The sequence below is a fragment of the Sporosarcina sp. P2 genome, assembly GCF_002743255.1.
Lineage (GTDB): Bacteria > Bacillota > Bacilli > Bacillales_A > Planococcaceae > Sporosarcina.
The window spans coordinates 1-115,343 of sequence record NZ_PDYY01000007.1 but is presented as its reverse complement, the minus strand read 5'-3'; the positions used below and the strand labels follow the sequence as shown (position 1 = coordinate 115,343).

112 protein-coding genes and 1 riboswitch (1 of these 113 running past the window's edge) are annotated in these 115,343 nt (G+C 44.7%); of the genes, 15 read left to right on the top strand and 97 right to left on the bottom strand.

What is annotated here, in order from left to right:
- On the top strand, window positions 1–442 hold the final stretch of the coding sequence (locus tag CSV67_RS09160; protein WP_158232910.1) for a replication-relaxation family protein. It extends 830 nt beyond the left edge of the window; 442 of the gene's 1,272 nt are visible here — the last part of the coding sequence; its start codon lies off the left edge, out of view; its stop codon occupies window positions 440–442.
- Between the two features lie 602 nt (window positions 443–1,044).
- On the opposite strand, the gene CSV67_RS09155 is transcribed toward CSV67_RS09160, so the two are convergent.
- The 17 genes from CSV67_RS09155 to CSV67_RS09070 form a co-directional block, all read right to left on the bottom strand.
- Window positions 1,045–1,614 carry a tyrosine-type recombinase/integrase gene (locus CSV67_RS09155; RefSeq protein WP_233192587.1) on the bottom strand — a complete coding sequence of 190 codons (570 nt, stop codon included), beginning with the start codon at window positions 1,612–1,614 and terminating at the stop codon, window positions 1,045–1,047.
- A 338-nt stretch (window positions 1,615–1,952) separates the two neighbouring features.
- Complete coding sequence (locus tag CSV67_RS09150) at window positions 1,953–2,279, bottom strand: hypothetical protein (RefSeq protein WP_143560700.1); 327 nt, start codon at window positions 2,277–2,279, stop codon at window positions 1,953–1,955.
- Entirely contained in the window at window positions 2,276–2,794 is a 519-nt protein-coding gene (locus CSV67_RS09145) for a JAB domain-containing protein (RefSeq protein ID WP_099631292.1), read from the bottom strand. The genes CSV67_RS09150 and CSV67_RS09145 overlap by 4 nt, the downstream gene beginning before the upstream one ends.
- A gap of 155 nt (window positions 2,795–2,949) precedes the next feature.
- Window positions 2,950–3,849 (bottom strand): hypothetical protein, encoded by a 900-nt coding sequence (locus CSV67_RS09140; protein ID WP_099631291.1) that lies wholly within the window; start codon window positions 3,847–3,849, stop codon window positions 2,950–2,952.
- Between the two features lie 151 nt (window positions 3,850–4,000).
- Window positions 4,001–6,076, bottom strand: a complete 2,076-nt coding sequence (locus tag CSV67_RS09135) for a hypothetical protein (RefSeq protein WP_099631290.1) — start codon at window positions 6,074–6,076, stop codon at window positions 4,001–4,003.
- The gene (locus CSV67_RS09130; RefSeq protein ID WP_099631289.1) at window positions 6,039–6,254 is read right to left on the bottom strand and encodes a hypothetical protein; all 216 of its coding nucleotides are present in this window, start codon (window positions 6,252–6,254) and stop codon (window positions 6,039–6,041) included. Before CSV67_RS09130 ends, CSV67_RS09135 begins: the two co-directional genes overlap by 38 nt.
- A gap of 37 nt (window positions 6,255–6,291) precedes the next feature.
- A complete protein-coding gene (locus tag CSV67_RS09125; protein WP_158232909.1) occupies window positions 6,292–6,723 on the bottom strand; it encodes a hypothetical protein in 432 nt (143 codons plus the stop codon).
- 71 nt (window positions 6,724–6,794) lie between these two features.
- Window positions 6,795–10,028: an S-layer homology domain-containing protein gene (locus CSV67_RS09120; protein WP_099631287.1), complete on the bottom strand. Its 3,234-nt coding sequence runs from the start codon at window positions 10,026–10,028 to the stop codon at window positions 6,795–6,797.
- Between the two features lie 899 nt (window positions 10,029–10,927).
- Entirely contained in the window at window positions 10,928–11,638 is a 711-nt protein-coding gene (locus CSV67_RS09115; RefSeq protein ID WP_099631286.1) for a WecB/TagA/CpsF family glycosyltransferase, read from the bottom strand.
- Window positions 11,635–12,927, bottom strand: a complete 1,293-nt coding sequence (locus CSV67_RS09110; protein WP_099631285.1) for a nucleotide sugar dehydrogenase — start codon at window positions 12,925–12,927, stop codon at window positions 11,635–11,637. Before CSV67_RS09110 ends, CSV67_RS09115 begins: the two co-directional genes overlap by 4 nt.
- A 639-nt stretch (window positions 12,928–13,566) precedes the next feature.
- The gene (locus CSV67_RS09105; RefSeq protein WP_099631284.1) at window positions 13,567–14,754 is read right to left on the bottom strand and encodes a S41 family peptidase; all 1,188 of its coding nucleotides are present in this window, start codon (window positions 14,752–14,754) and stop codon (window positions 13,567–13,569) included.
- 89 nt (window positions 14,755–14,843) lie between these two features.
- On the bottom strand, window positions 14,844–16,109 hold the full coding sequence (locus tag CSV67_RS09100; RefSeq protein ID WP_099631283.1) for a CAP and S-layer homology domain-containing protein: 1,266 nt from the start codon (window positions 16,107–16,109) through the stop codon (window positions 14,844–14,846).
- Window positions 16,110–16,601: 492 nt separating this feature from the next.
- Window positions 16,602–17,489 carry a nuclease-related domain-containing protein gene (locus CSV67_RS09090; RefSeq protein WP_255397354.1) on the bottom strand — a complete coding sequence of 296 codons (888 nt, stop codon included), beginning with the start codon at window positions 17,487–17,489 and terminating at the stop codon, window positions 16,602–16,604.
- A 718-nt stretch (window positions 17,490–18,207) separates the two neighbouring features.
- A complete protein-coding gene (locus CSV67_RS09085; RefSeq protein ID WP_099631280.1) occupies window positions 18,208–20,034 on the bottom strand; it encodes an efflux RND transporter periplasmic adaptor subunit in 1,827 nt (608 codons plus the stop codon).
- 1 nt (window position 20,035) lies between these two features.
- Window positions 20,036–20,758 carry a hypothetical protein gene (locus tag CSV67_RS09080; RefSeq protein ID WP_099631279.1) on the bottom strand — a complete coding sequence of 241 codons (723 nt, stop codon included), beginning with the start codon at window positions 20,756–20,758 and terminating at the stop codon, window positions 20,036–20,038.
- A gap of 916 nt (window positions 20,759–21,674) precedes the next feature.
- Entirely contained in the window at window positions 21,675–22,124 is a 450-nt protein-coding gene (locus CSV67_RS09075; RefSeq protein ID WP_099631278.1) for a transcriptional regulator, read from the bottom strand.
- Between the two features lie 157 nt (window positions 22,125–22,281).
- Window positions 22,282–22,614, bottom strand: coding sequence for a hypothetical protein (locus CSV67_RS09070; protein WP_099631277.1), 333 nt, complete (start codon window positions 22,612–22,614; stop codon window positions 22,282–22,284).
- Window positions 22,615–22,780: 166 nt separating this feature from the next.
- Between CSV67_RS09070 and CSV67_RS09065 the strand changes: the two genes are divergently transcribed.
- From CSV67_RS09065 to CSV67_RS09055, 3 genes are all read left to right on the top strand, one after another.
- Window positions 22,781–23,206 (top strand): helix-turn-helix domain-containing protein, encoded by a 426-nt coding sequence (locus tag CSV67_RS09065; RefSeq protein ID WP_099631276.1) that lies wholly within the window; start codon window positions 22,781–22,783, stop codon window positions 23,204–23,206.
- Window positions 23,207–23,296: 90 nt separating this feature from the next.
- Window positions 23,297–24,871 carry a hypothetical protein gene (locus tag CSV67_RS09060; protein ID WP_099631275.1) on the top strand — a complete coding sequence of 525 codons (1,575 nt, stop codon included), beginning with the start codon at window positions 23,297–23,299 and terminating at the stop codon, window positions 24,869–24,871.
- Window positions 24,868–27,609, top strand: coding sequence for a DEAD/DEAH box helicase (locus CSV67_RS09055; protein WP_099631274.1), 2,742 nt, complete (start codon window positions 24,868–24,870; stop codon window positions 27,607–27,609). The genes CSV67_RS09060 and CSV67_RS09055 overlap by 4 nt, the downstream gene beginning before the upstream one ends.
- Before the next feature lie 51 nt (window positions 27,610–27,660).
- Here CSV67_RS09055 and CSV67_RS16660 read toward each other — a convergent pair whose 3' ends face one another.
- Together CSV67_RS16660 and CSV67_RS09050 are read right to left on the bottom strand one after the other, a co-directional pair.
- Window positions 27,661–27,819: a hypothetical protein gene (locus CSV67_RS16660; RefSeq protein ID WP_158232908.1), complete on the bottom strand. Its 159-nt coding sequence runs from the start codon at window positions 27,817–27,819 to the stop codon at window positions 27,661–27,663.
- A 334-nt stretch (window positions 27,820–28,153) separates the two neighbouring features.
- Complete coding sequence (locus tag CSV67_RS09050; RefSeq protein ID WP_099631273.1) at window positions 28,154–28,567, bottom strand: single-stranded DNA-binding protein; 414 nt, start codon at window positions 28,565–28,567, stop codon at window positions 28,154–28,156.
- A gap of 259 nt (window positions 28,568–28,826) precedes the next feature.
- Between CSV67_RS09050 and CSV67_RS09045 the strand changes: the two genes are divergently transcribed.
- Window positions 28,827–29,264 carry a YwpF family protein gene (locus CSV67_RS09045; protein WP_369803167.1) on the top strand — a complete coding sequence of 146 codons (438 nt, stop codon included), beginning with the start codon at window positions 28,827–28,829 and terminating at the stop codon, window positions 29,262–29,264.
- A 452-nt stretch (window positions 29,265–29,716) separates the two neighbouring features.
- Here the strand turns inward: CSV67_RS09045 and CSV67_RS09040 are convergent, their stop codons facing one another.
- The 42 genes from CSV67_RS09040 to CSV67_RS08835 all read right to left on the bottom strand — a co-directional run bounded on the left by CSV67_RS09040 (window position 29,717) and on the right by CSV67_RS08835 (window position 67,085).
- A complete protein-coding gene (locus CSV67_RS09040; protein WP_099631271.1) occupies window positions 29,717–30,097 on the bottom strand; it encodes a hypothetical protein in 381 nt (126 codons plus the stop codon).
- Window positions 30,098–30,187: 90 nt separating this feature from the next.
- Window positions 30,188–30,583 (bottom strand): hypothetical protein, encoded by a 396-nt coding sequence (locus CSV67_RS09035; protein WP_233189620.1) that lies wholly within the window; start codon window positions 30,581–30,583, stop codon window positions 30,188–30,190.
- A gap of 81 nt (window positions 30,584–30,664) precedes the next feature.
- Complete coding sequence (fabZ, locus tag CSV67_RS09030; RefSeq protein WP_099631269.1) at window positions 30,665–31,102, bottom strand: 3-hydroxyacyl-ACP dehydratase FabZ; 438 nt, start codon at window positions 31,100–31,102, stop codon at window positions 30,665–30,667.
- 53 nt (window positions 31,103–31,155) lie between these two features.
- Entirely contained in the window at window positions 31,156–31,746 is a 591-nt protein-coding gene (locus CSV67_RS16895; RefSeq protein ID WP_233192582.1) for a DNA-directed RNA polymerase subunit beta, read from the bottom strand.
- A 23-nt stretch (window positions 31,747–31,769) separates the two neighbouring features.
- The gene (locus tag CSV67_RS09020; protein WP_099631268.1) at window positions 31,770–32,603 is read right to left on the bottom strand and encodes a flagellar hook-basal body protein; all 834 of its coding nucleotides are present in this window, start codon (window positions 32,601–32,603) and stop codon (window positions 31,770–31,772) included.
- 40 nt (window positions 32,604–32,643) lie between these two features.
- Window positions 32,644–33,468 carry a flagellar hook-basal body protein gene (locus CSV67_RS09015; RefSeq protein ID WP_099631267.1) on the bottom strand — a complete coding sequence of 275 codons (825 nt, stop codon included), beginning with the start codon at window positions 33,466–33,468 and terminating at the stop codon, window positions 32,644–32,646.
- A 76-nt stretch (window positions 33,469–33,544) separates the two neighbouring features.
- The gene (gene mreB, locus CSV67_RS09010) at window positions 33,545–34,546 is read right to left on the bottom strand and encodes a rod shape-determining protein (protein ID WP_099631266.1); all 1,002 of its coding nucleotides are present in this window, start codon (window positions 34,544–34,546) and stop codon (window positions 33,545–33,547) included.
- A gap of 143 nt (window positions 34,547–34,689) precedes the next feature.
- Entirely contained in the window at window positions 34,690–36,183 is a 1,494-nt protein-coding gene (gene glpK / locus CSV67_RS09005) for a glycerol kinase GlpK (RefSeq protein ID WP_099631265.1), read from the bottom strand.
- 666 nt (window positions 36,184–36,849) lie between these two features.
- The gene (locus CSV67_RS09000) at window positions 36,850–37,122 is read right to left on the bottom strand and encodes a sporulation transcriptional regulator SpoIIID (protein ID WP_029053436.1); all 273 of its coding nucleotides are present in this window, start codon (window positions 37,120–37,122) and stop codon (window positions 36,850–36,852) included.
- A 109-nt stretch (window positions 37,123–37,231) separates the two neighbouring features.
- Window positions 37,232–37,888, bottom strand: coding sequence for a M23 family metallopeptidase (locus CSV67_RS08995; protein WP_199171340.1), 657 nt, complete (start codon window positions 37,886–37,888; stop codon window positions 37,232–37,234).
- A 30-nt stretch (window positions 37,889–37,918) separates the two neighbouring features.
- Entirely contained in the window at window positions 37,919–38,866 is a 948-nt protein-coding gene (gene spoIID / locus CSV67_RS08990; protein WP_099631263.1) for a stage II sporulation protein D, read from the bottom strand.
- A gap of 86 nt (window positions 38,867–38,952) precedes the next feature.
- A complete protein-coding gene (gene murA / locus CSV67_RS08985; protein ID WP_099631262.1) occupies window positions 38,953–40,248 on the bottom strand; it encodes a UDP-N-acetylglucosamine 1-carboxyvinyltransferase in 1,296 nt (431 codons plus the stop codon).
- 505 nt (window positions 40,249–40,753) lie between these two features.
- Entirely contained in the window at window positions 40,754–40,987 is a 234-nt protein-coding gene (locus tag CSV67_RS08980; protein WP_198166009.1) for a DUF1146 family protein, read from the bottom strand.
- Between the two features lie 77 nt (window positions 40,988–41,064).
- The gene (locus CSV67_RS08975) at window positions 41,065–41,469 is read right to left on the bottom strand and encodes a F0F1 ATP synthase subunit epsilon (RefSeq protein ID WP_099631261.1); all 405 of its coding nucleotides are present in this window, start codon (window positions 41,467–41,469) and stop codon (window positions 41,065–41,067) included.
- Between the two features lie 24 nt (window positions 41,470–41,493).
- On the bottom strand, window positions 41,494–42,909 hold the full coding sequence (gene atpD, locus CSV67_RS08970) for a F0F1 ATP synthase subunit beta (protein ID WP_099631260.1): 1,416 nt from the start codon (window positions 42,907–42,909) through the stop codon (window positions 41,494–41,496).
- A gap of 33 nt (window positions 42,910–42,942) precedes the next feature.
- Window positions 42,943–43,800, bottom strand: coding sequence for an ATP synthase F1 subunit gamma (gene atpG / locus CSV67_RS08965; protein ID WP_099631259.1), 858 nt, complete (start codon window positions 43,798–43,800; stop codon window positions 42,943–42,945).
- 42 nt (window positions 43,801–43,842) lie between these two features.
- The gene (gene atpA, locus CSV67_RS08960) at window positions 43,843–45,354 is read right to left on the bottom strand and encodes a F0F1 ATP synthase subunit alpha (protein ID WP_099631258.1); all 1,512 of its coding nucleotides are present in this window, start codon (window positions 45,352–45,354) and stop codon (window positions 43,843–43,845) included.
- 24 nt (window positions 45,355–45,378) lie between these two features.
- Window positions 45,379–45,915: a F0F1 ATP synthase subunit delta gene (locus tag CSV67_RS08955; RefSeq protein ID WP_099631257.1), complete on the bottom strand. Its 537-nt coding sequence runs from the start codon at window positions 45,913–45,915 to the stop codon at window positions 45,379–45,381.
- Entirely contained in the window at window positions 45,912–46,463 is a 552-nt protein-coding gene (atpF, locus tag CSV67_RS08950) for a F0F1 ATP synthase subunit B (RefSeq protein WP_369802736.1), read from the bottom strand. The genes CSV67_RS08955 and atpF overlap by 4 nt, the downstream gene beginning before the upstream one ends.
- 146 nt (window positions 46,464–46,609) lie before the next feature.
- Window positions 46,610–46,822: a F0F1 ATP synthase subunit C gene (gene atpE, locus CSV67_RS08945; protein ID WP_029053447.1), complete on the bottom strand. Its 213-nt coding sequence runs from the start codon at window positions 46,820–46,822 to the stop codon at window positions 46,610–46,612.
- 70 nt (window positions 46,823–46,892) lie between these two features.
- A complete protein-coding gene (atpB, locus tag CSV67_RS08940; RefSeq protein ID WP_099631256.1) occupies window positions 46,893–47,603 on the bottom strand; it encodes a F0F1 ATP synthase subunit A in 711 nt (236 codons plus the stop codon).
- Between the two features lie 32 nt (window positions 47,604–47,635).
- Complete coding sequence (locus CSV67_RS08935; RefSeq protein ID WP_099631255.1) at window positions 47,636–48,004, bottom strand: ATP synthase subunit I; 369 nt, start codon at window positions 48,002–48,004, stop codon at window positions 47,636–47,638.
- A gap of 705 nt (window positions 48,005–48,709) precedes the next feature.
- The gene (gene wecB, locus CSV67_RS08930; RefSeq protein WP_099631254.1) at window positions 48,710–49,828 is read right to left on the bottom strand and encodes a non-hydrolyzing UDP-N-acetylglucosamine 2-epimerase; all 1,119 of its coding nucleotides are present in this window, start codon (window positions 49,826–49,828) and stop codon (window positions 48,710–48,712) included.
- A 15-nt stretch (window positions 49,829–49,843) separates the two neighbouring features.
- Window positions 49,844–50,473 (bottom strand): uracil phosphoribosyltransferase, encoded by a 630-nt coding sequence (gene upp / locus CSV67_RS08925; protein WP_085132710.1) that lies wholly within the window; start codon window positions 50,471–50,473, stop codon window positions 49,844–49,846.
- Window positions 50,474–50,845: 372 nt separating this feature from the next.
- Window positions 50,846–52,099 carry a serine hydroxymethyltransferase gene (gene glyA / locus CSV67_RS08920; protein ID WP_099631253.1) on the bottom strand — a complete coding sequence of 418 codons (1,254 nt, stop codon included), beginning with the start codon at window positions 52,097–52,099 and terminating at the stop codon, window positions 50,846–50,848.
- A gap of 55 nt (window positions 52,100–52,154) precedes the next feature.
- Window positions 52,155–52,700 carry a TIGR01440 family protein gene (locus CSV67_RS08915; protein WP_199173163.1) on the bottom strand — a complete coding sequence of 182 codons (546 nt, stop codon included), beginning with the start codon at window positions 52,698–52,700 and terminating at the stop codon, window positions 52,155–52,157.
- A gap of 18 nt (window positions 52,701–52,718) precedes the next feature.
- Entirely contained in the window at window positions 52,719–53,159 is a 441-nt protein-coding gene (gene rpiB, locus CSV67_RS08910; RefSeq protein ID WP_099631251.1) for a ribose 5-phosphate isomerase B, read from the bottom strand.
- A gap of 323 nt (window positions 53,160–53,482) precedes the next feature.
- The gene (locus tag CSV67_RS08905) at window positions 53,483–54,775 is read right to left on the bottom strand and encodes a methyl-accepting chemotaxis protein (protein WP_099631250.1); all 1,293 of its coding nucleotides are present in this window, start codon (window positions 54,773–54,775) and stop codon (window positions 53,483–53,485) included.
- The gene (locus CSV67_RS08900; RefSeq protein WP_099631249.1) at window positions 54,772–55,218 is read right to left on the bottom strand and encodes a low molecular weight protein arginine phosphatase; all 447 of its coding nucleotides are present in this window, start codon (window positions 55,216–55,218) and stop codon (window positions 54,772–54,774) included. Before CSV67_RS08900 ends, CSV67_RS08905 begins: the two co-directional genes overlap by 4 nt.
- 55 nt (window positions 55,219–55,273) lie before the next feature.
- Window positions 55,274–55,777, bottom strand: a complete 504-nt coding sequence (locus CSV67_RS08895; protein WP_158232907.1) for a manganese efflux pump MntP — start codon at window positions 55,775–55,777, stop codon at window positions 55,274–55,276.
- 79 nt (window positions 55,778–55,856) lie between these two features.
- Complete coding sequence (locus CSV67_RS08890) at window positions 55,857–56,888, bottom strand: L-threonylcarbamoyladenylate synthase (RefSeq protein WP_199173161.1); 1,032 nt, start codon at window positions 56,886–56,888, stop codon at window positions 55,857–55,859.
- Between the two features lie 60 nt (window positions 56,889–56,948).
- Window positions 56,949–57,518, bottom strand: coding sequence for a stage II sporulation protein R (locus tag CSV67_RS08885; RefSeq protein ID WP_099631247.1), 570 nt, complete (start codon window positions 57,516–57,518; stop codon window positions 56,949–56,951).
- Window positions 57,519–57,565: 47 nt separating this feature from the next.
- Window positions 57,566–58,417: a peptide chain release factor N(5)-glutamine methyltransferase gene (gene prmC, locus CSV67_RS08880; RefSeq protein ID WP_099631246.1), complete on the bottom strand. Its 852-nt coding sequence runs from the start codon at window positions 58,415–58,417 to the stop codon at window positions 57,566–57,568.
- A complete protein-coding gene (gene prfA / locus CSV67_RS08875; RefSeq protein WP_099631245.1) occupies window positions 58,410–59,486 on the bottom strand; it encodes a peptide chain release factor 1 in 1,077 nt (358 codons plus the stop codon). Before prfA ends, prmC begins: the two co-directional genes overlap by 8 nt.
- A gap of 92 nt (window positions 59,487–59,578) precedes the next feature.
- Window positions 59,579–60,175 (bottom strand): thymidine kinase, encoded by a 597-nt coding sequence (locus tag CSV67_RS08870; protein WP_099631244.1) that lies wholly within the window; start codon window positions 60,173–60,175, stop codon window positions 59,579–59,581.
- 341 nt (window positions 60,176–60,516) lie between these two features.
- Window positions 60,517–60,732 (bottom strand): 50S ribosomal protein L31, encoded by a 216-nt coding sequence (gene rpmE, locus CSV67_RS08865; RefSeq protein ID WP_099631243.1) that lies wholly within the window; start codon window positions 60,730–60,732, stop codon window positions 60,517–60,519.
- A 442-nt stretch (window positions 60,733–61,174) separates the two neighbouring features.
- Window positions 61,175–62,455, bottom strand: a complete 1,281-nt coding sequence (rho, locus tag CSV67_RS08860; RefSeq protein ID WP_099631242.1) for a transcription termination factor Rho — start codon at window positions 62,453–62,455, stop codon at window positions 61,175–61,177.
- 160 nt (window positions 62,456–62,615) lie between these two features.
- Window positions 62,616–63,581: a class II fructose-bisphosphatase gene (gene glpX / locus CSV67_RS08855; RefSeq protein ID WP_099631241.1), complete on the bottom strand. Its 966-nt coding sequence runs from the start codon at window positions 63,579–63,581 to the stop codon at window positions 62,616–62,618.
- Between the two features lie 137 nt (window positions 63,582–63,718).
- A complete protein-coding gene (locus CSV67_RS08850; protein WP_099631240.1) occupies window positions 63,719–64,996 on the bottom strand; it encodes a UDP-N-acetylglucosamine 1-carboxyvinyltransferase in 1,278 nt (425 codons plus the stop codon).
- A 20-nt stretch (window positions 64,997–65,016) separates the two neighbouring features.
- Window positions 65,017–65,664 carry a fructose-6-phosphate aldolase gene (fsa, locus tag CSV67_RS08845; protein WP_099631239.1) on the bottom strand — a complete coding sequence of 216 codons (648 nt, stop codon included), beginning with the start codon at window positions 65,662–65,664 and terminating at the stop codon, window positions 65,017–65,019.
- Between the two features lie 96 nt (window positions 65,665–65,760).
- Window positions 65,761–66,618 (bottom strand): class II fructose-bisphosphate aldolase, encoded by an 858-nt coding sequence (locus CSV67_RS08840; RefSeq protein ID WP_099631238.1) that lies wholly within the window; start codon window positions 66,616–66,618, stop codon window positions 65,761–65,763.
- Between the two features lie 98 nt (window positions 66,619–66,716).
- Window positions 66,717–67,085 (bottom strand): response regulator, encoded by a 369-nt coding sequence (locus CSV67_RS08835; protein ID WP_099631237.1) that lies wholly within the window; start codon window positions 67,083–67,085, stop codon window positions 66,717–66,719.
- A 240-nt stretch (window positions 67,086–67,325) separates the two neighbouring features.
- Here CSV67_RS08835 and CSV67_RS08830 point away from each other — a divergent pair, with 240 nt between their 5' ends.
- Window positions 67,326–67,853 carry a DUF2529 family protein gene (locus tag CSV67_RS08830; protein WP_099631236.1) on the top strand — a complete coding sequence of 176 codons (528 nt, stop codon included), beginning with the start codon at window positions 67,326–67,328 and terminating at the stop codon, window positions 67,851–67,853.
- Between the two features lie 545 nt (window positions 67,854–68,398).
- Here the strand turns inward: CSV67_RS08830 and CSV67_RS08825 are convergent.
- The 9 genes from CSV67_RS08825 to CSV67_RS08785 form a co-directional block, all read right to left on the bottom strand.
- On the bottom strand, window positions 68,399–70,000 hold the full coding sequence (locus CSV67_RS08825; RefSeq protein ID WP_099631235.1) for a CTP synthase: 1,602 nt from the start codon (window positions 69,998–70,000) through the stop codon (window positions 68,399–68,401).
- 173 nt (window positions 70,001–70,173) lie between these two features.
- On the bottom strand, window positions 70,174–70,722 hold the full coding sequence (gene rpoE / locus CSV67_RS08820) for a DNA-directed RNA polymerase subunit delta (RefSeq protein WP_099631353.1): 549 nt from the start codon (window positions 70,720–70,722) through the stop codon (window positions 70,174–70,176).
- A 998-nt stretch (window positions 70,723–71,720) separates the two neighbouring features.
- A complete protein-coding gene (icmF, locus tag CSV67_RS08815) occupies window positions 71,721–74,978 on the bottom strand; it encodes a fused isobutyryl-CoA mutase/GTPase IcmF (protein ID WP_099631234.1) in 3,258 nt (1,085 codons plus the stop codon).
- 67 nt (window positions 74,979–75,045) lie between these two features.
- Window positions 75,046–75,663, bottom strand: a complete 618-nt coding sequence (locus CSV67_RS08810) for a TetR/AcrR family transcriptional regulator (protein ID WP_099631233.1) — start codon at window positions 75,661–75,663, stop codon at window positions 75,046–75,048.
- A gap of 15 nt (window positions 75,664–75,678) precedes the next feature.
- A complete protein-coding gene (locus tag CSV67_RS08805) occupies window positions 75,679–76,818 on the bottom strand; it encodes an acyl-CoA dehydrogenase (protein ID WP_099631232.1) in 1,140 nt (379 codons plus the stop codon).
- 265 nt (window positions 76,819–77,083) lie between these two features.
- Complete coding sequence (locus CSV67_RS08800; protein WP_099631231.1) at window positions 77,084–78,220, bottom strand: acyl-CoA dehydrogenase; 1,137 nt, start codon at window positions 78,218–78,220, stop codon at window positions 77,084–77,086.
- Window positions 78,221–78,252: 32 nt separating this feature from the next.
- Complete coding sequence (locus CSV67_RS08795; protein WP_099631230.1) at window positions 78,253–79,104, bottom strand: 3-hydroxybutyryl-CoA dehydrogenase; 852 nt, start codon at window positions 79,102–79,104, stop codon at window positions 78,253–78,255.
- A gap of 15 nt (window positions 79,105–79,119) precedes the next feature.
- The gene (locus CSV67_RS08790) at window positions 79,120–80,310 is read right to left on the bottom strand and encodes an acetyl-CoA C-acetyltransferase (RefSeq protein WP_099631229.1); all 1,191 of its coding nucleotides are present in this window, start codon (window positions 80,308–80,310) and stop codon (window positions 79,120–79,122) included.
- Between the two features lie 155 nt (window positions 80,311–80,465).
- On the bottom strand, window positions 80,466–82,727 hold the full coding sequence (locus CSV67_RS08785) for a (Fe-S)-binding protein (RefSeq protein ID WP_099631228.1): 2,262 nt from the start codon (window positions 82,725–82,727) through the stop codon (window positions 80,466–80,468).
- A gap of 418 nt (window positions 82,728–83,145) precedes the next feature.
- Here CSV67_RS08785 and CSV67_RS08780 point away from each other — a divergent pair, with 418 nt between their 5' ends.
- The gene (locus tag CSV67_RS08780) at window positions 83,146–84,345 is read left to right on the top strand and encodes an iron-containing alcohol dehydrogenase (RefSeq protein ID WP_099631227.1); all 1,200 of its coding nucleotides are present in this window, start codon (window positions 83,146–83,148) and stop codon (window positions 84,343–84,345) included.
- 218 nt (window positions 84,346–84,563) lie between these two features.
- Here CSV67_RS08780 and CSV67_RS08775 read toward each other — a convergent pair whose 3' ends face one another.
- From CSV67_RS08775 to CSV67_RS08715, 13 genes are all read right to left on the bottom strand, one after another.
- Window positions 84,564–85,145 carry a cob(I)yrinic acid a,c-diamide adenosyltransferase gene (locus tag CSV67_RS08775; protein ID WP_099631226.1) on the bottom strand — a complete coding sequence of 194 codons (582 nt, stop codon included), beginning with the start codon at window positions 85,143–85,145 and terminating at the stop codon, window positions 84,564–84,566.
- A gap of 1 nt (window position 85,146) precedes the next feature.
- Window positions 85,147–85,530 (bottom strand): bifunctional adenosylcobinamide kinase/adenosylcobinamide-phosphate guanylyltransferase, encoded by a 384-nt coding sequence (locus CSV67_RS08770; protein ID WP_099631225.1) that lies wholly within the window; start codon window positions 85,528–85,530, stop codon window positions 85,147–85,149.
- The gene (locus CSV67_RS08765) at window positions 85,482–86,075 is read right to left on the bottom strand and encodes a histidine phosphatase family protein (protein ID WP_099631224.1); all 594 of its coding nucleotides are present in this window, start codon (window positions 86,073–86,075) and stop codon (window positions 85,482–85,484) included. Before CSV67_RS08765 ends, CSV67_RS08770 begins: the two co-directional genes overlap by 49 nt.
- Window positions 86,036–86,800 (bottom strand): adenosylcobinamide-GDP ribazoletransferase, encoded by a 765-nt coding sequence (gene cobS, locus CSV67_RS08760; protein WP_099631223.1) that lies wholly within the window; start codon window positions 86,798–86,800, stop codon window positions 86,036–86,038. Before cobS ends, CSV67_RS08765 begins: the two co-directional genes overlap by 40 nt.
- Window positions 86,801–86,812: 12 nt before the next feature.
- On the bottom strand, window positions 86,813–87,631 hold the full coding sequence (locus CSV67_RS08755; protein WP_099631222.1) for a cobyric acid synthase: 819 nt from the start codon (window positions 87,629–87,631) through the stop codon (window positions 86,813–86,815).
- A complete protein-coding gene (locus CSV67_RS08750; protein WP_099631221.1) occupies window positions 87,628–88,200 on the bottom strand; it encodes a bifunctional adenosylcobinamide kinase/adenosylcobinamide-phosphate guanylyltransferase in 573 nt (190 codons plus the stop codon). Before CSV67_RS08750 ends, CSV67_RS08755 begins: the two co-directional genes overlap by 4 nt.
- Window positions 88,182–89,255: a threonine-phosphate decarboxylase CobD gene (cobD, locus tag CSV67_RS08745; protein WP_099631220.1), complete on the bottom strand. Its 1,074-nt coding sequence runs from the start codon at window positions 89,253–89,255 to the stop codon at window positions 88,182–88,184. Before cobD ends, CSV67_RS08750 begins: the two co-directional genes overlap by 19 nt.
- On the bottom strand, window positions 89,242–90,195 hold the full coding sequence (gene cbiB, locus CSV67_RS08740; protein ID WP_099631352.1) for an adenosylcobinamide-phosphate synthase CbiB: 954 nt from the start codon (window positions 90,193–90,195) through the stop codon (window positions 89,242–89,244). Before cbiB ends, cobD begins: the two co-directional genes overlap by 14 nt.
- Window positions 90,195–91,667, bottom strand: a complete 1,473-nt coding sequence (locus tag CSV67_RS08735; RefSeq protein WP_099631219.1) for an adenosylcobinamide amidohydrolase — start codon at window positions 91,665–91,667, stop codon at window positions 90,195–90,197. Before CSV67_RS08735 ends, cbiB begins: the two co-directional genes overlap by 1 nt.
- A 2-nt stretch (window positions 91,668–91,669) precedes the next feature.
- Window positions 91,670–92,662 (bottom strand): FecCD family ABC transporter permease, encoded by a 993-nt coding sequence (locus tag CSV67_RS08730; RefSeq protein WP_099631218.1) that lies wholly within the window; start codon window positions 92,660–92,662, stop codon window positions 91,670–91,672.
- On the bottom strand, window positions 92,655–93,641 hold the full coding sequence (locus CSV67_RS08725) for an ABC transporter substrate-binding protein (RefSeq protein WP_099631217.1): 987 nt from the start codon (window positions 93,639–93,641) through the stop codon (window positions 92,655–92,657). Before CSV67_RS08725 ends, CSV67_RS08730 begins: the two co-directional genes overlap by 8 nt.
- 140 nt (window positions 93,642–93,781) lie before the next feature.
- Window positions 93,782–93,908: riboswitch (cobalamin riboswitch) on the bottom strand.
- A gap of 335 nt (window positions 93,909–94,243) precedes the next feature.
- A complete protein-coding gene (gene argS, locus CSV67_RS08720; RefSeq protein WP_099631216.1) occupies window positions 94,244–95,911 on the bottom strand; it encodes an arginine--tRNA ligase in 1,668 nt (555 codons plus the stop codon).
- Window positions 95,908–96,324, bottom strand: coding sequence for a YwiB family protein (locus CSV67_RS08715; protein WP_099631215.1), 417 nt, complete (start codon window positions 96,322–96,324; stop codon window positions 95,908–95,910). The genes argS and CSV67_RS08715 overlap by 4 nt, the downstream gene beginning before the upstream one ends.
- A gap of 158 nt (window positions 96,325–96,482) precedes the next feature.
- On the opposite strand from CSV67_RS08715, the gene CSV67_RS08710 reads away from it, so the two are divergent.
- On the top strand, window positions 96,483–98,537 hold the full coding sequence (locus CSV67_RS08710) for a transglycosylase domain-containing protein (RefSeq protein ID WP_099631214.1): 2,055 nt from the start codon (window positions 96,483–96,485) through the stop codon (window positions 98,535–98,537).
- 522 nt (window positions 98,538–99,059) lie between these two features.
- On the opposite strand, the gene CSV67_RS08705 is transcribed toward CSV67_RS08710, so the two are convergent.
- Window positions 99,060–99,578 (bottom strand): YwhD family protein, encoded by a 519-nt coding sequence (locus CSV67_RS08705; protein ID WP_099631213.1) that lies wholly within the window; start codon window positions 99,576–99,578, stop codon window positions 99,060–99,062.
- Between the two features lie 67 nt (window positions 99,579–99,645).
- On the opposite strand from CSV67_RS08705, the gene CSV67_RS08700 reads away from it, so the two are divergent.
- Window positions 99,646–99,831: a 2-hydroxymuconate tautomerase gene (locus CSV67_RS08700; protein ID WP_099631212.1), complete on the top strand. Its 186-nt coding sequence runs from the start codon at window positions 99,646–99,648 to the stop codon at window positions 99,829–99,831.
- A gap of 48 nt (window positions 99,832–99,879) precedes the next feature.
- Here CSV67_RS08700 and CSV67_RS08695 read toward each other — a convergent pair whose 3' ends face one another.
- Entirely contained in the window at window positions 99,880–100,386 is a 507-nt protein-coding gene (locus CSV67_RS08695) for a YwgA family protein (RefSeq protein ID WP_085132664.1), read from the bottom strand.
- Window positions 100,387–100,403: 17 nt separating this feature from the next.
- Window positions 100,404–101,693 carry an HD domain-containing protein gene (locus CSV67_RS08690; protein WP_099631211.1) on the bottom strand — a complete coding sequence of 430 codons (1,290 nt, stop codon included), beginning with the start codon at window positions 101,691–101,693 and terminating at the stop codon, window positions 100,404–100,406.
- Window positions 101,694–102,149: 456 nt separating this feature from the next.
- Between CSV67_RS08690 and CSV67_RS08685 the strand changes: the two genes are divergently transcribed.
- Window positions 102,150–102,788, top strand: a complete 639-nt coding sequence (locus CSV67_RS08685; protein ID WP_099631210.1) for an RsfA family transcriptional regulator — start codon at window positions 102,150–102,152, stop codon at window positions 102,786–102,788.
- A gap of 19 nt (window positions 102,789–102,807) precedes the next feature.
- Here CSV67_RS08685 and lipL read toward each other — a convergent pair whose 3' ends face one another.
- Window positions 102,808–103,644, bottom strand: coding sequence for an octanoyl-[GcvH]:protein N-octanoyltransferase (gene lipL, locus CSV67_RS08680; protein WP_099631209.1), 837 nt, complete (start codon window positions 103,642–103,644; stop codon window positions 102,808–102,810).
- A 66-nt stretch (window positions 103,645–103,710) separates the two neighbouring features.
- On the bottom strand, window positions 103,711–104,682 hold the full coding sequence (pta, locus tag CSV67_RS08675; RefSeq protein WP_099631208.1) for a phosphate acetyltransferase: 972 nt from the start codon (window positions 104,680–104,682) through the stop codon (window positions 103,711–103,713).
- Window positions 104,683–104,896: 214 nt separating this feature from the next.
- On the opposite strand from pta, the gene hemQ reads away from it, so the two are divergent.
- Together hemQ and gerQ are read left to right on the top strand one after the other, a co-directional pair.
- Window positions 104,897–105,646: a hydrogen peroxide-dependent heme synthase gene (gene hemQ / locus CSV67_RS08670; RefSeq protein ID WP_099631207.1), complete on the top strand. Its 750-nt coding sequence runs from the start codon at window positions 104,897–104,899 to the stop codon at window positions 105,644–105,646.
- Window positions 105,647–106,717: 1,071 nt separating this feature from the next.
- Complete coding sequence (gerQ, locus tag CSV67_RS08660; protein WP_099631205.1) at window positions 106,718–107,062, top strand: spore coat protein GerQ; 345 nt, start codon at window positions 106,718–106,720, stop codon at window positions 107,060–107,062.
- A gap of 35 nt (window positions 107,063–107,097) precedes the next feature.
- On the opposite strand, the gene CSV67_RS08655 is transcribed toward gerQ, so the two are convergent.
- From CSV67_RS08655 to CSV67_RS08635, 5 genes are all read right to left on the bottom strand, one after another.
- On the bottom strand, window positions 107,098–107,478 hold the full coding sequence (locus tag CSV67_RS08655; protein WP_099631204.1) for a DUF423 domain-containing protein: 381 nt from the start codon (window positions 107,476–107,478) through the stop codon (window positions 107,098–107,100).
- A 98-nt stretch (window positions 107,479–107,576) separates the two neighbouring features.
- Window positions 107,577–107,840: a YwdI family protein gene (locus CSV67_RS08650; RefSeq protein WP_099631203.1), complete on the bottom strand. Its 264-nt coding sequence runs from the start codon at window positions 107,838–107,840 to the stop codon at window positions 107,577–107,579.
- Window positions 107,837–108,013, bottom strand: a complete 177-nt coding sequence (locus CSV67_RS16890) for a uracil-DNA glycosylase (protein ID WP_083034898.1) — start codon at window positions 108,011–108,013, stop codon at window positions 107,837–107,839. The genes CSV67_RS08650 and CSV67_RS16890 overlap by 4 nt, the downstream gene beginning before the upstream one ends.
- Before the next feature lie 23 nt (window positions 108,014–108,036).
- Entirely contained in the window at window positions 108,037–108,714 is a 678-nt protein-coding gene (locus CSV67_RS08640; RefSeq protein WP_099631202.1) for a uracil-DNA glycosylase, read from the bottom strand.
- 5 nt (window positions 108,715–108,719) lie between these two features.
- Window positions 108,720–109,475: a DUF4230 domain-containing protein gene (locus tag CSV67_RS08635; RefSeq protein ID WP_099631201.1), complete on the bottom strand. Its 756-nt coding sequence runs from the start codon at window positions 109,473–109,475 to the stop codon at window positions 108,720–108,722.
- A gap of 194 nt (window positions 109,476–109,669) precedes the next feature.
- On the opposite strand from CSV67_RS08635, the gene thiD reads away from it, so the two are divergent.
- From thiD to bshB2, 3 genes are all read left to right on the top strand, one after another.
- Window positions 109,670–110,503: a bifunctional hydroxymethylpyrimidine kinase/phosphomethylpyrimidine kinase gene (gene thiD / locus CSV67_RS08630; RefSeq protein ID WP_099631200.1), complete on the top strand. Its 834-nt coding sequence runs from the start codon at window positions 109,670–109,672 to the stop codon at window positions 110,501–110,503.
- 126 nt (window positions 110,504–110,629) lie between these two features.
- Window positions 110,630–110,980 carry a YojF family protein gene (locus CSV67_RS08625; RefSeq protein ID WP_099631199.1) on the top strand — a complete coding sequence of 117 codons (351 nt, stop codon included), beginning with the start codon at window positions 110,630–110,632 and terminating at the stop codon, window positions 110,978–110,980.
- A 13-nt stretch (window positions 110,981–110,993) separates the two neighbouring features.
- Window positions 110,994–111,668, top strand: coding sequence for a bacillithiol biosynthesis deacetylase BshB2 (gene bshB2, locus CSV67_RS08620; protein WP_099631198.1), 675 nt, complete (start codon window positions 110,994–110,996; stop codon window positions 111,666–111,668).
- A gap of 40 nt (window positions 111,669–111,708) precedes the next feature.
- On the opposite strand, the gene CSV67_RS08615 is transcribed toward bshB2, so the two are convergent.
- From CSV67_RS08615 to CSV67_RS08600, 4 genes are all read right to left on the bottom strand, one after another.
- On the bottom strand, window positions 111,709–112,818 hold the full coding sequence (locus tag CSV67_RS08615) for a hypothetical protein (protein WP_158232906.1): 1,110 nt from the start codon (window positions 112,816–112,818) through the stop codon (window positions 111,709–111,711).
- A 54-nt stretch (window positions 112,819–112,872) separates the two neighbouring features.
- Window positions 112,873–113,511 carry a YczE/YyaS/YitT family protein gene (locus CSV67_RS08610; RefSeq protein ID WP_099631351.1) on the bottom strand — a complete coding sequence of 213 codons (639 nt, stop codon included), beginning with the start codon at window positions 113,509–113,511 and terminating at the stop codon, window positions 112,873–112,875.
- Between the two features lie 77 nt (window positions 113,512–113,588).
- Complete coding sequence (gene ybaK, locus CSV67_RS08605) at window positions 113,589–114,074, bottom strand: Cys-tRNA(Pro) deacylase (protein WP_099631196.1); 486 nt, start codon at window positions 114,072–114,074, stop codon at window positions 113,589–113,591.
- A 113-nt stretch (window positions 114,075–114,187) separates the two neighbouring features.
- The gene (locus CSV67_RS08600; protein WP_099631195.1) at window positions 114,188–114,757 is read right to left on the bottom strand and encodes a hypothetical protein; all 570 of its coding nucleotides are present in this window, start codon (window positions 114,755–114,757) and stop codon (window positions 114,188–114,190) included.
- Between the last annotated feature and the right edge of the window lie 586 nt (window positions 114,758–115,343).

Genomic DNA, 115,343 nt, shown 5'->3' with positions numbered 1-115,343 from the left:
AAGAGAGCGCGAATTCCATAAAGCAAAAATCAAAGATCACCTGAAATTCTACACCGAACCCAATCAGCGATCATTCTTACTAGAAAATGTAGCAAGTGATGGACCCCTCTTCGCCATTGCAATCGACGGTACAGAAACTTACCGGTTATTGCTGTGTGACGTAGCACATGAATACGAAAGCTCCATCTACAAAAAACAGATGCACTTTCATGACCAACATTTAAACGTATACAAAAAGAAACAATTCACTATCCAAGATCAGATCGTCGCTTTTAAAGACTACCAAACTGTTCTTTTCTACCCTAGATATAAACCTGTCGTCTTGAATACGTTCCAGGCTTACAAGCTGGATATCAACCTAACGCATAAACTCTCGTTGCTTTCCGACGCAGTCGATTACTATAGTTTCGATCCAATCCTCAATGAGCCTGTCACCTATTAAAAAAGGAAGCCTCATAGGGCTTCCTTTTTTAATCGAAGTACGTACCTATTCTACTGATTCTAGATGACAACAGGTGACGGCAATGACGGCTGTTTCAGCAGAAAACTATGACCTGATATATACTACTTTTTTATATGTTTCTAGTATTACTCATTTTACTCGGGGAATGCAGAAACTTATGTAACCAGTCACTCCTAAAGAAATGCCGATTACTTATCCAGTTACTTAGTAACCAGCATTTCTTTGTAAATGACACCCAGCAAAAGCCTATTGCAATAACATTTCTACAGCAAAAAGAATCTCCGGCCAACACCCTGACAATATCCCCCATAATCGACTCCCTTTCTGTTAGATTCGCTATGCACAATAAGTCTTGCTAAGGCGCTAATCTAGTGACCATTGGACAGTCTCGCGTTTGCTATTCAAAATAAACTTCTTGTTGTAGTATTATTGTTGAAAAATAGAAAGTCTTTATATGATAATGACTAGATTGAATGAAAGCCCCCATTATATGACGTCAGGTCATCTGAATAATTTACATGGTACATAATGTGATTATTCATTTAGCTTTTATAAAATAGAACTGCCTCCTGATTTTTTGATCAGGAGGCTAACTTGGTTATTTGAATTGTGTGATGCACCGGTTTTATGACCTTGCCACCTTTTCCCCTTACCATTAACGTATGTTGCACAAAATCAATGTCATTTAGTTTAATGGACACTAACTCCGATACCCTTACAGCGGTATAGAGAAGAAGATGAATGATTAGTCGATTACGAATGCTCATGTGATTTTCATCCTCTGCATACGCCAGTATACGATCCACCTCTATATCCGTTAACGCTTCTACCATCTGTTCACTTCCTGATGCAATGGCTACTCGATCCTTACTCACTTGAATGTAATTGTCATCTACTATCCCTTTCATCTGGAGATAGTCATTGTACACTTTGAGGCTGTTGACCTTATTATTAATCGTAGACACTTCAAATCCTTCATCCAGTAAATGTTGCTTGTAGCGGACAAAGGAATAGCGACTTAATGATGTTTCTTCATTTACTGCTTCTTTCTGTAAATACTTCTGAAACTGTTTCACATCATTACAGTATGATTCAACTGTCTTTGGACTTTTACCGTCTTCAATTAGCCATTGTTGGAATCTTTCTAGCACTTCCAATCCATAAACACCTCCTAAAAACAGAAAAGGAGCTATGAACGCAATTTTCGCATTCATAGCTCACTTCTCATAAAGTACTTCATTTAATATCGCAGTTGCTGCGGTAATTACCACTGTCAGTATTACTTTCCACCACATTGGGTTCACCATCTTTCAAAATAGATCTATTTTATCCAACTCGCGACAGTCTTATGATAATGTCGGGAGTCTACATCTTCTAAACTATCAATGAATCCTTCCACCTCAACGTTTCCGTTTACCACTACATCTACTTTATAGAAATGTCGGAAGATGCAACTACCTTCTCCTTAGAAATGTCGGGAGTCTCACTCTCACTCCGTCATAGGCAGCGGTTTTCTGTACAGTAGCTGTCCATTTTTCGTAATGATTTGCAGACACCATTCTGGACTGTCAGGGTAAAAAATTATTGCACCCACCCACTCATTTAAAGTTGCATCATCCACGATCATCAATTCATACAGGAAGGTCTCTACTGGATTCTCTATCACTTCAAGTGGCAGATACCATTCATCCACTTCCTCAATTCCTAGCTCCACAGCTTCTACTGCCACCTCTCTCGTAGAAACGAACACACCAAATTCTCTTGCTAAGGTACTTACAAACCATTCCAATTCTCTAGATAACTTTCCTTCCATCACAAATGTCCCTCCTCTTTCAGCGAAACAAAGCTGTCCTCACCGATTACAAGATGGTCCAATACATCAATCCCCATGATCTTCCCGGCTTCTCTCAGACGTATTGTGACATCAATGTCTTCCTGAGACGGTTTCGGATGCCCTGATGGATGATTGTGTAGTAGTAAAACCGAAGCAGAGTTTGCGAGAATCGCTGTTTTCATCACCTCTCTTGGATGGACTATGCTAGAATTTAGGCTGCCGATGTGACAGACATTGATTGCTGTCGGTTGGTTCTTCACATCCAGCCACATGACGACAAAGTATTCTCGGTCCAATTCCCCTAGGAACTGCTTGAATAGATTGTAGCCATCTTCTGGACTTCTAATGGCACGATCTTTGTACAACAGACTCGACTCCTTTACCAACCGCAAGGACACAATACCCACTCGCTTAGCCGGGACATGTTTCTGATTTTCCCCTTCCTTCACCATTGACCATTCCAACTGTTCTGCTTTCTCACTATACATTTTCTTCATCTACAATCCCTCCAATAAAAATAGCCCTACCTCCGTCTAGGGAAGTAAGGCTTTGTGATTGATATCAGGAATATAATATATAGATGAAAGCCGAGTTATAACACTTTATCGAAAGAACAAAAAAGGACCACCCCGAAGGAAAGTCCTTTAATCGATTATCCCAATCTATTGAACTGAATCTTACCACTATCCAAATGCTTAACATCAAGTACTGACGAGGAATAGTCATTCATGATCTCAAACTGTTCTTCTTCATCTACCACATTTAGTTTGGCATCCAATTGATGAATCAGTCGATCCAGTGAAGCTAATCCCTTCCACTTTCTGTTCTCAATCAACTCCTCTGCGACCACTTGTTTTCTTTCTGAAGATAGACGTAGGTAACTGAACAACGGCAGCGTCACTAATTGAAGCTGCAATGTCTGTGTATCTTCTATTTCAGTGAGATCAACAACTTGGTTTTCCAGTAGCAAAACTGCTTCTTGAATGGCATGCATTGGTACAACATCGCCAAATTTTTTTAATAAGTCGTTAATAACATACTCTCGACCTGCTTTTCCGAGATTGACAAAATCTTCTCCTGACTGCTCTATCGCGACTTCCATTACTTTGTCGCGGGCACTCAGTAAGATTGATTCAGTTTCATCAGGAAGTGATACAACTAAACCATCCAATGCTTTGAGTAATTCAGACTTCATTGGACATGTCTGAACGGGGCTAAGCATTGTGCGTAGACGCTTAGCCTCAGTATAGCTAGAAACAAAAGGCAACGCTTCTTTCACGTCACAAAGACGCTTGAGCCAATCAATTCGAAGCTCCACCTCTCCTTTGGCTTCCACATTGATGATCAATTCAGTACTGGCCTTCTCTATCTCTTGTAACTCTTCTATTTGAACGTCTATGCTCGTCTCCAACTTTGTTAAGCGTTCATTCAATTCTTGATAGATAGCCGCCTCATCCCTGCTAGGTGTTACTGTATAATAAAATCCTTCCGACACTACTGGTTCTACTACAGAAGTAGCGAGACTGCCGGGAAGGGTGGAATACTCAATCATGTTAGTTCCTCCTATGGACATACCTTTCTTCTATTATAGTAGATGGTAGACTAAATAAAAAGAAAGAACCAACCCGAAGGCCAGTCCTTTCTATATTATTCACTTATCAGTTAGTTAGAATAATAGACTAATATTATTCTTTTTTGGAATATTAAAGTCCCATTGCTGCAACAATAGCAGTGATAGTTGCGAAAGGTTTCTTAGTAAGAATATCTTCTGCAATATCAGTTTGTGCTTGTGCACCTAATGCAGCATAGTCTGCACTAATAGCAGCTAAAGCAGCTCTCATTGCAGTAATTGTTTCAGCATCATTTACTGCATCAATTAAACCTGCATAAGTAGTTACTTCAGTGCCCAACAATGTGTTAATATCACCAAAATTAGCTGTAGTATTGTCTTCATCAGCTACTGCTGCAATGAATCTTTCTGCAAATTCTAGCTTTTGAGCAGAGGTTAAATCTACATACTCAGTATTTGCAAATTCAAACAATAATGTTCTCATTTGAGCTGCATCTGTAGCAGCGACTACTGCATTGTATGTTTCCCATTTCTTAGTTTCAGCGTTTAGTGTTGTTAAAAGCCCTTTTAGCGTATCTACATCAGTTTGAATTGAAGGATTTTCTAAATCTCCACCTAATTCTGTTACAACATCAGTATATACAGTTTCTTGATCTGCATTTTCACCAAACGCGTCTGCAAATCCAGCTAGGTTTTCTAGAGCTACACCAACAATTGTAATTTCTTCTGTTGCATCTACTAAAGCTGTCGTTGCTGCAGTAATTGTACCTTCAACTTTAGGAGAAGCTGCTAAAGCCGCTACTAAATCTGTGTAAACAGCATCAGTAAGATCACCTTCAGCCGCTTTATAAGCAGCTAGTGCTTCATTTGCAGCTACTACTGCTACATTCATATCGTCTAGTGCATCTTGTGCAGCATCAATTTCGTTTTGAACAACAACAAGTTGTCCTACAAGAGCAGCTTGATCTGTACCAGCCTTAAGGGCTGCAGTGTCATCTAGTGCTTCTACTAATGTATTAGCTGCGTCATGGAGACCTTGAGCTGCATTAATTTCTTTTTGAGTAGCATTTCCATCAGCAGCTAAATCGCCAGAAGCATCTTCTGCTGCTTCTACTGCTTTATCTGCATTTACTAAATCAATAGCATCTTGGATTTCTTTCAATGAAGTTAAAGTAACTGCTCCAGTAGTATAAATTTCATTAACGTATTCATTAATGTAATCTGATTCTACATTTTCAAAGTTATCATTTAAAACACTGATGATTGTAAGTTGATTTGGATGCGCTTCATTTAAAGCTTCTTCAACTACATCAAACTTGCTGCCCGCTACGATTGCGTCATTGATGGCTTTCACTGCATTATTCACTTCTGCTACTGTAGTGTAATCGTTAGTTAAATCATTAGAGTAAGCTACAATATTTTCTTCTTTATAGTTGTCTACAAAATATGGACTTTTCAAAGCTGTTGCAAGTTTGATTTGTGTGTCAGCTGCATTAACCGCATCTACTGCTGCTTGTTGTGCTGCTGCTTCTGTATCAATAGCTTCTTGTACAGCTGTTAGACGATCTGTTAAAGCTGTCTTAACGTCACTGTCTTCCAAAGCATCTACTAATGCCGTAGCTGCGTCAACATCGTCCTGAAGCTTGCTTTCCTCAGCAACTACTACAGCCGCTGACGCTTCAACTACTGCTGCTTCATCTTCTGTTAGTTCTTCAACAGTAAATGTAACTGCTTCTGAAGATACTTCTCCGACTGTTACAACTACTGAGTGAGTTCCAGCTGGTAGCACGCCAAGATTAGCAGAAATATTTCCTTCAGCATCAATAGCCACATCTTCAACTACAATATCCTCTGCTTCTAAAGCCGCGTCTGGAGTTACTGTAACTGTCGCTGTAGCATTTTCTTCAGAATTTGTAACTGTAGCAGTTACTGTAGTTTCTTTTGTTACTGTATCGGTAATCGCCATTACCGACTCAACAGCTAAATCTACTACTGGCGGCGTAACTTCGCCAATAACAACATCCTCACCAGTTGCTACATTTACGAAAGTTCCTTCGATATCGCCATCTTTGTACTCAACAGCTGTATCATTGAAAGGTTTCCCAGCATCTGCAATAGCACCTAGTGTAGTAATTTTCTCAAGACCCTGTGCTTTTAAAAGTACTTGTACATTAGCTGAACCATATTTGGCAAGTAGTACCTCTTTCAATCTGCGTCAAATCGGACCAAGCTTCAAATGTGTAATATACACCTTTTTCATCAGCTTTAGAGAAATAAAGTCCGCTTTTTGCTTCATCATTCGTAGCGGCAAAACCTGGCGTTGGTGCAAATAATGCTGGAACAGCAACTGTAGCAGCAAGAACTGCAAATGGTAATTTTCTTTTCATAATTAAACCTCCGTTTTTTTAATACACTTTATTAAAATCACTCAATACCGATTACACTAAATTCTTCATCCACGGTTGCACCAGTATCAATGATTTTGCCTGTTTCAAAATCCTTGAATTGTCCTGGGAGATCGTTTGACTGGAAATTCGAACTTGCTTCTAAAAACGGTTTTCCACTCTGAGCAATTTTTTCTAAAGATGTTACTTTATTTAAAGACTGTAGATATGGTTTGATATTTGATTGTCCGTACTTAACGATTAACAGTCCTCTTTGAGTACTTGTTAAATTACTCCAAGCAGGAAAGCTGTAGTACTCTCCAGTTGAAGTTGAACTGACAAAATAAATACCTGACTCGATTTTAGTTTCTGCGGCATGCGTTGTAGCAACAGAAGTTAGAAGTAGCGAACTTGCTAATCCAATACTGAGTAGTAATGAGGTAATTTTTTTCTTCACAATTAATCCACTCATTCCTAAATAAGAAGCTAGCTTAGGGAAAAACCCTATTTCCTCCTAAGCTAGCTCTTGAATTTTAACTGAAATTATTTTACAACTACGTCTACAACTTTAGTCACAATTACTTTACCGGCTTCATCCATTCCTTGAACAGTTACTTTATCAGTAGTGATAAAAGTATCTTTGTAAGTGAACTTCTTTGTAGCAGCGTCATAAGTTGCTGTTTGTGCTGGTACCTCTGGGTTGAATGATAGGCTTACAGACTTCACGTCAGCAGCTTTAGTTCCCGCTACTGTACCAGCGATTGTGAAGATTGAAAGTCCTTCAACTCCCGCAGATTTAGCATCAACTGTTACGCTTGTGAACTCATACTCAACTGGAAGTGCAGCTTCTAGTTCTGCAATTTTAGCTTCAGCAGCTTCTAGAGCGTTTACTGTAGCTGGTGTTACTAGACCTTTTTGAGCTGTAGTCAACGCAGCGTATGCAGCACGTGCAGCTTCTACGTTAGCTTTGTCAGCAATTTTTAGGTCTGCAACAGCTGGAAGTGCAACAACTTTTGCTGTTACAGCATCAGCAGCAGCTTTATCAGCAGCGTTTGTTGTAGCTGTATCAGTAGGGCCTGCTTTAGTAGTATCTTGCTCAATGATATAGAAAGAAGTTGTGCTTCCTTTTACTTCACGAGTGATAGTAACTTTACCTTTTTTCAACTCTTTGATGAAATCATCAGCAGTTGCGATTGGTGTGTTACCAAGACCTTTGTATTCGTAAGTTACATCTTTTTCGCCAGCATATTTAATTGCATCTTTACCGCTGAAAGTAAGTTCTTTCTTGTCTGTGTTGAAAGATACTACTTCTCCAGTGTATAGATCAGAAACTGCACTTGTAGCTGTGAATGAAGCAGTAGCTTCTTTCGCAGTGAATGCATAGTCCTTGCCATCTGTATCAACAGCAACGCCAGTAGCAACTACGCGTACTGAAGTGTTTTTGTCCGTAGTCGGCTTCACATCAAGATCTCTATTTCCTGTTTCTTTAGTAACTGTATAGCTACGGTTAGGAGAAACGATTTGGCCTTCAACAGTTACATCGTTAGCTCCTGTATTGAATACAGTGTAAGATGCTTTTTTGATTGAAGTGTTAGCAACCTTTTTGTTTGATTGGTTAACTAGTTCTGCTTTAAACGTTGCAGTTTCGCTACCTTTAAATTCTTTTGTTTCTTTACCAGCAGCGTTGTAAACTTTCAATGCAGCTCCGTCTAGGTAAGCAGCTTGGAAGTAAGAAATTTGACCAGTTGCATATGGCTCGCCTTGATCAAAGTTACCTTCTACAGCGTTTGGAGTGTTTACATCGATCCAAGCGATAGGTGTCGCATAGTCATTCACTTTATCAGAACCGATAACGAATGTTGCTTGACCTTTGCTGTCTGTTTTCACAGAGATTTGTTTAGCTTTGTTTCCAGTGAAGTACTGTTGAGTGTTGTCGTTATTTACTTCGATGAATTTAGCTTCAGTGTTAGTAGAGATCACACGGTCTAAGTCTTCATTGAATGCAACGTTAACGATTTCATTCACTGCAATGTTGCCGTCTTTGTTTTTAACAGTCAATGTGTATTTACGGCCGTTAGTTCCACCAATTGCTGCAACTTCACCATTTTCACGAACAATTTCAAGAGTATATTCTGCTTGGTTAGCTGAGAATGTTACTTTTGAAGCAGTTGCTTGAAGATCAGATGCATCATATTTGTAGTCTGTAGTAGTTACAGTGTTGTTTGCAACAAATACTACTGGAGTTACTGATGTGTTTTTACCAGAAACAGTGAAAGTAGCTTCACCTTTTGAGTCAGTAGTGATTTGTGCAGCTCTTGTAACTGTACCGTTTGACAATTGAGCAACTTCAACGCCGTTAACTGTAGCGTCTTTCAATTGATCAGGTGTAACTTCAATGTTCTCTTTGAAAGAAACGTTCAACGTTTGGTTAGCTACTGGCTTACCAGTTGTAGCATCTTTAGAAACTACTTTGTAAGTTTTGTTAGCACCATTGCTGATTGTATTTCCAGCAGTTACATCTTCAACTGCAAGGATTGTGTCAACGCCCCAGAATACATAACCGATGCTGCGTACTGTTGGCGCACCTGTTGGGTAAGCTGTTACTTGATCTTGTCCTGCAGAGTATTGAGTGTAAGAGAATGTTGCGATTCCATCTTCGTTAGTCAATGCTTCGAAGACTTGGTCTTTGTTAGTTGTGCCGATAGTGTTAGCTTTCACGTTGAAAGTTACAGGGATACCAGCTTTTTTCACGCCAGTGTCAGCAGAAAGGATAACCTGTTGTCCAGTTTTACCTTGTACTGATTGGTTAGTGATTTTGATTGTAGTTGGAACAACAGCTTCGATACCAGTGAATGATCCGATTGCTTTGTCGTTCAACTTAACTGTGTACTTTTCTCCACCCTTTTGAGTAGCAGTTGTCAATACAACAGTTTTGTCGTCAGTTTGTTTTACAGCAGCGTTAGCTACAGTCAAACCATCGATTGTGAAGTTTAGTGAGTTGATGTTTTCAACTTTATCCTTCATTGTTACTTCTACTGTAGTAGCGTTGATGCCTTTAACAGTAGCAACTCCAGGAGCTACAACTCCGCCACCAATTCCATCAAAGTCTACTAGAGTAGTCTTGTAAAGGAATGAAGCGAATTGTCCACGAGTTGTTGTTGATTTAGGGTTGAATTCTGGTGCAGCTGGGTTTGTGATGTCGAAGAAGTCTAGAACGTCGATAGCCGGACGAGCTTCAGCTTTCGCTTTGCCTAGGTCTGTAACGTCTTTCTTGAAATCTTGGTCTTTCACGTAAGAAGTTAGGTCAACGTCATGTACGCGGTCGAATGCACGAACAAGAACGATTGCCATGTTTTCACGAGTGATGTCGCCTGCTGGATCAAGTGAACCGTCTGGTTTACCAACGAATACTCCGTTGTCATAAACTAGTGCAGACATTTTTAGAAGCTCATCGTTAGATGTAGTCTTCAAGTCTGAGAAACGTGGTTTAGTTTTGTAGTCTGTAGGTACTTTATACCCTTCAGATACTAACCATTTACCCATCAACTTTACTACGTCAGAACGAGTAAGTGTTTTGTTAGGTTTAAATGTTCCGTCTTCATATCCTGAAATTACACCTGCATTAGAAAGAGCGTCGATTGCCTCTTTGTGTGAGTTGTTGTCTTTTACATCCGTGAAAGTTGCAGCCATTGCTACTGGTGCTACTGCTGATGCTACTAGTGCAGCTGAAGCAGCCCCTACTACAAACTTACGGTATTTCGTTGGTTGGTTAGCCATTAAATAATTTCCTCCTCGAATATCTCTTGTTTTTGCCAGTAACTACCTATGTATGAAAGTAGTAGGCATTACACTTTAAAGTATAGATAAGAAAGTGCTAAAAGTCAATTGAATATTGGTAATATACTAGTCTAATAGCACAGTGCGACAAAATATTTATGTCCCATCTACTATTGTATCGAAAGATTAATAAAATACAAGTATTTTCCAAAGCGTTTTAAAAAGAGAGTATCTTGGGCATGCAAAGTATTTTTGCCGAACAAAAAGGCTTGAACAGATGGGAACTGTTCAAGCCTTTTTGTTTGCGGTCAACCAACCGTAACGCTTCGCACGTACTGTGCTATATACTAAAGAGAAAATTACCCTTACAACTTCGTATTCTACCACCTAATCTACTAGATTACAAGATAGTAACTAACTAGTAGAAAATTTCCTTATTAACTTTTGTTAGTAGGTTGATGTTATTAGTAGATTTACTTTGGAATAGTAGAGAGATAGGTTTGTGGGTTAGGATTGAAGCTCCAGCGAGGGAAGCGCTCTTGAACTCCCTAACTGGTGCTTCTAACCTATGTTGAAAGTGGAGGTACTTAAATCACTTAGTGGAGATAGTTTGTTATTTAATATTATCTTTAAGCTTGGTTACTTCGTACAAGTTCAGATTCTAGTACAATAACAATTCTAAATTCAATGAACGTCAATAGGTATGATTCGCTCACATCGTAAGGAATTGGAGCGTAGGAGAGGCGACTCTGGAAGGATCAGCCCGATCAGGTGAGACAACTAAAGGAACGCAGTGACTAGTTGGCTCACCGCGGGCCCTTCAGAACGCGTCCCCTCCGAAGCGCAAATCCCCAACCCCTAGCCTCGTTTACCCTACTCTGCTCATCCAGTGTCCAAAATTACTTCTTCCGATACACCTCTACCAAAAACTTCGGCAAATTCATTTGTCGTTTAATCCGGCTCGGTTCAAGCATTAATCGATACAACCATTCCGCCCCTGCCTTTTGGAACACTGCCGGTGCGCGTTTGATATTTCCAGCCAGTACGTCGAACGATCCGCCTACTCCTTGGAACAACATCGGATGTAGCTGGTCGCGGTGTTGTTCAATCCACTGCTCTTGCTTCGGTGAACCCATCGCCACAAATAATATATCCGGTTTCGCTTGGTTAATCGTATCGAGTACGACTTTTACATCCTTTTCATAGCCGTGCTGGATGCCAGCGATTTGAATGTTTGGGTGCATGACTTGCAATCTTGCCGCTGCTTCTTGCGCCACGCCTGGTTTCGCACCATAGAGGAAAATGCGCTTCCCACGTACGGCGGCTTCCTGTACGACGCGGTCCATCATGTCGATTCCTGTAACACGTGAACGGATCTCACCTTTTTTCAACTTGGATGCAAGTATGACACCTATGCCATCCGGGATTTGGAATTCGGCTCGGTTAAGCAGTGCTTTCAGTTCTGGATCTTCTTTGGCTTTCATGAGCTTTTCCGGATTGATCGCGACGATGAGTGATTTCTTTCCTTCTTCAATATTCTCAAAGACTTTTGGAATGAGTTCATCATAGTTTTCGGTGTTGACGGAGACGCCTAGTATTTCTTCTTTCATTTATACAGCTGCCCCTCTTTTTTGCCATCTCCTAATTTGAAGAAGCGATATTCCGCTTGTTCCCACGCATCTGCTGGGAGAGCGTTTTTCGTATCCAAGATGATTGGTCTTGGCTGTTTCGTCCGTAAATCTGCCGGATTCAGTTGTTTGAATTGGTCATGGTCTGTAGTTAATAGAAGAAGATCAGCTGTGCCGATTGCTTCTTCAAGTGTTGCAACTTGCGTCGAATGCTGTAATTCTTTGATGTGCGGATCGAATGATACGACGTCTAGACCTAATTGTTGCAGAGAATCAATCACTTTCGTTGACGGGCTTTCACGCATGTCGTCAACGTTCCCTTTAAATGCAAGACCGAGAACCGCCACTTTACCGTTTTCGATATTATATTCTTGAAGCAGACGCTGTGCGCGTTTCGCTGTATACATCGGCATGCCATCGTTCGTTAGACGTGCTTTTTTGATAATATCTGCTTTTTCAGGTGCCAATTCCACTAAGAACCATGGATCAACTGCGATACAGTGACCACCGACGCCTGGACCTGGTGTATGGATATTGACACGTGGATGAAAGTTTGCAAACTTGATTGCTTCCCAAATGTCCACGTCGATTCCTTCTGCAATTTTTGCGAGTTCATTGGCGAATGCAATGTTGACATCGCGGTACGTGTTTTCCATAACTTTAACCAGTTCCGCTGTGGTAGCGTCCGTTAAGTGGATCGTTCCTCTGACAAACACTTCGTAAAGCTCTTTTGTCATCTCTGCTGATTTCGCATTGACACCGCCAACGATGCGGTCGTTGTTTACTAGTTCTTCGAAGATTTTACCTGGAATTACGCGTTCAGGTGAGTGAGAGACAAACAGTTCTTCCCCGATAATGAGATCCGTTTTACGTAATTCAGGCAACATGACGTTTTCAACCGTCTTTGGTGGGACTGTTGATTCCAAGATCACGAGTGCGCCTTTTTTGACGAACGGCACGATCGATGCGGTTGCCGCACGGATGAATTCTAAGTTCGCTGTATTGTCCGGATTGATGGGTGACGGTACTGCGATGATGTAAACATCCGCTTCTACTGGTGTAGTAGAGGCTTGGAAGTGTCCTTCGTCTACCGCTTTCTCCAAACGCTCTTGCAAACCGTTTTCTTCTATATGTAGTTGTTTATTGTTGATCAGTTGAACGACGTGTTCGTTACGGTCGACACCGTGTACTTGCAAGCCGCTGTTTGCGAACATAACAGCAGTTGGAAGACCAATATAACCTAGGCCTACTACGCATAATTTCTTTTCCATAGTGTATGATACCTTCGCTTTCTTGTTTTAGGTTGTGGTTAGTAAAAGTCTGGGTAGACTTTGGATTGGGGTTGGGATCTGCACTCTAGGCGGACGCTTTTCCGAGGGCGTGGCCCGAGCCAAGCGAACAACGGAGAGTTCGCTTTGCCGTATTTCTGTGTACTTTGCAGAAATTAAGGCACCTGTCCAGGGTCTCGAACTCACGCTGATCCTCCGGGAGTCGCCGCCTGCCGTTCCGATCCTAATTAATGGTGTGGTGGCACAAAGCAACCACTTTTATCTTTATGTTGGGATCTTCAATTCAAGACCTTAGAACTGAAGATCCCAACACGTTTAAATTCAAAGAGAAAGGATGAATTTCTTCATCCCTGGATTTTAATAGATACATCTTAAAAATGATAGGGTACTCTAGGGTTTAGGCACTTCCATATTAAATCCAGAAGAATACACAGTGGATCGTAAGCGGAAGGCGGCGACTCCCAGAGGATCAGCGTGCGCCTTGAGATCCCGCAGAAGCGAAGCGCACGAGGAAGCTCAAGCCACGCCCTCGGGAAAGCGTCCGCCTGCAGCGTCGATCCACGTTGCCTCCACCCTCACTCCATCTATACAGTATACCAACTTCTCTTCCTCATCACCAATTTATTTAGCTCGTGCCAGCGCTCGTGCTTGCACAGTAAAAGGCGTATACGTCCCTTTCACAACACTCAACCCGTTAGCCCCCGCTATCCCCGGATGCACAATAAGCATATACTCCGCTCCAAGCGCCATAGGTTTCGCTGGCTGGATCGTCATCGTTTTATCATTGCTAGCCTTTTTAGCCGTTTGTATAGAGACGCTTCCAAACTTCACAAGTTCCATCTTATTGAAATCCTTCGCTGGACCAAAGTTCATTTTCTGCGTGAACTCGACGTTGAATACTTTTGACTGCGCTACGCCGGTTGGTCCTTTGATGGACTGGTAGCCCCGCGCGACCAAGTCAGAAGTGACGAGGCGCTTGTGCATACCCGCATGCTCCGTGCCTGGTTTCATTTTGATATTCGGCTCGACGCCTATGTGTTGTACGAGTGTTCCTTTAGGTCCTGTATAGTGACCTGTCGTGAGTTTCAGCGCACCGCCGTTTTCCAATTCGAATAACGACTGAACGCTACCTTTTCCTTTTGTCGTCTCCCCTACTATGTTCGCCGCGCTTTGATCTTTTAGGCTGACTGCCACAATTTCAGAAGCGGAAGCTGAATAGCGGTTGACGAGTACGTACGTGTCTACCGGGAATTGATTTTTCGCTGGGACGACTTTCCCTGCCTGTGTCCCCATGCGCGTTTGCAGTTTATACGCTTCTTTTACTCTCGGGAAGAAGCCTAGTAATTGTTCGGCGCTGTCTACGTAGCCACCACCGTTAAAACGTAAATCAAGAATCAATCTCTTCGCTCCCGCCGCTTTCAAACGTGACCAATGAGCATTGACGTCTTCTTGTAAATGCGCAGAGAATGCCTTGATTTTCAAATATCCGACATTTCCGTACATCATATTCGAACTCACATTGTCCGGATTGTGCGGCGCCGCAAGAGTAGCGACTTGTGTCGGTGCTTTAGCGCTTGCGTATTGATTGAGATAATCATTATATTCAGCGGGCGTCATGTACACCGAGTATTCATCGAGCTGACGTACGACTTCGGTGACGTTTCTCGCGTTGTAAAGATTAGTAGGTTTATCGCCATAATAGTACAAATCGACAATTTCTTTCACTTCGTCAAGAGTCGCGGCTTCGGTGGCGGGTGTTAAGCAGAGCCAAGCGAAAACAGCTACTACTGCAATAAGGGTTTGTTTCATTGCGCTTCCTCCTTTATTCGGTGGGGTTGGTAAAAGTATGTATCTTTCAACTATACCCTATACACCAGCGATTAAGCGGCTACCTATAGTTATTTTTTCGAATATAGTGTAACCCAATAGATTTTACCATTTGAATCGGGTGCCGTGCCTGCTCCCATATGCGTAAATATTGGGCTTAATAGATTTTCCTTATGCGCAGGAGACGCTAACCAGGCGTTTGTAATTTCAAGCGCATCATGATAGCCAGCTCCAATGTTTTCACCATATGCCGTCCATTTATAATCAAATTTCTCAAGCATCTCTGCAGCCGTGCCATATGTCGGCGTGATATGCGATAATTCTCCGAGCTTCGCCAAGTCTTCCGCTCTTGCGCTAGCAATGCGGTTGAGTGCAGGATCCGCTCGTAGATTTCCAATTTTAGCATTTTGTCGTTTAATGTTGATGTTGATAATCGCCTGTGCCGCTAATGAAGGCTTTTCAGGTTCAGGTTTTGGCGGTACAGGTGTCGGCTTCGGTGGCTCCGGTTTTGGTGCTGGTGGTACCGGTGCTGGTTTTGGCGGAACAGGTTTTGGCGGTGCCGGTGCCGGTTTCGGTGGTACTGGTTTAGGCTTTTCAGGTGCTGGCTTTTGATTATTGGGGTTCGGCTTAATCAAGTTTTGATCTCGATCGACATAGCCTTTCTTTTGATTATCATACGTAATCAGTCCATTTTTGCGATTTTCATCGAATTGCATCGTGCGGTACAAGAACGCCGCCATTTGGCCACGTGTAACAGGTTCATTCGGATTAAATTTCCCACCTGGGCGCGTCGTGGTGATATTGAGTTCGGCAATCGTAATAATGTATGCATATGCCCCACTGCTCTTCTGGACATCATCAAAAATAATGAAATCATTGTCGTCCGTGACAATATGGTAACCAAGGACTAGTAGTTTCGCCATCTGTCCGCGAGTCAGCGGTTTATTCGGATTGAATGTATCCGCATTCTTGAACAGCCCCCGCTGGGTCAACGCACGAATATGATCATACGACCCGTTGTCCTTCGCTACATCCTTGAAATCCATTTTATACGCATGACTCGGTTTCGCCCCAATAGAAACCGCGATCATCTTGGCCGCCTGAGCCCGAGTGACAGGTTTATTCAAGCGATACGTATTGTCGGCATAGCCTTTGATAATTCCATTGGCCGCCATATACATGACCGCATCGTAAGCATAATGTTTCTCCGGCACGTCCTTAAACGCCACCGATTTCGCCGCTTCCACCGGCAAAGATGCAGATACTCCCACCGCAGACACCGCCACAGTCATCGCAATAGTACTTAAGAATATCTTTTTGTCGTGAGATAGATTCATATAAACGTCCCCCTTTTGTTAGAGTATACGGGATTCAGCATGTGTTTTGGTAGAGGTATTGTTGAAATTTGTTGGATGATTTTGTTTTTTGGGGGTTGGGGGTGGATTATTGGGTGGGTCGGTAGTGGGTATGAGCGGATATTGGTCTACATAGAGCGGAGCACTGGCTTGATTGAGCGGTTATCGGGACTGATAGAGCGCTGGACGAGATTAATAGAGCAGTTGAGCACGGGGATTGAGCGAATTATGAGAAACATAGAGCGCGCGGATGTTTTGGTTAGCGAGGATCCCCTTATGAGCGGTCACGCCATGGGTAAGAGCGAATATTGGCCTACATAGAGCGGAGTACTGGCTTGATTGAGCGGGTATTGGGGCAGATAGAGCGCTGAACGAGTGTGATAGAGCCGTTGGGCGTGGGGATTGAGCGGATGCGTTATTAAATTTCATTAAGAAACCAGCGCATGGAAAGCTTGTGCGCTGGTTTAATTGCTTTTACAAATATAGATTTTCTGTGTTGAGAAGTCTCGGAGAGAGTTGGTAGATGGCGTTGCGCTTTTTGCCGGACATTTCGGTGAAGGGGTTCGCTAGCATTCGTTTCGCTATGTGGCGGGAGTGGATATTGGTGAAGTGACGGAATTGCTGATTGGTGAGTTGCGCGCCGCCGATGCAGTACCATTCCGCCAGCGTGGCATGATGGGCATGACGATCGATATGGCCGCACGCACGACAGTGCCAACTTCGAGTCCGCCACAGCATCGTTAATTGTTCGCAATTCGGGCACGCGACGCCGGTTGCCAAATCTTTTATGGAAAGTGCGTATTTTTCGATCAGCGGAAATGGATCATAGTGGCGATGTGTGTTTAGGAGTTCATTCGCCAATCTCTTGATCTGATTTGCGTTCAGAATTTCACTCCTCATTTCTAAATTTCTTAGGCGGTTGGGAATTTCATACGAAAATACGAGCCGATGGGAGGATGTGTTTTCGATGGTGAGTTCGTTTTGGTAGGCGAAGACGATGTAGTCGACGAGGGGAATGTCGATGTTACGCGCTTGCAACCAGCTGGTGAAGTAGTGTTTTTTGCGTTCCATTTCCTCGATTGGACTTCTCAGCACGGTGCGTTCCCCGTTGACTGATTCGCGAATGAATTGGGTCGGATTTTGCTTAATGTGTAGTTTGCCTGCGATGTTTTTGATTTCGAACAAGATAATGGCGCTCGGGGTAATTAAAATAGAGTCAATTTGGAAATAGGCATGTTCATGTTTCAGGAAAACGTCGTGGAGGATTGCGTGCGGATACGGCGGGATGAAGTCACGTAATTGGTAGTCGAATTCCCTCTCTCCTCCGAAGCCCGCTTTGCCGTTGTAGAAGTCAGTGCGGATTTTTTCGTATTTGTCGTGATTAACTGGTAAACGTTTTAGAAGCGCCTGTTGGCCGATGATCAGTTTGGGGATCGTGCGAGTTTTAAAGAGTATGTTGTTTCACCTCCTATATTGATTGTTGGGGAGTATATACATTGTAGCAAGAGTGTTATGAATTGGGAAGTATTAGGTGAAAATCGATTTTAAGTGGTTTTTTGAGGATGAAATTGAATTTTGGGGTGGATTTGTTGGGAGGAATTCAATTTTGTCGGATTGAAGAGTGATATATGCTGTGATTTTGTTTAAAAATATGTCTTTAGTCATGTGGGGTTGCGATTATGAGCGGTTGATTGGCTTGATAGAGCACTTGTCGGTCGTGATAGAGCGGATAGTTGGCCGGATAGAGCGCTTGAGCGTGGACATTGAGCGGTTAGCTGGATAGAGCGCCTGAGCATAGACATTGAGCGATTAGCCAGGGTGATAGAGCGCTTAAACAGAAAGTATGAGCGGCCCGACTTTGCCTTGCCCTATTTCATGATGTAATACTCCAATGAGCGGTTGATTGGCTTGATAGAGCGGTTATTGGTCGCGATAGAGCGAATAGATGGCCGGATAGAGCACTTGAGCATGAACATTGAGCGGTTAGCAACACAGGTAGAGCGGATAACAAGCTTTATAGAGCGCCCCACCAAAAACATCACTACAAAAACGAAAAAACTGCCCAATTACAGGCAGTTTTTTATTGTTTAATCAAATATCGGACATAGTTTTGCCAAGGTATTGTTTTCCATTGTTCCCATTCCGGTAAATAAAGTGGAAGTGGGTGGAAGACGGATTGGTGCTCGAGGCTGCTGTCTAAATCATCGTTGTGTAGTGCGATCACTCCTGGTTCGACGCCCGTTGTGAGGACTGTTCGATCGAGTGAAGTGAATGGCGCTTCGACCGTGTTTTGGACTGCTCGTCCATTGTTGTCTAGCGTCCAAACTTTTGCACTGTATTGGTATTTATCTGTTAGCCAGTTCGTTTTGACGCTGACCACTTGGTTGGCTTCATTCGTTTGAATGAACGTGTTGACGTTCGTGCCGAATGGCAAGTCCATTTGCTCGTCGTACGGTGCAACGCGTACTTCATAATATGCTAGTGGATTGTCTTTTTGTGTGTTGCCAAGTGCTTTATACGCTTTCAGCCATTCGTCGTCTTTCGCAGGTACTTTGGATACCGATACGACGACTCCGTTAATTGTGGAGATGTCATTTGGATAGTCCGGCGCGATACGTTCTTGGATTTCAGCGAGCTTCTTTTCTTTATTCGTTAATTCAGGCTTACCTTCAGGTGAATCATTTACTTCTGGATTAGAAATCGTTCCGTCCGGATTTGTTGTTGTATCATCTGGATTCGGTGTTGCATCGGGATTTGTCTTACTATCCGTATTCGGAGTGCCTGTCGTTGGCGGTGTCTCCGTGTTCGGTTTGTTTTCCGTACCAGAACTATTATTGTTCGAACTGTCGATACTCTTGTCCGGCGAAGATACCGGTGTATCCGGCTTGTCGAGCGAACCGTCCGGGTTGCCGGAAGTGCCGTCGAAGTTTTCTTCATTAGCGTTCGAATTCACTGCCGGTGGTTCTGCATCCGTCCCGTCGATTTCCGTTTTCGGATCGTCGTAAGGTACGGTACTCGGTGGCACACCGTCAGCAGAAAGAGACGCGACTGATTTACCTTTTTCACTGCCGATTCCGTCTTCCGTAGATGCGGGTTCTTCTGGTTGTTGATTTGGATCGACTTTCGGTGTGAACGGTGTGTGAATCGAGTCATGCTGGATGGTTACCGGCGCGCCCGTTTCCACGTTTGGCCATTCATTGTCGAGTACATAAGTGACAATCGTTTGGTCGGTGCTGTAAATATCGATCGACGGTGACTCGCTATCGCGTTTGATCGCCACGACATAGCCGCTTACTGGACTCGTCAACGCGGATTCATTCGGCAATTCTGCGAGCTGTGATTCAACTATTTCCGTTTTCCGTTGCACTTCTGCGAGATCCCGTTCCGCTTCCGCAATCGCTTGCGCAAACGCTCCGTCTTCTCTCACTTCGATGCCCACATTCAAATTGACACGCACTTTTTTCTCATCGTTCGTATCATAATAATCACTGTTGTTTTTCGAACCGCCCGCTGAGGACTGTTCATACTCCAAATTACTGATCGTTTGTGAAATCGAAGACGACTGATTTTGCAACGCGGTTAGTTCAGATTCTAATCCATTGCGTTTGGAATCGATATGATCCACTTTCAATGAAGCAAGCTCCGTTCCAAAGTCCACTGCCTCCCCTTCTTGAACGAGCCATGATTCAATAGTCTGGCCGTCTTTTAGGTAGATCGTATGCAAATCTTTCGGTGAAATGAAGCCTTCTTTATCGAGCTCTTTCTTGTAATCATCCGCAGATAACCGTTCGTACTCACTGACGTACTGCGCTTTCGGGATGACACTTTTTTCAGCGAACACCAAAAATGTGTTTAAAGCTAGGAACGCTGTAACGAGGACCGTCACGATGATATTTTGCGCTTTCATCTTATAGTCCCCCAATCATTAACAAGTTCAACATTTTTTCGATCGGAGCAAAGCCGACTGCCGCAGTGATCAATGCAAAGACCACTTGCAATGCGATCAACATCCACAATGCATGCTTGCGGATACCTTTATGCTCTATAACTTCTCCACCGACAAGTGACGTTTCCACTTTCGAGAAGCTGATGAAGCGGTACTGAATCGCCACGATCAATGCAGAGAAAATCGTCAATTGATTGACGAAAAGAATGATATACCAATTATCCAGGAACGTTACCGCGAGGGGTCCGAATGAAAGAATCGAAACCGCTGCTGTTTTTCCAGCCACCGCAAAGATTAGGAAATTGATGAGTTTTTCGATTAGTAATAATCCCGTGACCACTAGCTGTAACTTCAGCAATGGCTTAAATGGAATTTTCGTCAGCATGCTTAAGATCCATGCGACGCCCCAGAAATGAAACGACATGTAGATGATGGCCCAGAGTATGGCGCCGACTAATGCGGTGATGCGGCCGATGGTGAATTCATCGAGCGAACCGTTAGCCAAGAGATACGTCATCGTCCCGGTGTTCATGCCCCACATATCGCGGAGGACGAACAGGATGATGCCCAAAATGAATACGCTAAACACACGGCGTTTGAATCCAGTCACAGTTCCTTGCCCAATATCAACGGCAAGTCGGTCAGGATAAACTAGTGAACGCCAGTAACCGTAAGTAGAATACATATGTACTTCTCCTTTGCCTCCAACTTATTCGACTGATTATATCAGTTTCTATCTCTCTTACTTTATCAAAAAATGACGAATTTGCAACGAATGTAGTGTTATGTTGTGGAATTTGGTAGGAGAGTTGGAGATTTAAACGATTAAAGATGCTGAGTGAAGTTACATTACTCATGGGATTTCCGCTGCAGATGGGGGACGCTTTCTGGAGGGCGGGCGGTGAACCACACCCCTCGCGTAGCTCGCTGGGTGTTTCACCTGTCCCGCTGATCCTCCCAGAGTCGCCCCCATCTTCCGCTACAATCCTACTTTTATAGTGGATGGATATGGAAACACTCATTGGCTATAGTATGTGAACTAGTGTTGTCACTGAACTTAGTTCAATTCAATTACAAGCCTAACTTCAACAACTGTAATAACTATCACCCACTCGCTCTGCAGGGATTTGCGCGTAGGAGGGGCGACTCTAGGAGGATCAGCGTGACAGGTGAAACACCCGGCGAAGCAAAGCGGAGCGGTGTGGTTTACCGCACGCCCTCCAGAACGCGTCCCCTCCGAAGCGCAAATCCCTACCCCAACACCCCGTCATCCCTTAACCACTTAAAAAACCCTTAGTCCATTAGATTCATTTAATTGTCTGAATGTTTTTAATTCAAAGAAACAGGATATAATAGGAAGTAATAGGGTCAGATGGCTCTTATTACATAAAGGAGTGATGAGCGATGAACTTGGACAAAACGATTGAGTTTACATGGCAGGACTTTGCACTTGGCCTCGGTGGATCGGGACTATTCGTAGTGGCGCTCCATTTCCTTACACTATGAGAAAACGCAAAACACAACGCACATAAAAACACCTCAACGTCGACGCACATAGATGTGCTTCCAATTGAGGTGTTTTTATCGTTTTAGTGTGATGATCAAATCATTCGCAGTCCTTCCATCAACTCCTTGAACAAGAGCTGGTTTTTCGTTTCTAGTGCATAATCTACCATTCGTTCCCAATTATCTTGCTCCAACTTCTCCACCAAACCGTCCGCTTCACGCATGTACTCTTCCTGTAGATGGCCTTCCAATTCCATCGCTCCTTCGAGTATAGTCGACAAATGCAAATGTAAATCGGAAACTAGTAATAATTGATAAAGTGGGATTCGTATAAATCTGTTACCTCGCTGAAAGACGAATACTTCTCCTAAGTTTTCAATCTGCAAACTTTTCGTATTTACAACGATTTCCTTCCCTTCTGCGGGGATAAACTGGAACACCTCGTCATTTCGCTTAATAGAGAAATATTGATAAGCGAATACAAGGCGTAAGTTAAATTCTTCTTTACTGGTAAAAAATGGCTTGATCCGCTGTACGACTAGCATTTCTTCCCCCTCCTCTCCATTAATTTGAATTTTCCGATTATTATTAATATATCACATCGAAGAGGATTTTGTGCATGATATGAGTCGGAAACCATCTAATATACCAAGAGAATTTTTCAGAAAACGGTCATAGTAGCAAATCACGCGGTCTTTCGGGTTATTCATCATGCCCCACTAGAAAAGTTTTGGACACCGGCTGATACTCGATGTTTCTTTCTTTTAATTGTTCCAGTAATTGTTCGCTTGCATCTACATTCGTTTTCTCGTAAGAAAAAATCATTTGGCTATTTGCGTACGAGATGACGACTTGTTCGAATACCATCTCATCATGCATGACGTTATATAAATATGAAACTTTCCCATTTGAATCATGGACAGATTTTTCGGAGTACTGTTCGAGAGATTCAAAGAAACGTGGTTCACTTGTGCTAACGGGTTCCGGCTTTTGTAAACGGTGCCGCAATTGTGGAAAGTGTAAAATCAACTGCACTCTTTCTATCGCTTTCGCCTACTTTCTCTTTTTTACCACAATCTTCTCACAATATTGTAGAAAAGCCTTGAAATTGCTAATTCGTCAATCCGCATTGCCTAAATGACAATTTTACGAAATACCGGATTATTTTCTTATACGATGGCGAGAAAAACGGGTGATGACAATGAGTTTTGGAACACAATTACGAGAATACCGCGATGAGTATTTACATATTTCACAAAAACAAATGGCTGAAGATCTTGGAGTCGATGGTGCGACGATGTCTAGATACGAATCGAGTGAACGGGGTTTCCCGATTGATTTGGTGCCGCTCATTAAGGAAATCTATAACATACCTGATGATGTATTACTCGCGATGATTTTGGACAAACCGTTAAAGACGGTACGCCCTTTTTCGAGCCAGACACTCGACAGTACCGCCACGTACGAAAAAGGGTTTCTTACGCAGTACGGATCACTAATTGACAATGAGCCATTGTTGAAAGAATTTATTTTACGGGTTGATTCATTGGACTACGAAAACCGCCAGTTGCTGCTGTCAGGCATGTTGAACTTCATGCAGTTATTCGAAAATCAAACAGGTAAATGAAAACTGATTGTTTTTCTGCTCCCCAAGTTGTGGTAAAGAACCGTAAAAAACGGTATAATAGGAGGAATGCTTAAGTAAGGAGTGGATTCGGTGACCATCACTATTGAACGAATCGCAAATATGCACGACTCACAAATTGAAGAATTCATGAATCATATTAAACATACATTTCAGCCGTCTGACCCTGCACAGGCGGAAATAATACGCAAAGCCGCTTCACTTGTACGTATGAACGCAATCGGTGCGTATCGCTACACCGAAACCGAGCAATCCTTAATGGCAAATATTTCGGGTACAGAGTCGGAATTCGCACGTCTTTCTTTCATGACGATGGAGCCGTACTGCACATGTGCTGACGGAGACTGGTGTGCGCATCAGATCTCGGTCGTCTTTCATTTGTACTCGCAGTTTCATTCATTGTCCGATTGGCTGAATACGTGGCGCCAGTCAGGAACTGTGCAGACACAATTGTCGATCAATGAACGGACACCGGAAGCTTGGTTAAACGCATTATCCGTATTAGTGAAGCCGCTTAGCGAGTTGAATGCGAGTGACGGACCGACTGGATTCTTGCATTACGCTTCCAAAATTGAACACCAGAAGACGCGGCTTTCTCCTTTTGAATGGGAATGGAAGCCGCTCTTTTCGCTGTACTATCAGCTAACATTATTGCGGTCGGCGTGGCCTTTCCTTAAAAACGAACTATCGGCGAACGATTCCTATCATTACGGCAAATGGCAGCTGACGATTTGGCTCAATGAGCAGATGTCCGAAATGAAAGCTAGCATTAAACAGTTAAGTACGAAATCGCGTCTATTTGAGACGGACGCCTTTCACACGAAGCTCAAAGATTTGATTCATTCGTTCGCAATGGACGAAGATGGTTTATTCTCGAAGCGTTTTGAAGCGTTCCGTCTTGTCTATACTGAGCTGTATTCCGATGAAGCCGAATTGACAGAGGAGATTGAACGCCTGCAAAAGGAAACGGCAGCAGACGCGCCATTATTCCGTGCATTTCTCTATTTGACGTCGGGACGTTTTGACGAGCTCGATGAGGAATTGAATACTCTAGATGCTACCGCTGTTCCACAGTGGTTGGCATTTGCGCTCTATGCGAAAGAAGATGAGGATTTTGATATCGTGCAGTCGATTATGTTGCAACTGCTTCCTCATTTAGCCGAGCATTATCAGCAACTTGCGACGCGTAACCGTTCGGCTTTTGCCGAGGATATCGACGAGTTGCTGGCGCTGTCCGATGTTTCAGAAGAACAGCGCGACCAACTATTTCAATCATATGGACCGGAAGCCAGTCGTGCGTATGGTAAGTTTTTATTCGAGCGCAATCGTTATGCTGAATGGGCTGCGCTTATGCATTTAACTCGCGGGTCAGTCGACATGATCGACAGTTCGGCAATGAAAACAGCACTTGCGGAAGATTCGCAAGCGGTGTTCCCTCTCATGCATGCTGAAGCTTTGAAATTAGTCAAAGAGAAAAATCGAGATAGCTATCGCCGTGCAGTGCGTTTATGGAAGCAAATGAAGACGGCTGCGAAGCGCGATGGCCGCAATGAATTTTGGAACCGCTATGTCCATACAGTCCGCGAGCAATTTCCACGTCTACGTGCACTGATGGAAGAGATGGAGAAAGGAAATCTACTTCTATGACCGATTCGAACATCTTACAACTTTCATTAGAGTTAACATTACAAGAAGCACAAGATGGCATGTTCATCGTGTCTGCAAACGTCGCAGGTGAAACGCGCAAGATTGATGCGGATATGCTCGTATCGTATTTATTTTATTCGGATGAACCTACGATGTACGGCATGTTGGTGGAGCAGCGTGATAATTGGCTCAATGTATCGATTGATATGTTGCTGCGTTTGTTCTCGGCTGGTAGTCATCCGTACGTGCAATACTCTGGTGCGACTTCTAACGATCAACAAATACTTACAGACATTCGCGAAGCAGCGACGTTATGGAAAGACCCTGCGCTGTTTTCATATGTTGAAGCGAGTGAGTCTGGATTGTCGTTTAATCTCGACAAGACCCATTTATCCGAGCAGGCGGGACGGTATATCTCGCTTGCGATGCGTGGACAGTTGGCGACGCTCGGTGTCCCGATGGCAGACTTCCCTGCTTTGTTGCCGCACTTTCAGCAGTATGGATGGCCGAATACCGAAAAGTCGAAGTTACCGTTCCGCGTAGCACTTCGTTTGACGGAGCCGGATATCGATGAGACGGATTGGTTGCTTGAGACGATTCTAATTAGTGATCGCGGTGCACAGTGGTCGCCGGCGATCGGCAAAATAGCAGGATCGATCGAAAATGCTTTACCTGCAAAACGTAAGCCGTACGCGGAGGAAATTGAAGAGCGTCAATCCGAGATGGTCGGGATTTTCCGTTCCGTCGAATGGTATGAACCGCGACAGTTCATGCATGTGCCGCTAAATGATGCGCAAGTGCGGATTTTCATTCAGGAAGATCTGCCACTATGTCAGGCGTTTGATTATCCGGTTATACTACCGGCTTGGTTAAAGACCGTGACAGAGACGAAGTTGAAGATTCGGACGTCTGCCGGTATGCAGTCGTATCGTTCGTCAGCGAGTCTCGATCAAGTGTTGTCGTTTGATTGGCAGTTTTCACTTGCAGGGGAAAAGATCGATAAGGATCAGTTCCAGAAGATGGTCGATGAGAACCGCGAGTACATTCGCGCAGGCGATGAGTGGTTTCATTTGGATCCCGCATGGCTCAAACGGATTCGTGAGTTGATGGAGCAAGTAGACGACGGCGAATGGACAGTGAAGGATTTGCTGTTCAATGAAGTGCCGGAAGAAATTGCGCCTGTCTATGATGAAGAGGAAGAAGACGATCCGTTAGTTGCGTTTTCAATGCAGCAATCTTTGCGTAACGTGATGAATATGCTGCATGACAAGAAAGGTTTGCCGCCCGTTCCGGTACCTGGGACATTGCATGCCGAGTTGCGTCCGTATCAACAAGAAGGTTTCGAGTGGCTTCATTTCATGCGCGCCAATAAATTCGGTGCGGTGTTGGCGGATGATATGGGACTTGGTAAAACCGTACAGCTCATCTCGTATTTGCTGTATGTGCATAATTTACCGGAAACCGACTCCCCTTCGCTGATCATTTGTCCGACAAGTGTTATGGGTAACTGGCAGAAAGAGCTTGAACGTTTCGCGCCTTCTTTGACGGTACACGTACATTACGGGACGAATCGTGCGCGTGAGGAACAGTTTGCGGATATTATGAGCAAGCGTCAAGCGGATATTATTTTGACGACGTATGGTACCGCTACGCAAGATGGCGAGATGCTGTCGATGTACGAGTTTGCGAATGTAACTATTGACGAAGCGCAAAATATTAAGAACTTGCAGACGAAGCAGTCTCGGGCGATCCGGAAGTTGCGCGGTGTGCATCATATCGCGTTGACGGGTACGCCGATCGAGAACCGTTTATCGGAGTTATGGGCTATTTTTGATTTCATTCATAAAGGATATCTCGGCAGCTTCCGTAAATTTAACGATGAATTCATCGTGCCGATTGAGCGTGATGATCTTGAAGCGGAGAAACGGAAATTGCGTGCTCGAATTCAGCCGTTCATGATGCGCCGGACGAAAAATGATCCGGAATTGCGTCTGAACTTGCCTGAGAAACTCGAGCAAAATGAATATGTCCCACTGACTCCTGAGCAAGCGGCATTGTATGAAAGTTTTGTTTCGGAGACGAAATTCAAACTCGAAACTCTGACAGGATTTGAGCGCAAAGGCTTGATTTTGAAGATGCTCAGTCGTTTAAAACAATTATGTAATCATCCGGCATTATTCCTGAAAGAACCGCCAGCCCCTGCTGCCGAGTTGACGAAGCGATCCAATAAAATGGCGCGAATTGTTTCGATGGCAGCGGAGATTGCGGCGAACGGTGAGCAATGCTTGATTTTCACGCAGTATATTGGCATGGGGCAGATGATCCGTCAGTGTTTGTCCGAGCTACACGGGATTGACGTGCCATTCTTGACGGGTAGTATGCCAAAAGGACAACGTGATGCATTGGTCGAGGCGTTCCAAAACGGAGAGTTCCCGATTTTCATCCTGTCATTAAAAGCTGGGGGCACCGGCTTGAATTTGACGCAGGCGAATCACGTATTGCACGCAGACCGTTGGTGGAATCCGGCTGTGGAGAACCAGGCAACGGATCGTGCGTACCGTATCGGGCAAACCAAATTCGTGCATGTGCATAAATTTGTAACGGTTGGGACGATTGAAGAAAAAATTGACGAGATGCTCGTCGAGAAAGCAGCGTTGTCAGCTGATTTGATTCATTCGAGTCAATGGTTGACCGAGCTCAATGATCGAGAGCTCGAGGATTTGCTGACGTTTAATTAACATAGTAATCACTGGGACCTGTATCGAAATGTGATGCAGGTCTTTTTGCGTTCATTGTACATCGGAGGGAATGAGGAAAGGGTTTGTTTTGATCGTTTCCAGGTAATTGATGCGCTCGTTCAGGTTGGCAATAATGCGGATCAGCTGGCCAATCTGGTCTTCGAGGCGTTGAATATCTTGTTTCTGCGCGACTGTAGGTGTGCTGTGCATGTGGGCTTCATCCTTTCTATGAGCGGGTATGTATTCCGTCAGCCCGCCAAGTGGAAGTGGTCTCCGACGAAAACGGGCGACGGATGAGTTGGCGTAAAATTGATTCAGTTCCTATGCTGAATGTACTCCCGGCATCACAGAGGATTGGGTCCCCACCCGCTCTTGCTTCTGCCGAGTCATGCTAGTTGGCGAATATGCTTGTAGTGTCGTGTAATTTTCTCTTTTTTCATTTCTCTTTAATTGTGTGTCATCCATCTCTTTTCAGGAATTGATCAGCAACGGATGTGCGACGGCGGATCTGCCTTTGTAACTTCCCCTTTCATTTTAGATATGATTAGAAAATAGGTAGTGCCGTTTCGGTTGATTTCGCTTCTTCAAAACGTTCGGACTCAGTAGATGATTGCGTTTTCATTTCTGACTGTTGAGGTTTGGATGACTTCGAAAGAAAGCGGATGTCGTTGCACATGACTTCCATGATATACACTTTCGATCGGTCTTCCCGTTCGTAGTTCCGGGTCTGAATGCTTCCACTGACGCCTACGAGCGATCCTTTGCCGCAGTGACGGACTAGGTTTTCGGCGGATCGTCCCCAGACGGAGCACGGCACGAAGTCGGTTGCTATTTCCCCGTTTGCGTTTTTGAAGCTGCGATTGACTGCGAGGGCGAACGTAGTATTGACACGTCCTGACGAGTGTTCTTTTAATACGAGGTCTTTGGTGATGCGCCCTACTAAAGCCACTTGGTTCACGAGTTTGTTCCTCCTTTCTTTGTGCTGCCCTTATCGTAATCTACATGGGATCATTATGGCAAAGTGGCAAAATTGAATTTTAATGCGATTTTCGGCGTAGTTTTTCAATTTTCATTCGAAGGGATTTTTAGACTTTCGCGGTAGTAAGCGATTTCTATGTAACGAGGTAAATGGCATTATTGAATTCTCGAGTATTTTAAGATTTTTATGCTATACTTGGGAAAATTGTACCGAGGTGATGGGATTGAAGACGTTTAAGATGATTTCGGTGGAAGTGGTTCAAGAGAGCGGCGTGCTTGCATTTCCACTGTTTGACGGCATTATCATCAACCAGGAGAACAGTCACCGTTTGTGGGTGCTTGAGCTGTTCATTGATGCCAAGTACAAGGATATTATGGAAAAGTGGAAAGCCGAGGAGACGTTGCTGACCGTACGCGTTGTCATTTCGTATCCCGGCAATGAGCCCGCTTCTTTCGACGTGGCGGTGGAAAACTGGCGTCAGATTGGTGACCGGATTTCTGTGTTGATGAAAGGACGTCTGAAGCGCGTCCGCTCGAAGTATCCGGAATATCTGCTTGAGGAGTTATTGGATGAAGGTTTGGAGGGCGATGCGTTGCTCGAGCAATTCCAAACGGCCATGTGGGATCGACCGAAGTTGAAGCGCGATATGGAGATGGATGAGAAGACGAAGTTGTGAAGGTTGGGCTGCCCTTTTTTGGGTGGCTTTTTTTGTGTTTGGTGGATATAGAGCGGATGTACGGACTCATAGAGCGGGTAACGCGCTTCATTGAGCGGATAAGCCAGCATATAGAGCGCGCGCGGACTTATGTAGAGCGAATAGCGCGAGCGATAGAGCGGGTAACATGACATATTGAGCGCACGCGGACCTACGTAGAGCAAATAGCGCGAGCGATAGAGCGGGTAACATGACATATTGAGCGCGCGCGGACCTGCATAGAGCGGATAGAGCGAGCGATAGAGCGAGTAAACCAGCACATCGAGCGCACGCGCACTTACATAGAGCGGATAGCGCGAGCGATAGAGCGGGTAACATGACATATTGAGCGCGTGCAGACTTGCATTGAACACAACCCATATAAAAACGGCCCAAGCATTCAATATGCAGGGCCGTTTCTATAAAGGTGGGAATCATCGTACTTTACGATTTTCATCGCGCAATACGCCGTCTGGAGCCGCGTCGTTACCGTTCATGTTGCCGTCGAGATTTTTGTCGTCGCGAGCGCCATTGATATCGTTGTTGTCATCGATCATTTCATCACGGGTTCGATCTAGACTTTCGCGCGTGTCCTCCATGATGCCATCACCGTTGCCGTTCATGATGCCACGGTCATTGTTGTCGTCAAGACCGTCGAGATTTGGGCCCATGCGTTCGTCACCGTTAGGCGTGTTGTTACGTTCCGTCTCCTGCATCGGCGTTTCGTTATTGCTTGGTAGTGCACCGTTGTTTGTGTTACATGCGGTTAGAACGAGTGCGGAAGCAAAAACTACGGGCAGAGCTTTTCTAATCATAAAAAAATTCCCTCCTTTTTTACGAGCTGTGAACCATACGTTTTGGTATGTTCATCGATAGCTTGTGCGGAAAGGAGAGAACTATTCGTTTTAATTATTCGTATGACCTGATGTGGTTTCCAATACGTTTTGAACGTATACGGCTTCCGCTTTGCAGCCATAATCATAATAGGTGTCGAGATTTTGTTGTAAAATTTCAATTTGCGCGATCTGCTCTTCCGTTGGTGGATCGTTGAGGATGCGAATTAGTACTTCCTCCACGCGCTCCGCTAACTCTTTATGGAAATCGGGATCTACTTTGACGTCGTCAGGAATCTTGTCGTACCAAAGTGCTTTGGTCGTAATGTATTCCCGCCAGTTCGCGTAAAATTGTTCGATGTTATATTCTTCTGCAGACCAGCCGATTTCACTCATATATTGTTCGAATGATTGAGAAATGGAACGAGTGATGCTGCTCTTAATATTTGGAGAAAGCTTTTTTAACATGCTGTAGTATACCCTCCCACTGTATGCCCATACTGGCATTCCAATGATTATTATATCAATATTTAGTACGGCATCATGATGTTATTGCTCTTGGACGGGTCCGAGTGCGAACGTAATATCTGCTTCACATGCCACTTCGCCTTCGACGGTTGCGATGGCTTTTCCTTTACCAATTGTTCCACGCAGGCGGACAATTTCTACTTCGAGACGAAGCGTGTCGCCTGGTATAACTTGACGCTTGAAACGGCAGTTGTCGATGCCGGCAAAAAACGCTAGACGGCCTTTGTTTTCTTCTTTTTTGAGTAAAGCGACCGCGCCTACTTGGGCGAGCGCTTCCACGATTAAGACACCTGGCATAACCGGGTAGCCCGGGAAGTGGCCGTTGAAGAAGTCTTCATTAATTGAAACATTTTTTAACCCGACTGCGCGCTTGCCTTCTTCGAGTTCTTCGATGCGATCGACGAGCAAGAATGGATAGCGATGCGGGATGATTTCTTGTATTTGTTGAGCGTTTAGCATGAAATTTGTCTCCTTTATTCCAGAGGTTCTGAAGAATTCAGATGTTTCTTTCCTTATTTACCGTTCATGATATCAAAAATATGCTGCCATGTCTCTTTTTTGAAGACATCGCCTGCTGAGCCGTCACCGATTACACTAAAACCAACCATTGTACCTGCTATGGCCGCTAAGACAATCAACAACAGTATCAGTAGTAGCCGCAGCCAGATGGGAATCATGCGCACTTGAACCCAGCGCATTTCGCTTATCGGTTTTGTAGCCTTTTTAGAACGTTCTTTACGTGGCCATTTTGACGTAATCTTCGTCCAAAATGTCGCGTCCGTTTGTTCTGATGCAGGTAGTTTTTCTACAGGATCCGTTTCGACTAGAGGTGTTTGTTCTACTACCTCTTCTGAAGCACCAGGAGCTTCTTCTAGCACTTCGGTCTCCGTTATCGACTGAATATCTTCCGGAAGTTCTTCGTCTGTCGTAGGAGGCTCTGCAAGCGTTATGGCCACTTCATCCATTCCAGATGTAACTACCGGATCTATTTCCGTAAGCTCAATCGGATCTTCCATTTCTGTCGGTTCCGGAGTCTTCAAGGGCTCGAATGGTTTCACCGGTGAGAGTGGTTCTGTTATTTTTTTGAAATTTTTTTCTGTCATAGTAAGTACTCCTATTGCACGCGTTAGCGAATGCCGTTAATTAAGCCCATCATCTGGTCCGCCATGGTTACGGAACGCGCATTGAATTGATAGGCACGTTGCGTCGAGATTAAATCCGCCATTTCTTTTTCATACTCTACGTTGGAAGTTTCGAGCGCTTGATTTTGTAAGCCAATCTGATTTCGTCCAGCACCTGTCAATTCCGTCAATAAATCATTTGCTGTCAGTCCGATTGCCGCTAGATCTGTGGGCAAACCAAAGCTGGTTGCCGAAAGCTGAACCATTGAATCAGGCTTTTCTAAGACGGTGACACCTAGATTAAATTCCTGCGTTCCTTGTGGTGTCGTGACTTGCAATACACCATTCGGACGAATTTGATAATCGGTCGCTTGTCCTGAAAAGACGATTGGACGGCCAGCGCTATCTGCTACTGCGAGTCCTTCTTCATTAACTAGCGCATTATTGCCATTTGCAGTCGGTGATAAGTAGAAATTTCCTTTACGTGAATAAATGATTTCTTCTCCGCCGTCTGTCGGCTGTATTAAATTAAAATGTTGTTTCGGCTCCGTTAACGCAAAGTCTAGCTGACGGTCCGTTAGTTGGACAGAGCCTACTTTCCAGTTCATCTGCAGGCTACCAAGGTGCGCGCCGGTGCCCATTCGAATGCCGAAATCTGAGCTGCGCTCGGCCTGATCGGCTTTGTCGTTATTGATTTGTTGGAATAAAAGTTCCTGGAATGTAGCGGCCGAAGACTTGTATCCATGAGTTCCGACATTCGATAAATTGTTGCCAATCAAGTCGAGACGGTGTTGCAGTTGGTTCATCGTATTCGTCGCTGTGGTCATTGTGCGAATCATTACAGGTCACTTCCTTTACGCATGCTTCTATATGTAGACATTAATTGACTCGTCCTACTTCATTGACTGCTTTTTCCATACTGCGGTCATAGGCTTGCAGGATTTTTTGATTGGCTTCAAAGGCACGGTAGGCTGTCAGCATATCCGTCATCGAGCGCGCGGCATCGACGTTGGAATCTTCAAGAAACCCTTGTTGCAACGTGTACGTACCGCCAGTTGGTAACGCATTTCCGTCGATTGTCGTGTAGAGTCCGTTATCTTGTTTGGATAGAGTGTCCGGACCGTCAGAGTAAGCAATACCTAGTGTCGCGACTTCCGTTTCGCCTGCGAAGATCGCTCCTGAATCCGTCACGCGAATATCATCACTTGTCAGTTCGATCCGATTGCCCGCATCGTCAAGGACGTATAAGCCGGATGGATTGGTTAGGTACCCTTCTGCATTGACAGTGAAATTGCCGTTTCGTGTGTAGAATTGACCGCCGTTCTCGCCTTCTAGCGTGAAGAATACGGTTCCTGCAACACCTGTCTCTTCATTTACTTCCATCGGTCCATCCACTAATGCGATATCAGTCTTCTGTTCCGTTTCACGCAACTGTCCTTGCGCAAATAATGGCAAAGTTTCTTGCATATAAACACCTGTCGACAGTTCGCCTACTTTGGATAGATTCCTAAAGTTCAAGCCTTTTTCCGTCGGCACGCGCATCGAATCTAAGCGAGACATCAACATGTCAGGGAATGCACGAATCGTCGACTGCTCCGCCTTATAGCCTGGCGTGTTGGCGTTCGCGATATTATTTGATAGCATTTCTGTACGGCGCTGCTGTGCAATCATGCCTGATCCTACTGTATAAAAACCACGAAACATTTCATTTCACTCCTTTGCATATTCATGTCGAATAATCGTTGTTTTTAGTATACACTACTTACCGCCTGATGGTAGGTCAAATTATGCGTGTTGATCTTTTACCATCCCACTCCATGAGCAAGGCCGTTCCATCTATAATACAAGTGAGCCCATTTTCTGCAATGAATACCGGAACTTGGAGATGTTCGGATAATAACGTATCTATTCCCGGAAGCAATGCACCGCCACCGATTAATAGGATGCCGCGCTGTGCAATATCCGCAGCAAGCTCCGGCAATGTTTCTTCCAGTGCATTCCTTGTCGTCTCCACGATTTTACTGATCGGCAGACGCAATGCCTGATGAATTTCTTCCGCCGTCACTTCAATTGTTTTCGGAATACCTGTCGCGAGGTCGCTACCGTGTACGTTCATAGCATTCGGTTTCTCCCCATTCGTCAACACAAGACCCATGTCTTTTTTCACTTGTTTTGCTGTTTTTTCTCCTATATACACATTATGTTTTTTTCGAATATGTTGGATGATACACTGATCAAAATGAAGGCCACCGATATTCGTTTTTTCAAACGAGACGATTTCTCCCATTGAAAGAACGGAAGCATCTGTCGTGCCTGCACCGAGATCGACTATCATATTGCCTGAAGGCGAAGATATATCCATACCTGTCCCAATCGCCGCCACTTTTGATTCTTCCTCAATGACGACTTGTTTGGCTCCGGCTCCCATCACCACTTGGCGGATCACACTTTTTTCCACTCGCGTCGTATCCGCTTTACAGCCAATCGTAACGTGAGGTTTGATACGCCGGCTTTTTCCTAGCGCTTTTTCAAGGAAGTGCCTGATCAACACACGGGCCATTTCGAATTCCGCAATGTTCCCAGCTTTCATTGGACGTATGATCTGAATATATTCCGGTGAACGACCAATCATTTGATAAGCCTCTACACCAAAGGCCACAGGTTCATCGGTACGTTTATCGATCGCAATGACGGCCGGCTCATCGATGACGAGACCGTCGTCTTTCACGTATATCAATACATTGGCGGTACCCAAGTCTATCCCAATATCTTTTGAAAACATCGTGGCCTCGACCCCTTCCTCGTACGTCCTGTCTGATAACACTCATTAGCTGTTTATTATATCATATTTCTACTTTATTTGGCAGTGTTCGAGGGCAGTCGTCAAAACGAAAAGCCGCCAGCAAGTTAGCGGCGGCTCGTGATTTATTTAAAGGCGATCGTTGCATGAATGGCTTTTTGCCACCCTTTGTAGAGATCTTCACGTACAGCTTGTTCCATATTGGGCTCAAAAGGTCGGTCGAGACGCCAGTATTCTGCGATTTCCTTGCGATCCTTCCAAAACCCTACCGCTAGCCCCGCAAGATAGGCCGCGCCAAGTGCCGTCGTTTCATTGATTGTCGAACGCTCGACTGGCACATTCAGTAAATCTGCTTGAAATTGCATGAGGAAATTATTGTTCACTACTCCCCCATCAACCCGTAACGTTTTCAATGAAATCCCAGAATCCGCTTCCATTGCGTCCAGCACGTCTTTCGTTTGATACGCGAGTGATTCAAGTGTCGCCCGCACGAAATGCTCCTTCGTCGTACCGCGTGTCAGGCCGAATACGGCACCTTTGACGTCGCTGTCCCAGTACGGCGTGCCGAGTCCGACAAATGCCGGTACAACGTAGACACCGTCAGTAGATTGGACGCGCTTCGCATAGCTTTCGGTTTCCGACGCTTTACGGAACATACGAAGTCCGTCACGCAGCCATTGAATCGCGGAGCCCGCAACGAAAATACTGCCTTCCAGTGCGTACTCCACTTTCCCATCGATTCCCCAAGCAATTGTCGTCAGTAAACCGTGTTCAGATGTTACGGCTTTATCTCCTGTATTCATTAGCATGAAGCAACCGGTACCATACGTGTTCTTCACCATGCCACTTTCAAAGCACGCCTGACCGAATAAAGCCGCCTGCTGATCACCCGCAATACCCGCGATCGGTGCTGCGTGACCGAAAAAGTGCTTGGTGTCTGTGTGCGTGTAGATTTCGGACGATTCGCAGACGGTTGGCAGCATCGTTTTCGGTACGTCTAATAGGTTGAGTAGTTCTTCATCCCACTGCAGGTCATGAATATTGTACATGAGTGTACGCGATGCGTTGGAGTAGTCGGTTACATGCGCTTCGCCACCAGACAATTTCCAGATGATCCATGTATCGATGGTGCCGAATAACAAGTCGCCGTTGTTCGCTTTTTCACGCGCCCCTTCTACGTTGTCCAAAATCCACTTTACTTTCGTTCCGGAGAAATACGAATCGATCAGTAAGCCCGTTTTCGCTCGGAATACATCATGATGTCCAGCTGCTTTTAGTTCTTCACAAATGTCAGCTGTCTGGCGGGATTGCCAAACGATCGCATGGTAGACGGGGGCGCCAGTATGCCTATCCCAGACGACGGTCGTTTCGCGTTGATTGGTAATACCGATCGCTTCAATTTGCGTGGCCGCGATGTTTTTTTCAGAAATGACCGCCGCGATGACGGAAAGAATCGAGCTCCAAATTTCATCCGCATTATGCTCCACCCAGCCAGACTGCGGAAAATACTGCGTGAATTCCTGTTGCGCCGTGTGGAAGATGTTGCCTTTTTTATCGAATAAAATTGCACGTGAGCTCGTCGTACCTTGATCGAGTGCCAAAATATATTTTTTCGTCATGATGCATTCCTCCCGTTTGCTTTGATTGGTGTTTATTATACATGTTTTTGGATTGGGGGTGGGGGGATGCATTGAGCGTTCGTGGACTGGCTTTGAGCGGGTGAGGAAAAACTTTGAGCGTCCGCGGACCACATAGAGCGGATAGCGCGCACGATTGAGCGAGTGAGGAAAAACTTTGAGCGCTCGCGGACCCACATAGAGCGGATAGCGCGCACGATTGAGCGGGTGAGGAAAAACTTTGAGCGCTCGCGGACCCACATAGAGCGGATAGCGCGCGCGATTGAGCGGGTGAGGAAAAACTTTGAGCGTCCGCGGACCCACATAGAGCGGATAGCGCGCACGATTGAGCGAGTGAGGAAACACATTGAGCGCTCGCGGACCCACATAGAGCGGATAGCGCGCACGATTGAGCGGGTGAGGAAACACATTGAGCGCTCGCGGACCCACATAGAGCAGATAGCGAGCACGATTGAGCGGGCGAGGAAACCCATTGAGCGCACGCGGACCCACATAGAGCAGATAGCGAGCACGATTGAGCGACCCCCTCCCACGCTAGAACACAATCCATCAAACAAAAGCTATCCAGATACATTCCTCTGGATAGCTTTTCATAATTTTAGGCTGGTTGTATAGGTGCAGTATATTACGGCTTCATTTTCAGTGTGACTAGGCATCTGCTTTTTGTGCTTCAGTTTCATTTTTCCATTTTTGACGCGTGGCTTCTCCTCCGCGCAAGTGGCGGATGGATTTGTGGTAGGCCAGAATTTCCGCGACTTTCCGTGACAAGCATGGATCTACATTTGGCAATCGTTCGGTCAAGTCTTTGTGGACCGTGCTTTTGGAGTAGCCGGTCGCAGTGGCTAGCGCGCGCACTGTCAAGTTGGTCTCGATCAGTAGCTTGCCCAGTCGTACGCAGCGTTTTCTAATTTGCTCGTGCACGCCCTCTTCCTTTCTCTATTCACTCCTTTGACTAATGTAGTCTATGCGAACATGTATCAACATATGAAAAAAGCCATTCCGGGGGCTGGAATGGCTTGAGTGCTACGTATTAAAATGCTAGGAAATCGTGTGGGTTTACAGATACGCCATCTTGCTGGATTTCAAATTGCAAGTGGACGCCTGCTTCAGGGTTCCATTCATTCTGAGTGGTCGTGGCAAGCACTTGTCCTTGTTGGACGACGTCGCCTTCTTTAACGAGTACGCCTGTTAATGAGCCATAAATCGTCGTCTTACCATCCGCGTGTTTCAATCTAACTTCTGTTCCTTTGAATGAATCCACGATGACTTCTTCAACTGTTCCACTCATTGCCGCTACGGCTTCGAATGGTTCACCATCCATCGATAGAGAAAGTCCTTTGCTGGTGACGTACGTCTGGTTGAATACGAGTAGTGCTTTCTCACGCACTGCTTCGTCTGCTTCTGCATCATAAAATTCTTGTAAGATGGCGACTTGCTCTACTTTACTTTCATCGAATGGATACTTCAGTGTTTCTTTTGTTGCGTTTGTTTCTACCGTACCGCTTTCTTTTGGCTGATCTACTTTTGCCACTTCAGACGGGACAGAATCTTCCGTCGTCAATGCGGTGTATCCCCATACCATGCCGATGAATAAAAGCGCTACGCTCGTATAAATGGCAGGCCAGAACCAGCCGTTCTTCGTTTTCTTGTTCTCCTGAGAAGGGGCCTTTGGTTTTTCTTCTCGCATATTCATCACCTCACTTGCATTCTTTGCAAGTTACGGGGATTTTAAACATCGATCTTCAGGTAAATTTATTTTTTGGATTTTTGTGCCTGTATAATAGTGTGACACGATTTGATCTGCGGTCCATCCTTTTTGTGCGAAGGCTTCTGCACCGTATTGACTCATCCCGACGCCATGGCCATAGCCAACGGTCGTAATATGGACGATTTGGTTGTTAATGTCATACGCAATATTGAAATCAGTTGAAGCCAAATGAAGTTTTTCTCGAATTTGCCGTCCGCTCGCTTCATATTGTCCCGCTATGATTTTCTGGACACGTCCGGTTTGATTGCGGACAAGCTTCAGCTCTCGAAATTGATTGGCGCCCCAGTTGAAACCTAGTTTTCGATTCCATTCGGTCAATGTTAGTTCTTGCTTGCGCTCCACGGTAGGTGCTACCTCTTCTTCACCGGGACTTTCAACGCTCTGCAAATATTCGACCGGATTGCCGCTGAAGTTTTGCGCGGCTTCCGTTTTGCCATTAGATGTAGAGAAGAACATGGCCGATATAATTTCTTCCCCGTACACAATAATTTGGCCTTGCGTCTCTTTCGCAGCCTGGCGAACTTTCTTTTCATTGTCCTTGAACGACTTGCCCCAGCGCTCTTTACGTTCAGCTTCCGTACGGTAAACTTGCGCGGAGACATCTTTAGCAATCGGCTTGATTCCTTTATCGGTGTTTCTGGCGGCATATGTGCGGGCTGCAATGACTTGCGCTTTCAGTGCTTCTGGATGAAAATCGGCAGGCATCTCACCTGCTACCACTCCGACCACATACTCTTCAAGCGGAATCGGCTCGTCCACACCTATGACCGTGATCAGCACATCGCAGTACTTCTCCTCTCGTTGGTCTACCAGTTTGAATTCTGGCGCTTGTCTTACTAGAACCGGAATAAAAAATAATGTGAGAATGATGAATAAAAGCAATAGTTTTTTGTACATACTGGACTATATGTTGTGAGGAGATTGTGTATTCATCGTGAAGAATGAAAAAACCATGAACAGCAAACTGTTCATGGCTTCGATCTTTATACTAATTGAGATTCCGTAACTTCTTGTTCAGTTGAGACACGTGTTATGTCTGCACCTAGTGCTTTGAGCTTCTTATCGAAGTCTACATAACCGCGATCCAAGTGAATTAATTCAGTCACACGTGTCACGCCTTCTGCTACGAGTCCAGCTAGGATGAGTGATGCAGCGGCACGCAAGTCTGTGGCTGCGACTTCCGCACCTTGGATTTTTGAAGGGCCTGAAACAATAACAGAACGTCCTTCGATTTTTACATCCGCGTTCATACGGCGGAATTCTTCAACGTGCATAAAACGATTTTCAAATACAGTTTCCGTTAACACACCGATACCGGTAGCTGTTAACATCAATGCCATCATTTGTGATTGCATATCAGTTGGGAAACCTGGATGCGGCATAGTCTTCAAATCGACTGCCTTAAGTGGATGATTCGCTCTCACACGAATTCCTTCATCCAACTGAGTAATTTCTACGCCCATTTCCGTCAATTTGGAAATTAATGCTGTAGAGTGTTCTGGTACTGCGTTGTCGATTGTCACGTCTCCACCCGTAATGGCTGCAGCTACCATGAATGTCCCAGCTTCGATACGATCCGGAATAATATGGTGAGTCGATGCATACATTGTCGTTACACCTTCGATACGAATATTATCCGTACCCGCACCTACTACTTTACCGCCCATTTCATTGATGAAATTCGCCAAGTCGACGATTTCAGGTTCTTTAGCAGCGTTTTCAATGATGGTTGTACCTTCAGCAAGAGCAGCAGCCGTCATAATATTTTCTGTTGCGCCTACACTTGGGAAATCCAAGTAGATTTTCGCGCCTTTTAATCGGCCGTTTACTTTCGCTTCCACATGACCATGTCCAAATGTAATTTCTGCTCCCATCGCTTCGAAGCCTTTCAAATGTTGGTCAATAGGTCTTGAACCAATTGCACAGCCTCCTGGCAATGCGACACGCGCGAATCCGTTACGCGCTAGTAACGGTCCCATTACTAAAATGGATGCGCGCATTTTACGTACAAATTCAAATTGTGCTTCGTCTGCTAGTCTTCCACGTGAATCTACGATGACTTCCCCTTTTTCCGGATCATGCGTGATTTTTGCGTTCAAACTTTTAAGCACTTCATTAATCGTCCGTACATCTGATAGATTTGGAACGTCACGAATGACATTCACTCCTTCAGATGCTAATAAAGCAGCAGCCAAGATCGGTAATACCGCGTTCTTCGCACCTTCTACACGTACGTTCCCTTGTAAAGTCCGTCCGCCGTTAATAATAATTTTTTCCACCAGTAGCCCCTCCGAGTCCAATTTATCCTTCACCCACAGCCTATTATCAGTAATCGTCTATAAACATTTTCATTGGTGTTGCAGTTCATTTGTTAAATTCAAATTCCACATATAAAACATATACTATTGTACCTTGGAAAACCTTACTAAACAAGTAACTTCCGGCGCAGTTTTGTGTTATTTCTTGCGTGATGTAGTATATGTGGGGATCTGACACAAAGTGATTGCATTTGATCATTCATTTATAGCAACATTACTGTTATTACCCGCTAATTCTACATTTTACACGCAATGGGTGATATTTTTATTACATGTATATTACAGTTTAAGCAAAATAGAGAGCGTTTTGAGATTTACGTCTCCGTTGTTGACAAGCAGTGAATTATTTAGTCTTTACTTATTCATGTAAAAAAACCACACCATATCTTGAACTTCTGTTTTAATTTCCTTCAGCTAGAGTTCTGTATTCCGTCGGTCATACCGATAGAGCTTCAGCTGGAGGAAATCAAAACCAAGTTGCCCATCTTCCTGACCAGTAGGATATGTCTAAAAAGAATTTTGATACGGTGGAGCCGATAGCAATACTTAACAAAATAAACAAAAGTTGTGTTTGGAACACGCGGTTTTTCCGTATGATGTTTTCTGGCAAGATTGCTTGTAGAGCGACGAAACTTATGCCGATGAAGAATATATGCGATACGATCGCGAGTAATGGATTGCTCCCTAGCATGCTGTCCATTGTTTCCACTCCTCTTTTCTAGGATATAGAGAAAAAGGGCAGACAGAGATTGTCTGTCCGCCCATTTCATTTATAGATTAAATACGTTGCTCATACACTTGCATGCGGTTGATAGCACGTTTTAAATCAAGCTCTGCTAATTTTTGACTAAGGGCGTCAGTTTTGTTCTGAAGATCTTGTTCAGCTTTTTCAGCAGCTTTCTTTGCACGTGCAATATCAATGGACTCAGCCAGTTCCGCACTCTGTGCCAATACAGTGACAACTTCAGGACGGACCTCGATGAAGCCTCCGTGGACTGCGACTGTTTCTGTTTTGCCATCTGTTTTTAGGCGAAGTGCACCAATTTGAAGCGGCGCGACCATCGCGATGTGACCGGGTAGAACCCCGATCTCACCAGCTTCGGTAACTGCAATCACCATGTTCGCATCCATTTCAACAACAGGGCCGTCGGGAGTGACGATATTCACTTTGATTTTACTCATTTTTTTCCCTCCTGGTCCCTTTTCTTAGACTTCTACACCCATTGCTTTTGCTTTTTCGATAACTTCTTCGATACGTCCAACTAAACGGAAAGCATCTTCCGGTAAGTGATCATACTTACCTTCTAGAATTTCAGCAAAGCCTTTGATTGTTTCAGGAACTGGAACGTACGAACCTTTTTGTCCTGTAAACTGCTCAGCAACGTGGAAGTTTTGTGACAAGAAGAACTGAATACGACGCGCGCGATCAACGACCTGCTTGTCATCTTCATCTAACTCGTCCATACCTAAGATTGCGATAATATCTTGCAATTCACGGTATCGTTGAAGAGTTGTTTGTACTTCACGTGCTACACGGTAGTGTTCCGGTCCAACGATTTCTGCACTCAATGCACGTGAAGAAGAAGCTAGTGGATCAACAGCTGGGTAGATACCCATCTCTGAAAGTTTACGCTCCAAGTTCGTTGTTGCATCTAAGTGAGCGAAAGTTGTTGCCGGAGCTGGATCCGTATAGTCATCCGCTGGTACGTAGATTGCTTGGATCGATGTAACCGATCCTTTATTTGTAGAAGTGATTCGCTCTTGTAACTGACCCATTTCAGTTGCCAATGTCGGCTGGTAACCAACCGCAGAAGGCATACGTCCAAGTAGTGCAGAAACTTCAGAACCTGCTTGTGTAAAGCGGAAGATGTTATCGATGAACAATAGAACGTCTTGTCCTTGCTCATCACGGAAATATTCAGCCATAGTCAAGCCAGAAAGTGCTACACGCATACGTGCGCCTGGTGGCTCGTTCATTTGACCGAATACCATTGCCGTTTTCTTGATAACGCCTGAATCTGTCATTTCAAAGTACAAGTCATTTCCTTCACGAGTACGCTCTCCAACACCAGCGAATACGGAAATACCACCGTGTTCTTGTGCGATGTTGTTGATTAATTCCTGAATTAGAACTGTTTTACCAACTCCAGCACCACCGAAGAGTCCGATTTTACCACCCTTGATGTATGGTGCTAGCAAGTCAACTACTTTAATTCCCGTTTCAAGAATTTCTACCTCTGTAGAAAGGAATTCGAATGTTGGTGCAGAACGGTGAATTGGGTCACGTTGTGAATCGGCAGGAACTGGCTCACGCAGGTCAATTTCCTCACCTAGTACGTTAAATACACGTCCGAGTGTAACGTCGCCGACTGGAACAGAAATTGGTGCGCCTGTATTAATAACTGACGTACCGCGTTTCAGACCATCTGTCGAGGACATCGCAATCGTACGAACTGCATCATCACCAAGGTGAAGTGCTACTTCTAAAGTCAATACTTCAACCACTCCGTTGGAACGATCGATATTAACCTTCAATGCGTTATAGATCTCTGGAAGTTGTCCGTTTTCAAACTTTACGTCAACAACTGGACCCATAACTTGAAGAATATGTCCATTACTCATGCTTTTCCCTCCTGTCTTACTGTTTCAAATCTATTATTCGAGTGCTGCTACGCCGGCTACGATTTCAGTGATTTCCTGAGTGATCGCTGCTTGACGAGCGCGGTTAAATTGTAATGTTAACGAATCGATTAGGTCAGACGCATTGTCTGTCGCCGTCTTCATCGCTGTCATACTGGAAGCATGTTCGCTCGCTTTTCCATCGAGTACCGCTCCATAAATGAGGCTCTCCGTGTATTGTGGGAGAAGTGTTTCGAGAATCGCTTCTGCTGAAGGCTCGAACTCATAAGATGATGAAGCTGATACAGATGAAATATCTGTGAGTGGAAGCAATTTACGTTCAGTTGCTTCGTTGGAGATGGCGGAGATGAAGTGGTTGTAATACAAGAACACTTCATCGTAAACGCCTTCTGTGAACATGCCAACAGCCCGATTCGCGATATCTTTTACTTCTTCAAAACGAGGGTGATCCGAAAGTCCGATCAGGCTTTCTTCAATCTGGAAGCCCAGACGGCCGAAGAATTCATAGCCTTTACGACCGATCGCGATAATGACCACTTCATCTTTCGATTTATGGCGTTGTTCGATTGCACGGGTAACCGCACGGAAAATGTGCGAGTTATATCCACCAACAAGTCCACGGTCAGAAGTAACTACGATGTACGCAGACTTCTTTACGGGACGTGCAGTTAATAAAGGATGCCCTGAATCTTTCGTTACGGCTGCAATAGCACCCACCACTTCTTCTACTTTATCCATGTAAGGTACGAATTTCTTCGCATTGACCTCAGCACGGTTCAGCTTGGAAGCAGATACCATTTGCATCGCTCTCGTGATTTGACTCGTCTTTTTTGTTGAAGCAATACGGCTTTCTATCTCGCGTAAGGACGCCACTGGCTATTCACCACCTTTATTTTAAGATCCATTCAAGGAAAATTAAGCTTCAGAAGTCACAAAGTTTTTCTTGAATTCGTTGAACGCTGCGCTCATTACGTCATCAGCTGGAAGATCTTTCGTTGTACGGATATGATCATACACTTCCGTATGGTTGGATTCTAACCAGCTAGTGATTTCACTTTCAAAACGCAATACGTCTCTTACTGGAATATCGTCGAGGTAACCGCGTGTCAGTGCATATAGACTGATTACTTGGTATTCGACTTTCAACGGCTTGTTCAAGTCCTGCTTCAAGATTTCAACTGTGCGGTGACCGCGGTCCAGTTTCGCTCTTGTAGTAGGGTCAAGATCCGAACCGAATTGTGAGAATGCTTCTAGTTCACGGAATGCTGCCAAGTCCAAACGAAGTGTACCGGCAACTTTCTTCATTGCTTTAATTTGCGCTGATCCACCAACACGGGATACGGAAAGACCAGCGTTGATCGCTGGGCGTACACCTGAGAAGAATAGGTCAGACTGCAAGAAGATTTGTCCGTCTGTAATAGAAATTACGTTTGTTGGGATATAAGCAGAGATATCTCCGGCTTGTGTCTCAACGAACGGCAGTGCTGTAATAGATCCTGCTCCTAGTTCGTCATTCAACTTTGCAGCACGCTCAAGTAGGCGGCTGTGTAGGTAGAAGACATCCCCTGGATATGCTTCACGACCTGGAGGACGACGAAGTAGCAAGGACAGTTCACGGTAAGCTGCTGCTTGTTTAGATAGATCATCATAAACGATTAGCACGTGCTTGCCTTCGAACATGAATTCTTCTGCCATCGAGATGCCTGTATATGGTGCCAAGAATAGCATTGGCGACGGGCTTGATGCAGATGCAGTAACTACGATTGTGTAATCGAGTGCACCGTTTCTGCGTAGAGTTTCAACAACTCCACGAACAGTAGATTCTTTTTGACCAATTGCAACATAGATACAGATCATGTCTTGGTCCGCTTGGTTTAGGATTGCGTCAATTGCAACAGTCGTTTTACCTGTTTGACGGTCACCGATGATTAATTCACGTTGTCCACGACCGATCGGAACAAGAGCGTCAATCGCTTTAATTCCTGTTTGCAATGGTTCGTGAACTGATTTACGCGCCATAACCCCTTGTGCAGGGCTTTCGATAGGACGAGTTTTTGTTGTATTGATTGGACCTAGTCCATCAACCGGTTGTCCAAGTGAATTGACTACACGTCCGATCAATTCTTCTCCGACTGGTACTTCCATAATACGGCCTGTACGACGAACTTCATCGCCTTCTTTAATGTCTGTGTATGGCCCAAGGATAACGATACCTACGTTGTTCGCTTCCAAGTTTTGTGCCAGACCCATTACGCCGGTAGAGAACTCAAGAAGTTCCCCCGCCATGACATTGTCGAGGCCATGAGCAAGTGCGATACCGTCACCTACACGGATTACAGTACCTGTTTCACTTACTTCCATTTCAGACTGATAATTTTCGATCTGTTGTTTGATCAGACCGCTAATTTCCTCAGCTTTGATGCCCATGTATGTCACCCCTCTTAATTCAAATTAATTGATTAATTGACGTTCCAGACGCGCCAGCTTTGCACTGACACTACTGTCGTAAATTTGGTTGCCGATCTGAAGGCGAATGCCACCGATCAAGCTTGGATCAATAATGTTCTCGATATGCAATGATTGTTTTCCTACTTTGTGCGCAAAGGCAGTAGAGATAGCTGTACTTTCTTCAACTGATAGCAAACGTGTAGAGTAGACTTTCGCTTCGGCAACTCCGGAAGCCTCGTTAGCGAGTTCCTGGAAGTCTTCGATTAGATTGCCTATTTCTTCAATACGGCCTGCATCGATCAACACATATAGTGTGTTCAATACAAGTTGGTTTGCTCCACTGAAAAGTTGCCCAATCAATTCTTTCTTCTTCTCAAGAGAAAACTTTGGCGAAATTAATAACTCGTCAAATTGTTTTTCATCAGCGAATACTTTTTGTAATTCTTTTAGATCAGCTTGCACGGAAAGCGTTTGTTGCTTTTCCTGCGCTGCTTCAAATAATGCAACGGCATAGCGTTTTGCGATTACCGATTGGCTCATCGCCCTTCGCCTGCCTTCACAATCGTTTCTTCAATCAATGCGCGGTTGTCTTCCTCAGAAATTTCTTTCCCAAGAACCTTAGACGCAGCCAAGATAGAAAGAGATACGAATTCTTCGCGAACTGCTGCAACTGCTTTCTCTTTTTCAGTAGCAATTTCAAGAGTTGCAGATTCTTTCATACGGTTAGCTTCAGCGCGTGCAGCCATAATCAGCTCTTCACGTTGAGTATCACCTTGTTTCTTCGCATTCTCTACGATAGATTGTGCGCTTTCGCGTGCTTCTTTTAATAGAGCACGTTGCTCTTCAAGAAGCTTTGCAGATTCTTGACGACTTGCTTCGGCTTGTTCGATCTCCGTAGCGATTAATTGCGCTCGTTGATCCATCACGCCCATTAACGGACCCCATGCAAACTTCTTTAGAAGTACCATGAGAATCGTGAAAAATACTACAGTGACGATAATGTCGCCTAAATTTAGACGTTGGTTTAAACTTGCTAAAAATCCTGCGTCAGCGTTTGCTGATAAGAGGACGAAGGTATCCAACACGATTGTTTCACTCCCTTCAAGAGCTCATGACTCTTTCGTTTCTTACTCTAATTGGAACATTCTATTATTCAGATCTATCAGTTGTTTAAATGTTGACATAAAGCAATGGCGAAGACCGAGACTGCATGCTTCGCCATATAACACAAATATTATTTGTTCATTACGATAAACGCGATAACAGTTGCGATGATTGGAAGTGCCTCAACCAATGCAACACCAATGAACATTGTTGTTTGTAGAACGCCACGTGCTTCTGGTTGACGAGCGATCCCTTCAACTGTTTTAGAAACGATTAAACCGTTACCGATACCTGCACCAAGTGCACCTAGACCAACTGCAATAGCTGCTGCTAATAAACCCATACCTGCCATTTTGTATTTCCTCCTAATATTCTTTGTGGTTTTGTTCCCTGATAACAGGGTAAATATATGTTTAGTGATCTGTGCTGACTTTGTGAGCCATATAGACCATCGTTAACATAACGAAGATAAATGCTTGGATCGCCCCGATGAATACCGAGAAACCGAGCCATGCAAGTGCTGGTATAACAGCTCCGGCAAGACCGAAGATGCTTGAAGCACCCAATGTTGCAAGTAAACCAATCAAGATTTCACCTGCGAAAATGTTACCGTAAAGACGAAGACCAAGTGTCAACGTGTTTGCGAATTCCTCAATGATCTTTAGTGGTGCCAAGAATGGTATTGGCTGGAAATATGATTTCAAGTACTTGCCCATTCCGAGCTGTTTCACACCATAGTAATGCGTTAACGCAACAACTGTAGCAGCGAGGGTTAACGTGATAACTGGATCGGCTGTCGGTGATTTCCACCAAAGTTGGTCATCCCATACGATTGCGAATGGAAGTCCAATCATATTTGCAACGAAGACAAACATGATCAAAGTGATGCCTAGTACGTGGAAGCGGCCTCCCGTTTTCCAGTCCATGTTATTTTTGATGATGCCTTTGACAAAGTCCATGACCCACTCCATGAAGTTTTGCATACCCGTAGGTTTCATTTGAAGCCGCCGTGTAGATGCAACTGCAATCAGGAAGACAATCAGACACGTTACAAATAACATCAGTATATTCGATGGGTTAAACCCGATTCCGAATAAAATAAACTGTGGATTTTCATGATTCACGTTTTTGTTCACCTCCCCTTGCTAGTAAAGTGTCATTGCTTCCAATGGAACAGCAGATGACCAGTAAACAGCAATGCATAGGGTATCATTAACCCGATTACCGTGCTGATCAGATCAAACTCCTCCGGCATAACGAGTGCAATGGCCGTAGCCCCTACACCTGATGCAAAACGTAAGCCCATACCTAATGACTTCGCTCGCTTCCCTTCATCGATAGAGCGGTCAAACCGTTCCATCCGTCGAACGAGAATCCAAAAGTTATACATACCGAAAAGTGAACCTAAGATGAGCCCAGCGAAGATTGTCCGGTAGTCCAAGAAGAACCAACCGAGCACGAACAATGCAAGCAAAAAAAAGAAACTCTTCTTCTGCTGTTTGAAAATTTCCTGCATACTTTGCATTGTCGATTCTCCCAATTCGTATTTTGGATTACAGCGTCTGAAGTGTTCAGTAATTCCCGACTTGTGTCGAGCGTTGAGTCTTTGTCGTTTTGAGATTTTTCAACGACATAGATTCCTTGTGAAGAAATCTGGAAATTGTAAGTGAATCGCCTTTTCCGTCCACCAGGTGACGTTGCCATGTGCGACGTCTACAATGTGTTAGGAAGTAGCGCTTCCGAGTGAAGACTTGAAACCTACGAAACATGATTTCTGTACTCAATTTATGTATGAGTTCCTTATCAATCTTACCCTTTGTTAGCATACAATAGAGGGTTTTTTATGTCAATTGATTCAGGTGAATAAATTCACAATGTGTTCTCTTTGTCAAACATTCGACATATTTGTTTTCTGGCTATATATGGTTACTTTATTGTTTTTTTAGAGTGGAATATTGTTAATGTTTTTAGAATGAAATGTTCTGGGGTACATGGGTTTATTACTATGAAATGCTGACGAGGTGTCGGGGGTAGGCATTGGCGCTTCGGAAGGGACGCTTCCCATGGGCCCGCGCCAGGTCGCGAGCTCCCCCTGAGCAAGCCACACCGTCCGGAAAGCGTCCTCAGCTGGGGCTTCAATCCCAGCTACAAGCCCCCCTCCCCTCTCTTGTCTTAACAACTTTTTTGCAAAGAAAAAACAGCAGATGAAAGCTCTCTGCTGTTTTGAGTCTTATAGTGAATGTAAATACTTGAGTAGGGACTCTACTATTCGTGCTGATGCGTGGCCATCGCCATATGGGTTGTGGGCCTTGGACATTTTTTCATATTCCGCATCATCGGATAACAGTGCGTCGGCTAGTTGGAAGATGTTTTCTTCTTCTGTTCCCGCTAAGCGCAACGTCCCCGCATCGATACCTTCCGGGCGCTCGGTTGTATCCCTCAAAACAATGACAGGTTTTCCAAGCGAAGGTGCTTCTTCTTGGATACCGCCTGAATCTGTGAGGATGATGTGCGAACGCGCTGCGAAGTTATGGAAGTCCAACACTTCAAGCGGCTCGATCAGATGAATGCGGTCGTTGTCGCCTAGCAGTTCATCCGCCACTTCACGTACAGCTGGATTCATGTGTACCGGATAGATCACTTGAATATCATCGTGTTTGTCGAGCAAACGATTGATGGCACGGAACATATTGCGCATAGGTTCGCCGAGGTTTTCACGTCGGTGTGCCGTCAATAGCACCAAACGATCGTCTCCAAGCTGATCGAAAATCGGATGATGGTATTCAGGATCTACCGTCGTTTTCAACGCGTCGATTGCCGTGTTGCCTGTGACATAGATGCGCTCTTTGTTTTTACCTTCATCTAGTAAATTTTGCGCTGATTTCTCAGTTGGTGAAAAATGAAGATCCGCAATAACGCCCGTCAGTTGGCGATTCATTTCTTCAGGATACGGTGAAAACTTATTCCACGTACGTAATCCTGCTTCAACGTGACCAACCGAAATTTGATTATAAAACGCAGCGAGACTCCCGATAAACGTCGTCGATGTATCACCGTGGACAAGCACGATATCCGGTTGCGCTTCCTTCATTACTTTGTCCAAACCTTCAAGGCCGCGTGTTGCCACATCGATGAGTGTTTGACGGTCTTTCATAATATTCAAATCATAGTCTGGTGTGATGTTAAAAGTTTCCAGCACTTGGTCTAGCATTTGACGATGCTGCGCAGTGACTGTCACGATGGATTCGATTTCATCGGGGTGCTTTTCTAGTTCAAGAACAAGCGGCGCCATTTTAATAGCTTCCGGCCTCGTACCGAATATCGTCATCACTTTCCATTTCTTAGTCAATGAATGATCCCTCCATTATTTCGTGCCGAACAAACGGTCACCCGCGTCACCTAGTCCAGGGACGATATAGCCGTGTTCGTCCAGCTTTTCGTCAAGTGCTGCAATATACACGTCCACGTCCGGATGAGCTTTCGTCAGCACTTCGACGCCTTCAGGAGCAGCGACTAAACACATAAATTTAATGTTCACCGCGCCACGCTTTTTCATCGAATTGATCGCTTCGACCGCCGTTCCCCCTGTCGCAAGCATCGGATCCACTACGATGAATTCGCGCTCCGCCACGTCAGAAGGTAACTTTACAAAGTATTCAACAGGCTTTAAAGTTTCTGGGTCGCGGAATAATCCAACATGTCCCACTTTTGCAGCCGGAATTAAATCAATGATGCCATCTACCATGCCAATTCCCGCACGTAAAATCGGAACAATCCCCAATTTCTTCCCTGCCAAGATACGAGATTTAGCTTCGCAGACAGGTGTTTGAATCGTAATTTCCTGCGTTGGAAGATCCCGTGTAATTTCAAACGCCATAAGTGTGGCTAATTCGTTCACAAGCTCGCGAAATTCTTTCGTTCCTGTATCGGCCTTTCGTATAAACGTCAGTTTGTGCTGAATTAATGGATGATCAAATACATGTACTTTTCCCATTGGTATCGCTCCTTTTCGGAATATCTTGTACATTATAACAGAAATCGATCGTCAAGCGCAGTGAACTTGTATGATTTGTTGTAATGAAAATAATGCGAGAAGAATATTTAGTTTTGTGAAGAATCATATTTCTTTGGGGAGCGCTCTATAAGCTGGTCGATCCGCTCTATGTTTCTACTTGGGCGCTCTATAAGCCGGTCAAACCGCTCTATGTTTCTGCTTGAGCGCTCTATGAGCTGGTCAATCCGCTCTATCCTTCCACCTGAGCGCTCTATCAACCAGTCCAACCGCTCTATAACCCCCAATATCCGCCCATAAACACCCGCCCCCACATAAAAAAACGCCTGACACAAGGTCAAGGCGTTAGTTTTCTTACTTATATAAAGGGTGCTGATCCGTTAGAGCTGTAACAGCTTTGCGTGCTTCGTCTTTTGCTGATGGGTCTTCGTGGTTTTTCAATAATGTTGCGATGATACGTCCCACTTCCACCATATCTTCTTCTACGAAACCACGAGTTGTAACAGCTGGTGTACCGATGCGGATACCTGAAGTGATGAATGGTCCTTCTGTATCGAATGGTACCGTGTTTTTATTTACTGTAATACCGATTTCGTCTAGTACGTGCTCTGCTACTTTTCCTGTTAGGTCAAGTGATTTTAGCTTCACAAGTACAATGTGGTTGTCTGTGCCACCAGAAACAACGTCGATACCTTCTGATTGAAGTTTTTCAGCCAATGCTACGGCGTTTTTCTTCACTTGTTGTGCATATTCTTTGAATGAAGGATCCAATACTTCTTTGAACGCTACCGCTTTTGCAGCAATTACGTGCATTAAAGGACCACCCTGAACGCCTGGGAATACGGTTTTGTCAATTTTCTTGCCAAATTCTTCAGCTGTTTCTTCATTCAATAGAATGATACCGCCACGTGGTCCGCGCAATGTTTTATGCGTTGTGGATGTCACGAAGTGTGCATGTGGAACTGGGTTTTGATGCTCACCTACTGCGACTAGACCCGCAATGTGTGCCATATCTACCATCAAGTATGCACCGACTTCATCCGCAATTTCACGGAATTTTGCAAAGTCGATTGCACGTGGGTATGCACTTGCACCCGCAACGATCATTTTCGGCTTGTGCTCAAGCGCTTTTTGGCGAACATCTTCATAGTCGATCACTTCTTCTTCTTTTGTTACACCGTAATCTACGAAATTATAAAGCTTTCCAGAGAAGTTAACTGGTGAACCGTGTGTTAAGTGGCCGCCGTGGGAAAGGTTCATCCCAAGAACTGTATCGCCCGGCTCAAGTGCTGTGAAATACACAGCCATGTTGGCTTGAGCACCAGAGTGTGGCTGTACGTTTGCATATGCCGCACCGAAGATTTCTTTAACGCGATCGCGTGCGATGTTTTCGACTACGTCTACGTGCTCACATCCGCCGTAGTAACGCTTGCCTGGATATCCTTCAGCATATTTATTCGTCAGGTATGATCCTTGTGCTTCCATTACCGCTTCCGTTACGAAGTTTTCAGATGCGATTAATTCGATGTTCGAGTTTTGACGGTTCTTTTCAGCCATGATTGCTTCATAAACTGCTGCATCATTGCGTTGTACATTGCTTAAGTCCATTGGATAGTATCCCCTTTTTTCTGATAGTTTTATATTTTCTTGTATTGTACACGGTTTATTCGTATTTCGCACGACTTCCGCCAATTAATTTTGGACGAGTGGTCGCAAGTGTGATGACCGCTTCACCGATTTTATTAATCGACGTGCGGATCGGTACTACAACCGGCTTCATTTGCATGCCAATTAACGTTTGTCCGATGTCGATACCTGCATTTGCTTGCACCGATTCCACTACGACGGGATCGCTAAATTGCTTGTACGCATAGGTAGACATCGAGCCACCCGCCTTAAAAACGGGTACGACGGATACAGGTTCCAAATGAAATTGCTGCGCCGTCTTGCGTTCCAATGTGATGGCACGGTTAATATGCTCGCAGCCTTGGAAAGCTAAATGTACATGGTATTTATCCGCGAACGCTTGGAGCGGCGCGAATAAAGCCTCTCCTATTTCAAGTGCGCCGTTCGTGCCGATGCGCGCACCTGCCACTTCAGAAGTAGAACAGCCGACGACGAAAATCGTCCCTTCGGCAGGTGGTGCTTGTTCGGCAAATTCGGTCAATGCTTGTTCTAGCTGCAGTTTCCATAATTGAATGGCATCCACTTGTTCCACCTGCTTTCTTTAGTTCTTTTCAAGTTCCATCATTTTATTTATACGGCGCTCATGACGGCCGCCTTCAAATTCTGTTTCAAGCCAAGTGCTAACGATTTCTCGTGCCAGCCCTGGTCCAATAACGCGTTCCCCCATTGCTAACATGTTGGAATCATTATGTTCGCGTGTTGCTTTAGCGCTAAATACATCATGAACGAGCGCGCAACGGATCCCTTTGATTTTATTGGCGGAAATGGACATGCCGATTCCTGTGCCGCAAATCAAGATTCCGCGGTCTACTTTCCCCGCTACGACGTCGTTCGCTACGGGTATTGCATAGTCTGGATAATCGACGGAAGTGTCGGTATCCGGTCCGTAGTCGATATATTCTATGTCGAGTTCGGTTAATAGATTGGTGATCTCTTTTCGGAGATTGTTGCCTCCGTGGTCTGAAGAAATTGCAACTTTCACTGCGCACCCTCATTTCTATTTTTACTTATCGCTTATTCTATCATTGTTCAATAAAAAAATCATCGGTTTTACTGTACTCTTTTTGAAATTTTCATTTTGAAACGTTGAAGTTTTGTCATAAAGACGAATGTTATATGAATAAAACTAAATCATCGTACGTGTTTTGGAACTACAAAGTCGTATTCACCTCGTTGCAAGAAGAAGATCAGGCACTTAATTCGGAATTTTCCACCCACCGGATCTGCGCGAGTACCTTGACCCCTGCTTCACAAATAAAAAAAAACGATCCAGAGCGTAAAACTCCTCAGCATCGTCATGATTTATTACACGGGCGTTCGGTCGAACTTCCGGATCACTTTGTGCAACTCTTCCGATTGCTCCTTCAGCTCCAACGCCTTATTTTTCGTTTGATCTATAGACGCTACCTGCTCTTCCGTGGCCGCGCGAACTTCTTCTGCTCCCGCTGAAGTATGCTCTGCAATCATCGCTACTTCTAGCGACTGCTTGGCCGTAAGCTCGATCGTCTGCATTTGGTTGCTGACGATTTGGCCAATTTCTTCTACATAATGCGCCATCGTTTGAATGGTGGCGGTCATCGTTTCAACGTTTTCATTTGTTTTCGTCGCACGTGTAGCCTCAGTGGATGCCGTTTCTACTTGTTGCTTCATTTCCGCTACGACTTGTTTGACGTCAGATTGGATCGTTTGAACAAGTCCGGAAATCATCTGGACGGCATTTGCACTTTCATCCGCTAAGTTACGAACTTCTTCTGCCACGACAGCGAAGCCTTTACCATGCTCTCCTGCCCGCGCCGCTTCTATAGAAGCATTTAACGCCAGTAAGTTTGTCTGCCCCGCGATGTTGCCGACAAGTTCCACGATTTCGCTGATCTTATGCGCATTTTCATCTAGTACTTGTATCGTTTCCAATGAATGCTCGCTTTGATTGCTCATTTGATGAATCCCCGCTAATACCGATTGGAAAATTTCCGTTGTCGCGTGTAATTCTTTTAACATCACTTTAGATTGCTCGGATGATTGTCCCGCTCGATGATTGACTTCCACAGCCAGTTGACGAATATCTTCAATCGCATTGACTGTTTCCCGAATCGACTCCGATGTGTTTTCTGCACCATTGGAAATTTCACCAATAGTGCGCGCAATGGCATCGGATTGGCCGGACGCAGCGCTTGTCTCATTCGTCAATTCATCGACAGATTGGGCAGTAGCTTGAAAGTTGGATTCAATTTGTTCAATAATGCTGCGTAAATTGACGACCACTTGTTGGAATGCTTTGGAAACGGAATGAATTTCATCCGATGAGTTCGGCAACTGAATGTCCGCACCGATTTTCCCATCCGCCACCTTCATAGCGGCAGTTTCCAAACGTTGCAACGGCTTGGTCAAAATGGTACTGAACATGGCCGCTAAAATACCCGACCACATAATGCCCATCGCATATGTAAGCAGTTGAAAAACGAATGGCCGTACATTTGGAAAGAAAGTTGGCTGTACCCAGTTAATGAATACAGCACTTGTCGTATACGTAATGATTGCTAGAATCACAATAAATAAGACGAGTTTCGCCCGTAGTCCTACTTTTTTCGGTTCGTTCATAAGTTCCCCTCCGCTTGTTGTCGGATGACGGAGTTAATGAGTTGAGTCAGCTCATGAAATGTGGTGCGGTAGGTTTCCAAATCACCACCATATGGATCATGCACATCAAGACCTGTCATTGTACCCGCGTATTCTTTTAACGTAAACACTTTTTCTTTCATTGCAGGAAAACGACTGTGCAGGAAATCTCGATGATTCGCTGTCATCGTTAAAACAATATCCGCCCACTCCATATCAGCAGACTTGACTTCATTAGAATATGGAGTAAAAGAGATTTTTTCTTCCGTCAGCAACTGTGCGGAGTTTGCGGAAATCGGCAAGCCATCTATCGCATGAATACCTGCTGATTTCGCAGTAATACCTGGCACATTGGCATGATTGACTAACGCTTCTGCCAAAGGACTTCTACATGTGTTGCCTGTACAAATAAAATAAATATTCATTTTCTTCACCTACTTTACAGAATAACGGATTTATGAGAGAAAAGATACACTATTTTTAATAAATAAAGGACAATACACCCATACATATGAATACGATACCTGCTAACCTTCGAATAAATGTACCATTAATTACACGCAGACGGCCTGCGGACAAGAAAGCAATAGCCGAAAACGTAAAAGAAAAGAAGCCCGATACGAAAATAAACAGCCATTTATTCAGTTGCATCATACCGAATGTCACACTCACCCCGAATGCATCCACACTGACGATCAGCGCTAAGAAAAACGGGGAGATTTTATTGACCACTGACGGTTCATCGCTGTCCGAGAGAAGAATGTGAAGTCCGATGAGTGAAAGCAGTACACTCGAGAGCGCATGGCCCCATCCCGCGAAATAGATCATCGCCCATTCCCCTGCGTAGAAACCGATAAGTGGCAGCAACATGTTCAGTATAGTAGTCCACAGCAAGATCATCAATCGACCCCGCCGCAGTTGGAGAAATGTATAGACGATTAGGATATCGATCGTTGTAACGATAGCCGCTATGATTTCTATCAAAAAATAAGCCCCCTCGCAAGTCTCGCATCTACTCATCCTATGCGGTTGCTGAAGGAGGCTATTCATCATTAGCGAAATGTTATTCAGTGAAACGCTTGCCGTCTGAAGCTTTATCGAGACGATTCATAACCGCTGCACCGATACCCGAATGATCAGTCTCAACGGCGAGAATCATATCTGCCTCTGTATTGTCGCATTGACGAATTGCTTTATAAAGACTTGATGCCATCGCTTCACGACTATGGATAGAGCCTGTGGAAAAGTACCAATCCGCTTGTTCTGTGTATAACTCATCAGGTCCGATGATTGCGACACGTTTATTTTGTTGATGAATGGTCTTTAGCGCATGGGCAATAGAATTCGCATTCGGCTCGATGATCAACAGCGGTGCTTCAGGTGCGTAATGGATATATTTCATCCCCGGCGCACGTGGTGTTGACGTTTGATCTGCAGGTAACGTGGACATATGGACTGTGCCAATCAAATCCTCCAATTGCTCCTTCGTAATACCGCCCGGCCGCAAAATGACAGGCGGTGTAACCGTGATATCCAAAATGGTGGATTCAAGGCCTACCCCTGTCTCACCACCATCCAAAATCAACGGAACTCTACCAATTAAATCATGAAAGACATGATCCGCTTCCGTCGGGCTTGGCTTGCCGCTACGATTTGCACTCGGTGCTGCTAACGGCTGGTCTAATTTGCGCAGTAAGGCCAAAGCTATCGGGTGGTCAGGCATGCGGATGGCTACTGTACTAAGTCCAGCCGTGACGACATCTGCAATGACCCCAGGCTTTTTCTTCATAATTAACGTCAATGGACCTGGCCAAAATGCTTTCATTAATATGTTTGCAATTTCTGGGATATCGGTTGCGTATTTTTCAATGTCTGACTGGTTCCCAATATGTACGATCAGCGGATTATCTGAAGGTCTTCCTTTCGCTTCGAAGATCCGCTGTACTGCTTGCTCATCAGTCGCAATGGCTCCCAAACCGTAAACTGTTTCAGTCGGAAAGGCAACAATCCCCCCGGAATTCAGGATATCCACAGCTTGTTCATAGATTCTATCGTTATCCACTAGGTTATCCACTATTTCCCGCATAGTGTCCACTTGCTCAACCCCTCTTTATACACATTTTCTCTATCTTATCCACAATAAATGTGAATATGTTCATTTGAACAGCGACTTTATCCACTCCCAAACGAAGAATGTAACAGGTTCTTGTTCTTCTGTTTCAGTCACTGTCGCTTCTTCTGGGAAGCAAACATTCGGAAACAATGAACACCACCAATTATCGCCTCGACCTGCTCCGATTTTTACAACATAGGCATCGTAAACGTCTTGCGGCTGAATGAAATACCCTACCCGTTTCGGTGGAATCACTGCGGTACTGTGCTCAAGCGTTACATGCGCGCCATTCACTTCTGCTTTCGCGATTGCAAGAAGCGTTGGCTCTAACATTTGAAGTTTATCATTTATTTGCTGCACGTTTGTCGATTGATTGATCGCCTGTTCAAGTAATGGCGCAATTTTTTCTTGCACATCTCGTTTCACTTGTTGATCTGCCACAGTATTAGAGTTTGCAAGAATACGAAATTGCGTCGCTTCACTTGTAGCTGCCTGCTGACCAAATACAAGCAACACCGCTTGAATAGTAAGTAATATAAGTACAAATTCTATAAACGCCAATAGTTTCGAAGTTTGATTCGGTTGTTGGTTAATCGGATAATCTTGTAACATGTCATCCCCTCCTGCACTCTATCTTGACCCGCAGGAGGAGATTTTATTCATCGAATCTCACAAAATATCATTCGATCTTTTTTATTGATATCTTGAACGATTTCCACTGTCGCTTCCGGAAAGGATTTTTGTAAGTATTCTTGTACAATAGCTCCTTGCTGATAGCCGATTTCAAAACCGATAAGCGCAGGATGATTCATCAGCGGCGATAAGTTTTCCGCTAGTCTACGATAAAAATAGAGACCTTCTTCTTCAGCGAACAGCGCAGTTTGCGGTTCGAAATCGTAAACAGTTGGTGACATAACGGATTTTTCATGTTCCGCGATGTACGGCGGATTGGATAGGATGATATCCCATTTTTGCGATTTCAACGGTTCTTCCATATCCCCTTGCATAAAGGTTATATCTGCTTCATTACGCCCAGCATTGCGTTTTGCGACTTCAAGCGCCATTTCACTGAAATCAGTGGCAGTTACTTTTGCAGTCGGTCGTTCTTTTTTGAAGGCGACAGCAATCGCCCCACTTCCCGTTCCAATATCCGCCACTTGAATGACTCGATCTCCAAATAATTGGTTCGCTCGTTGCAATGCATAATGGACGAGTTCTTCCGTTTCAGGACGTGGAATCAGGACGTGTTCATTGACCTCAAATAAATAGCCGTAAAATGACTCTTCACCGAGAATATATTGAATGGGTTTACCGGTCAATAATTCCGTGATGATTGCCCAGAATTGTGAAGACGTTTCGTCCGAAATATGTTCACGAAAACTGGCTAAATAATTAGCCTGACTCATTCCTGCAACAAAACGCATCGCCATTTCAGCTGCATGCGTGTCCATTTCGCGTTCCTGCAATAATTGCTGTGCTTGTTGCACAGACTCAAGAACGGTCTTAGTCATTGCGATCCAAACTTTCCAAGCGATGTGCTTGTTCTTCTATAATCAACGCATCGATTACTTCATCCAATTTCCCTTCTATAATCTGATCGAGTTTTTGGATGGTCAACCCGATTCGATGGTCAGTCACACGATTTTGCGGGAAGTTGTATGTGCGAATACGCTCTGAACGATCCCCTGATCCAACGGCAGTTTTCCGTTTTTCATCGTATTCGGCTTGCACTTCTTGCATAAACTTATCGTAGACACGCGCACGCAAGACTTTCATCGCTTTTTCTTTATTTTTAATTTGAGATTTTTCGTCTTGAATCGATACTGTCGTACCCGTCGGCAAATGCGTAAGGCGCACTGCAGACATGGTCGTGTTGACGGATTGTCCACCCGGCCCCGATGAAGCGAATGTATCGGTACGGATATCTTTATCATGAATTTCAATTTCTACTTCTTCCGCTTCAGGCAAGCACGCAACAGTAGCAGTCGACGTATGTGTACGCCCCCCCGATTCCGTTTCCGGTACACGTTGCACGCGGTGCGCTCCATTTTCGTACTTCAACTTGGAATAGGCCCCTTTGCCATCAATCATGAAGATAATTTCTTTAAAACCGCCAAGTTCAGTTGGCGAAGAATCGATGACCTCCACTTTCCAATGATTCATTTCCGCGTAGCGTGTATACATACGATATAAACTACTAGCAAACAATGCCGCCTCGTCCCCACCTGCAGCGCCACGGATTTCCATGATGACACTTTTATTGTCATTTGGATCTTTTGGAATCAGCAATACTTTTAATTGTTCTTCAAGAGACTCGATACGGTCTTCGAGTTCATCCATTTCCATTTTGACTAATTCTTTCATTTCGTCATCAAGTGGCTCATCTTGCATTTCTTTTGCATCGTTATATTGAGTGTAAACATTTTTGTATTCACGGTATACTTCGACCGTGTCTTGTAAATCAGATTGTTCTTTCGAATAGTTTCGTAATTTATCCAGATCATTTACGATTTCCGGGTCACTAAGTAATTCATTGAGTCGATCATAACGGTCTTCCACTGCCTGCAGTCTATCGAACATAGTTGGTTCACCTCTTCTGAAATTATGGGGTATATACTAGTATATAGCAGAACCGTCTATCCTTTGTTGCTTAAGGATAGACGGAAATATGTTTATTTTACATGTTGCGCACGACTAACGGGCACTTCGTGGTGCTTGCGGCAACGTGGTTCGTATGCTTCGGATGCACCGACAAGAATGATTGGATCATCTTGGCATGCGGGTTGTCCATCTATTAATCGTTGCGTTCGGCTCGAAGGCGATCCACAAACGGTACAGACCGCTTGGAGTTTTGTCACCAGTTCGGCCACTGCCATTAATTCTGGCATCGGTCCGAACGGTTCGCCTCTGAAGTCTTGATCGAGTCCTGCAATGATCACGCGAAATCCGCGATCAGCGAGTGTGATCGCGACCTCAATAATATCTTGGTCGAAAAATTGAGCTTCATCAATGGCGACCACATCGAAATCATCTGACACGAGGTTCGGTATTTCACTCGCCTTGGAAATAGGATTGGCGATAGTGGATGCACCGTCGTGGCTGACAATTGCTTCCTCGCTATACCGATCATCAATTGCTGGTTTGAATACCGCAATCTTTTGTTTGGCAAATTCTGCCCGGCGAATGCGGCGAATGAGTTCCTCCGATTTACCTGAAAACATACTGCCGCAGATGACTTCCATCCAGCCGCCTTGCATTGAAACGTACATGGTCAATCCCCTTTCGATGTTGTGCTTATGTATACGTGGTGATGCGATAGAGCGGTTAACGTGCGGCTATGAGCGGTTGGACACGCAGATAGAGCGCATAACGCGTGGCTATGAGCGGATAAACACGCGGATAGAGCGCATTACGCGTGGCTATGAGCGGATACACACGCGGATAGAGCGCATTACGCGCGACTATGAGCGGGTAAACACGCAGATAGAGCGCATTACGCGCGACTATGAGCGGGTAAACACGCAGATAAAGCGGGTAACGTGGAACTACGCAATAAATTAATAAAAATACCCGTCTGGCATGATTGCACCTGACGGGTATCTGGCTTTTATTACTCTTGTCCTTCTGACTTGATGCCGTATTTTTTGTTGAAACGGTCAACTCGTCCATCTGCAGTAGCAAACTTCTGACGGCCAGTATAGAATGGGTGACATTCTGAGCATACTTCCACTCGAATATCTTCTTTTACAGAACCTGTTTCAAATGTATTGCCACATGAGCAAGTTACTGTTGAAAGTTTGTAATTGGGATGAATTCCTGCTTTCATCGATATCTCTCCTTTCGCCCTGAACCATCTGGAACAGAGTGTGAAATTATGGATGTTTTATTAACCAGTTGTCAATAAAACGATCGATGCCGTACACGACCCGTGTTTGTCAGCCGTATATGCGGTGTACAGAAATACTGTACTTGATTAGTATAGCAAAATCCGATACGTTGTGCAACTGTTTGATTTGGATATTTAATGGGATTGACGGACTTGGTAATGAGTCGGATTTCCGCTACAACTGGGGGACGCTTTCCGGAGGGCCACTCGTTGAGCCAACCAGGTCGTGAGGCTCCCTTTTGGTTGTCTCAACGCTTGGGCTGATCCTCCTGGAGTCGTCTCCCAGCTTTCGCTGCAATCTTTACTTAGTAAGTACGCATATCACTCATTTACATTTAATTAAGAACAAAACAAGAAAATCCAAACCCTAAATTTTAGTAAATCAGATAAGTCCTTTGCCTTTTTTCGCTTTCATTTCTTCGTTAAGCTTATTGAAAAATTCTTCATTGGTTTCAGATTGGCTCAATTTTTTCATGAAGCGTTCGGTAAAGTCGTGGGAATCTGAAAATGTCTTTCTGATGGCCCACAGTTTTTCCAAGTTGTCTTTCGGAATGAGTAGTTCTTCTTTTCGTGTGCCCGAGCGACGGATGTCGAGTGCCGGGAAAATTCTGCGTTCGGCCAGGTTGCGGTCTAGGTGTAGCTCCATGTTGCCAGTTCCTTTAAATTCCTCGTAGATGACTTCGTCCATGCGCGAGCCGGTTTCGACTAGGGCTGTGGCAAGGATGGTTAAGCTTCCACCTTCTTCGATGTTACGTGCAGCACCAAAGAACCTTTTTGGTCGATGGAAGGCCGCTGGGTCTATTCCTCCGGACAGTGTTCGGCCGCTCGGTGGGATGACTAGGTTGAATGCACGTGCCAGCCGTGTGATAGAGTCCATTAAGATAATGACGTCACGTTTACTTTCGACAAGACGCATTGCGCGTTCGAGAACGAGTTCCGCTACTTTAACATGGTTTTGTGGCACTTCATCGAATGTGGAACTGACTACGTCTGCTTTAACTGACCGTTCGATGTCCGTTACTTCTTCTGGTCGTTCGTCGATCAGTAGTACAATGAGTTCCGCATCGGGATGGTTTGTTGTGATTGAGTTGGCGATTTCTTTCAACAACATCGTTTTTCCGGCTTTTGGGGGGGCGACGATTAAGCCACGCTGACCAAATCCGACTGGAGAGACAAGGTCCATGATACGTGTGGAAACATTGTTCTTTGATGTTTCCAAATTAATTTGACGGTCTGGATACAAGGGTGTTAATGCCGGGAAATGAACGCGTTCACGTGCGACTTCCGGATTTTGCCCGTTGACTGCTTCCACTTGTAGTAAACCATAGAAACGTTCGTTTTCTTTTGGTGGACGGACTTTACCTGTTACTTTGTCACCGTTACGTAGATCAAAACGACGGATTTGAGATGCGGAGATGTAGATATCTTCCGAACTGGATGAGTAATTAATAGGACGTAGGAATCCGTATCCTTCCGTTTGAATAATTTCGAGGACGCCTTCCATGAAGAAGAAACCTTCTTGTTCAGCGCGAGATTTTAATATAGCGAAGACCAATTCTTTCTTTGTCAGTTTGCTATAGTTGGTAATCTTAAACTGCTTTGCCAGAGAGTAAAGCTCTTTGAGCGTCATATTCTCGAGGTCCGCGAGGGTAATCATTGTCATCTATGCGTACACCACTCTTCATTTATTGTATAGAATATTTGGCACAGTAAATAGAAAGGAGAGTACGTAATGTACTTCCTTTCCTTCAGTAGCCGGACATTATGGATCTAGATAGTTTTAGGAAATAGGAACCCGGTTGTGACACCGGGTATTGAGGGAGTTAGTTTTGCATTACGAGAAGAGGTTTTTTCTTCATGCTGTGGCGACCTTCTACGAAACGAATAGTTCCTGATTTCGAGCGCATAACGATCGACTGAGTTCGGCAGTATGCACCTTTAAACTGCACGCCATCCATCAATTCGCCATCTGTTACGCCAGTTGCTGCGAAAATGCAGTCGTCGCCTTTTACCAAATCGTCCATCATCAGAACTTTGTCCACGTCGATGCCCATTTTCATGCAACGTTCTCTCTCTTCATCATTAGAAGGAACGAGACGTCCTTGGATTTCTCCGCCTAGACATTTCAATCCAACCGCTGCGATTACCCCTTCAGGAGCACCGCCTCTACCGAATAAAATATCCACGCCTGTATCATCGAAAGCTGTGTTAATAGCGGCTGCAACGTCGCCATCTTCGATCAATTTAATACGCGCACCCGCTTCACGAATCTCTTCAATGATTGCTGCGTGACGTTCACGATTCAAAACAGATGCCACTAGGTCAGATACTGATTTATTTTTCGCTTTTGCTACAGCCTTCAAGTTATCTGTAACGCTTGCATCGATATCAATTTTACCTACCGCTTCAGGTCCTACTGCAATTTTGTCCATGTACATATCCGGTGCATTTAGCAAGTTGCCTTTATCTGCAACTGCCAGAACAGCTAGCGCATTCCATCCACCTGCTGCTACAATATTTGTACCTTCAACTGGATCAACAGCGATATCTACAGCAGGTCCGTGGCCTGTTCCAAGCTCTTCACCGATATATAGCATAGGTGCTTCGTCCATTTCACCTTCACCGATAACGACTACACCTTCCATAGGAATTGTATCGAATACTGTACGCATTGCTTCTGTCGCTGCGTCATCTGCTTCGTTCTTCAAACCGCGTCCCATCCAGCGAGCTGCCGCAACGGCTGCTGCCTCTGTTACACGTACTAGTTCCATTGATAAACTACGTTCCATAATGTTTTGTTCCTCCTGTTTGCGGTAAGGCGCGTATTGCGTATTACCTTTCATTTGCCTACGTCCGCATCCATCGGCTACTTTCTTAGTAATGGATGTGTCGTTTGAGTCCATTATACACGTTTTGGCAATTAGCGTCACTCAGAAATTGAAGATGGAGTGAGCACGTTCACTTTATTGATATCGGCGCCGAGATGTTGCAGCTTCTCAATAATATCGCCATAGCCACGTTCAATATGTTCAATTGCATGAATCTCTGTTTCTCCGCTTGCTAATAATCCTGCAATCAATAGCGCAGCTCCCGCTCGTAAATCTGTAGCTTCAACCGTTGCAGCTTGCAATTCCGTTGGTCCTGTTATGATGGCTGATCGACCCTCTACTCTACCGTCCGCATTCATTCGACGAAGCTCATCGATTTGCTTAAAGCGCGCTGGATAGATTGTGTCTGTCAGGATGGATGAACCTTCTGCCTGTGTCGACAAAACACCAAATGGTTGCTGCAAGTCTGTTGGGAATCCTGGATACACGAGAGTTTTCACATCGACAGCGTGAAGTTTTTCGGTTTTCGGAATGTAGATCTGTTCTTCACCGACTTCTACTTTCACGCCCATTTCACGAAGTTTTGCTGTTACAGCTTCAACGTGCAACGGAATGACGTTATCGATTGTGACACCATCACCAATTGCAGCCGCCATGATCATATGTGTGCCTGTTTCAATGCGGTCTGGAATGATTGTGTGTTTCGTACCATGCAATGTTTCTACGCCTTCGATACGAATAACGTTCGTTCCTGCACCTTTAATATTCGCGCCCATATTGGAAAGCAAAGTCGCGACATCAATAATTTCAGGTTCTTTCGCTGCGTTTTCAATAATCGTTTTGCCTTTTGCTTTAACTGCGGCCAGCATGATATTAATCGTAGCCCCCACGCTGACGACGTCTAAATAAATTTTCGCGCCATGAAGTTCATCTGCACGCAAATAAATAGCGCCATGTTCATTTTTGACTTTTGCGCCAAGTGCTTCAAAGCCCTTTATATGTTGATCTATCGGGCGTGGACCCAAGTGACAACCTCCAGGTAACCCGATGACTGCGTGCTTAAACTTGCCAAGCATCGCTCCCATCATATAGTAGGATGCACGAAGTTTTTTTACGTTACCGTTAGGCAATGGCATAGAAATGATTTCAGTTGGATCGATGATCATCGTGCCATCTTTCATTTCCACTTTGCCGCCGATTTCTTCGACGAGCGCCTGCAATGTATAGACATCTGAAATTTCGGGAAGACCTGCAATTGTAACAGGTGAGTCAGCTAGAATAGCAGCGGGAATAAGTGCCACTGCGCTGTTCTTCGCTCCGCTCACTCTGATCGTTCCTTGCAGTCGTTTTCCCCCTTTGATTTTATAAACGTCCATTTCAAGCTCCTTTTGTTCTATCACTTATTCGCTCTGGTTTCCCAGTCCTTCAAAAACTGGTCGATTCCTTTAGTTGTCAATGGGTGTGCAAACAGACTTTGCAGTACGTTGAATGGAGTCGTTGCAATATGCGCTCCTGCAAGTGCGGCAGCTGTAATATGCTGTGGATGTCTGATAGAAGCTGCGATGATTTGTGTATCTACGTCGTGAATTGTAAAGATATCCGAGATAGTTTCAATTAATTCGACACCATTTTGGCCAATGTCATCTAAACGTCCGATAAATGGTGAAACGTATGTCGCGCCTGCGCGAGCTGCAAGCAAGGCTTGATTGGCACTGAAAATGAGCGTGACGTTCGTTTTGATACCTTCTGCCGCAAATACAGAACAAGCCTTCAACCCTTCAGGTGTCATCGGTAATTTTACCGTGATGTTTTCCGCAAGTGCTGCAAGTTTACGCCCTTCTTCAATCATACCTTCTGCATCCAGAGCGATTACTTCCGCACTGACAGAACCGGGTACGAGTGCCGTAATTTCTTTCAAGCGCTCATGGAATGAAATATTTTCTTTCGCAACAAGCGATGGGTTGGTTGTGACACCAGAGATGATCCCCCAGCTATGCGCTTCTTTAATTTCCTCAAAATTGGCTGTATCAATAAAAAATTTCACGTGTGTTGTCCTCCTAGTTGTGGTTTATTCATTTAGCTAAAAAGCAAAAGAAGGAGACATAGTGCGCTCCTCCTTTGTTCTATCGAAACTCTGTAATTACGCTTGCTTTGAACTGCCGAACTCGCGCATTTTGCCGATTACTGTTGCTTTAATCGCTTCGCGCATTGGTCCAAGGTACTTACGTGGATCATAGACTTCGGAATCTTCGCTTAAGATGTCGCGTACAGCTTTTGTGCCTTGAATTTGATTTTCTGTGTTGACGTTGATTTTGGATGTGCCAAGTGAAATAGCACGTTGAATATCCTTCGTTGGAATTCCAGTACCGCCGTGCAACACGAGTGGAATATCTCCTTGTTTAGAGATTTCTTCCATTTCTTCAAATCCAAGATTCGGTTCGCCTTTATACGGTCCATGTACAGAACCAAGTGCAGGTGCTAGACAGTCGATACCCGTCTGAGCTACAAGCTCTCTACATTCAGCTGGATCTGCATAAATAACGCCGTCTGCAATCACGTCATCTTCCTGACCGCCTACTACGCCAAGTTCAGCTTCTACCGATACATTATGTTGCTTTGCGAAATCTACCACTTTCTTCGTGATTTCAATGTTTTCTTCAAGTGGCTTAGAAGATGCATCAATCATAACAGACGTAAATCCTGCTTCGATCGCTTCTTTACACTTCTCAAAGCTAGAACCGTGATCCAAATGAATTGCTACCGGCACAGTTGTACCGTAGTCTTCCATTAATCCTTTGACCATCATAACGACTGTTTTGAATCCGCCCATATAACGAGCAGCGCCTTCTGAAACACCTAAAATAACAGGCGATTTCTCTTCTTCAGCAGCTTGTAAGATCGCTTGCGTATATTCCAGGTTATTCAGGTTAAATTGACCGATTGCATAGCCTTTCTCTTTACCTTGAATCATCATTTCCTTCATCGAGACCAGTGGCATGTAAAATTCCTCCTTGAGTTTTCCACGAATTTTTATGAGTTTTCATTATATTAATTTCTATCCACTAGCATATCAAATTCATGCGCTGATTACTACTATCAGACGTCTAGTACCCCCAACCTTTTTAAGATACTATCACGCACTTCGAATATATCAAACGGCTTGGTAAAGTGCTGATCAATACCAAGTTTATCGGCGTCTTCAAGTAATTCTATTTCACTGTACGCCGTCATCATCATGACAATTGCGTCAGGCGAGAGGGTTCGGATTTCCCGTAGTACTTCGACGCCATTCATACCTGGCATCTTCATATCAAGTAAAATACAGTCTGGATTATGTTTCTGAACTATTTCTAACGCTTCTTTTCCATTTGATGCAAGCGCTGTCATTATTCCTGTTGGTTTGAAGATTTCCTCCAGTAATAATCGAATCCCTGGTTGGTCATCTACAATTAATAAATGCTTCATCCATACAACTCCTATCCCCTAATTTTACACGTTTGATTATACGTCGACAGTTTTGTGCGACTCTTATGATCCGTATGTAAAAGTATTGCATTTATAGAAAAATATCCATACGCCTATATTTCTATTTTATTCGCCTATGTCATATTATTCAAGAAAATTCAAATAACTCCTCTATTTTTCGTATACTATTTTTGCACTTCTCTCTTTTGTCACCTATACTGAGCTTTTGGAGGGATTTATATGAAAATATTGACGACACAAATTAGAGGTCTTCTGGAGAGAATTGCAGAAGGACAAGAAGAGTCGATGGAAGAAACTGCACGTTTATTGGCGCAAGCGTTAGTAGGCGAAGGACGAATCATCTTGGCAGCTTTTGATGAATTAGAAGCTGTTACTGCGACTGCACTAGACGGTGTCGAACCGTTAGATGGGGCTATTCGTTACACAAAAGAGCTAGAGCTGACGACAGCGGATCGCGTATGGTTGCTTGTGCGAAAGGCAGATCACCCCGTCGCTCTTGAGTTGGCACAGAAGCTAGCAGATCAATTCGTTCCGTTCGCTGTGTTGGCTGCAGATAAAGAAGATGATGACAATGAACTCGCTTCTCTTGCCTATACGTATATTTCGACAGGTTTGAAAAAAGGACTGATTCCAGGTCCTACGGGCGAAAGAATCGTACAACCTCACGCGCTTGCTGCGTTGTTTGTGTATGAGGCAGTAAAGCTGTCGATCGATGATATGTTGGCGGATGAAGTAGAGGAGCTATAACTCTGGATAGGCTGGAAGTAGTGTCGGGTAGGGATTTGTGCTCTAGGCGGACGCGTTCTGGAGGGTGGGCGGTGAACCACAAGTCGCTAGTGCAAATATGTGCTCCCAACGCTTTGCTTATGCTCGCAAAAGCCGTACTTCGCAACGGCTCTCGCTCCAATCCCTTGCAATGTGAGTGGGTGATACTTATCAAGGTCCATTGAAGTTCCGATTGTAATTACTTTTTCTGTTGGACTTTTATTTGAACTTGAACTGAACTAAGTTTAGGGCTAAAGAATATTTGCATACTACTTCCAGTAAGTCGTCTACATCCATCCACTACAAAAGTAGGATTGTAGCGGAAGATGGGGGCGACTCTGGGAGGATCAGCGCGAGTTCAAGACCCCGCAGGGAGCGTAGCGAACGAGGAGGCTTGGGCCGCGCCCTCCAGAACGCGTCCCCCATCTGGAGCGGAAATCCCATGCACTCACTCCACTTTCTTATCTCCAGTCATATATTAAGTCAAAAATGCCCACAGAAGAAAAGTCTTCTGTGGGCATTGTTTTTTAGTTTTTATGCTCAAGCGCCGCGCGGATAAAGTCGCGGATCAGTGGAGATGGACGATTTGGGCGGGAAGCGAATTCCGGATGGAACTGGCAAGCAACGAAGTATGGATGATCTTGCATCTCCATAATTTCGATCAAGCGACCGTCCGGGCTAATTCCAGAAACGATGAACCCTACCTCTTCCAACTGCGCACGATATGCCAAGTTCATTTCATAACGGTGGCGATGACGCTCGTACACTAACTCCTCGCCATATGCAGCAGAAGCCTTCGTGTTTTCAGCTACTTTACATGGATAAGCACCTAAGCGCAATGTACTATCTGCTTCGCGTGCTGTACGGCAATCCGGATGGAATGTCGTAATCTGGTGCTCCGTCTCTGTGTCGAACTCAAGTGAATGAGCTGTTTTCAGACCGATGACGTTACGTGCAATTTCAGTAGCTGCTAACTGCAAACCTAAACTGATACCAAAGAATGGAATCTTCTGTTCACGTGCATACGTGATCGCTTCAATTTTACCGTCAATTGCACGATCTCCGAAGCCACCCGGTACCAGAATACCGTCCACGTCACAAAGAAGTTCTGCTACATTTTCAGAAGTCACATCTGCCGAGTTGATCCACTTAATATCGATATCTGCATCGAACGCGTATCCAGCGTGACGCATAGCTTCAACCGCTGAAATGTATGCATCTTGTAATTCTACATACTTCCCAACTAAACCGATTGTTACTTTTTCTTTTAGTGACTTAACCAACTTCACTAGGTCATTCACTTCAGAAAGTTCAGGCTGGGGTGTTTCAAGACCTAAGTAATCGACGACTAGCTGATCCATGTTTTGTTCATGCAAACGAAGAGGTACTTCATATAGAGTTTCTGCATCAAGTGCTTCAATCACTTCTTCTGGCTTGATGTTACAGAATAAGGCAATTTTGTCCTTCATTTCTTGTGGTACAGGATACTCGCTTCGCACAACGATCATGTTCGGCTGAATTCCTAGACTACGCAATTCCTTTACACTGTGCTGTGTCGGCTTCGTTTTCATTTCACCAGCTGCATGCAAATATGGAATGAGTGTGTTGTGGATGTACATTACGTCATCTTTCGCCAGATCCGTTTTCAACTGACGAATGGCTTCGAGATATGGCAATGATTCGATATCTCCTACACTTCCACCAATTTCTGTAATTACGACATCCGCGTTCAATGTTTGACCTGCACGTTTGATCAATTCTTTAATTTCGTTAGTAATATGCGGGATTACCTGAACTGTTGCCCCATTGTATTCACCAGCGCGTTCTTTGCGTAACACAAGATCATACACTTTTCCCATTGTTACGTTGGAGTAACGGTTACATTCTATGTCAATAAAACGCTCGTAGTGACCGATGTCCAGATCCGTTTCCGCTCCGTCTTCCGTTACGAAAACTTCCCCGTGCTGATACGGACTCATCATGCGTGGGTCGATATTAATATATGGATCAAATTTTTGGTTCGTAACTTTCAAACCGCGGTTCTTAAGTAAACGTCCGAGTGATGCCGCGTTGATACCTTTACCTAAAGAAGAGACGACGCCGCCTGTAATGAAAATATATTTTGTCATGTGTAGTGCCTCCATTTATTCTTTTTCCAAATTATTAGGGTCGATATAAAATCAAAAAAGCGCCCCGTTTGTAGCGTAACTACAATAAGGAGCGCGTATACACGAATTAATGTGTCCTTTTCAGGAGCCCATCCAAATCTTATATTTTTGGGCACTAAAAGTCAAGCCAATTATTACTCTTCCTCGTACTCTTCTTCATCCTCTTCCTCTTCATCGTCTTCATCGATATCGAGTTCTACTTCAGGAATAACTTCCAGGTCATCATCAGGATCGATTAAATCTTCATCGATTTCGACTACTTCCTCTTCTTCTTCCTCTTCTTCGTCGTCAGCGTCATCTTCTTCGCCAAGTTCAACGTATTCTTCATCGAAAATTTCTTCTTCGTCATCATCTTCGTCTTCGATGTCATCTTCGTCATAATCTTTTTTCTTCTTTTTCTTCTTGCGCACTTTCACGACAGGTGCAGTTTCTTCTTCGATCTGATCAACTGGATACCATTCGCGTAAGCCCCAACGGTTGTCCTGGATCGCTAGAAATCTGCCATCGATGTTCAGGTCTGTATAGAATTGAAGGAGTTTCGCTTTTAATTCGTTCTCGGTAATACCTGTAAGTTTACGGAACTCTTCCATCAATTCCGCCAACGTAAGAGATTCACGTCGTTCGGTCAGCACCTGATGAGTGATGTTGATTAACGATTCTTCCAAAAGTTCTTCTTTTGTCATGTCATGGATATTCAATGTATGGCACGTCCTTTCTTCTATCAATCACACGCAGAACCGACCAAGTCAGTTACTGATTTGGCCGATCGATGTTTATTATCTTGTAGCATATAAGCATAGTGTACATTATATACGTTATTTCTACCAATATGCTACATTCTTTTACTTCTCTTTATATTTATATACTCCGTAATGGCCAAATACCCCAGGTAGACCGCCGTAAAGGTGAAAGGGATTACGCCGAGTCCGCTGCTGTAGAGGATGAGTGTGAGTGTAGTTAAGAGAGCTATTATGATTGCATGATAGTACCATCTCACATTCAGCACGTCCCTTTTCTTTGTTGTTCTTATTATACTGACTAACATACTAAATTATCCACTTTGATGGGGAATAGATTTTATGCAAGGGTGGGGTTTATAGGATACTTGAAATAGAGTGGCTGGCATTAGTGTTCGGTAGGGGATTGGCGCTTCAGAGGGGACGCTTTCCTGAGGGTCCGCAGTGAGCCAACCAGTCGCAAGCTCCCTTGGTTGTCTCACCTGTCGAACTGATCCTCCAGGAGTCGCCCCTCCTACGCGCCAATCCCTTGCAATGAGAGTGGATGCCACTTATTGTTACTCACTGAAGCTGCGCTTGTATTGGCTTAGTACCTATCTTTCATACTCACTCTGGCCTTAAACTTAACTATCGTCAGAGACATTACGAATTGACAGACTAACAGCAGTGAGTAATACATATTGTCACCCACCAAAACCAGTCTCATAATCTATTCAGCACTTGACCTAAAATATGTCCTAAGACAACAATAATTAACACTCCATAGCCTGTGAATATTCTACGTCCTACCACTCTCTAAGTAAGGATTGCAGCGAACAGTTGGTTCACCGCGGGCCCTCTGGAATGCGTCCCCAGCTGGAGTTGCAATCCCACGCACTAGCCCTTCGCAAAAAGAGGATGCCGCCAGAAGTGATGGCTTCTGTGACATCCCCTCTTGAGATGTGTTACATATTACGGCGGTACTGCCCGCCTACTTCGTACAGTGCATTCGTAATTTGTCCGAGACTCGCTACTCGCACAGTCTTCATCAACTCAGCGAATACATTACCTCCCGTAATCGCTACTTCCTGAAGATCAGCAAGCGCTTGCCCTGCTTCGTCAGCATGCTTGGCTTGGAATGCGCGCAAGTTGGTAATTTGGGACTCTTTTTCTTGTTGTGTCGCACGTGCCAACTCCATATTATCGATATCTTCCTCAGATGGCGGATTCGGATTCAAGTAGGTATTGACGCCGATGATCGGTAGCTCCCCTGAGTGCTTTTTCATTTCATAATACATCGATTCTTCTTGGATCTTGCCACGCTGGTACTGCGTCTCCATAGAGCCTAGTACACCGCCACGGTCGTTCAGTCGATCGAATTCTTGTAGTACCGCTTCTTCTACGAGACTTGTCATTTCTTCTATAATGTAAGCCCCTTGAAGCGGATTTTCGTTTTTTGATAAGCCGTGTTCTTTCATGATGATCATCTGGATCGCCATCGCACGACGAACAGATTCTTCTGTCGGTGTCGTAATGGCTTCGTCGTATGCATTTGTGTGAAGGGAGTTACAGTTATCTTGCAACGCCATCAATGCCTGCAATGTCGTGCGAATGTCGTTGAAATCAATTTCTTGAGCATGCAAACTACGGCCAGATGTTTGGATATGGTATTTCAACTTTTGGCTGCGTTCATTCGCTCCGTATTTGTCACGCATCGTAATCGCCCAAATTCGACGTGCCACGCGACCAATTACCGTATACTCTGGATCAAGACCATTGGAGAAGAAGAACGACAGGTTCGGTGCAAAGTCGTCGATATGCATACCGCGGCTCAAGTAATATTCCACATACGTGAAGCCGTTTGCGAGTGTGAACGCAAGTTGTGAAATGGGATTCGATCCCGCTTCTGCGATATGATAGCCAGAAATCGATACGGAATAGTAATTACGAACTTTTTTATCAATGAAGTACTGTTGGATATCACCCATCAGACGTAATGCAAATTCTGTAGAGAAGATACAGGTATTTTGTCCTTGGTCTTCTTTCAAAATATCGGCTTGTACTGTTCCACGAACCGTTTGGAATGTCATTTCACGCACTTCAGTGAACTCTTCGACAGTAAGTGTCCGTCCAAGTTCTTGTTCTTTTTTACGTACTTGCTGATCGACTGCTGCATTCATGAACATCGCTAGGATAATCGGTGCCGGTCCATTGATTGTCATAGACACTGACGTCGTAGGCGAGCAGAGATCAAAGCCGTCATAGAGCTTCTTCATATCTTCAAGTGTACAAATACTCACGCCTGATTCGCCAACTTTTCCGTAGATGTCAGGACGCTCATCGGGATCTTCACCGTATAATGTTACAGAGTCAAACGCTGTGGATAAACGTTTTGCGTCGTCATCTTTTGATACATAGTGGAAACGACGATTCGTACGTTCAGGTGTCCCTTCCCCAGCGAATTGACGGCGCGGATCCTCGCCTTCGCGTTTGAATGGAAAGACGCCTCCAGTGTACGGGAATGAACCCGGAACGTTCTCGCTGTATACAAAGCGTAGGATTTCACCATAATCTTTGTATGGCGGCAGCACTACTTTCGGAATCTTCAAACCAGATAGACTGACAGTATTGAGCGTCGTACGGATTTCTTTATCGCGTATTTTCACCACATATTCATCCTGCTCGTAAGACTCTTTCAAAGGCCCCCAGTTTTTCAAAGCCCGCTTCGATTCACCTGTTAATTGCTCTTCGACGCCTTCTTTCAAGCTATTCAATGATTCTAGTAATGCTTCATTAGAGTCCGCCTCTTTTACTGCTTCGATCGCACCTTCTAGTTGGAACACGCGACGTGCCAGTTCTGCTTGCTGTTTGGATTTCGCGTGGTAATTACGAATCGTCGACGCGATTTCACGCAAGTAATGGCTGCGATCAGGCGGAATAATCACGGTTTGCTTTTGATTCGTCACGAAGTCTGTGTAACTTGTCGTCCAATCAGAATCCGTTGCGTTGTTAAGTTTTTCAACAAGCGCTGCAAAAAGTGTGTTTGTTCCTTTATCGTTAAATTGGCTTGCAATCGTACCATACACAGGCATCGTTTCAAGATCATGATCAAATAGCAAATGGCTACGTTGATATTGTTTGCGTACTTGGATCAATGCATCTTCCGAACCTTTTCGTTCAAATTTATTGATCACAATTAAGTCAGCAAAGTCGATCATATCAATTTTCTCAAGCTGTGTCGGCGCACCAAATTCACTCGTCATCACGTACATCGAAACGTCGGAGACATCCGTAATACGTGCATCCCCTTGCCCAATTCCGCTCGTCTCTACAATAATCAAGTCATAGCCAGCTGCTTTTGTGACATCAAGCACATCATGGATAGCCGTTGTTAGCTCTGAACGTGATCCGCGCGTTGCCAAACTGCGCATGTAGACACGGTTATTAAAGATCGCATTCATACGAATCCGGTCGCCAAGTAACGCTCCGCCCGTTTTTTGCTTCGTTGGATCTACGGAAAGGATTGCTACTCTTTTGTCAGGGAACTCACGCAAAAAACGACGTATTAATTCATCCGTCAATGAACTTTTACCTGCTCCACCTGTACCTGTGATCCCTAGCACTGGCGTTTGTTTGGACATGGCGCGTGCACGATCGAGTAATTGCTTCGTCGCTTCGTCTTTGTTCAAATGGTTTTCTTCTACGTACGTGATTAAATTCGCTAAGATACCTGGTGTTTCCGCTGTCAGTTGTTCGAGGTTGGCCTCTTCGCTTTCGGGAGTCGTGGAGAAATCCGATAGTTCCATGATTTTATTGATCATGCCTTGTAGACCTAGTTTTCTACCGTCTTCCGGTGAAAAGATCCATTCGATGCCGTATTCATGCAATTCTTTGATTTCTTTTGGGATGATGACTCCTCCACCACCGCCGAATATTTTAATATGGGAAGCGCCTCTTTCCTTCAGCAAGTCATGCATGTATTTGAAATACTCCACATGACCACCTTGGTAGGAGGACATCGCGATTCCTTGCACATCTTCTTGAATGGCAGCGTTTACAACTTCTTCAACAGATCGATTATGTCCGAGATGAATAACTTCCGCACCGGTTGCTTGTAATATTCTGCGCATGATATTGATCGATGCGTCATGCCCGTCGAATAAACTAGATGCCGTGACGAAACGAATATGGTGTTTCGGTTTATAGATTTCCCCAGTTACCATTTGCCTTCCACCTTCCGTACATGCTGACCACCGCCACGAAACTTTCATGGCGGAGTCCCCAAGTTATTTATTTCTCCAAACCTTTGATAATTTGATCAGTTTGTACTTTCGTATAGTGTTCTAACGTATATGGTTTGCGCAACGCCCATCTTCTAAATGACCACATTTGGCCGGATACGAGGATGTGGTGCGCGATCAGTGATACTTCATCCGGTCCGATGCGTAGATTCCCAGCTTCCATGCACTTACGAATGATCGTCTCAAATTGCTCGACCATTTCTAGTTCTTTAGTGAGTACATAACGAAGCGCTTCGCTCGGTAACGATTTCGACTCTTGGTACATGACGAGGAACTCATCAGACATTTGATCGATGACTTCGTAATACCGTGCAATCGCCACACGTAGCCCTTCTACCGTGTTGTCATTGTTATCGAGTTCAGACAAACGAACTTTGACTTCATCATAAATATTGTCACAGACGAGATACAGGACATCTTCTTTTGTCCGAATATACTCGTATAATGTGCCAATACTGAAGCCCGCTTCTTTGGCGATTTCACGTGTAGTCGTTCGGTGAAATCCTTTGTCGATAAATAATTTCACAGCGCCGCGGCTAATCTGTGCACGTCGCTTCTGAATAAGTTCTTCATCTTTGACGGTGGATTTCACTTCATGTTTTGGCATTGCATAGACCTCCTGTTATTTCGTCAACATACGAGATATGACGAGACGTTGAATTTCTTGTGTACCTTCATAAATTTGCGTAATTTTCGCGTCACGCATATAGCGCTCCACCGGATAATCTTTTGTATAACCATAGCCACCGAATACTTGAACGGCTTCTGTTGTGACTTTCATCGCTGTGTCACCAGCCATCAGTTTCGCCATAGCAGACGCTTTCCCGTACGGCAGGTCGTTAGATTCGAGCCACGCTGCTTGATATGTCAACAGACGAGATGCTTCTGTCGCCGTTGCCATATCCGCCAGTTTAAAGCTGATGCCTTGATTGGCAACGATGGGCTTGCCAAATTGTGTACGTTCTTTTGAGTAATCGACAGCAGCGTCAAGTGCGCCTTGTGCAATCCCCACTGCTTGAGCAGCAATTCCGTTACGTCCGCCATCGAGCGTTTTCATTGCGATAATGAAGCCGTCACCTTCTTCTCCAAGAAGATTTTCTTTCGGCACGCGGCAGTTATCTAGTACGACTTCTGTTGTGGGTGAAGAACGAATTCCCATTTTCTTCTCTTTCTTACCTACAGAGAATCCTTCGAATGTGCTTTCTACAATGAATGCGCTTGTGCCTTTATGTTTGGATTCCGGATCGGTTACAGCGAAGACGATATAGGTGTCAGCAATCCCACCATTTGTAATGAAGATTTTCGAGCCATTTAGCACGTAGTCGTCACCGTCAAGCTTCGCTGTAGTTTTCATGCCGCCCGCGTCTGATCCTGAACCTGCTTCTGTTAGACAGTATGCACCCATCTTCGTACCTTCCGCAAGTGGGCGTAAGTATTTTTGTTTCTGTTCTTCGTTACCGTATTTGAATAGCGGCCATCCTGCTAGAGATGTGTGTGCAGACAAGACAACACCTGTAGATGCGCAAACACGGGATAGTTCTTCTACAGCAATGACGTAAGCTAGGTAGTCGCTACCGATGCCGCCGTATTCTTCTGGCCATGGAATGCCTGTGAGTCCAAGTTCGGCCATCTTGTGGAAGATGTCCATATCGAATGTTTCGTCTTCGTCTCGTTGTGCTGCAGTTGGCGCTACTTCTTTTTGTGCAAAGTCGCGTACCATCTTTCTAATCATTTCATGTTCTTCTGATAATTTAAAGTCCATTGTTCTCCCACCCTTTTGTTTGGTTAATGAAATTTTAGTTTTGAAGAAGGAAAGCTTGAAATTGGTTTGCGGTTGTTTATGGATCACGCGCCTCAGCTTGCGCTGACCGCGCCAAAGGTGTTGCTAACCGCGTCATTCTGTACCTAAACCGCGCGATGGTCTACGAGTATCGCGCTATTCATTGGAATAACCGCGCCAATCTACTGTCTGATCGCGCCAAAGTGCAGCAGAACCGCGCAATGCGCTCCCCTAAGCGCTTCTACCTTTAGTTTGTCAGATGTTTGGCGATGACTACTCTTTGAATTTCGCTTGTACCTTCATAGATTTGACATACTTTCGCGTCGCGGAAGTAACGTTCTACTGGATAATCCTTCGTGTAGCCGTAGCCGCCGAATACTTGGACGGCTTCTATAGAGTTATCTACGGCTGCTTGAGATGCGAATAGTTTGGCCATGGAGGCTTCTTTGCCGCATGGTTTGTTTTCAGAACGTAACCAAGCCGCGCGGTAGACTAGTAGTCGGGCCGCTTCTGTTGCGGTGGCCATGTCAGCTAGTTTGAATCCTATGCCTTGATTGGCTGCGATTGGTTTACCAAATTGTTCGCGTTCTTTTGCATAGGCAACGGCTGCTTCTAGTGAGGCTTCTGCTATGCCTAACGCTTGAGCGGCGATACCGATTCGACCGACGTCGAGGTTGGCCATGGCTATTTTGAAGCCGCCCCCTTCTTCACCTAGTCTATTTTCCATGGGTACTTTCATATTGTCGAAGCTGAGCGCGACGGTTCGCGAGCCGTGTAGGCCCATTTTCTTTTCATCTTTGCCTATAGATAATCCCGGTGTGTCCCGGTCGACGATAAATGCAGTGATACCATACGTTCCTTTTTCAGGAGCGGTGTTAGCAAAGACGATGTAGACGTCCGCTTCCCCACCATTTGTAGTGAACATTTTGGAGCCATTAATGATGTACTGGTCGTCGACTCGCTTCGCTCTCGTTTTCAATGAACCTGCATCTGATCCAGACGATGCTTCGGTCAGGCAAAATGCACCGAGATATTCACCGGATGCCATTTTCGGTAAGTAGCGATTCTTTTGTTCTTCAGTACCAAAGTAGAGGATCGGATTCATTCCAACAGAAGTATGGACAGACAACACAACTCCCATGACGGCGCTGACTTTTGATAGTTCGTGAATTGCGATGATATATGACAAGAAGTCCATCTCTGAACCCCCATACAGTTCAGGTGCTGTAATTCCCATCAATCCGAGCTCACCCATTTTTTCTAGTAGTTCACGTGGAAATTCCCCATCTTCCATTCGTGGAATCCAAGGTTCGATCTCGTTTTTTGCGAAATCACGAACCATTTGGCGCATCATTAGTTGTTCTTCTGTTAATGTAAAGTCCATCCTTTTCACCTCTTGCTTTCAACTTAATTCATTTATTCGTATGAATAGAAACCGCGTCCTGTTTTTTTACCGTGCCAACCTGCTTTGACGTATTTACGTAGCAACGGGCATGGACGGTATTTTGAGTCGCCAAATCCTTCATACAATGTTTCCATAATGTACAGGCATGTATCCAGCCCAATGAAATCTGCTAGTTGCAGAGGCCCCATCGGATGATTCATCCCCATTTTCATGACGTCGTCAATCGCTTCTTTCGTCGCGACACCTTCGTATAATGTGAAGATGGCTTCGTTGATCATCGGCATCAATACACGGTTCGCAACAAATCCTGGTGCATCGTTCACTTCAACCGGTGTTTTGTTGAGCTTTTTGGTCATATCTTCGACCGCTTCGTAGACATCGTCATCTGTCGCGAGTCCGCGAATGACTTCGACAAGTTGCATGACCGGTACCGGATTCATGAAATGCATGCCAATTACTTTTCCTGGACGTTTTGTAGCTGCACCGATTTCCGTGATGGGTAACGAAGATGTGTTCGTTGCCAAGATGGTATGTTCTGGTGTGATTTCATCTAGTTCTGCGAAAATTTTCATTTTGATTGCCATATTTTCAACCGCGGCTTCGATGACGATATCGGCATCTCTCGCATTTTTCATATCTAGTGATTGTGTGAAACGACCGAGGACTGCTTCTTTCTCTACCTCCGTCATACGTCCTTTTTCCACGTTGCGTGTTAAGTTTTTCGTGATGACTTTAAAACCTCGATCGTATGCTTCTTCATTAAGATCGTGAAGAGTGACTTGATAGCCTGCCTGTGCACAGACTTGAGCAATTCCTCCGCCCATTTGTCCTGCGCCGATTACAAATACTTTTTTAATTGTCATCTATAATGCCCCCGGTCAGTTAGTTTTTGGAACTTCGATCATGATGGCATCTCCTTGACCGCCACCTGAACAGATTGCTGCGATACCGATTCCACCACCGCGACGTTTTAGTTCATTCGCCAATGTAAGTACAACACGCGCTCCGCTTGCACCGATTGGGTGACCTAATGCGACTGCGCCACCATTGACGTTCACTTTTTCTTCGTCCAGTCCAGCAATTTGTGAGCTTGCAAGCGCAACGACTGCGAACGCTTCATTGATTTCGTATAAATCAATGTCGTCTGCTGTTTTCCCTGTTTTCTCGAGTAATGCCTTAATGACGTGACCTGGTGTTTCAGGGAAACGCTCCGGTTCGATTGCTACTTCCGCGTGACCTAGAATAACAGCAAGCGGTTCTTTGCCTTGCTTTTCCGCTTCGTCTTCATTCATTAACACGACAGCGCATGCACCGTCGTTAATGCCTGGTGCGTTTCCAGCTGTGACACTACCGTCTTTACCGAAAGCTGGGCGTAGTTTTGCCAACGCTTCAAGTGAACTGCCTCTACGTGGGCCTTCATCTTCTGTCACAACGACTGGATCACCTTTACGTTGAGGAATGCTAACTCCAACGATCTCCTCTGCGAATACTCCTTTGTCCATCGCTTCAAGTGCACGTTCATGACTACGTAATGACCATTTATCCTGTGTTTCACGGCTAACTGAAAAGTCATTTGCTGTACTATTTCCATACCTACCCATATGAACATTGCCCGGCGCGAATGCACAAGTTAGTCCGTCGTATACCATGCCGTCCACTAATGTGCTATCGCCCATTTTCAAACCTGAACGGACATTCGCGTAATACGGTGCATTGGTCATCGACTCCATACCGCCAGCGACGATCGTTGTCTCATCACCGAGACGGATTAGCTGGTCGGCAAGTGTGATACTACGCATTCCGGAAGCACATACTTTGTTGATTGTTTCCGTTTTGACACCGTATGGAATGCCGCCTTTGACTGCTGCTTGACGTGAAGGTATCTGGCCTTGCCCTGCTTGTAAAACGGTCCCCATGATTACTTCATCCACTTGATCACCTTGTACACCAGCACGTACTAATGCTTCTTTGATGGCGATGCCGCCTAGATCGCTTGCTGTTTGTGATTGCAATGCACCGCTTAATTTTCCAAATGGTGTTCTAGCACCTTGTAAAATAACTGTTCTCATCTTCCCATTCCCCCTATTTATATGCTGACTGAACGCTCGCTCGATATTTGCCTACTAAATAAGAGGGTGCATAGCCCCTCTTATTATAGTTCATTCAATTGTTAGCGCTTTAGATAACTTAATTGTACGGTATTGACACGATATTCACAATACTTTTAATTCCGTTTTCCATCGTCGTTTTTCGGTGTTTCATCCCCTGTTTCAACCGTTACAGCTAACTCGGGCTCCGAAATCAATTCTTCTGTCTCTACTACTTCTTCCACAACTACTATTTCTTCTACCACTTCTTCTTCGGGCTCCGCAACCGTTTGGAATTCTCCAAAGATCGATCGCTCCAATAGTTCAGCAATGTCGTATGTGCCGACTTGTTCTTCGACTTCAACAGCTTTCGTTCCGTCAGACAACATCGTCAAGCAATACGGACAGCCCGATGAAATGATTCCTGGGCTAACTTCAAGCGCTTGTTCAGTACGTGCTACGTTGACGCGCTGGCCTGTATCTTCTTCCATCCACATCATACCGCCACCCGCTCCACAGCACATGCCTTCTTCACGGTTACGTTCCATTTCTACCAACTGAACGCCTGGAATCGCTTTAAGGATTTCTCTTGGCTGATCATAGACGTCGTTATAGCGTCCTAGATAACAAGAGTCATGGAATGTGATGACCTCGTCGATGGCATATTTCGGTACTAGTTTGCCTGCCATGACCAGTTCATAAAGCAACTCGGTATGGTGTTTGACAATAACTTGCAGACCGAAATCGGGATATTCATTTTTGAAGATATTATATGCGTGCGGATCGATCGTGACAATTTTTGAGACGTTGGCTTTTTCGAATTCCGCGATATTCGCAGTTGCGAGCTCCTGGAATAAAAATTCATTTCCGAGACGACGTGGTGTGTCTCCGGAGTTCTTCTCTTTGTTACCAAGAATTGCAAAGCTTACTCCTGCTTCATTCAATAAATGTGCGAAAGATAGAGCAATTTTCTGTGAGCGGTTATCAAACGCACCCATAGAACCAACCCACAGTAGGTATTCGAAGTCTTCTCCAGCATTCTTCGCTTCCTTCACTGTCGGGATGTGCAAGTCTGGACGTGCGTCTCTCCAGTTTTCTTTCTCTTTTCGGTTAAGACCCCAAGGATTTCCTTGACGTTCGATATTTGTCATCGCGCGCTGTGCATCGGGATCCATCTTCCCTTCCGTCATCACCAGATAACGGCGAAGATCGATAATTTTATCTACGTGTTCATTCATTACTGGACACTGGTCTTCACAGTTACGGCACGTCGTACATGCCCAAATTTCTTCTTCCGTGATGACGTCTCCGATCAATGAAGGACTATATAATTCATCGATTGTCATGCCTTCCGCCGTAGCAGCGAATGCCAATTGATTTCCTTGTGTGTTGTTGAACATGAACTGCGGTACCCACGGTTGTTGCTTCGTCATGACAGCACCTGTGTTTGTTAAGTGGTCACGTAGCTTCGTTATCAAGTCCATCGGTGATAACATTTTACCTGTACCCGTCGCCGGACACATATTGGTACAGCGTCCACATTCTACACATGCATAAAAATCTATCATTTGCGCTTGTGTGAAGTCGGTAATTTTGCCTACACCAAGTGGCGGCATTTCATCCTCGTCTTCGATTTCTTCAAGCGCTTCAAAATCGATTGGCTTTAAACGTCCTGCGTGATCTAAGCGGTGGAAATAGACGTTTGCCGGACCTGCGATCAAGTGCGCGTGCTTAGATTGTGGAACATACACTAGGAACGTCAACAATGTTAGTAAGTGTACCCACCAGCCGATAAAGAATATGGTGACGGCTACGCCCGTCGGAACACCGCTGAATACTGTTGCTATGATCGACGCCATTGGCTCTGTCCATGTAGTACCTTCATTATGCCAAATCATGTTCGCGCCGTTTGCGACCAGTGTGGAAATCATTAGTAGTCCAATAAATATAAGAACTAGACCGGACTTCCAACCGCGCTTTAGACGAACTAACTTCTCCATGTAACGACGGTAGAACGCCCATACGACCGCTACTAGGATGACAAATACGACAATTTCCTGAAAGAATGTAAACGCCGGATACAACGGACCAAGTGGCAGATGCGATCCCGGTTTTAAGCCTTTCCAGATCAGGTCAATTGCCCCAAATTGAACGAGTAGGAAACCATAGAAGAACATCACATGAATGGCCCCACTCTTTTTATCTTTCAATAGTTTCTTTTGTCCAAATACGTAAACCCAAATTTTCTTCAAACGCGCTTTGACGTCATTATCGAATTCTTCTTTTCTCCCCAGTCGGATGAATTCGTAGCGAGTTTTTAGTAAGTATAGGAATAAACCAAAGCCGTATATAACGACTGCTGTAAATAATATCCAGTTCGCGATAAGTAATATATTCATCCCTTATTCCCCCTCCATTTCTTCTACTTGTGATTCCCTTTGAGAAACCGCTTTCAATTATATTCTATGTATAGTGTAATAATGAATGATCATTCAGTCAACTCTTTTTGTAAGTTTATTTTTTATTTTCTTACTATGTATGAGAGGTCGTTTTGTCAAGTAATTATGTAGTTATTACCATTATTCTCTCATCAAAGCCCGCTCTTATCGGCTTTATCGCTACGTTTTTTAAATTTATCAATGAATCTAGGATGTGGATTTTTCAAATTAGAAAAAGTGTGCGTTTTTCATCTCTAGCATAACATTACTGTCAGATTAGTTGGAACATTCCGTTTCATCGTATTTAAATATAGCAAATTCACCTACTTCATGCTAACGTTTTCATAATATGCTGCTAGCATTAGAAAGGGGTTTTGTTATGTATCGATTATATGCACGGCTATTTCAAAAAGGACTCAAAGTCGGAATGAACTTTTTACCTTGGCGAGAGCCAGAGTTGCTAGTTGGACCTGGTAGTTTGGAAAGCCTTGCTGGGAAAGTAAAAAGTCTCGGTATTCGTAGTGTGCTTATTATTACGGATCACGACGTCGCCAAGCTCGGCTTACTAGATGTCCTGCTAGTCGGTCTCCATTCACTCGGTATCAAATACTTGGTGTATGACCAAACTGTCGCAAATCCTACGATAGTCAACATCGAAGAAGCGCGAGCATTGTACGTCGCCAATGAATGCGAAGCACTCATTGCGTTCGGCGGTGGTTCTCCAATGGATTGCGCAAAAGCGGTAGGTGCACGAATTGCAAGACCCGAGAAACAGATTCCCGAGTTGAAAGGCTTATTCCACGTGCGCAAGCGAATTCCTACGTTGTTCACGGTACCTACGACCGCGGGAACTGGAAGTGAAGCAACGCTCGCTGCGGTAGTGACGAATAGTAGGACATATGAGAAGTATGCAATCAATGATACGTCACTGATCCCCCATTATGCTGTACTCGACCCATTGTTGACGATGAAGTTGCCGCCCGCCCTTACGGCAGCCACCGGAATGGATGCCTTAACGCACGCAGTCGAAGCGTATATTGGCAACAGTAATACGTATGATACACGGAATGACAGCCGTGCAGTAGTGCAACTCGTGTTCTCAAATTTATATGAAGCCTACCGCAATGGGGAGAATTTGACTGCCAGAACGAATATGCAACAGGCTTCTTATTTGGCCGGCAAAGCATTCACTCGAGCGTACGTCGGCAATGTTCATGCCATCGCACACACGCTCGGTGGTTTTTACAACATGCCACACGGATTAGCGAATGCAATTATTTTACCGCACGTACTCGAGTATTACGGAAAAAGCGTATATGAACCTCTTTCCGAGTTAGCTGATTTAATTGGCATCACAAATCATTCGGATACGATGCGAATGAAAGCAGAGAAGTTCATCGAGGAAATTCGGGCATTGAATCATGCGATGAACATTCCGGAGAAGGTGGATGGAATTATGGTGGAAGATATTCCACTAATGGTACAACGCGCCTTAGCGGAAGCGAATCCATTGTATCCTGTGCCGAAAATTTTAAGTAAGCCAGAGTTTACGGAATTGTATGATGTGATTCGGGTTTGATTTGATGGAGGTAGGGCGGATGTGAGACTTGAATGAGCGCTCAGGCATTGTGATTGAGCGGAGACAAAGCTTGATAGAGCGCTCGGGCATTGCGATTGAGCGAATACAGGACTTGATAGAGCGTTCAAGCCCCGCGATTGAGCGGATACATGAATTCATTGAGCGCCCCCAAAAAACAGGGGCCTCTGGCATTACCAGAGACCCCTGTTTACGCATGATCACTTATCCTTTTTCTCATTCGTGCGGAACACTTTTGCGCTGCGGACGTATTCATTGTCTGAAATGCCGAGTCGAGCGTTCACGATGCGTGCTGCTACGAATAGATAATCCGACAGACGGTTCAAATAGCGCCCCACGACAGGTGATACGTCGTCCGCTGCGTTCATCAGTGTAACCGTTACACGTTCTGCACGGCGTGTTACGGTACGCGCGATGTGCAATGTCGCAGCTGCTGGTGAACCGCCTGGTAGGATGAAACGTTCTAGTTCAGGCGCTTCTTCCATTAGTTTATCGATTCGGTTTTCAAGAACTGTGATAGGTTCATCGTCAAGTTTGTAATGACGCTCTTTCATGACGTTTGCCAAGTCACCGCCACCATCAAATAATTCATTTTGAATTGTCTCAAGATCGGTTAGGATATCCGCAAACGTCCCTCCATCCAGTTCTGTCATAGCTTTCCCAATGAATGAATTCAGTTCATCAATCGTGCCGTATGCCTCGACGCGCAAGTCGTCTTTTGCGACGCGTCCACCAATTAAACTTGTCGTACCTTTGTCACCAGTCTTCGTATAAATTTTCATTTCACTTCACTCCTTTGATTGTCTGAGCAATACCATACCAAATTCTTGTAACCGTTGTTGCTTCTGCGAATAATTGCTGATACAAACGGCCGCATCGATCGCGCAGTTCCCGTTGCTGTGCATCAAGCGGCACAATGCCCCGCCCGATTTCCGTTAATATGAAGACAGTGTTCGGTCCGCTGATTTCGCGTACCGCGTTGCTGGCCTCTATTTCTGTTATATCCATAGTCATCAGCCACTCGTGCAAATCCGAAATGACGAGTGATTTACCGGGTTTAGCGGTTGCTGCTGTATCCATTGTACAGAAACACGCTGACGAATCGCCAATCCAACGTCTCACATAGTCCGTTTTACCGTTATAGGCACCTCCGATAACGACGTGCATGGCTTCCCCTCCTTGAATTCATTCTCGCTAGCCCATTCGAGTTGCCAAATGGATCCGTTCGTAACGTTCCATTCCCAAAATGAACGTTGCTCTTGTGTGAATGTATCGAGCACTACGCGAATCACGCCGCCATGTGTCACGACGACCGCTTCATTCGGCAACTCGGCTAATGCATCCAGCACGCGTGACTTCACTTGCTGCAATGTTTCCCCATTGCGCGGTGGTGTGTTCCACGCATCGTCTAGCCAATTGCGGTAATCGGGATCATTTTTCAATTGATCATACGACTGCTCTTCAAAGTCCCCGAAATTACATTCCCGCCAGCGCACATCAGCCGTAAAGTCTATTCGTGGAAAATAAATGGCTGCTGTTTGACGGGTTCTGATCAAATCACTTCCCATTACATGTTGGACGGCTACTGGAAATTCAATGGCCACGCCTTCTTGCGACACCAATTCGCTATCCGTCCACCCACAATAGAGTCGCTGTTCATTGGCAGTCGTCGTTAAGTGCCGAACGAGAAATACACGATAAGGACGCCCCATAATAGCACCTCCATTCCTTCAATGAATGCCCCGCATAGATCCCCTGTGACGCCTCCGAAATGTTTGATCGTCCAGAGATGATAAAGCCAGATCGCTAAACATATGACGAGTAGCATAACGGGGAGTAATAAAATGGAGCGGAAATGAATACTTAACAGAACAATCGTCACTACACTGATCGCGCTCGATGCAACTAGCATCCGTCCGCGTAAAAATTGTTGTTTGAAAAAGTACGCAATGCCGCTTGTTTTCGCGGTTTTCGTCAGTGTGTAATACCCTACTACAGCAGCGCGAGAGAGAATCGGCACCGCGACAAGCAATGCCCAACCGTTTACAAGCTGCAGAATTTCAATGAATAAGCCAATTTTCATGCAGAGCAAAACGAGTAACGACAATGTGCCGAATGCACCGAGTCGCGGATCATCCATGATAGTTAGACGTTTTTCACGATCCTGATAAGAAAAGAATGCATCGCCGAGATCCGCAAATCCGTCTACATGTAAGCCGCCAGTCGCAACCAATCCCGCGAGTAAAATGAGTACCGCAGCTAGGAAATTATTGAAATCACTTGTAACATACGCAACGCCTGCTAGCAGTAAACCGATTCCTCCACCGACGAACGGCAACGCGATGTACATACCGGAAACTTCTTTTTTCCCTAGCGGCAGTTCTTTATGAACAGGAAGTGACGTGAAAAATTGGAGCGCTAGTAAAATGCTATTCATCTTCTCGCTCCTTTACGCCAAAATAGATTGAATCAACGGCCAGTCGATATGTTGCTTGACGTGCTCAGCCCATTGTTCGTAGACATCGACACCTTCCATTGCAGGAAGCGTGGTACGATCCATGTCTTCTTCTGGTATTCCATGGTTTTCTAAGACGGGAATGACACCAGCCACCGGGATCCCGGTGTATTGTTCAATAAATTTCACGCCACTTTCGAAATAAGACGCGTCACCGTAAAATTTATTGATGATAATACCTTTGACACGCTGACGTCTTTCTTCTGAAAGTAGTTGAAGCGTGCCAACAATCGATGCAAATGCACCACCTTTGGAAATGTCCGCAACTAGTATAACAGGCACACCTGCCAGTTCCGCAACGCGCATATTCGTCAGTTCACGATCCATCAAATTTACTTCTGCTGTACTTCCCGCTCCTTCGATGATCAGCATATCGTAGTGATCGGACAAATAATCTAACGCTCCTTGGATTGTTTCAAGACCTTTATCGAACCACTCTTCACGAAAGGATTGTCCGTCTATCGTCTCAAGCGGTACGCCCATGAATAGAACATCAGCCTGCATATCATCTCGCGGCTTCATCAAAATCGGATTCATTTCCACGATCGGTTGTGTGCGAGCTGCTTGTGCTTGCTGGAATTGAGACCGACTGATTTCACGTCCGTCCGCTAATGTTTCAGTGAAGCCCGACATGTTTTGTGATTTGAATGGTGCAACATGAACACCTTCATTCGCAAGTAGCCGGCATAGTGCGGTGCAAATCATCGTTTTACCGACATCTGAAGCAGTGCCAACGATCATTAATCCGTTCATAAACTCTCACCTTTCCAGACGATTGGCAACCCGTGATCCATTTCAATCGCATGATTTGCAAACTCCACGATTTGTTGATGTAGCGTGCCGATTGTTTTGCGGTAAATTTCCGTCTCTTCTCCATATTGCTGCCAGTCATCGAGGACTTCATTTGAAACAATGACTAGCTGTGAGACAATTTCTTTCATTTGCTTTATCGTGTGAAGTAGTTGATTTTGCTTTTGTTCTAAACACCCCGAGCGATGAACGCAAGGTGTACCTTCTTCGTATCCTTCATACATTTCATTAGCGAGCCATGTAGTGAGGCAGTCCCATAAAACGAGATCACCTGGTTTTAGAAACGGCAACACTTTATGGAGATGTTTCGGTTGCTCGATTGTGTGCCAATTTGCATGTCGACGATCTTCTCTATGTTGATCAATCCGATGCTTCATCTCTTCATCGGCTGCTACACCGGATGCAATGTAGACGAGGCGACCTGCCGTTTGATTCGTAAGCAGTCGTTCCGCATACACACTTTTTCCGCTGCGCGCTCCGCCACTGATGAATGTTACTGTCGCTTGAACCATTGATCCATCGCCTCCCGCAGTGTATCCATCATCGTTTCGGACTTCATTCCGATCCGTAACCAGCGCCCGTCCATCCCGCGGAAGTTTTCTGAATGCCGCAGGACGATCCCTTGATTCAATAAATCTTGATAAAGCTTTTTCGCATCTTGCACAGGCTTCATGACGAGATAATTAGCGGAAGAGTCGAGGACTTCACAACTATTTGAGCGCAAGAACTGCGTCATCTTTACGCGTTCTGTTTGCGCGTGCAAAATCGCCTGTTCACGATACGCTTCTTCCTGTAAACAGAACACCCCGATTTCGGCAGCGAGTCCGTTGACATGCCAATGCGAAGCTCGTTGTTTCAACGTTTCAATTCGTTTGGCATGTGCAATGATATACCCTAAACGGATGCCAGGAATCGCATACATTTTCGTCATCGAGCGCACGATTAACAAATTCGGATAGTTCGCGACTTGTGGAATAAAGGACTTGGATTCATCGATGAAATCAATGAATGCTTCGTCTAGCACAACATCTGTCGAACTACTTTTAGCCGCTTCTATAATCGTTATTAGCTCGTTTTTTGAAGGTAACAAGCCTGTCGGATTATTTGGCGTGCATATATATATCGCATCCACTGTAGGTAATGCCTGTAGAATTTGACGCATAGGCAATTCAAAACCTTCTGCTTCACAAGCTTGAAGCGATACGACCTCTGCACCGTTCACTTCAAGTGTAGCGCGATATTCGGAAAAGGTTGGATTAATCAAGATTACTCGTTTGCCTCGGTAATTCCCTGCCAATAAAGAGAGTATTTCTGCCGCACCATTGCTGACGAGCACTTGTTGTTCGTCTACTTGATGAAAAACCGAAACCGCTGAACGAAATGGCTGACCGTCTGGATCGGGATAGCTGTTGAGTGTTGATATCAACGTAGGCCACGCTTCCATTACAGACGGCGGAGGTCCTGCTGGATTGCAGTTCTCACTGAAATCCAACACTTCATTAGGCATAGGAATATTCATTGATGTGTACAGTCGTTTACTGTTTGCGCCGTGTTCAGGCAATCGCATAGAAAATCCCTCCTATTACTGTGCCCAGTGACCAGAATGTCCAAGACACGACTTGCATTTGGTAAGTAGCGGAGCGGATATGTTCTTTATTCGCAATGACTGCCGGCCCCAGTATCGCCCGTTCCGACACTACTCCGCGATATGTACTGCGTCCGCCCAACTGAATATTGAGTTGCCAAGCCGTTGCTGCTTCAAGATAGCCGCTATTTGGGCTCAAATGCTTTTTCGCATCGCCCAACCAACCGCTAATTCGCTTGGTAAATGAATGTCCACCTTCATTTGGAGTGAACAATAGAATGAGCAATCCTGTAATTCTTGAAGGTATCCAGTTAAAGAGATCATCCATACGAGCCGAAACTTTCCCAAATTCACCATAACGCTCATCGTTGTACCCCACCATGGAATCAAGTGTATTGATCGCTTTATACAGCCATAGACCAGGTGCACCGAGCAAGAATGCCCAAAATAATGGGGCCGTGATCCCGTCAGACGTGTTTTCTGAAACCGTTTCAATCGTAGCGCGGGCTATCGCACTTTCATCGAGCTTCTTCGTATCCCTACCGACAATCCAACTGAGTTTTTCACGAGCTTCGTCCATGTCTCCTGACTTCAATGGCTCATAAACTAGCATCGCCGCGTCACGCAAACTCTTTTGTGCAAGTCCCGCCGCAATGAGCAGCGCTTCGATTGCGATCCCCGCCAACAAATGCAGGCGATACGCAATACTGACAAGCCAGAGAACGAGCAGAAATGTCGTCATACATATAAGCAACCAGACTATCGCCCCTTTTACTGTCCGCATACGGCCTTTATTCAACAGCTTCGTCAAGTTACTAATTGTCGTACCTAGCCACTTGACTGGATGCGGCCAGTTAGGCGGATCTCCAATGAGCCGGTCGAGTACCATGCCAATGGCGATCGCAATAAAATGTGCAGGTATCATCCGTGCTCACCAACTGCTAATCGATACGAATGAATAGCTCGCACCGTACAATCATAGACCCCTTTACCGATCAACTTCCCAAGTTGAGTAATGGGCCCCGCGTACGGCAAGTATTCTCCTTGTTGTGTAGATGCGATTAACATGCTATCTGTCGAAGTACCTGTAGCGACTGTGCCGGATTCTGGATCTTTCACTTGCTCGTCTTGCAGTGCTTTCACTTTCGCTTCTGTTGCGGTAATCAACGCTTGGACGAAAGCTTCTTCACTTAATTCCCCGTTAATGAATACCCATGTATTGATCGTACCTATGTAAGGAATATCTTCACGTTGCCAAGACTTCGAAACATCCACCGCATTTCCAACACCTGCAGTCACCGCCACGACAATCGAGCCGAACTCTCCTTCGTACTCTTCTACTTCAACGTGCTCGGGACTAACGGCTGTCATCATCGCGACTGTATCTGTCAGATGATAGCCAAGCGTACGCAAATAGTCCGTGTTCTCCCGTTGAACATCATCAATCATATAATCCGCACGTACGCCTCGATTGACGAATGTCTTGTACCAGCCAAGTCCCGCATTATGGACAGCGGAAGAAATCGTCTTCAGCGATTGGCTTGATTGCAACAATACGTGATCTTCCTTAATCGTTATGTCTGCCTTCCTTACAGTAAATAGCTCTACCTTTTCTTGCAAGTTCGGCAACAGCGTCATTTGAGGCTTCGGCATTTCAGGATGAGGCTGTGTTTTGACACGCGCATTGTATACGTGATGAATCTCTTGCTCGAGCACGACGTCTTGCGGCACGCCAATTGAAGCTACTTCTCCGTTCTTTAATAGCAACAGGCGATCGCAATAAAGAGCAGCGAGATTGATATCATGAAATACCGAAATGACCGTGATCCCCTTCTGTCTCGCTTGATTACGGATCGTATCGAGCAATTGTTGCTGATGTGCGATGTCGAGGTGATTTGTCGGTTCATCCAATAATAAAATAGGTGCTTGCTGGGCGAGTGCTTGTGCAACAAATACGCGTTGTTGCTCGCCGCCTGACAATAATTCAATGGCGGTATTTTCGTATCGCGTGACACCTGTATAATTCATCGCTTCTTGTACTGCTTGCTCGTCAAACTCCGACCAACTTGAAAAAATTCCGGTCTGATACGGATAACGACCTAGCGCGACAGTGTCTTTGACGCTATGGGAAAACGCATGGGCATGAAGCTGTGGCAAGACCGCTACTTGCTGTGCGAATTGTTTCTGCGTATAGGCACCAGAAGGCTTTCCGGCAATCATTACCCTACCGCTTTGTTTCGGCAAAATCCCCGATATAATTTTCAGTAATGTAGATTTCCCGCTCCCGTTCGGCCCTAAAATCCCGAGAACTTCTCCTTTTTCCACGTGGAACGACACATTTCGCACAATCGGTTCTCTTCCGTAACCTCCCGACAAATTGTCCACTTGCAACATCTTCACATCGCTCCTTTTCTACGTTGTTTGTAAAAGATATAGGCAAACACCGGAGCGCCAATGAATGCGGTAATGACACCGACCGGTAATTCAGCCGGTGAAATAATCGTTCGTGCTACGAGATCGCAAATAATCAATAATGAAGCGCCGTTACACAATGATAACGGCAAGACGTGACGGTGATCGGAGCCCCATAACATACGTGTCATATGCGGGACCACTAGGCCAACGAAGCCGATTGTTCCAGACACGGCAACGGCGGAACCAGTTAAGACCGAACCGCCTAGCAAAATCATCAATTTACGTTGTTTGACATTGACTCCAAGATGATGCGCACGTTCTTCGCCGAATAATAAAGCATTCAATTCACGGCGATTAAGCCACAGCATAAATGTACCGATGATAAAAAACGGTAAGACCATCAGAATATAATTCCAGCCGCGCATCGATACGCTACCAAGCAGCCAACCGACGATCTGACGAAGTTCTTCTTGCGTTAACGCGATCATCAGCGACAGCACGGAGCCGAGAAATGAGCCAAAAATGATTCCTGTTAAAATGATCGTCTCCATTTTCATTGATCGGTCGACCATTCGAGCAAAACCGATCACTAAAAACATCGTGATTGCGGCACCCATCATACTAAATACAGGTAAGGTGAACGCGCCAAGAACCGGCAGCGATATACCAAAAAAGAGTGTGATCACGGCGCCGACAGAGGCACCGGATGACACTCCGAGGGTGTAAGGATCAGCTAACGGGTTTTTCAAAAGCCCTTGGAACGCGGCTCCTGATATAGCCAGTGAGGCACCGACAATTCCGGCCAGCAACACACGTGGCATACGGATCTTCCACAAAATATTACTCGCGGTCGCATCCGATTGATTCCATAGCGTCTCTATTGGTATTTTCACTGTACCGATCGATACGCCGAGCCAGATTGCCACAAGGAGCGTGGCAATCGACACGACATAGGCGAGCGCAGTTTTATTCACCGAATACCTCAGGATAGACTGCTTTCGCAAACGATTCTAATCCGTCAGCCAAACGCGGACCTGTACGGCTTGTAATATCTTCATCCAGTTGAATGACTCGATCTTCTTTGATCGCAGTAACTGCATCAAACCCGTCACGCGTCTTAATATTTTCTACAACGTTTGGAACATAGCTATATATTGCCAAAATTACATCCGGATTTTCATCTACAATCGTTTCAGGACTGATCATAATCCAACCTTCTTCTGTCACGATGTTTTCAGCATTGATCATATCCAAAAACTGTTGTGGGAAAGTTCCTTTTCCTGCCGTGTAAATTTCAGGCGCATCGGAGTTTTCAATGAACACGCGCTTCTTGTCCGTAATGTCCGCTGCTTTCTTTTCGATATCAGCGACTTTCGTTTTCATATCTTCAACGATTTGATTCGCTTCCACATTTTTGTCCATAACTTTACCAATCAATTCAATCGTTTCATATGTCTCTTCAAATGTTCCTGCATTCTGTATAACGATCACAGGGATGCCTGCGTCACGAATCTGATTCAATCCTTCTTCATTCGAACCCAACATCATTTCATGTGCGAACACCGCTTCCGGTTGCAATGAAATCACTTTTTCTATGTTGACCGTAAAGTCCCCTACTGTATCTAGCTCTGTTACCTCTTTAGGATAGTCATCGTTTTCTGTTACTGCAATGACTTTATCTCCTGCACCAATCCCGTATAAAATTTCCGTGTTGCTTGGAAGTAATGAAATGACAGTTTCCGGCACTTTTTCAAATGTAACTTCTTTGCCAATCGCATCTGTCAGAGTGTATGGATAACTCGTTGTATCCTTTGATGCTTGTTCTGTTTTCGTTTCTTCGCCAGCTTGATTTTCATCTGCTGGCGTTTCTTCTTTTGCACTATCGCTTCCACATGCTGCGAGTAGTAGTACCGCGAGCATTGCTGTCAGCAGTAGTTGTAAAAACTTCTTCATGTGTGTTCCTCCTTTAATATGTGTGTTGCATTACGCAAGTCGCAGACACGAAAAAATCCTTCGATCATTCGAAGGATTAGGTGGGATGAAATCAGGACGTGACTTCTTCCATTACACCTATCCTCGTAGGTTGCTGCGGAACTTCATTTTCTAAAAAGGCAGGTGACCTGGCTTGTGCATAGCACGTACAGTGGCGGGACCGCATCGGATTTGAACCGATTTCACTTTTCATCTCTAGTATTGAGAACCTTTTAGAAGATATGTAATTATGCTTTATTATAGCGGTAATAGTGAGGGTTGTACAGGGCGGTGCTGATCTTTCAAAAGTCATCCCACTTCCTACCTGTTCTTGTGGTGGTAGGTTGAACCGCGCTAAAACTGGAATAGACCGCGCATTTCGTGTTTAACACCGCGCAATTACTCTATGTAACCGCGCTAATCGTTGAGTGATCCGCGCTATTATGATGTGTAACCGCGCCAAACTGCTTGAAGATCGCGCTATTGGGATATTTCGTTGGATTTGATGAAACTTTGACAGGCAGTACTTCCAAAGACATAAAAAAGCCAAGCAGTAAATAATCTGCTTGGCCGTTTTCGAGATATTACATTCTTTCCGGTGCTTCAACGCCAACTAATTTCAATGCGTTCGCAATCGTCGTTTTAGTTGCTGTGATCAAAGCCAAACGTGCCTCGGACAGGTCTTTATTTTCCGGGTCGAGCACTTTATTCGCATTGTAGAAACTATGGAATGTAGCTGCTAGTTCTTGAATATATGTCGTCACGCGGTGCGGTGCGCGCATGCGAGCTGAGTCGCTGATAAGTTTCGGGAAATCTCCGAGCTTCTTCAGTAGCTCCAATTCTTTCTCATCTTGCAATAGCGTGACGTTTTTCGTTGACGCTTCCACGTTCTGTTCTTTTGCCTGACGTAGGATTGAACAGATACGTGCGTGCGCGTATTGTGCGTAGTAGACAGGGTTTTCATTGGATTTGGATACTGCCAAATCTAAATCGAAGTCCATTTGTGCATCGCCTGAGCGCATCGCAAAGAAATACCGTACAGCGTCTAATCCGACTTCTTCTACGAGTTCACGCAATGTGACCGCTTTTCCTGTGCGCTTGCTCATTTTGAATTTTTCTCCGTCTTTATAGAGCTGAACCATTTGCGCCACTTCTACTTCGAGCGTATCGCGGTCATAACCTAGCGCCTGGATTGCTGCTTTCATACGTGGAATATATCCGTGGTGGTCTGCTCCCCAAATATTGATTAGTTTATCAAATCCACGACTTAGCTTGTCTTGGTGATAGGCAATGTCCGGTGTTAAGTACGTGAATGATCCGTCTTGTTTGATTAATACACGGTCTTTATCGTCACCAAATGTAGTGGAGCGGAACCAAGTCGCGCCGTCTTCTTCATAGACATGGCCATTTTCACGAAGTTTTTGGAGTGCGATTTCGATCTTGCCGTTGTTATATAGGGATGTTTCCGAGAACCAGTTATCGAAATGAACGCGGAAGTCCGTTAAGTCTTTCTTTAGTTTATCCAATTCGATATTCAAGCCGTGTTCACGGAAAAATGCAAGTCGCTCTTCTTCTGGAACATGGACATACTTGTCTCCATATTGTTCAACGAGGCCTTTTGCGATGGCGATGATATCTGCGCCACGGTAGCCGTCTTCCGGCATTTCTTTTTCTAATCCAAGTGCTTCGAAATAACGAACGTCAATCGATAACGCTAAGTTATTTATTTGATTACCCGCATCATTGATGTAGTATTCCCGCGCTACGTCATAGCCTGCTTTGTCAAGAATATTACATAATGAATCACCAAGTGATGCCCCGCGTGCGTGTCCTAAGTGCAAGTCGCCTGTTGGGTTCGCTGAAACGAATTCAACTTGGATCTTCTGTTGCTGTCCGCTGTCGGAACGTCCGTAGTCTGCTCCTTGGTCCAGGACAGATTTCACGATATCTCCGAGACTGTCTGTTTTCAAGCGGATATTGAGGAAACCGGGTCCAGCAATTTCAATGGAGTCGATTGCCGTGTTTGTCGTATCAAGATGCTCCAAGATACTTTCCGCGATTGCACGTGGTGGCTTTTTCGCTAGTTTTGTCAACTGCATTGCGATATTCGCTGCATAATCGCCGTTCTCTTTACTTCTTGGTGATTCCAGTTTAATTTCCGGAATATCCGCACCTTCAACTAGTTGTGCTTTCTCAATCGCTTCGTGCAACGCTTCTTTAATTTCATGTTGAATCTGCTCTACTGCATTCATTGTGTTACCTCCGAGTAGGTTATTGTCAAATGGTATTTCCCTAATAAACTTTCATCTGAATGTAAGTCGTACGCTACGGTAAAACGTCCAGGTACCCACTCCAGTTGATTGGTATAAACGGCTAAATCCATAACGGCAGGACCATTACCGTACGTGCCAAAACGGACATCGTCTTGTCTGAACGGTAAGCGCATCTGCACGCCGCCTTTACGCATGATGAAGGCATCTTCGGCATGTAGCTTCACGGTCGTTCGGACTGCTGGCATTCCTTCTGTCCGTTCTTCAAACAATAAGTAGGCCTGCCCTTTTTTCTCAATGATCTCTCCAGTCGCCTGCATCGTATGCGTTTCCGCTTGCTGGTCTGGATGTTGAATAACGGAACGGAGCTGAACTTTCAATTTTGGCGCTTCCATTCGTTCACCGCCTTAAGTAAATAGATTCACTCATTATACACTTCTTCTGGTACCAGTTTCAATGTTACACGTCTAAACTTTTCCTACAGTCCGTTTAATCCGTCCATTACCGTCCCATACTGTCAAAAGATACTGAATGGAACGGGATGTGATGAGTAATGAAACGTACCGACTATATAAAATCCACCAATCGTAAAAAAATGAAAATGGTTGTATTTTCCCTGTCGATCACGTCGATAGCCGCGATCGTGACGGTCTTAATCGCCCTTCGAATATATGCTCAAGTACTTGGTGCCCCATCATTAAGCGTACCGAAGGCTTCATTGTTCCTCGATCATAGCGGGCATCAGATCGGGGATCACTTTTCGCAACATAGACGTTACTGGATGAAGCTGTCCGATATATCCCCTTTTCTTACGGATGCTTTCGTGGCAACTGAAGATAAACAATTTTATTCGCATAATGGATTTGATTATAAACGGATTGCGGGTGCAGTTCTGAAGGACGTCAAAACGATGAGTAAGGCACAAGGAGCGAGTACGATTACCATGCAATATGCGCGGAATCTGTATTTGACGCACGAAAAGTCTTGGACACGGAAACTGCATGAAGCATTGTTTGCTTATCGACTGGAAGTTTTCTATGACAAGGATACGATTTTGGAAGGTTATTTAAATACCGTCTACTTTGGTCATGGAATGTACGGAGTGGAAGCGGCGAGCCGTTTTTATTTTTCAAAAGCGGCAAAAGAGTTGACATTGGAAGAAGCGGCTACGATTGCGGCGATTGCAAAAGGCCCTTCTATTTATTCACCTCTTGATAATCCCGAGAATTCACGCAACCGCCAACTACTCGTGCTCGATCAAATGGAGCAGTACGATTATATTTCAGCCGAGCAAAAGGAACGCGCGGTAGATGAGAGGATCGTACTGAAGACGGAGAGTTGGAAAGATATGAAGCAAGTGGCACCGTACTTTTTGGATGCTGCGTGGCAAGAGGCAGAAGACATTCTCGCATCAAAAGGACGTGTACCTGCAGAAGGCGGCTGGCAAATTCGAACGACGTTGAATCAACAGCACCAGCAAGCAGCAGAACAAGCAATTAAACAAGCTATGCCCGCAAATGACCTGCAAGTCGGATTTATTTCCATGGCTGCAGACACGGGATTCGTGACGTCGATGATAGGCGGAGTGGATTTTGGCGACAGCTCCTTCAACCGAGTAACTCAAGCGAAACGTCAGCCGGGATCTGCGATGAAGCCCATCCTCTATGCAGCAGCGCTAGAAAAAGGTATGAATCCGTTAACATTCATGACAGCTGAAAAGACAGTGTTTACGTATGATGACGGTCGTTCGACATATGAGCCAAGCAATATTAACGGGGAGTTTGCGGTGAAGCCGATTTCATTGGCACAGGCGATTGCCATTTCAGATAATATTTATGCAGTCAAAACGCTTGAGCAAGTCGGTTACAAGCCGTACACAAAAATGGCGCAGCGACTAGGCATCGATGTCTCGTTTCCCGAATCCCCAGCAGTCGCGCTTGGAACATCCGATGTGACATTATTCGAGATGACGACAGCGTATAATCGTATTGCGTCAAAAGGTAAACAAGTCGAACCCCAAATGATTCTATCGATTACGGATGCGAACGGAAAACTGGTCTATGAGCACCCTTCTAAGAAGCCAAAGCAAGCCATGTCGGAACAAGACGCATTTGTGCTAACGCATTTGATGACAGGGATGTTCGACCCTGTTTTCAATGATTATTTAACTTCTACAGGCTTATCAATGCGACCGAAACAAACACGACCTTATGCAGCGAAGTCCGGAACAACGATATCGGATCAGTATTTGATTGGATTCTCGCCCACATTAACTGCAGGCATCTGGACAGGCTTTGACCGTGGCAAGCAACTAGAGAATTTGGAGGATAAAACCGTTTCAAAAAAAGTCTGGATCGATTTCATGGAAGCGGCGCATGAAGGAACAGCCCCACAACCCTTCCTTCCCCCTTCAGGCGTACAAGGCGTCATTGTGGATATCGAAACTGGCGGGATTGCGGTCAATGATTGCGCGAAGCAACGATTGATCTATGTGAAGGATAAAGATGTACCGAAGAAGTTATGCACGGATCGCTCGTTGAGAGAACAACATTCGGGAGAAGAGGAAAATTCTAAAATGGAGTTATTCCCGTTTTCGTTTTTTGAGTGATAGAGCGGGAAACTGTAGAGATTGAGCGGCTGACGTGCGTGATAGAGCGCTTGGACGTTTGCATAGAGCGGATCGCGATGATGTTTGAGCGGATCGGTCTCCAGATAGAGCGGTAAGCTGCGGTGATTGAGCGGATAGCGGGAGTGATAGAGCGGATGTACGCTTAGCTACAGAATATGTGCGTTCGCACGGCAGCATAGAGCGCGTAGCCACATACTATGAGTGCTGGAAGTAGACTTCACTTCTTAAATCCACATAAAAAAAGCCTCGTTCTCCGTATCCGCGGAGAGCGAGGCTTTTTCGACCGTTATGTAGCAATCGAGTGAATCTGCACTGCTTGGGTTTGTGGTTTCATCAAACGATCCTCTACATAGCGGGTGTCCTAGATTACAGCGCAAAGCTGTATGTTTAGTTTACTTCCTTTGTTGCAGACATTCAACCTCAAAGAGTACGTAATGCAAATTGTCACATTTTTGACGCATTTGACGAAAATTGTACTTTTTACGTATGCCGTTGGACGTCTTACTCTGTGCGCAAACCTTCGTGTAATTCAGGTGTACTACGTTCCCAAAGTTCTGCGTTATGTGATTTCAGAAAGTCCTTAAGAATTTTTTTCGAACGATCGTCCATTTCGTCTACGATAATATGTCTCTTCATGGATTTGTCCATACGGTTGACGTGGTCTGCCAGTAACTTGTAGCCACGTCTCTTCTCACGGTTGACAATCATTTCGCAAGCTGTGATACCTGCGTAATACGGACCTTCCTCACGGTAATCAATTGTCACCCAAACTAGCCAGTATGGTTTGCCGCCTTCAGAATCTTTGCGGTCTGTGGTGAATTTGATTCCTCGTTCCGTATCACTACGGGCATGCATAGCCCCCATTTCTACTTGTGCAGTGCCCTCTTCTACATCGATGATCACAGGCGAAATGTTTTCCAACGACAACGAACCTATGCCGAACCCTTTATGTCCATCTGTTGGGTCATTTTTTATTATCGTAAAGCCTAACTTTGGTTTTGAATTTTGCTCATTTGCCATATAAATCGACCTCCGTCTCTGTTATTATATGTACTATACCTGAATTTTCTGCTAAGGAGGAAACTAAATGCCATACGTCACAGTAAAAATGCTTGAAGGACGCACTGACGACCAAAAACGGGCACTTTGTGAAAAAGTTACGCAAGCTGTTGTGGAAACGACTGGTGCTACTACTGACAGCGTAACAGTTTTCATTGAAGAAATGCCAAAAAACCATCTTTTTAAAAATGGAAAACGTATGAGTGATCAGTAAAATCAGCAAAAGGATTCTCATCGTGAGAATCCTTTTTACTTGATCCATTTAGCTGACTGAACTCACTTGCATCTCTTCGATGAAGGCAAAAGCTTGATCCATTTCTTGATCAGTGAAGTTCAATTTGTTTTTCACGATACGCACTTTAGCAATTTGGTCCTCTTTGTCGAGCTGATCGAAAAATAGCAATGTTGAGACCAATTCCAAAAAGCGTGACGACTTCTCATTCAATCGCTCGATACATTTTGGCAACTGTTCTTTTGGTGCTTCTGCTGTCGTAAGGAATTTCGATCCTTCATCCGTCACTTGATAGCAATATTGCTTATACGAACCCTTGTCCTCAAAACGTTCAGCCAAAAAGCCCATTTCACATAATTCTTCCACTCGCAATGTCAGTTCTTCCGAATAAGGACCATACATATGGAGCTCATATTTCTCAGCAAACGGGAAATTCATTTTCTTTAATATATAAACCATCTTCTGCATTTTCTTACGGCCATTTACTTCATTCGCCAACGATATAAACTGAACGATTTTTGCATGCTCTTGCAGCAAGTCCCGCAACCCCTCTCTTAACCTCTTAACAATTCCAAAATCTTCTCATGCAACGGGTTTCCATCTACTAACAAGTCTTCAGGATAATAAATTTTATGATCTGTTCTGCGTTTTCCTGATATCGCTTCAACCACATCGGACAGCCGCGACAGTTCACGCAAATCGCCATTTTCTAGTTGTAAATAAATCGGCACACGCTCATTCTCTTCACCTGGACGATAAAAGTCGTAAGGTAAATCCGATGAAGAATCCGTCACTAAATAATATTCGGGATCGAGCCCTGCTTCTTTAAACAATGTAATCAGTTCACCGAATTTCATATATTGCACAGCGGGATCGAACTCGGCATATTGAAATAGCCGTCTGTTAACGAAGCGATCGCATAAATCCGCTAAAATCGTGTCATCTTCTTCCATCCACAGTTGAAAATATGTTAATAACACGCCCTCATCAAGAGCTATGTACTCTTTCAATTTGAACTCTTGAGCGAAGAACGAAATGAAATGCATGGGTTCTTGCTTAAATGCATACCCTGTTTCAAATAAAAATTTCGCTCTGTGTAAAATTTTAATAAGAATTACTTCCGCACTTCGCGACACGGGGTGGAAATACACTTGCCAGTACATCTGATAGCGGCTCATGATATAGTCTTCCACCGCGTGCATGCCGCTATGCTTGATGACTACTTGGTCTTCAGTCGGACGCATGACACGCAAAATCCGTTCCATGTCGAAATGACCGTAGGAAACGCCTGTGTAATATGCATCGCGTTGAAGATAATCCATACGGTCTGCATCAATTTGGCTGGAGATCAAGCTGACGACCAGTTTGTCTGTGTACGTTTTGTCGATCACATCTGCCACTTTTTGTGGGAAATCTGGCGACACACGACGCAGCACTTCATGGACTTCTGTCTGTTCCAATAAAATTTGCTGGGTAAATTGTTCGTGATCCAGATTGAATACTTTTTCAAATGCGTGGGAAAATGGACCATGTCCCAGATCATGCAATAATGCTGCACACAGGGCGACGAGTCGCTGTTCTTCATTCCATTCTTTACGCCCCCTGAAGCCGTCGTCGAGAATTCGTCGGACGATTTCATAGACACCAAGCGAGTGCTGGAAGCGGCTGTGTTCTGCACCGTGGAACACTAGGTAAGTAGTGCCAAGCTGGCGAATTCTGCGCAAGCGCTGGAATTCGCGTGTGTTGACTAGGTCCCATATTACGCGATCCCGGACATGTATGTAGCTGTGTACAGGGTCTTTAAACACTTTCTCTTCGGGCAGTTTTTCGTTTTGGTACGCCATGTCGTCACCTCATCCTTCATTCGTTCCAGTATAACAAAAAACGATGGAACGTGACATAGTACTCTATGACGGATTTTAAACGGTTGATGATGGAACGTGTTTACAAACGTGAAGGACTTAGTGTCTACTCGGGGATGGAAGCTCCAGTTGGGGGACGCTTTCCCATGGGCCCGCGGTGAGCCAACCAAGGGAGCGAGAGCCGTCATGAAGAACGTCTTTTGCACTAGCGAACTGGTTGGCTTGCCGCGGGCCCTCAGGAAGCTTCCCCTCCGTAGCGCAAATTCCCACCCCAACACCCTGCCAGCCTCACCCGACTGACTTTACTTAACTCCCACTCACCTAAAAACCCGCCCATTTTATTACCATCTTCATAGAATTTTATAACTCTCTGAATAAAAGACTCATCCCGTGGTCATAATGGCAGTAGAAAGAGAGTACAAGACAGGAGGCATGGAGATGGTGAAAGTTAGACAAGACGCTTGGTTAGAACAAGACGATGAATTATTGGCAGAGACGGTGCTACGACATGTAAGAGAAGGAAGTACACAGCTAGGTGCATTTGAAGAAGTAGGTGACGCCCTGAACCGAACAGCAGCAGCTTGTGGGTTCAGATGGAATGCAGTTGTGCGAAGAGACTATGAGAGTGAACTCTCTGAAGCGAAGAAAGAAAGAAAGCAAACGTTACGTGTGCTAGGTACAGATTTTAAAAGACGTAATCAGCAAATGTACAGCCCCGAGACAGGCGCAGATGGCCAGGAAAAAATCCAGGTTCCATTATCAGCCCTATCCCTCGACACGGTCATTGCCTATTTGATTCGCATGCATCATAACGGCGGTGCGGATACGGATGCACTTCGATGGAGACAAACGGCAAAAACAGCGACGGAACAAATGAAATCGCTAGAAATGCAAATTGAAGATCTGAAAAAAGAGAATAAAACGTTGAAAGAAGACTATGAGCAATTCGTCCAAATCATGAATCGTGCACGTCGATTTATCGCTTTAAATGAAGAAAGCGAGCACGTTGCACCATTATTTAAAATGGAGCCAAATGGTAATCTAATCACATCAAAAGAGCCGCCAATCAATAACTGATTGGCAGCTTTTTTTCGTACTAGGATAACATCTTTTGATTGCGTTCAAAGACACGTCGCAAATAGAATCCGTACAATTCCATTTCCTCGTCTGTTAACCCATCGTGACGCACATCTTCCGTCAACGAGCGCAACAATATTTGCAGACGAATAACGACTTCATTGACCGTCAAATGCGTATCCAGAATTTCCGATAACGATGCCATTGTATCAGGTTGGATTACAGGATAACTGAATTTCGTCTGTTGGCCTTGCAAGCCCTTCTCATAGACTTCACGTATTAACTCCGCACGTTCGGAACCACTGCCTTCAACGCATAAATATACTTGCACAGCAACTCCTTGACGCAAACGACGCTGTGAAACCCCAGCGAATTTCTTGCCATCGACACTTAAATCATATGATCCAGGACAATAAGATCCGACAATTTCATAGGCTTCTATCCGTTCGCCAAGCTCAGGAAATAATAGCTGAACTAGTGATACCATCGCTTCGTAGCCTATCGGAATGTCAATAGAAGACTTTTGTTCAGAGAAGATTAAGGAAATATTTACTATCCCTTCATCTAAGACGACTGCAAGCCCTCCCGAATTGCGAACGATCGACTGATAGCCATGCTGCTCAATTCCTTCCATCGCTTGTTGAATGAATGGCATTCGATGATCTTGAATACCTAACACGATCGTCTTATCATGTACCCATGTCCTGACAACCGGTACACTTTGTTGCTGCCCAACTAATTGGCATAACGTATCATCCATGGCGAAGGATTCGAGCGCAGAACGATTGCGTGCCGAAATGGATTCGTCGATGAAACGCCAAGCTGGTTGATTCAGTAAATGTTTATCTTGTGACATGTCTAGCTCTCCTATAGTGATTGATCTGGATTATATGTAGACGGTTCACAAACTACGAGCCTGTCATTATAGGCTCTGGGCTGCTGTGATGATAGAAAGTTTATAGACATCTTCTGCAGAACAGCCGCGTGACAAGTCGTTGACGGGACCATTTAAGCCTTGAAGGATCGGACCAATCGCTTCGTATCCACCTAGACGTTCTGTCAATTTGTAGCCGATGTTTCCAGCGTCCAATGTCGGGAAAATAAAGACGTTTGCATCGCCTTTGATGACGGATTCTGGAGCTTTTTTCGCTGCTACACTTGGTACATACGCTGCATCAAATTGGAATTCTCCGTCAATCAATAGGTCAGGTGCCAATTCTTTAGCAATTCTAGCCGCTTCCACCACTTTTTTCGTCTCTTCTGTCACAGCAGAACCTGTAGTAGAGAATGAAAGCATCGCAACGCGTGGATCAATTCCGAATGCCTTTGCAGTTTTCGTACTTTCCACAGCGATTTCAGCTAACTCTTTGGCTGAAGGATTCACAGTAATGGCACAGTCCGCAAAAATTAGACGCTCTTCTTCTTTCATCATAATGAAAGCACCACTCGTTTTTGAAACGCCAGGCTTAGTCTTGATAATTTGCAATGCAGGACGAACTGTATCCGCCGTCGAATGTGCAGCTCCACTCACCAAACCGTCTACACGTCCTGTATAGATTAGCATAGTTCCGAAATAGTTTACATCTTTCAATTGCTCGCGCGCTTGCTCGATTGTAGCTTTTCCTCCACGACGCTCAACGAATTTCTCCGCCAGTTCTTCAAAATAGGAAGCGTTTGCAGGATCAATCAACTTAATCTCGGAAATATCAAAGCCACCTTCTTTTGCTACTTTATTTACCGCTTCTTCATTACCTAATAAAACTGGCGTTATAATCCCCTCTTGTTGAAGATGTACAGCCGCTTCTACTATTCTTATGTCCTCACCTTCAGGTAATACAATCGTCTTTCCTTTACCTTCCAATGTTTTACGAATACCTTCAAAAAGATCTGCCATGTGTAATTCCCACCCTTGTTATATTTTCCTATTTATCATACCTGAAAAGCCCCATTAATACACTAAGAATTCTGAAGTTTTCAGATAACTGCCCATTAGATATTCATTTTTGTAATGTCTATTGTGGGTCTAACCTTATTCCTTAACGAGTAAAGACTGTTTATGATACACTTGATATAGAAACTACTTTATTTTAAAAGGAGACTGAATTCAAGTGAACGAAGCAGCTATTACATTAGACGGTTGGTATGTACTTCACGATTTTCGCACGATGGACTGGGCTTCTTGGAAATTGATTTCAAAAGAAGAGCGTCAGGCAGCAGTCAATGAATTCCTAACTTTTTTGGAGCGTATACAAGAAGCGGATGATGCTAAAACAGGTAGTCATGCATTTTATACAGTCGTTGGTCAAAAGGCAGACTTCATGCTAATGACATTACGTCCTACAATGGATGAACTTCAGCAGTTGGAAGCAGAATTCAATAAGTTAATCATTGCGGATTACACAATCCCAGCGTATTCCTATATATCGGTAGTGGAGTTATCGAACTACTTAGCAGGTGAATCTGACGAAGATCCATACCAGAATCCGCATGTACGCGGACGTCTGTATCCTGAATTACCTCGTAGCCAATACGTTTGTTTCTATCCAATGGATAAGAAGCGCGAAGGCGAAGATAACTGGTACATGCTCGACATGGACCACCGCAAAAGTTTAATGCGCAGCCACGGCATGATCGGCCGCGGTTATGCAGGTAAGGTGAAGCAAATCATTTCCGGCTCCGTCGGCTTTGATGATTACGAGTGGGGCGTCACGCTGTTCTCCGATGACGTGTTACAGTTCAAAAAACTCATCTATGAGATGCGTTTTGACGAGGTCAGCGCACGCTACGGCGTATTCGGCTCATTCTTCGTCGGTACAATTTTAGATGCAGACAAGCGCGAAGCATTTTTCGAAGTATAATAGGTTAGATCCAAGCCGCGAATGAAACACTTCGCGGCTTTTTTGTTGCGAAGAAAGAGAGAAATAGGGCTAGTGGTTCGGGATTGAAGCTCCAGCTGGAGACGCTTTCCGGAGGGCGTGGCTTACTCAAATGCAACCTATAAAAGTGCATGCTCCTAACGCTACGGTGTTACTTAGAACTATCACTGTTAATAGCAAGAGAATTATTGTTGGCTTCTAACTTAGTTAACTTTAGACACAACATAAGGTCTTGAATTTCACTCTCCAACACCAGAAAGAGATACTAGTGAAGCGAAGTGAGAGCCGTTACGAAGGACGGCTTTTGCGAGTAAAAGCGAAGCGTTAGGAGCATATCTTTGCACTAAAGGCGGCGACTCGGGGAGGATCAGCTCGACAGGTAAGACAACCAAAAGGAAGCGAAGCGACCTGGTTGGCTTACCGCGGGCCCTCCCGAACGCGTCCGCCTGGAACGCAGCGTAACATTGCATTCCCCATTCCAATTCACAATAGAAACACTAGTGAAGCGAAGTGAGAGCCGTTACGAAGGACGGCTTTTGCGAGTAAAAGCAAAGCGTTAGGAGCATATCTTTGCACTTGCGACCTGGTTGGCTCAACGCGGACCCTCCAGAACGCGTCCGCCTGGAACGCAGCGTAACGTTGCATTCCCCAATTCTTGAACTCCCCACTCCAATTCAAAATGGAAACACTAGTGAAGCGAAGTGGAAGGCGGCGACTCGGGGAGGATCAGCCCGACAGGTAAGACCACTAAAGGAGCAAAGCGACTAGGGGGCTTACCGCGGGCCCTCCCGAACGCGTCCGCCTGGAACGTAGCGTAACGGTGCCTTCCCCTAACTTTGAACCTACCTCTTCAAAAAACTTCATTCATACCCACTCACCCTCCAACATAAGATACAACCAAGGGGGTTTTGCTTTAGCTGTCACCGCGACAAACAAGAGGGAATAAAAGCGCTTGCCCGTCTCACACAGACTCCATCAACACGCAACGCACACTTCCCTCGCCCTACAAGACTGCCCGCGAGTAAAACTAACAGATCTGGAGAGGATGTTGAAATGGTTCAATATTATTGGAATCCCGGCTATGCCCAGCAACAAATGGTCCCACCACAAACAAATGTACAGGGGAACGTACCAACACCGCCTTTTAGAGAGCAGTCCTACATCGAGAATATCTTACGGCTTAACAGAGGAAAACCCGGTGTCTTTCATTTTTCATTCGAACATGCGGTAGAAGCAGGCAAGAACACAAAAGCGATCACGGGTATGGTAGAAGCTGCAGGACGCGATCACGTCATCCTCAGTGAAGCCAAGACAGGTCGACGTTATTTATTCCCTATGATCTACTTCGATTATGCGGAGTTCCCAGAGGAAGTAAATTACTTCAACCAAACGCCATAAGAAAAAACCGCTCATGCGTGAGCGGTTTTCCTATGTTACCTTCCAAATTTCACTGCAGCAATGATCAACATCATCCACCCTACGATGAATGCAACGCCACCAATCGGCGTGATGGCGCCAAGTATTCCGATTCCAGATAAGCTGAGTACATACAGGCTTCCAGAGAAAATAACGATACCCGCCAGAATTAAATAGCCTGCCCATGATAGTTGCGTCGATGGTCCAAGCAATGTGTCGCTCATCAAAATACCAATTGCGAGTAATGCAATCGCATGGAACATCTGATAGTGTACCGCGGTTTCCCAGACGGCTAAGTAATGTTCGGAAAGGCGATCTTTCAATGCGTGTGCACCAAATGCCCCAAATGCAACTGCAATCGCGGCATTAATAGCTCCTGCGATAATGAAAAACGGCATAATGATTCCTTCTTTCTAACGAATGTTGTATATCCTGTTTCCAGTCTACCATATTGAAACATATAAAATGACAGGTGTTTAAACGATTTTTGGTGCTATCAAAAGTCAAACAGCGACTCTCCATTGGCATCCTCTTCACGCAATGGTTGCTCGTTCAGCGACGTAATTGGCGTCGCATGTACAGTGCTCGTTTGTATAGCTTGCGGGATGGACGGTACAGATGGCCTTTCATCACCAAGCATCAAATTACATAATGTTCGCACAGCATAGATCGCTTCTCTTCGTGCTGCTTCATCCTGTGTTTGTTTCGCCAAGCGGACTTGTCGCTCCATTTCTCCGAGCATTTGTGCAGCTGTGATCATCGCATTTTCATCCCCTTTTTCGGTTCAAATTTCATACACTCCATACCAGAGGAGCGCTTTACCACTATAGATGGTAACATTTTCGTCTTGAATCCATATGCCTTGCAGCCCCGCGGACTTGCGGGATCCCAAGTCGTATAAAAGAAGATACAGTCGAAGCAATTGACTGCCATCGTTACACATCCTTTCTCATTCATCACTTGGTCGTTTTCGCCCAATCTATCGGCTCTTCTCCCCACTCGCGTAAATACTCATTCGCTTTAGTAAACGGCTTACTGCCAAAGAATCCTCTGGATGCACTAAATGGACTCGGATGAGGCGATTCGATAATTGCATGGCGTCTGCGGTTGATCAATGCCGTTTTTTCCTGCGCATGTCTTCCCCATAGAATGAAAACGATTGGTGCACTGCGCATCGACAGTTTACGAATGACTTCGTCCGTAAAGAGTTCCCAACCTTTCCCACGATGCGAAGCGGCTGCTCCTTCGCGCACAGTGAGTACAGTATTCAATAATAATACACCTTGTTCAGCCCACCCTGTCAACGTTCCTTCAGACGGGACATTAATTCCAATATCTGATGATAGTTCTTTGAAGATATTACGTAAACTCGGTGGCACTTTTACGCCAGGCTGGACAGAAAAACTCATACCATGAGCCTGTTTGGGTCCATGATAAGGATCTTGGCCCAAAATCACGACTTTGACATCCCGAAAAGGCGTCAATTTAAAAGCTGTCCACATATCAGACATTTGCGGATAGATGATGTGATTTGTGTATTCTTCGCGAAGAAAAGTACGCAATTCCTGATAATATGTTTTATCGAATTCATCTTTTAGTATGTGATCCCAATCATTGCGAAACTCTGCTACCATATGCATCACTCCTTAAATTCAATATCTAGTTGATAGCCTGCAAATGAAAACATGTCTTTTAGCGTTTTTACTGCATTTTGCTCTGCGGATTCTAGGACACCTTGTTCGGATGCCTCTTCCATTATTAATGTTTTGGCTTCATTCGCTAGCTCATAGCCTTCTTTAATATCTGCTTTTCCACGGAATAACCCTTCTACAGAATAGACTTCTACTTTATCGAAGTACAGTTCTGCACCACCGAGAAAATCAGCTTTCGGTATTGTCAGCTCAATACGTTTTTCGTCTTCATCCACTCGCATATCTTGCTGGGTGATTTCACTAAGATCAATTCCGGCTTTGATAGAACCTGGAATGACTACTAATAAATTCCGCTTCGTCCCAGGAAAATTGACTCCGATGTTTTTACCGAATAATTCATTGTCAGTGCGTTTGATGAGCACTTTCGAATAAGCTTCTGCCGTTGTCAGTTCCTGTAGCTCTTGGACACGCTCGACAAATGCCGTCTTTTGTTCCGAAAAAGTAGAGCCCAATTGCATTAAATAAAAGCCTGCGATTGGCAGGGTAATAAGTGCGGCGACTAATAGTACAATGACTAAAATATATGTCCTTCTCCATGAAGACCATAAAGTAAAAGCAAGTTCGAGAATCCCTCCCCTTCGCTTACGTTTGGTCTTTTTCCGTCCAGCGAATGTTACAGCTGATTGGGCATTGGCTTCCGTCCATTCCTTCTTCTCTCTTTTAGACGATTCATGCTTACTCATGGCTCACATCCTCTCGTTTGTTCCAACACTCCGTTTCTATTTATACGTTCTGTCGAATAATAAGTTTCATTGGCAAGATCTGTACGTATTACAAGCTTTCTAGACTTTCATCATACCTGAGTTGTTTGTATTTCGACAATTAGTTGTATACTATACGTAACAACAAAATGTAGGATGCGAAGGAGAGAGTTATTATGTCATTAAAGAAAACCTTGACGATTGCAGGATCGGATACATCAGGCGGTGCAGGAATTCAAGCAGATTTAAAAACTTTTCAAGAGCACGGTACGTACGGTATGACGGCAGTGACAGTGATTGTCACGATGGATCCCGATCAGAATTGGTCACATAATGTCTACTCATTGCCGATTGATGTCGTAAAGGCCCAATTGAAAACAGCGTTATCTACTGGAATTGATGCTATCAAAACCGGCATGTTGAGCACAGAAGAAGTCATTCGAACGGCAGGTCAGGCAATTGATGAATCTGGTTTGGATCATGTCGTGATCGACCCTGTCATGGTGTGTAAAGGTGAGGATGAAGTATTGAATCCTGGGAATACGGATGCAATGATTACCTATCTCCTACCGAAAGCAGAAATCGTCACACCAAATTTATTCGAAGCGGGACAATTAGCTTCTATGAAAACACCGAAAACAATAGATGACATGAAAATGGCGGCGCAGAAAATTCATAAACTCGGCGCTCGTAATGTCGTGATTAAAGGCGGCAAACAACTCGATCATGAAGAAGCGGTGGATTTGTTTTACGATGGTTCGACGTTTACGTTACTGAAATCAGAAAGATCCGATACCTATCATAATCACGGAGCGGGCTGTACATTTGCAGCTGCTATTACAGCAAATTTGGCAAACGGGTTGTCGATCAAAGACGCAGTCATTCAAGCGAAGCAGTTTGTCACAGCAGCCATTGCGCACGGTTGGAAGCTTAATGAGTATGTAGGACCTGTCATGCACGGCGCGAAAAATCAGTTCGACGGGCCACATGTAAAGTTGCAGGAAGTATAATGAATGCTTATAAGTCAGATGTAGTCCCGACTTATAAGCCGTCTAATCGCATTCAAACTGCAATATCTATATAATACTAAATAGAAAGATTGCAGCGTAATGCCTGCAAGATTTAGGAGGATGAGTATGGAAACGGTTGACGTGAAACGTTTACAGGAGTTACTGGACTCCTTTGCCAATAAAGATGTCTACATACATTTAGAAACGACAAATGGATCGTATGCTTCCCATTTTCAAGAAGGTTTTTTTAATGCCGGCGCATTTATTCGTAATGTCATTATTCGCTACGAACTTGGTAAGGTGACGGGCGAATCTCCACACCGTATCGGTTTGAAATTGCCGAGTGGTTGGATTTACGCACAAGGGATCACGCACTATACAGTTGACGAACATAATCGTTTACTGATGGCGGGACTCGGACCTGATGGAAAACTAGCGGTAGCGCTTGAAATTAGCGAAACACCATTTACTTATTAAGAAAGGAGATTTTTTGATGTTGCAAAAAGAACGACACGTACTCGTTGTATTCCCTCATCCTGATGATGAATCATTCGGCATCGCTGGAACGATTGCACAATATATTGAAATGGGCGTACCCGTTACGTATGCTTGCTTGACACTAGGCGAAATGGGCCGTAATCTAGGAAATCCTCCTTTCGCAAACCGCGAAACACTACCACAAATCCGTAAACAAGAGTTGCTAGATGCGTGTGATGCAATGGGATTGACAGATTTACGCATGATGGGACTGCGCGACAAAACGATAGAATTTGAAGATCCGGAAAAGCTGGTTAAAATGATGACTGACCTCATTGATGAATTACATCCTTCATTGGTCATCTCATTCCACCCAACGCTTGCTGTACACCCCGACCACAACGCAACGGGCGTAGCTGTGATTGAAGCGATGAGCCGCATGCCGGAAGCGAATCGACCGGTACTGTACATGAAAGCCTTCGATAATGACACGTTGAACCAACTTGGTGAGCCGCAGGTTGTGCATCATACACCTGACGTGGCAGATAAAAAGATTGCCGCCTTACGTGCACATGCCTCCCAGACGGTTTGGATGCTACCCGACATGGAAAAACGATGGGCTGCAAACGATAAAGATGCACTTGACTGGTTATATAACGAAGCGTTTTATATTCATGATTTCACGTAAAAAACCGCAAATCTGCGGTTTTTTTGTATCTTATACAAAATCACTTCTCTTCAAACGCTTTAATAAAGGCATATAAATCCTGCAACTTCTTTTCAAACACTTCCACGTTTAATGCACGATCCATTTGAATTCTTACGTTATTTTGTGATTGTACCGCGATTTGCATCTGACTTCCTGCTTCTCTAATTACTGTTTGATAACGGTGTCGTATATCATCGATTTGTCTCTCGGCTTCTTCATCTTCTGCACATAACGGCACAATATCTACTAATTCATCGCGCGGACTTTCCGCATCGTAGGCATGAGGTTGTGTCGAATCGAACAGGCACACCGATAACTCAGGAAACAGTACTAAGTCGATACTTGCGGGATCCAATCCACACCAACCGTATAACACATCTAACCCACGTCGCTGCGCTTCGTCTCCTAACGCCCGCATCATCGTCGACTTGCCTGTGCCCGGTAATCCCTTGATCAAAAAGCGACGTTTTGTACGTTTCGTGATAGACGGGATGAAATCATGTGCGCTGCCAGATGATAATGAACCGACGATCCGATGCGAGACATGAGCTGATTTCGTTAGTTCAATCGTTCCAAATAATTCTCGCTTTAATTCTTCCGTAATCTCTTCGTGGCGCGACCAATCCATGCGTGCGATATTCACTGCTTCCCATTCATCATGAATCGCTTTTGCCCGTTTTAACTCTTTCAACGACTGACCAAAACGTGTTTTCTCTTCTTTCAACAAAGCACTCACCTCATCATGCCGTCCGAGTAGCTGATCTTGATGATAGACGTCATAAAAACAAAAGACTTTATGGCGGTTACCAAGATCTGTCGGCTCGAAGGAAACCGGATGGGATGCTTGCAAGATGAAAAGTTCCAGTCCTTCAACGAAAATTGCATCGGTTTTATCCACATGTCCAGGATTCATGAATCGATCCACACTAAAGCCCTTGTTGACAAAATAGACCGCCAAGTCATTGAGCACTTGCGATAAGGAATGCGTAGGCAAACACTTCAAAAATATCGTCTTTTTTGACTCCGTGAGCAACTCTTCAAACTTATGTTGCACGCCTTGTCCTGTATAAGCCGTTCCCATATATTCTGTAATATGTCCGTATATATTGACCATCCTTTCTTTCTTCATTTCATCATATGTATAGGTAAATAAAAAAAGCACAGCCGAGTAGGCTTATGCTCCTTAATAGTGTAATAAAACTTTTTCGTCCGTTTGATGAGTGATCTTCAATAACATTTTCTTACATTGTGGTAAGGCAATTTGAATGATTTGACCAGAGAATAGGACGACAACCAATGTACCGACCCCTACAGGTCCACCAAGCAAGAAACCGATAAGTGTGGCAATCGCTTCAATCGCGGTCCGTACCAATCGAAGACTCCAGCCAAACTTTTCAACAAACAACAGCATCAAGCTATCCCGAGGTCCAGCCCCAAGATTCGGTGATACATATATTCCTACCCCATAGGATAAGACGAATACACCGGCGATGAAATAAATAATTTGCACTGTCAATGAAGTCACATCAGGTAAAAGCCAGTTGAAAAAGTCGATAAATAATCCGATGACCAACATATTAAGCCATGTACCTAGTCTCGGCCATTCCCTCAAAATAATCGATGTCACCGAAATGATAACAAAACCCGATATAATACTCCATGATCCTATCGTTAATCCGAAGTTTTGATACAAACCGAGATGGAGCACGTCCCACGGAGCAATCCCAAGCCGCTGACCTTTAATCATCAACGAGATGCCAAGCGACATGATCATCATTCCCGCGATGAAAAATATCCATCGCCAAGCTAATAAATTACGCATATACATTCTTCTTTCTTCTAAAATATCAGTGTACTCATGGATTCATTGTAACAGAAATCAAGAAAGTTGCTATGTACTTACTTTACGAGATCACTAAATTGTGCTTTTGCAACCCGTGCCAAGTCTTGTGGTGACAATTTCATTTGCAATCCGACTTTGCCCGCACTGACATACATATAGTCGAGCGTTTCAGCTTGTTGGTCAATAAATGTCGGAAATTCACGTTTCATACCGATTGGCGAACAACCGCCACGGACATAGCCCGTTTCTTTCGTCAATTCTTTCATAGGCAGCATTTCGACTTTTTTAAAGCCTGCGGTTTTCGCTGCTTTTTTCAAGTCTAACTCATCCGAAACGGGAATGATAAAGACGAGTAAGTCTGTTTTACTTGCCATGGCAACGAGCGTTTTATAAACGGTAGAGACCGGTTCATTCGTTTTATTCGCAACGGAAACCCCATCATTCTGACTGTCATCCGTTTGATAGCTATGAATTTCATAGGGAATCTTCTCGCTTTCGATGATGCGAATTGCGTTGGTTTTCGGCAACTTTTTCTTTGACATAAGTAGTACTCCCCTTTTCTTCAATTTAGTAGATAGCTAGCAGAATATATAATGTGAAAAAGCCCATTTCACTGGATTCCAGCAAAACGGGCTTCATTTTCAAACGAATCAGATCAAATGCTGATATTCATTTGTGGCTGATCCATGTCGTACTGATTCATTCTGGCTTGATTTTGCACTTGATAGAGAGTAAATGCATGACTATATTGTTGTTGCATACGATTCGGTCTATTAGTTGCTGCGGTACTGTCGACGCTACTCATGAGATCACGAATAGTTTTGGCCCGATTATGTAACGCTAATTGTAGTTCAGCTTGTGTGATTTTCGCAGATGCATTACTAGCTAGCTGATAATCCGCTGTCGTTGGTGGTGATTTAGAGTATGCCTCTTTGCGGACTTCACGCCATAAATCAATTGTTTCATCCAAGTTATTACCGAGCGGAATCGAGATATTCTTCATCTGTCCCGCACCAAGCTTCTGAAAGTCTGTTTGCATTTCTTCCGATATTTCAATTGGTTGCGAGTTTCCGCGCAGCAATGTGACCAATTCATCTTTGGTCTTTTGCGCTAGTTCACGAAATTCTGTTTGTCGTTCATAAGCATTTTCAGCATTCTTTTTCCGGATTGCATCATACCGCTGTAGTTGTTCGGCGGCGTTCGCAAACCCTATTACAGCATTCATGGTACCCACCTCCGAATAGGTTTTTTCGATATGTACAGCTAGTATAACTAGTTTACGCAGAAGCGCGTAAACTGCCAATCCGTCAAAAGATTGGATTCGCGCGGGATTGGTATTTTCATTTTATCCTTTAGGTACGCATTTCATACTATATGGATATGCGAGCCGGGCGGTATTTACTAGTGTTTGTTATGGGAATATGTGTAGTAAGAGTACCCTTTTTTATATGTGATCAAACAACACCGCACACTAGTTGATGTAGTGTGTGGTGGAAAGTGCTGAAGTTCAAGGTCGAATGATGTTTGTAATGTATGTTTAGTTAGTTAGGGCATGGGATTGAAGCTCCAGCTGGGGACGCTTTCCGGAGGGCGTGGCTTACTCAAATGCTAGCAATTAAAGTACATGCTCCTAACGCTACGCTTTTACTCGCAAAAGCCGTCCTTCGCTACGGCTCTCGCTGATCCTCCCGGAGCATTCCTGTTTGGTTAGTGGAGCCCTATTGAAATAGAAAAGTCCCCTTGGTATGATTCGGGGGTGTCAAGGCATCGACTACTTGACCCCTAATAATAACCAAGGAGGACTCACATGA

Excerpts from the sequence above, each read along its gene's own strand:
- CSV67_RS09145 (WP_099631292.1), bottom strand. The coding sequence starts at position 2,794 with ATGAAGAAAATGTATAGTGAGAAAGCAGAACAGTTGGAATGGTCAATG.
- CSV67_RS09140 (WP_099631291.1), bottom strand. The coding sequence starts at position 3,849 with ATGATTGAGTATTCCACCCTTCCCGGCAGTCTCGCTACTTCTGTAGTA.
- CSV67_RS09130 (WP_099631289.1), bottom strand. The coding sequence starts at position 6,254 with ATGAAAAGAAAATTACCATTTGCAGTTCTTGCTGCTACAGTTGCTGTT.
- CSV67_RS09125 (WP_158232909.1), bottom strand. The coding sequence starts at position 6,723 with ATGAGTGGATTAATTGTGAAGAAAAAAATTACCTCATTACTACTCAGT.
- CSV67_RS09120 (WP_099631287.1), bottom strand. The coding sequence starts at position 10,028 with ATGGCTAACCAACCAACGAAATACCGTAAGTTTGTAGTAGGGGCTGCT.
- CSV67_RS09115 (WP_099631286.1), bottom strand. The coding sequence starts at position 11,638 with ATGAAAGAAGAAATACTAGGCGTCTCCGTCAACACCGAAAACTATGAT.
- CSV67_RS09110 (WP_099631285.1), bottom strand. The coding sequence starts at position 12,927 with ATGGAAAAGAAATTATGCGTAGTAGGCCTAGGTTATATTGGTCTTCCA.
- CSV67_RS09105 (WP_099631284.1), bottom strand. The coding sequence starts at position 14,754 with ATGAAACAAACCCTTATTGCAGTAGTAGCTGTTTTCGCTTGGCTCTGC.
- CSV67_RS09100 (WP_099631283.1), bottom strand. The coding sequence starts at position 16,109 with ATGAATCTATCTCACGACAAAAAGATATTCTTAAGTACTATTGCGATG.
- CSV67_RS09085 (WP_099631280.1), bottom strand. The coding sequence starts at position 20,034 with ATGAAAGCGCAAAATATCATCGTGACGGTCCTCGTTACAGCGTTCCTA.
- CSV67_RS09080 (WP_099631279.1), bottom strand. The coding sequence starts at position 20,758 with ATGTATTCTACTTACGGTTACTGGCGTTCACTAGTTTATCCTGACCGA.
- CSV67_RS09075 (WP_099631278.1), bottom strand. The coding sequence starts at position 22,124 with ATGCTAGTCGTACAGCGGATCAAGCCATTTTTTACCAGTAAAGAAGAA.
- CSV67_RS09065 (WP_099631276.1), top strand. The coding sequence starts at position 22,781 with ATGAGTTTTGGAACACAATTACGAGAATACCGCGATGAGTATTTACAT.
- CSV67_RS09055 (WP_099631274.1), top strand. The coding sequence starts at position 24,868 with ATGACCGATTCGAACATCTTACAACTTTCATTAGAGTTAACATTACAA.
- CSV67_RS16660 (WP_158232908.1), bottom strand. The coding sequence starts at position 27,819 with ATGCACAGCACACCTACAGTCGCGCAGAAACAAGATATTCAACGCCTC.
- CSV67_RS09045 (WP_369803167.1), top strand. The coding sequence starts at position 28,827 with ATGATTTCGGTGGAAGTGGTTCAAGAGAGCGGCGTGCTTGCATTTCCA.
- CSV67_RS09040 (WP_099631271.1), bottom strand. The coding sequence starts at position 30,097 with ATGATTAGAAAAGCTCTGCCCGTAGTTTTTGCTTCCGCACTCGTTCTA.
- CSV67_RS09035 (WP_233189620.1), bottom strand. The coding sequence starts at position 30,583 with ATGTTAAAAAAGCTTTCTCCAAATATTAAGAGCAGCATCACTCGTTCC.
- fabZ (WP_099631269.1), bottom strand. The coding sequence starts at position 31,102 with ATGCTAAACGCTCAACAAATACAAGAAATCATCCCGCATCGCTATCCA.
- CSV67_RS16895 (WP_233192582.1), bottom strand. The coding sequence starts at position 31,746 with ATGACAGAAAAAAATTTCAAAAAAATAACAGAACCACTCTCACCGGTG.
- CSV67_RS09020 (WP_099631268.1), bottom strand. The coding sequence starts at position 32,603 with ATGATTCGCACAATGACCACAGCGACGAATACGATGAACCAACTGCAA.
- CSV67_RS09015 (WP_099631267.1), bottom strand. The coding sequence starts at position 33,468 with ATGTTTCGTGGTTTTTATACAGTAGGATCAGGCATGATTGCACAGCAG.
- mreB (WP_099631266.1), bottom strand. The coding sequence starts at position 34,546 with ATGTTTTCAAAAGATATTGGGATAGACTTGGGTACCGCCAATGTATTG.
- glpK (WP_099631265.1), bottom strand. The coding sequence starts at position 36,183 with ATGACGAAAAAATATATTTTGGCACTCGATCAAGGTACGACGAGCTCA.
- CSV67_RS08995 (WP_199171340.1), bottom strand. The coding sequence starts at position 37,888 with ATGCGAGAAGAAAAACCAAAGGCCCCTTCTCAGGAGAACAAGAAAACG.
- spoIID (WP_099631263.1), bottom strand. The coding sequence starts at position 38,866 with ATGTACAAAAAACTATTGCTTTTATTCATCATTCTCACATTATTTTTT.
- CSV67_RS08980 (WP_198166009.1), bottom strand. The coding sequence starts at position 40,987 with ATGGACAGCATGCTAGGGAGCAATCCATTACTCGCGATCGTATCGCAT.
- CSV67_RS08975 (WP_099631261.1), bottom strand. The coding sequence starts at position 41,469 with ATGAGTAAAATCAAAGTGAATATCGTCACTCCCGACGGCCCTGTTGTT.
- atpD (WP_099631260.1), bottom strand. The coding sequence starts at position 42,909 with ATGAGTAATGGACATATTCTTCAAGTTATGGGTCCAGTTGTTGACGTA.
- atpA (WP_099631258.1), bottom strand. The coding sequence starts at position 45,354 with ATGGGCATCAAAGCTGAGGAAATTAGCGGTCTGATCAAACAACAGATC.
- CSV67_RS08955 (WP_099631257.1), bottom strand. The coding sequence starts at position 45,915 with ATGAGCCAATCGGTAATCGCAAAACGCTATGCCGTTGCATTATTTGAA.
- atpE (WP_029053447.1), bottom strand. The coding sequence starts at position 46,822 with ATGGGTTTATTAGCAGCAGCTATTGCAGTTGGTCTAGGTGCACTTGGT.
- CSV67_RS08935 (WP_099631255.1), bottom strand. The coding sequence starts at position 48,004 with ATGCAAAGTATGCAGGAAATTTTCAAACAGCAGAAGAAGAGTTTCTTT.
- upp (WP_085132710.1), bottom strand. The coding sequence starts at position 50,473 with ATGGGAAAAGTACATGTATTTGATCATCCATTAATTCAGCACAAACTG.
- glyA (WP_099631253.1), bottom strand. The coding sequence starts at position 52,099 with ATGGACTTAAGCAATGTACAACGCAATGATGCAGCAGTTTATGAAGCA.
- CSV67_RS08905 (WP_099631250.1), bottom strand. The coding sequence starts at position 54,775 with ATGAACGAACCGAAAAAAGTAGGACTACGGGCGAAACTCGTCTTATTT.
- CSV67_RS08900 (WP_099631249.1), bottom strand. The coding sequence starts at position 55,218 with ATGAATATTTATTTTATTTGTACAGGCAACACATGTAGAAGTCCTTTG.
- CSV67_RS08885 (WP_099631247.1), bottom strand. The coding sequence starts at position 57,518 with ATGTTACAAGATTATCCGATTAACCAACAACCGAATCAAACTTCGAAA.
- prmC (WP_099631246.1), bottom strand. The coding sequence starts at position 58,417 with ATGACTAAGACCGTTCTTGAGTCTGTGCAACAAGCACAGCAATTATTG.
- prfA (WP_099631245.1), bottom strand. The coding sequence starts at position 59,486 with ATGTTCGATAGACTGCAGGCAGTGGAAGACCGTTATGATCGACTCAAT.
- CSV67_RS08870 (WP_099631244.1), bottom strand. The coding sequence starts at position 60,175 with ATGTACGTTTCAATGCAAGGCGGCTGGATGGAAGTCATCTGCGGCAGT.
- rpmE (WP_099631243.1), bottom strand. The coding sequence starts at position 60,732 with ATGAAAGCAGGAATTCATCCCAATTACAAACTTTCAACAGTAACTTGC.
- rho (WP_099631242.1), bottom strand. The coding sequence starts at position 62,455 with ATGACAATGATTACCCTCGCGGACCTCGAGAATATGACGCTCAAAGAG.
- glpX (WP_099631241.1), bottom strand. The coding sequence starts at position 63,581 with ATGGAACGTAGTTTATCAATGGAACTAGTACGTGTAACAGAGGCAGCA.
- CSV67_RS08850 (WP_099631240.1), bottom strand. The coding sequence starts at position 64,996 with ATGGACGTTTATAAAATCAAAGGGGGAAAACGACTGCAAGGAACGATC.
- CSV67_RS08840 (WP_099631238.1), bottom strand. The coding sequence starts at position 66,618 with ATGCCACTGGTCTCGATGAAGGAAATGATGATTCAAGGTAAAGAGAAA.
- CSV67_RS08835 (WP_099631237.1), bottom strand. The coding sequence starts at position 67,085 with ATGAAGCATTTATTAATTGTAGATGACCAACCAGGGATTCGATTATTA.
- CSV67_RS08830 (WP_099631236.1), top strand. The coding sequence starts at position 67,326 with ATGAAAATATTGACGACACAAATTAGAGGTCTTCTGGAGAGAATTGCA.
- CSV67_RS08825 (WP_099631235.1), bottom strand. The coding sequence starts at position 70,000 with ATGACAAAATATATTTTCATTACAGGCGGCGTCGTCTCTTCTTTAGGT.
- rpoE (WP_099631353.1), bottom strand. The coding sequence starts at position 70,722 with ATGACAAAAGAAGAACTTTTGGAAGAATCGTTAATCAACATCACTCAT.
- icmF (WP_099631234.1), bottom strand. The coding sequence starts at position 74,978 with ATGGTAACTGGGGAAATCTATAAACCGAAACACCATATTCGTTTCGTC.
- CSV67_RS08810 (WP_099631233.1), bottom strand. The coding sequence starts at position 75,663 with ATGCCAAAACATGAAGTGAAATCCACCGTCAAAGATGAAGAACTTATT.
- CSV67_RS08805 (WP_099631232.1), bottom strand. The coding sequence starts at position 76,818 with ATGGACTTTAAATTATCAGAAGAACATGAAATGATTAGAAAGATGGTA.
- CSV67_RS08800 (WP_099631231.1), bottom strand. The coding sequence starts at position 78,220 with ATGGACTTTACATTAACAGAAGAACAACTAATGATGCGCCAAATGGTT.
- CSV67_RS08795 (WP_099631230.1), bottom strand. The coding sequence starts at position 79,104 with ATGACAATTAAAAAAGTATTTGTAATCGGCGCAGGACAAATGGGCGGA.
- CSV67_RS08790 (WP_099631229.1), bottom strand. The coding sequence starts at position 80,310 with ATGAGAACAGTTATTTTACAAGGTGCTAGAACACCATTTGGAAAATTA.
- CSV67_RS08785 (WP_099631228.1), bottom strand. The coding sequence starts at position 82,727 with ATGAATATATTACTTATCGCGAACTGGATATTATTTACAGCAGTCGTT.
- CSV67_RS08780 (WP_099631227.1), top strand. The coding sequence starts at position 83,146 with ATGTATCGATTATATGCACGGCTATTTCAAAAAGGACTCAAAGTCGGA.
- CSV67_RS08775 (WP_099631226.1), bottom strand. The coding sequence starts at position 85,145 with ATGAAAATTTATACGAAGACTGGTGACAAAGGTACGACAAGTTTAATT.
- CSV67_RS08770 (WP_099631225.1), bottom strand. The coding sequence starts at position 85,530 with ATGCACGTCGTTATCGGAGGTGCCTATAACGGTAAAACGGACTATGTG.
- CSV67_RS08765 (WP_099631224.1), bottom strand. The coding sequence starts at position 86,075 with ATGGGGCGTCCTTATCGTGTATTTCTCGTTCGGCACTTAACGACGACT.
- cobS (WP_099631223.1), bottom strand. The coding sequence starts at position 86,800 with ATGAATAGCATTTTACTAGCGCTCCAATTTTTCACGTCACTTCCTGTT.
- CSV67_RS08755 (WP_099631222.1), bottom strand. The coding sequence starts at position 87,631 with ATGAACGGATTAATGATCGTTGGCACTGCTTCAGATGTCGGTAAAACG.
- CSV67_RS08750 (WP_099631221.1), bottom strand. The coding sequence starts at position 88,200 with ATGGTTCAAGCGACAGTAACATTCATCAGTGGCGGAGCGCGCAGCGGA.
- cobD (WP_099631220.1), bottom strand. The coding sequence starts at position 89,255 with ATGCGATTGCCTGAACACGGCGCAAACAGTAAACGACTGTACACATCA.
- CSV67_RS08735 (WP_099631219.1), bottom strand. The coding sequence starts at position 91,667 with ATGTTGCAAGTGGACAATTTGTCGGGAGGTTACGGAAGAGAACCGATT.
- CSV67_RS08725 (WP_099631217.1), bottom strand. The coding sequence starts at position 93,641 with ATGAAGAAGTTTTTACAACTACTGCTGACAGCAATGCTCGCGGTACTA.
- argS (WP_099631216.1), bottom strand. The coding sequence starts at position 95,911 with ATGAATGCAGTAGAGCAGATTCAACATGAAATTAAAGAAGCGTTGCAC.
- CSV67_RS08715 (WP_099631215.1), bottom strand. The coding sequence starts at position 96,324 with ATGGAAGCGCCAAAATTGAAAGTTCAGCTCCGTTCCGTTATTCAACAT.
- CSV67_RS08710 (WP_099631214.1), top strand. The coding sequence starts at position 96,483 with ATGAAACGTACCGACTATATAAAATCCACCAATCGTAAAAAAATGAAA.
- CSV67_RS08705 (WP_099631213.1), bottom strand. The coding sequence starts at position 99,578 with ATGGCAAATGAGCAAAATTCAAAACCAAAGTTAGGCTTTACGATAATA.
- CSV67_RS08700 (WP_099631212.1), top strand. The coding sequence starts at position 99,646 with ATGCCATACGTCACAGTAAAAATGCTTGAAGGACGCACTGACGACCAA.
- CSV67_RS08690 (WP_099631211.1), bottom strand. The coding sequence starts at position 101,693 with ATGGCGTACCAAAACGAAAAACTGCCCGAAGAGAAAGTGTTTAAAGAC.
- CSV67_RS08685 (WP_099631210.1), top strand. The coding sequence starts at position 102,150 with ATGGTGAAAGTTAGACAAGACGCTTGGTTAGAACAAGACGATGAATTA.
- lipL (WP_099631209.1), bottom strand. The coding sequence starts at position 103,644 with ATGTCACAAGATAAACATTTACTGAATCAACCAGCTTGGCGTTTCATC.
- pta (WP_099631208.1), bottom strand. The coding sequence starts at position 104,682 with ATGGCAGATCTTTTTGAAGGTATTCGTAAAACATTGGAAGGTAAAGGA.
- gerQ (WP_099631205.1), top strand. The coding sequence starts at position 106,718 with ATGGTTCAATATTATTGGAATCCCGGCTATGCCCAGCAACAAATGGTC.
- CSV67_RS08655 (WP_099631204.1), bottom strand. The coding sequence starts at position 107,478 with ATGCCGTTTTTCATTATCGCAGGAGCTATTAATGCCGCGATTGCAGTT.
- CSV67_RS08650 (WP_099631203.1), bottom strand. The coding sequence starts at position 107,840 with ATGATCACAGCTGCACAAATGCTCGGAGAAATGGAGCGACAAGTCCGC.
- CSV67_RS16890 (WP_083034898.1), bottom strand. The coding sequence starts at position 108,013 with ATGGCAGTCAATTGCTTCGACTGTATCTTCTTTTATACGACTTGGGAT.
- CSV67_RS08640 (WP_099631202.1), bottom strand. The coding sequence starts at position 108,714 with ATGGTAGCAGAGTTTCGCAATGATTGGGATCACATACTAAAAGATGAA.
- CSV67_RS08635 (WP_099631201.1), bottom strand. The coding sequence starts at position 109,475 with ATGAGTAAGCATGAATCGTCTAAAAGAGAGAAGAAGGAATGGACGGAA.
- thiD (WP_099631200.1), top strand. The coding sequence starts at position 109,670 with ATGTCATTAAAGAAAACCTTGACGATTGCAGGATCGGATACATCAGGC.
- CSV67_RS08625 (WP_099631199.1), top strand. The coding sequence starts at position 110,630 with ATGGAAACGGTTGACGTGAAACGTTTACAGGAGTTACTGGACTCCTTT.
- CSV67_RS08615 (WP_158232906.1), bottom strand. The coding sequence starts at position 112,818 with ATGAAGAAAGAAAGGATGGTCAATATATACGGACATATTACAGAATAT.
- CSV67_RS08610 (WP_099631351.1), bottom strand. The coding sequence starts at position 113,511 with ATGCGTAATTTATTAGCTTGGCGATGGATATTTTTCATCGCGGGAATG.
- ybaK (WP_099631196.1), bottom strand. The coding sequence starts at position 114,074 with ATGTCAAAGAAAAAGTTGCCGAAAACCAACGCAATTCGCATCATCGAA.
- CSV67_RS08600 (WP_099631195.1), bottom strand. The coding sequence starts at position 114,757 with ATGAATGCTGTAATAGGGTTTGCGAACGCCGCCGAACAACTACAGCGG.